The 98,423-nt window shown below is 71.2% G+C and carries 94 protein-coding genes and 1 pseudogene; 50 read left to right on the plus strand and 45 right to left on the minus strand.

Going from position 1 to position 98,423, the window contains the following annotated elements; all coding sequences use genetic code 11:
• Positions 1-126: 126 nt before the first annotated feature.
• The 4 genes from K8638_RS16135 to K8638_RS16150 are packed head-to-tail and all read left to right on the plus strand — an operon-like array spanning position 127 to position 3,236.
• Positions 127-852, plus strand: a complete 726-nt coding sequence (locus K8638_RS16135; protein WP_223755422.1) for an SDR family oxidoreductase — start codon at positions 127-129, stop codon at positions 850-852.
• Positions 849-1,688 (plus strand): dihydroneopterin aldolase, encoded by an 840-nt coding sequence (locus tag K8638_RS16140; RefSeq protein WP_223755423.1) that lies wholly within the window; start codon positions 849-851, stop codon positions 1,686-1,688. The genes K8638_RS16135 and K8638_RS16140 overlap by 4 nt, the downstream gene beginning before the upstream one ends.
• Positions 1,685-2,464 (plus strand): SDR family oxidoreductase, encoded by a 780-nt coding sequence (locus K8638_RS16145; RefSeq protein ID WP_223755424.1) that lies wholly within the window; start codon positions 1,685-1,687, stop codon positions 2,462-2,464. The genes K8638_RS16140 and K8638_RS16145 overlap by 4 nt, the downstream gene beginning before the upstream one ends.
• 19 nt (positions 2,465-2,483) lie before the next feature.
• The gene (locus tag K8638_RS16150; RefSeq protein WP_223755425.1) at positions 2,484-3,236 is read left to right on the plus strand and encodes a queuosine precursor transporter; all 753 of its coding nucleotides are present in this window, start codon (positions 2,484-2,486) and stop codon (positions 3,234-3,236) included.
• Between the two features lie 70 nt (positions 3,237-3,306).
• Here the strand turns inward: K8638_RS16150 and K8638_RS16155 are convergent, their stop codons facing one another.
• The gene (locus tag K8638_RS16155; protein WP_223755426.1) at positions 3,307-4,752 is read right to left on the minus strand and encodes a cytochrome B6; all 1,446 of its coding nucleotides are present in this window, start codon (positions 4,750-4,752) and stop codon (positions 3,307-3,309) included.
• Positions 4,753-5,027: 275 nt separating this feature from the next.
• On the opposite strand from K8638_RS16155, the gene K8638_RS16160 reads away from it, so the two are divergent.
• Positions 5,028-5,357, plus strand: a complete 330-nt coding sequence (locus K8638_RS16160) for an HU family DNA-binding protein (RefSeq protein ID WP_223755427.1) — start codon at positions 5,028-5,030, stop codon at positions 5,355-5,357.
• A 43-nt stretch (positions 5,358-5,400) separates the two neighbouring features.
• On the opposite strand, the gene K8638_RS16165 is transcribed toward K8638_RS16160, so the two are convergent.
• From K8638_RS16165 to queD, 7 genes are all read right to left on the minus strand, one after another.
• The gene (locus K8638_RS16165) at positions 5,401-6,315 is read right to left on the minus strand and encodes an alpha/beta fold hydrolase (RefSeq protein WP_223755428.1); all 915 of its coding nucleotides are present in this window, start codon (positions 6,313-6,315) and stop codon (positions 5,401-5,403) included.
• Entirely contained in the window at positions 6,312-7,436 is a 1,125-nt protein-coding gene (locus K8638_RS16170; RefSeq protein ID WP_223755429.1) for an alpha/beta fold hydrolase, read from the minus strand. The genes K8638_RS16165 and K8638_RS16170 overlap by 4 nt, the downstream gene beginning before the upstream one ends.
• A 1-nt stretch (position 7,437) precedes the next feature.
• Positions 7,438-7,893, minus strand: a complete 456-nt coding sequence (locus K8638_RS16175) for a hypothetical protein (RefSeq protein WP_223755430.1) — start codon at positions 7,891-7,893, stop codon at positions 7,438-7,440.
• 61 nt (positions 7,894-7,954) lie between these two features.
• Positions 7,955-8,518, minus strand: coding sequence for a Uma2 family endonuclease (locus K8638_RS16180; RefSeq protein ID WP_223755514.1), 564 nt, complete (start codon positions 8,516-8,518; stop codon positions 7,955-7,957).
• Between the two features lie 160 nt (positions 8,519-8,678).
• The gene (locus K8638_RS16185) at positions 8,679-9,701 is read right to left on the minus strand and encodes a M23 family metallopeptidase (protein ID WP_223755431.1); all 1,023 of its coding nucleotides are present in this window, start codon (positions 9,699-9,701) and stop codon (positions 8,679-8,681) included.
• A 485-nt stretch (positions 9,702-10,186) separates the two neighbouring features.
• Positions 10,187-10,933 carry a bifunctional NADP-dependent 3-hydroxy acid dehydrogenase/3-hydroxypropionate dehydrogenase YdfG gene (gene ydfG, locus K8638_RS16190; protein WP_223755432.1) on the minus strand — a complete coding sequence of 249 codons (747 nt, stop codon included), beginning with the start codon at positions 10,931-10,933 and terminating at the stop codon, positions 10,187-10,189.
• 53 nt (positions 10,934-10,986) lie between these two features.
• Positions 10,987-11,403, minus strand: coding sequence for a 6-carboxytetrahydropterin synthase QueD (gene queD / locus K8638_RS16195; protein ID WP_370644000.1), 417 nt, complete (start codon positions 11,401-11,403; stop codon positions 10,987-10,989).
• A gap of 24 nt (positions 11,404-11,427) precedes the next feature.
• Here queD and K8638_RS16200 point away from each other — a divergent pair, with 24 nt between their 5' ends.
• Genes K8638_RS16200 through K8638_RS16210 form a run of 3 tightly spaced genes read left to right on the plus strand, consistent with a single transcriptional unit; the run spans position 11,428 to position 15,596 of the window.
• Positions 11,428-11,658 (plus strand): hypothetical protein, encoded by a 231-nt coding sequence (locus K8638_RS16200; RefSeq protein ID WP_223755434.1) that lies wholly within the window; start codon positions 11,428-11,430, stop codon positions 11,656-11,658.
• Positions 11,659-11,713: 55 nt separating this feature from the next.
• Complete coding sequence (locus tag K8638_RS16205; protein ID WP_223755435.1) at positions 11,714-13,690, plus strand: PAS domain S-box protein; 1,977 nt, start codon at positions 11,714-11,716, stop codon at positions 13,688-13,690.
• Positions 13,680-15,596 carry an ATP-binding protein gene (locus K8638_RS16210; RefSeq protein WP_223755436.1) on the plus strand — a complete coding sequence of 639 codons (1,917 nt, stop codon included), beginning with the start codon at positions 13,680-13,682 and terminating at the stop codon, positions 15,594-15,596. The genes K8638_RS16205 and K8638_RS16210 overlap by 11 nt, the downstream gene beginning before the upstream one ends.
• A gap of 148 nt (positions 15,597-15,744) precedes the next feature.
• On the opposite strand, the gene K8638_RS16215 is transcribed toward K8638_RS16210, so the two are convergent.
• The 4 genes from K8638_RS16215 to K8638_RS16230 all read right to left on the minus strand — a co-directional run bounded on the left by K8638_RS16215 (position 15,745) and on the right by K8638_RS16230 (position 19,698).
• Positions 15,745-16,563: an isocitrate lyase/phosphoenolpyruvate mutase family protein gene (locus K8638_RS16215; RefSeq protein ID WP_223755437.1), complete on the minus strand. Its 819-nt coding sequence runs from the start codon at positions 16,561-16,563 to the stop codon at positions 15,745-15,747.
• A gap of 47 nt (positions 16,564-16,610) precedes the next feature.
• A complete protein-coding gene (gene ogt / locus K8638_RS16220) occupies positions 16,611-17,159 on the minus strand; it encodes a methylated-DNA--[protein]-cysteine S-methyltransferase (protein ID WP_223755438.1) in 549 nt (182 codons plus the stop codon).
• Positions 17,152-18,666: an AlkA N-terminal domain-containing protein gene (locus K8638_RS16225; protein WP_223755439.1), complete on the minus strand. Its 1,515-nt coding sequence runs from the start codon at positions 18,664-18,666 to the stop codon at positions 17,152-17,154. Before K8638_RS16225 ends, ogt begins: the two co-directional genes overlap by 8 nt.
• Positions 18,667-18,810: 144 nt before the next feature.
• Complete coding sequence (locus K8638_RS16230; protein ID WP_223755440.1) at positions 18,811-19,698, minus strand: general secretion pathway protein GspE; 888 nt, start codon at positions 19,696-19,698, stop codon at positions 18,811-18,813.
• 326 nt (positions 19,699-20,024) lie between these two features.
• On the opposite strand from K8638_RS16230, the gene K8638_RS16235 reads away from it, so the two are divergent.
• The 5 genes from K8638_RS16235 to K8638_RS16255 all read left to right on the plus strand — a co-directional run bounded on the left by K8638_RS16235 (position 20,025) and on the right by K8638_RS16255 (position 23,481).
• Positions 20,025-20,762 carry a MotA/TolQ/ExbB proton channel family protein gene (locus K8638_RS16235; RefSeq protein ID WP_223755441.1) on the plus strand — a complete coding sequence of 246 codons (738 nt, stop codon included), beginning with the start codon at positions 20,025-20,027 and terminating at the stop codon, positions 20,760-20,762.
• Positions 20,763-20,877: 115 nt separating this feature from the next.
• Complete coding sequence (locus tag K8638_RS16240; RefSeq protein WP_223755442.1) at positions 20,878-21,363, plus strand: biopolymer transporter ExbD; 486 nt, start codon at positions 20,878-20,880, stop codon at positions 21,361-21,363.
• A 24-nt stretch (positions 21,364-21,387) separates the two neighbouring features.
• Positions 21,388-21,972: a biopolymer transporter ExbD gene (locus K8638_RS16245; protein ID WP_223755443.1), complete on the plus strand. Its 585-nt coding sequence runs from the start codon at positions 21,388-21,390 to the stop codon at positions 21,970-21,972.
• Between the two features lie 86 nt (positions 21,973-22,058).
• Positions 22,059-22,718 carry an HAD family hydrolase gene (locus K8638_RS16250; protein WP_223755444.1) on the plus strand — a complete coding sequence of 220 codons (660 nt, stop codon included), beginning with the start codon at positions 22,059-22,061 and terminating at the stop codon, positions 22,716-22,718.
• A gap of 151 nt (positions 22,719-22,869) precedes the next feature.
• Positions 22,870-23,481: a putative glycolipid-binding domain-containing protein gene (locus tag K8638_RS16255; protein WP_223755445.1), complete on the plus strand. Its 612-nt coding sequence runs from the start codon at positions 22,870-22,872 to the stop codon at positions 23,479-23,481.
• A gap of 80 nt (positions 23,482-23,561) precedes the next feature.
• Here K8638_RS16255 and gvpU read toward each other — a convergent pair whose 3' ends face one another.
• Together gvpU and K8638_RS16265 are read right to left on the minus strand one after the other, a co-directional pair.
• Complete coding sequence (gene gvpU, locus K8638_RS16260) at positions 23,562-23,996, minus strand: gas vesicle accessory protein GvpU (protein WP_223755446.1); 435 nt, start codon at positions 23,994-23,996, stop codon at positions 23,562-23,564.
• A gap of 111 nt (positions 23,997-24,107) precedes the next feature.
• On the minus strand, positions 24,108-24,329 hold the full coding sequence (locus K8638_RS16265) for a DUF5683 domain-containing protein (RefSeq protein ID WP_223755447.1): 222 nt from the start codon (positions 24,327-24,329) through the stop codon (positions 24,108-24,110).
• 246 nt (positions 24,330-24,575) lie between these two features.
• Between K8638_RS16265 and K8638_RS16270 the strand changes: the two genes are divergently transcribed.
• The 3 genes from K8638_RS16270 to K8638_RS16280 all read left to right on the plus strand — a co-directional run bounded on the left by K8638_RS16270 (position 24,576) and on the right by K8638_RS16280 (position 27,894).
• Complete coding sequence (locus K8638_RS16270) at positions 24,576-26,984, plus strand: MASE1 domain-containing protein (protein WP_223755448.1); 2,409 nt, start codon at positions 24,576-24,578, stop codon at positions 26,982-26,984.
• A gap of 183 nt (positions 26,985-27,167) precedes the next feature.
• The gene (locus K8638_RS16275) at positions 27,168-27,380 is read left to right on the plus strand and encodes a DUF2892 domain-containing protein (protein WP_223755449.1); all 213 of its coding nucleotides are present in this window, start codon (positions 27,168-27,170) and stop codon (positions 27,378-27,380) included.
• A 118-nt stretch (positions 27,381-27,498) separates the two neighbouring features.
• Positions 27,499-27,894: a hypothetical protein gene (locus tag K8638_RS16280; protein WP_223755450.1), complete on the plus strand. Its 396-nt coding sequence runs from the start codon at positions 27,499-27,501 to the stop codon at positions 27,892-27,894.
• Between the two features lie 21 nt (positions 27,895-27,915).
• Here K8638_RS16280 and K8638_RS16285 read toward each other — a convergent pair whose 3' ends face one another.
• A complete protein-coding gene (locus tag K8638_RS16285) occupies positions 27,916-28,824 on the minus strand; it encodes an AraC family transcriptional regulator (protein WP_223755451.1) in 909 nt (302 codons plus the stop codon).
• Positions 28,825-28,935: 111 nt separating this feature from the next.
• Between K8638_RS16285 and K8638_RS16290 the strand changes: the two genes are divergently transcribed.
• Positions 28,936-29,946 (plus strand): zinc-binding dehydrogenase, encoded by a 1,011-nt coding sequence (locus K8638_RS16290; RefSeq protein ID WP_223755452.1) that lies wholly within the window; start codon positions 28,936-28,938, stop codon positions 29,944-29,946.
• 132 nt (positions 29,947-30,078) lie between these two features.
• On the opposite strand, the gene K8638_RS16295 is transcribed toward K8638_RS16290, so the two are convergent.
• Positions 30,079-31,083, minus strand: coding sequence for an alpha/beta hydrolase family protein (locus K8638_RS16295; RefSeq protein ID WP_223755453.1), 1,005 nt, complete (start codon positions 31,081-31,083; stop codon positions 30,079-30,081).
• Positions 31,084-31,322: 239 nt separating this feature from the next.
• Here K8638_RS16295 and K8638_RS16300 point away from each other — a divergent pair, with 239 nt between their 5' ends.
• Positions 31,323-33,551, plus strand: coding sequence for a M4 family metallopeptidase (locus K8638_RS16300; RefSeq protein WP_223755454.1), 2,229 nt, complete (start codon positions 31,323-31,325; stop codon positions 33,549-33,551).
• A gap of 79 nt (positions 33,552-33,630) precedes the next feature.
• Here K8638_RS16300 and K8638_RS16305 read toward each other — a convergent pair whose 3' ends face one another.
• Both K8638_RS16305 and K8638_RS16310 read right to left on the minus strand, forming a co-directional pair.
• Entirely contained in the window at positions 33,631-35,841 is a 2,211-nt protein-coding gene (locus K8638_RS16305; protein WP_223755455.1) for a TonB-dependent siderophore receptor, read from the minus strand.
• 586 nt (positions 35,842-36,427) lie between these two features.
• A complete protein-coding gene (locus K8638_RS16310) occupies positions 36,428-37,870 on the minus strand; it encodes a PLP-dependent aminotransferase family protein (RefSeq protein WP_223755456.1) in 1,443 nt (480 codons plus the stop codon).
• 105 nt (positions 37,871-37,975) lie between these two features.
• On the opposite strand from K8638_RS16310, the gene K8638_RS16315 reads away from it, so the two are divergent.
• The 6 genes from K8638_RS16315 (at position 37,976) to trxA (ending at position 43,454) form a co-directional block, all read left to right on the plus strand.
• Entirely contained in the window at positions 37,976-38,434 is a 459-nt protein-coding gene (locus tag K8638_RS16315) for a cupin domain-containing protein (RefSeq protein ID WP_223755457.1), read from the plus strand.
• Positions 38,435-38,564: 130 nt separating this feature from the next.
• Positions 38,565-39,221, plus strand: a complete 657-nt coding sequence (locus tag K8638_RS16320) for an LON peptidase substrate-binding domain-containing protein (RefSeq protein WP_223755458.1) — start codon at positions 38,565-38,567, stop codon at positions 39,219-39,221.
• 131 nt (positions 39,222-39,352) lie between these two features.
• A complete protein-coding gene (nadE, locus tag K8638_RS16325; protein ID WP_223755459.1) occupies positions 39,353-41,245 on the plus strand; it encodes an NAD(+) synthase in 1,893 nt (630 codons plus the stop codon).
• 151 nt (positions 41,246-41,396) lie between these two features.
• Positions 41,397-42,572, plus strand: a complete 1,176-nt coding sequence (locus K8638_RS16330; protein WP_223755460.1) for a hypothetical protein — start codon at positions 41,397-41,399, stop codon at positions 42,570-42,572.
• Positions 42,573-42,731: 159 nt separating this feature from the next.
• Positions 42,732-43,055 carry an FKBP-type peptidyl-prolyl cis-trans isomerase gene (locus K8638_RS16335; RefSeq protein ID WP_223755461.1) on the plus strand — a complete coding sequence of 108 codons (324 nt, stop codon included), beginning with the start codon at positions 42,732-42,734 and terminating at the stop codon, positions 43,053-43,055.
• 18 nt (positions 43,056-43,073) lie between these two features.
• Positions 43,074-43,454, plus strand: coding sequence for a thioredoxin (gene trxA / locus K8638_RS16340; protein WP_223755462.1), 381 nt, complete (start codon positions 43,074-43,076; stop codon positions 43,452-43,454).
• A gap of 106 nt (positions 43,455-43,560) precedes the next feature.
• On the opposite strand, the gene K8638_RS16345 is transcribed toward trxA, so the two are convergent.
• Positions 43,561-44,145 (minus strand): DUF2378 family protein, encoded by a 585-nt coding sequence (locus K8638_RS16345; RefSeq protein ID WP_223755463.1) that lies wholly within the window; start codon positions 44,143-44,145, stop codon positions 43,561-43,563.
• Positions 44,146-44,334: 189 nt separating this feature from the next.
• Here K8638_RS16345 and K8638_RS44885 point away from each other — a divergent pair, with 189 nt between their 5' ends.
• Complete coding sequence (locus tag K8638_RS44885) at positions 44,335-45,582, plus strand: response regulator (RefSeq protein ID WP_305071168.1); 1,248 nt, start codon at positions 44,335-44,337, stop codon at positions 45,580-45,582.
• Between the two features lie 25 nt (positions 45,583-45,607).
• On the opposite strand, the gene K8638_RS16360 is transcribed toward K8638_RS44885, so the two are convergent.
• Positions 45,608-46,495 carry a hypothetical protein gene (locus tag K8638_RS16360; protein ID WP_223755464.1) on the minus strand — a complete coding sequence of 296 codons (888 nt, stop codon included), beginning with the start codon at positions 46,493-46,495 and terminating at the stop codon, positions 45,608-45,610.
• Positions 46,496-46,609: 114 nt separating this feature from the next.
• Here K8638_RS16360 and K8638_RS16365 point away from each other — a divergent pair, with 114 nt between their 5' ends.
• The 4 genes from K8638_RS16365 (at position 46,610) to K8638_RS16380 (ending at position 51,199) form a co-directional block, all read left to right on the plus strand.
• Positions 46,610-49,165: a TonB family protein gene (locus K8638_RS16365; RefSeq protein WP_223755465.1), complete on the plus strand. Its 2,556-nt coding sequence runs from the start codon at positions 46,610-46,612 to the stop codon at positions 49,163-49,165.
• Positions 49,162-50,142 (plus strand): hypothetical protein, encoded by a 981-nt coding sequence (locus K8638_RS16370; RefSeq protein WP_223755466.1) that lies wholly within the window; start codon positions 49,162-49,164, stop codon positions 50,140-50,142. Before K8638_RS16365 ends, K8638_RS16370 begins: the two co-directional genes overlap by 4 nt.
• 26 nt (positions 50,143-50,168) lie before the next feature.
• Positions 50,169-50,444, plus strand: coding sequence for a hypothetical protein (locus tag K8638_RS16375; RefSeq protein ID WP_223755467.1), 276 nt, complete (start codon positions 50,169-50,171; stop codon positions 50,442-50,444).
• A 206-nt stretch (positions 50,445-50,650) separates the two neighbouring features.
• On the plus strand, positions 50,651-51,199 hold the full coding sequence (locus K8638_RS16380; protein WP_223755468.1) for a hypothetical protein: 549 nt from the start codon (positions 50,651-50,653) through the stop codon (positions 51,197-51,199).
• A gap of 79 nt (positions 51,200-51,278) precedes the next feature.
• On the opposite strand, the gene K8638_RS16385 is transcribed toward K8638_RS16380, so the two are convergent.
• The 8 genes from K8638_RS16385 to K8638_RS16420 form a co-directional block, all read right to left on the minus strand.
• On the minus strand, positions 51,279-51,476 hold the full coding sequence (locus tag K8638_RS16385) for a hypothetical protein (RefSeq protein WP_223755469.1): 198 nt from the start codon (positions 51,474-51,476) through the stop codon (positions 51,279-51,281).
• A gap of 118 nt (positions 51,477-51,594) precedes the next feature.
• The gene (locus K8638_RS16390) at positions 51,595-51,930 is read right to left on the minus strand and encodes a cytochrome c (RefSeq protein WP_223755470.1); all 336 of its coding nucleotides are present in this window, start codon (positions 51,928-51,930) and stop codon (positions 51,595-51,597) included.
• Positions 51,927-53,405, minus strand: coding sequence for a sorbosone dehydrogenase family protein (locus K8638_RS16395; RefSeq protein ID WP_223755471.1), 1,479 nt, complete (start codon positions 53,403-53,405; stop codon positions 51,927-51,929). The genes K8638_RS16390 and K8638_RS16395 overlap by 4 nt, the downstream gene beginning before the upstream one ends.
• Positions 53,406-53,492: 87 nt before the next feature.
• Positions 53,493-54,758 carry an Ig-like domain-containing protein gene (locus tag K8638_RS16400; protein ID WP_223755472.1) on the minus strand — a complete coding sequence of 422 codons (1,266 nt, stop codon included), beginning with the start codon at positions 54,756-54,758 and terminating at the stop codon, positions 53,493-53,495.
• A 134-nt stretch (positions 54,759-54,892) separates the two neighbouring features.
• A complete protein-coding gene (locus K8638_RS16405) occupies positions 54,893-55,591 on the minus strand; it encodes a hypothetical protein (RefSeq protein ID WP_223755473.1) in 699 nt (232 codons plus the stop codon).
• A gap of 105 nt (positions 55,592-55,696) precedes the next feature.
• Positions 55,697-56,356 carry a hypothetical protein gene (locus K8638_RS16410; protein WP_223755474.1) on the minus strand — a complete coding sequence of 220 codons (660 nt, stop codon included), beginning with the start codon at positions 56,354-56,356 and terminating at the stop codon, positions 55,697-55,699.
• A gap of 152 nt (positions 56,357-56,508) precedes the next feature.
• Positions 56,509-57,108 (minus strand): hypothetical protein, encoded by a 600-nt coding sequence (locus tag K8638_RS16415; RefSeq protein ID WP_223755475.1) that lies wholly within the window; start codon positions 57,106-57,108, stop codon positions 56,509-56,511.
• Between the two features lie 65 nt (positions 57,109-57,173).
• Complete coding sequence (locus tag K8638_RS16420; protein WP_223755476.1) at positions 57,174-57,854, minus strand: hypothetical protein; 681 nt, start codon at positions 57,852-57,854, stop codon at positions 57,174-57,176.
• Between the two features lie 234 nt (positions 57,855-58,088).
• Here K8638_RS16420 and K8638_RS16425 point away from each other — a divergent pair, with 234 nt between their 5' ends.
• Together K8638_RS16425 and K8638_RS16430 are read left to right on the plus strand one after the other, a co-directional pair.
• Positions 58,089-58,952 (plus strand): deoxyribonuclease I, encoded by an 864-nt coding sequence (locus K8638_RS16425; protein WP_223755477.1) that lies wholly within the window; start codon positions 58,089-58,091, stop codon positions 58,950-58,952.
• Positions 58,949-60,745 carry a carboxypeptidase-like regulatory domain-containing protein gene (locus tag K8638_RS16430; protein WP_223755478.1) on the plus strand — a complete coding sequence of 599 codons (1,797 nt, stop codon included), beginning with the start codon at positions 58,949-58,951 and terminating at the stop codon, positions 60,743-60,745. The genes K8638_RS16425 and K8638_RS16430 overlap by 4 nt, the downstream gene beginning before the upstream one ends.
• A 41-nt stretch (positions 60,746-60,786) precedes the next feature.
• Here the strand turns inward: K8638_RS16430 and K8638_RS16435 are convergent, their stop codons facing one another.
• Positions 60,787-61,383: a MarR family winged helix-turn-helix transcriptional regulator gene (locus tag K8638_RS16435; RefSeq protein ID WP_223755479.1), complete on the minus strand. Its 597-nt coding sequence runs from the start codon at positions 61,381-61,383 to the stop codon at positions 60,787-60,789.
• A 362-nt stretch (positions 61,384-61,745) separates the two neighbouring features.
• Between K8638_RS16435 and K8638_RS16440 the strand changes: the two genes are divergently transcribed.
• Positions 61,746-62,501, plus strand: coding sequence for a peptidoglycan-binding protein (locus K8638_RS16440; protein WP_223755480.1), 756 nt, complete (start codon positions 61,746-61,748; stop codon positions 62,499-62,501).
• A gap of 18 nt (positions 62,502-62,519) precedes the next feature.
• On the opposite strand, the gene K8638_RS16445 is transcribed toward K8638_RS16440, so the two are convergent.
• From K8638_RS16445 to K8638_RS16460, 4 genes are all read right to left on the minus strand, one after another.
• Entirely contained in the window at positions 62,520-63,152 is a 633-nt protein-coding gene (locus K8638_RS16445) for an EcsC family protein (RefSeq protein WP_223755481.1), read from the minus strand.
• A 28-nt stretch (positions 63,153-63,180) separates the two neighbouring features.
• Positions 63,181-63,624 carry a hypothetical protein gene (locus tag K8638_RS16450; protein WP_223755482.1) on the minus strand — a complete coding sequence of 148 codons (444 nt, stop codon included), beginning with the start codon at positions 63,622-63,624 and terminating at the stop codon, positions 63,181-63,183.
• A 93-nt stretch (positions 63,625-63,717) separates the two neighbouring features.
• Complete coding sequence (gene panD, locus K8638_RS16455; RefSeq protein ID WP_223755483.1) at positions 63,718-64,110, minus strand: aspartate 1-decarboxylase; 393 nt, start codon at positions 64,108-64,110, stop codon at positions 63,718-63,720.
• 103 nt (positions 64,111-64,213) lie between these two features.
• Positions 64,214-65,056 carry an LEA type 2 family protein gene (locus K8638_RS16460; protein ID WP_223755484.1) on the minus strand — a complete coding sequence of 281 codons (843 nt, stop codon included), beginning with the start codon at positions 65,054-65,056 and terminating at the stop codon, positions 64,214-64,216.
• 101 nt (positions 65,057-65,157) lie between these two features.
• Between K8638_RS16460 and K8638_RS16465 the strand changes: the two genes are divergently transcribed.
• The 5 genes from K8638_RS16465 (at position 65,158) to K8638_RS16485 (ending at position 70,364) form a co-directional block, all read left to right on the plus strand.
• Positions 65,158-66,681, plus strand: a complete 1,524-nt coding sequence (locus tag K8638_RS16465) for an alpha/beta hydrolase (RefSeq protein ID WP_223755485.1) — start codon at positions 65,158-65,160, stop codon at positions 66,679-66,681.
• A 1-nt stretch (position 66,682) separates the two neighbouring features.
• A complete protein-coding gene (locus tag K8638_RS16470) occupies positions 66,683-67,417 on the plus strand; it encodes an ATP-binding cassette domain-containing protein (protein ID WP_223755486.1) in 735 nt (244 codons plus the stop codon).
• A complete protein-coding gene (locus K8638_RS16475) occupies positions 67,414-68,586 on the plus strand; it encodes an ABC transporter permease (RefSeq protein WP_223755487.1) in 1,173 nt (390 codons plus the stop codon). Before K8638_RS16470 ends, K8638_RS16475 begins: the two co-directional genes overlap by 4 nt.
• Before the next feature lie 87 nt (positions 68,587-68,673).
• Positions 68,674-69,210, plus strand: coding sequence for a DUF2378 family protein (locus tag K8638_RS16480; protein ID WP_223755488.1), 537 nt, complete (start codon positions 68,674-68,676; stop codon positions 69,208-69,210).
• Positions 69,211-69,296: 86 nt separating this feature from the next.
• Complete coding sequence (locus K8638_RS16485; protein ID WP_223755489.1) at positions 69,297-70,364, plus strand: DUF2804 domain-containing protein; 1,068 nt, start codon at positions 69,297-69,299, stop codon at positions 70,362-70,364.
• A gap of 21 nt (positions 70,365-70,385) precedes the next feature.
• Here the strand turns inward: K8638_RS16485 and K8638_RS16490 are convergent, their stop codons facing one another.
• On the minus strand, positions 70,386-71,714 hold the full coding sequence (locus K8638_RS16490) for a hypothetical protein (RefSeq protein ID WP_223755490.1): 1,329 nt from the start codon (positions 71,712-71,714) through the stop codon (positions 70,386-70,388).
• A gap of 182 nt (positions 71,715-71,896) precedes the next feature.
• On the opposite strand from K8638_RS16490, the gene K8638_RS16495 reads away from it, so the two are divergent.
• Positions 71,897-72,979: a zinc ribbon domain-containing protein gene (locus tag K8638_RS16495; protein ID WP_223755491.1), complete on the plus strand. Its 1,083-nt coding sequence runs from the start codon at positions 71,897-71,899 to the stop codon at positions 72,977-72,979.
• A 9-nt stretch (positions 72,980-72,988) separates the two neighbouring features.
• On the opposite strand, the gene K8638_RS16500 is transcribed toward K8638_RS16495, so the two are convergent.
• From K8638_RS16500 to K8638_RS16510, 3 genes are all read right to left on the minus strand, one after another.
• Positions 72,989-74,356, minus strand: a complete 1,368-nt coding sequence (locus K8638_RS16500) for a phosphoenolpyruvate kinase (RefSeq protein WP_223755492.1) — start codon at positions 74,354-74,356, stop codon at positions 72,989-72,991.
• Entirely contained in the window at positions 74,353-76,905 is a 2,553-nt protein-coding gene (locus K8638_RS16505) for a M1 family metallopeptidase (protein WP_223755493.1), read from the minus strand. Before K8638_RS16505 ends, K8638_RS16500 begins: the two co-directional genes overlap by 4 nt.
• 63 nt (positions 76,906-76,968) lie before the next feature.
• Complete coding sequence (locus tag K8638_RS16510) at positions 76,969-77,505, minus strand: hypothetical protein (protein ID WP_223755494.1); 537 nt, start codon at positions 77,503-77,505, stop codon at positions 76,969-76,971.
• Between the two features lie 157 nt (positions 77,506-77,662).
• Here K8638_RS16510 and K8638_RS16515 point away from each other — a divergent pair, with 157 nt between their 5' ends.
• The 3 genes from K8638_RS16515 to mtgA all read left to right on the plus strand — a co-directional run bounded on the left by K8638_RS16515 (position 77,663) and on the right by mtgA (position 81,695).
• Positions 77,663-79,699, plus strand: coding sequence for an MASE1 domain-containing protein (locus K8638_RS16515; RefSeq protein WP_223755495.1), 2,037 nt, complete (start codon positions 77,663-77,665; stop codon positions 79,697-79,699).
• Positions 79,700-79,833: 134 nt separating this feature from the next.
• Positions 79,834-80,505: a CHAP domain-containing protein gene (locus K8638_RS16520; RefSeq protein ID WP_223755496.1), complete on the plus strand. Its 672-nt coding sequence runs from the start codon at positions 79,834-79,836 to the stop codon at positions 80,503-80,505.
• Positions 80,506-80,903: 398 nt separating this feature from the next.
• Positions 80,904-81,695, plus strand: a complete 792-nt coding sequence (gene mtgA, locus K8638_RS16525; protein ID WP_223755497.1) for a monofunctional biosynthetic peptidoglycan transglycosylase — start codon at positions 80,904-80,906, stop codon at positions 81,693-81,695.
• Positions 81,696-81,840: 145 nt separating this feature from the next.
• On the opposite strand, the gene K8638_RS16530 is transcribed toward mtgA, so the two are convergent.
• The gene (locus K8638_RS16530; RefSeq protein ID WP_223755498.1) at positions 81,841-83,142 is read right to left on the minus strand and encodes an APC family permease; all 1,302 of its coding nucleotides are present in this window, start codon (positions 83,140-83,142) and stop codon (positions 81,841-81,843) included.
• A gap of 85 nt (positions 83,143-83,227) precedes the next feature.
• Complete coding sequence (locus K8638_RS16535) at positions 83,228-83,974, minus strand: ZIP family metal transporter (RefSeq protein ID WP_223755499.1); 747 nt, start codon at positions 83,972-83,974, stop codon at positions 83,228-83,230.
• 147 nt (positions 83,975-84,121) lie between these two features.
• On the opposite strand from K8638_RS16535, the gene K8638_RS16540 reads away from it, so the two are divergent.
• The gene (locus K8638_RS16540) at positions 84,122-84,778 is read left to right on the plus strand and encodes an archaemetzincin (protein WP_223755500.1); all 657 of its coding nucleotides are present in this window, start codon (positions 84,122-84,124) and stop codon (positions 84,776-84,778) included.
• Between the two features lie 4 nt (positions 84,779-84,782).
• Here the strand turns inward: K8638_RS16540 and K8638_RS16545 are convergent, their stop codons facing one another.
• Entirely contained in the window at positions 84,783-85,370 is a 588-nt protein-coding gene (locus tag K8638_RS16545; RefSeq protein WP_223755501.1) for a hypothetical protein, read from the minus strand.
• The gene (locus K8638_RS16550) at positions 85,367-86,092 is read right to left on the minus strand and encodes a hypothetical protein (protein WP_223755502.1); all 726 of its coding nucleotides are present in this window, start codon (positions 86,090-86,092) and stop codon (positions 85,367-85,369) included. The genes K8638_RS16545 and K8638_RS16550 overlap by 4 nt, the downstream gene beginning before the upstream one ends.
• A 271-nt stretch (positions 86,093-86,363) precedes the next feature.
• Here K8638_RS16550 and K8638_RS16555 point away from each other — a divergent pair, with 271 nt between their 5' ends.
• Positions 86,364-87,758, plus strand: coding sequence for a DUF2156 domain-containing protein (locus K8638_RS16555; protein ID WP_223755503.1), 1,395 nt, complete (start codon positions 86,364-86,366; stop codon positions 87,756-87,758).
• Here the strand turns inward: K8638_RS16555 and K8638_RS16560 are convergent.
• Positions 87,755-88,012 (minus strand): DUF2171 domain-containing protein, encoded by a 258-nt coding sequence (locus tag K8638_RS16560; RefSeq protein ID WP_223755504.1) that lies wholly within the window; start codon positions 88,010-88,012, stop codon positions 87,755-87,757. The genes K8638_RS16555 and K8638_RS16560 overlap by 4 nt on opposite strands.
• A gap of 329 nt (positions 88,013-88,341) precedes the next feature.
• On the opposite strand from K8638_RS16560, the gene K8638_RS16565 reads away from it, so the two are divergent.
• The 6 genes from K8638_RS16565 (at position 88,342) to K8638_RS16590 (ending at position 94,151) form a co-directional block, all read left to right on the plus strand.
• Complete coding sequence (locus tag K8638_RS16565; RefSeq protein WP_223755505.1) at positions 88,342-89,031, plus strand: TIGR02269 family lipoprotein; 690 nt, start codon at positions 88,342-88,344, stop codon at positions 89,029-89,031.
• Positions 89,032-89,035: 4 nt separating this feature from the next.
• Positions 89,036-89,755, plus strand: a complete 720-nt coding sequence (locus K8638_RS16570; protein WP_223755506.1) for a double-CXXCG motif protein — start codon at positions 89,036-89,038, stop codon at positions 89,753-89,755.
• Between the two features lie 141 nt (positions 89,756-89,896).
• Positions 89,897-91,135, plus strand: a complete 1,239-nt coding sequence (locus tag K8638_RS16575) for an efflux RND transporter periplasmic adaptor subunit (protein ID WP_223755507.1) — start codon at positions 89,897-89,899, stop codon at positions 91,133-91,135.
• Complete coding sequence (locus K8638_RS16580) at positions 91,132-91,827, plus strand: ABC transporter ATP-binding protein (protein ID WP_223755508.1); 696 nt, start codon at positions 91,132-91,134, stop codon at positions 91,825-91,827. The genes K8638_RS16575 and K8638_RS16580 overlap by 4 nt, the downstream gene beginning before the upstream one ends.
• Complete coding sequence (locus K8638_RS16585; RefSeq protein ID WP_223755509.1) at positions 91,824-92,990, plus strand: FtsX-like permease family protein; 1,167 nt, start codon at positions 91,824-91,826, stop codon at positions 92,988-92,990. The genes K8638_RS16580 and K8638_RS16585 overlap by 4 nt, the downstream gene beginning before the upstream one ends.
• A gap of 3 nt (positions 92,991-92,993) precedes the next feature.
• On the plus strand, positions 92,994-94,151 hold the full coding sequence (locus tag K8638_RS16590; RefSeq protein WP_223755510.1) for an ABC transporter permease: 1,158 nt from the start codon (positions 92,994-92,996) through the stop codon (positions 94,149-94,151).
• Positions 94,152-94,156: 5 nt separating this feature from the next.
• On the opposite strand, the gene K8638_RS16595 is transcribed toward K8638_RS16590, so the two are convergent.
• The 3 genes from K8638_RS16595 to K8638_RS16605 form a co-directional block, all read right to left on the minus strand.
• The gene (locus K8638_RS16595) at positions 94,157-95,560 is read right to left on the minus strand and encodes an NAD(P)/FAD-dependent oxidoreductase (protein ID WP_223755511.1); all 1,404 of its coding nucleotides are present in this window, start codon (positions 95,558-95,560) and stop codon (positions 94,157-94,159) included.
• A gap of 92 nt (positions 95,561-95,652) precedes the next feature.
• Positions 95,653-96,651: an acyltransferase family protein gene (locus K8638_RS16600; protein ID WP_223755512.1), complete on the minus strand. Its 999-nt coding sequence runs from the start codon at positions 96,649-96,651 to the stop codon at positions 95,653-95,655.
• A gap of 20 nt (positions 96,652-96,671) precedes the next feature.
• Positions 96,672-97,400 carry a 2OG-Fe dioxygenase family protein gene (locus tag K8638_RS16605; RefSeq protein ID WP_223755516.1) on the minus strand — a complete coding sequence of 243 codons (729 nt, stop codon included), beginning with the start codon at positions 97,398-97,400 and terminating at the stop codon, positions 96,672-96,674.
• Positions 97,401-97,819: 419 nt separating this feature from the next.
• Here K8638_RS16605 and K8638_RS16610 point away from each other — a divergent pair.
• Positions 97,820-98,423: pseudogene (locus tag K8638_RS16610) on the plus strand (hypothetical protein); the annotation flags it as partial.

The raw sequence follows: 98,423 nt of genomic DNA on the forward strand, positions 1-98,423 counted from the left end.
TACCGCTGTCGGGGGAAGTACCGGGTATCGCGGGGCGTGCCGGACGACGGGGGTCGTCCGGCGCGCCCCTCGCCTTTTCAGGTCCCCGGTGTCTTTCCCCTCGGGGCCTGTTAGTGAATGCGCCTCATGGGGACCGCATTCATCACCGGGGCCGGCATCCGCATCGGTAGCGCGGTGGCCCGGGCCCTTGGCCGCGCCGGCTATGACCTGGCGCTCCACGCGAACCGCTCCGTCGGCTCGCTCGGGACGTTGGCGGAGGAGCTCCGGGCGCTCGGCCGCCGTGTCACCCTCCATGCCGCCGACCTGAGCCAGCCGGACGCGGTGGACGCGCTCGGCGCCCGGGTGCGCGAGGCGTGGCCCGCGCTGGACGTGGTGGTCCACAACGCGGGCCTCTTCGAGCGCGTGGACTTCGCCTCCATCTCCCGGAGCCAGTACCGCACCATGATGGCGGTGAACCTGGACACGCCCTTCTTCCTCACCCAGGCGCTGCTGCCCGCGCTGCGCGCCGGGAAGGACCCGCTGGTGGTGCACCTCACCGATATTGGCGGAGAGCGGCCGGTGAGCCACTACGCGCACTATTCCGTGAGCAAGGCGGGGCTCATCATGCTCACCCGCGCGCTGGCGGTGGAGCTGGCCCCGCACGTTCGGGTCAACGCCATCTCGCCGGGCACGGTGGCCTTTCCCGAGGACTTCGACGCGGAGGCCCGCGAGGCGGTGCTGAAGCGGATTCCCATGGGCCGCGAGGGCACCGTGGAGGACATCGCCCGCACCGTCGTCTTCCTCGCCCGGGAGGCGCCGTACATCACCGGGCAGGTCATCGCGGTGGATGGCGGCAGGAGCGCACAGCTATGAGCGGAGAGCAGCCCTTCCACCCACCCGTGGTCACCACGCCGCGGGGCCGGCCGCTGGACGTCATCGAGCTGCGGGGCCTCACGGTGGACTGCATCGTGGGCGTCTTCAACCGGGAGCGCCTCGCGGCCCAGCCGCTGCGGCTGGACGTGGCCCTCTTCCTGGACACGCGCGACGCGGCGGCGGGCGGCAGGCTGGCGCACACGGTGAACTACGGCCGGCTCGCGGGCGAGCTGCGCTTCCTCCTGGAGGCATGCCGCTTCGAGTTGCTGGAGTCCGCGGTGGAGGCGGTGTGCCGCTACGTGCTGGCGCCGCCCACCGAGGATGTGCCCCGCGCGCAGGTACAGGCGGCCACGGTGCGGGTCACCAAGCCCCAGGCGCTGGGTGGGCTCGCGGTGCCGTCGCTCCAGATTCACCGCACCGCGGAGGAGATGCAGTACACGCGGGAGGACAAGGTGTTTGGCCGCGTGGACATCATCCACGAGGGTGCGGGTTATGGCGTCTACCGGCTGCGCGTGAGGCCGGGCGGAACCATTCCCACGCACGTGCACCGGCAGATGGAGGAGAGCGAATTGGTGCTCGGCCCCGGGCTGCTGCTGCAAGGGAGGCCGGTGGAGCGGGGCATGGCCTTCCACTGGCCGCGAGACTTCCCGCATCGCTACGACAACCCGACGGCCACGGAGCAGACGGTGCTGTGCGTGGACCGGCCGCGCTTCATCGTCTCGGACGAGGTGGAGACGGAGCCGCCCCCGGAGGGACTGGCCCCCGTCACGGGCGTCTCCTACTACCCGAACGAGGCGCCCGTGGCTCCGGGCTCTCCCGCGGAGCGGAGCCCGTGAGCGCGACAGGCACGCGGAAGGTGCTCGTCACCGGCGGAGGCACCGGCATCGGCCGGGCGGTGGCGGAGGCGCTGCTGCGCGAGGGTGGGCAGGTGGTGGTGACGGGCCGGCGCGCGGAGGTGCTGGACTCCCTGGCGCGGGCCTGGCCGGGGAAGGCCTTCGCACTGCCATGTGACCTGACCTCACCGGAAGCGCGCGAGGGGCTGTTGCGCCGCGCCGCCAGCCTGCTCGGAGGGCTGGACGGCTTCGTCCACAGCGCGGGGCAGGTGGTGCACCAGCCGCCGGGCCACATCGGAGAGGACGCCCTGCGTGCGCAGCTGGAGGTCAACCTGGTGGCGCCGCTGCGGCTGGGAGAGCAGGCGCTGGAGGTGCTGGAGCCGGGTGGGGCGCAGGTCTTCGTGGCGTCCACGCTGGCCACGCGGCCCATCGTCACCAGCGCGGTGTACAGCGCGGCGAAGGCGGGGCTGCTCCAGGTGATGAAGGTGCTGGCGCTCGCCGGGGCCGCACGGGGCGTGCGTGCCAGCGCGGTGCTGCCGGGCGTGGTGGAGACGGACATGACACGCGAGGTGCGGCTGGCGCCCGGTGAGGCCCCGCTGCCGGAGCCCGAGCACGCGCGGCGCCAGGAAGCCCAGCTCGCGGGCCTGCGGGCGCTGCACCCGCTCGGCCGCCTCGGCCGCCCCGAGGACGTGGGGGAAGCAGTGCGTTATCTCCTGGGCGCTCCCTGGCTGACAGGGGCCGAGCTGGTGCTGGATGGGGGGCTACTGCTCCGCGAATGAGGCGCGGTATGTAGCGGCGATGGTCCTCGACAGGCGCATTCAGCTTTTCGTGGTGCTGGCGGGCGTGTTCGTCACCTCGCTGGTGGTGGGCGACATCATCGGGGTGAAGCTGTTCGAGGTGAAGCTGGGGCCGGTGGTGGCGGTGATGTCCATCGGCATGCTGCCCTTCCCCGTGACGTTCCTCCTCACGGACATCCTCAACGAGTTCTACGGAAAGAAGGCGGCACGGTTCATCACCTTCGTGGGCTTCTTCATGGCCATCTTCGCCTTCACGGTGATTGCCATCGCCGTGCGGGTGCCGTGGGCCCCGCTGACGCGCGCTCCGGACTTCTCGGGCACGGTGGAGGGCGCGTTCAACAACGTCTTCGCCGGCTCGCAGCGCATCCTGGTGGCGTCGATGTTCGCCTATCTGGTGGGCCAGCTCTGCGACATCGCCCTCTTCAACCTGCTCAAGCGAATCACCCACAACAAGCTGCTGTGGCTGCGGGCGACGGGCTCCACGCTGGTGTCGCAGCTCATCGACACGGTGGTGGTGCAGTTCGTGGCGTGGACGAACGTGCTGCCCACCGAGACCATCCTGAGCATCATCTACACGTCCTACGCGGTGAAGCTGCTGGTGGCGGTGGGGCTGACGCCGTTCATCTACCTGGGCCACGCCTTCGTGGAGCGCAAGCTGGGCATCAAGCCGGTGGTGCTCGGCGAGGATGGCGAGCCCGTCGAAGCGCCCGCCAGCGCCGCCACGCCCGCGGACGCCACCTCTCGCGCTGCTTGAGGCGGCGCCCCGTCGCTCACGGCACCAGGCGCTGGATTCGGAGCTCGACGCGCACGGGCCCCGCTCGTACTCAGAGCGTGTACATGTACGCGACCAGGTCCTGTTTCTCCTGCGGGGTGAGCCGCAGCCCCAGCACCAGGTTGAAGTACTCGACGGTGTCGTCGAGCGTGAGCAGCCGGTCGTCGTGGAGGTAGGGCGGGCTCTCCTTGATGCCGCGCAGCGGGAAGGTCTTGATGGGGCCGTCCCGGGACGCCATGCGGCCGTTGATGAGCACCGGCTCGTAGAAGCGCTCCACCTTCAGGTCGTGCATGAAGTTGTCGCTGAAGATGGGAGGGGCGTGGCACTCCGCGCAGCGGCCCTTGCCGAAGAAGACCTTCTCCCCGCGCAGCTCCTGCTGGGTGGCGAGGCCGGGGATGAGCCTGCCGAAGACGTCGAGCTTCGGCGCCGGTGGGAAGTCGAGCAGCTCCTGGAACTCGGCCATGTCGTGGACCTGGCTGGGACGGTCCAGGGTGTTCACCCCCTTCTTCATGGCGACCACGGGGTCGCCGTCGAAGTAGGCGGCGCGCTGCTCGAACTCGGTGAAGTCCTCCACCGTCTTCAGCGCCCGCTGCGAGCCGAACAGGCGCTGCTGGGAGACCCCGCGCAGGCTCGGTGTGTCGATGCGCTTGCGGAAGGGCTGCGGCCGGATGTCTCCCACCAGGTGGGTCGCCGCGTTGGTGTGGCCATTGACGTGGCAGTCGAAGCAGGTGACGCCCATGCTCGGCTTCAGGCTGCGGCGGTCACTGGTGAGGTTGAACTGCTGCTGGGCGAACGGCGAGACGAGCAGCCGCAGCCCGTTGAGCTGCTTCGGCGTGAGCACGCCGTCGAAGAGCCGGAAGAAGTTCTGGTTGGTGACCAGCTCGCCCCTGGACACGTCGCCGAGGTCGGGGCGGGTGGTGAGGAAGATGGCCGGCGGGAACTCCGGGAGGAAGTGGTCGGCGAGGTCGAAGTCCAGGTCGAACCGGGTGAGGTCTCTCGCCTCCTGCTTCTGGATTTCCTTGATGTGGAACGCGGGGAACAGCATCCCGCCCTCTTCGTGGTTCGGGTGCGGGAGCGGGAGGAAGCCCTTCGGCCACAGCCCGCGGCGCTTGATGTCCTCCGGCTTCATCTGGGCGAGCTGCTCCCAGCTCACTCCGGAGGGCAGCTTCACCCGGACGCCACCCTGCACCGGCTTGCCGCGGGTCATGGTGACGCCCTTCACCGGCCGGTTGGACAAGTCGTAGCGCTCCTCGAGGAGGGCCCTGTGCCGGGGCGTGGCCTTCGCCTTCGCCGCGAGCCCCTTCTTGTGGATTTCCTCGAAGGACTCCTCGATGGCCACGGGGATGTAGCTCGTCTTCGCACGGAGGGGCACCGGGGAGCCCCTCTCCGGCTGCTCCGGCTTGTCCAGGGAGGGGGCCTGCGCCTGGACCGCTGCTGCCCAGGTGATGGCCATGGCCGTGCCCGCCGCGGTCAATACTCCGGCCCACAGTCCTCTCATGTCGTCCTCCCTGGTGGCGGGGCCCGTCCCTCCCCGCGGTGCGGTGGGTCGACCTTGAAAGGACACTCTGGCGATGGGAAGGCGGCCGGAGTCGCATCTGTCCGTCACCCAACCCGTGTGTGCCCGGAAGCGTTTCCTCCTGGTCGGAAGTCCCCAACACGCCCCTCACCGGCTACGGGTGGTGCGGGAGACAGGTCCTGGCAATCCCTCTTGGCCCGGTGGGGCGAGTTGTGGTCAAAGCTGCGGCCGTTTTCGCAACCTCACAGGAGAACCCCATGGCCAAGAAGGCATCGACGTCCGCGACCAAGCCCCCCTCCAAGTCCGAGCTCCTCCTCAAGATTTCGGAGGAGACCGGGCTGGCCCGGAAGCAGGTCTCCGCGGTGCTCGACTCCCTGGCGGCGCAGATGAAGAAGAGCCTCGGCGGCAAGGGCCCGGGCCTGTTCACGGTCCCTGGCCTGATGAAGGTCAAGGTCATCAAGAAGCCGGCCACCAAGGCTCGCAAGGGCATCAACCCCTTCACCGGGCAGGAGACCGTCTTCAAGGCCAAGCCGGCCCGCAAGGTCGTCAAGGTCCTGCCGCTCAAGGCCCTGAAGGAAATGGTCTGAGACAGGCCCGACGCGCCCCTCGCGCCGCGGGGGGCGCGTCGCCTCACCCGCCCTGCCGCACCAGCGGGGTGAGGATGTCCTTCCAGTGCGAGTAGATGGAGAAGTGCCCGCCGCCGGCGAGGAAGTGGGGCACGGCGCGCGGAATCCGCGTGGCCAGGTACTGCCCCATCTGTGGCGGGACGATGCTGTCCCCTTCCCAGTACCAGAGGTCCACGTCGCAGCGGATTTCCTCCAGTGGCACCTCCCACGGGGACGCGAGGATGTGCGCCTCGCGCCGCATGCCCGCCACGCCGTTGCGGGTGGCCTCGCGGCGCCAGCCCTGCACCTGCCTGGCGATGAGCGGGTCCGCCAGCACGGCGCGGTCGTCCGGGGACGCATGCGCCAGCACCCCGTCCAGCGCGCGCTTCGGGTTGGCGCGCACCTGCCGGTCATGCATGGCCATCAGCGGGTGCAGCAGCCACTCCGGCCAGGCCGCCATCGCATACGCGTTGCGGTAGTCCTTGTTCACGCCCTCCATCGCCCCCGGCCGCCTCAGCGGAGCGGCGCCGGAGACGATGGCCGCGCGGGTGATGCGCGCACCCAGGCGCCATGCGCAGGCCGCCACGTACGGCCCGCCCGCGGACACGCCCATGATGGCGAAGCGGCCCACCCTCAGCGCGTTGGCGAGCTGCTCGAGGTCGTCCGGAAAGTCGAGCAGCGTGCGCCCGGGCTGGTAGTCCGACAGCCCGTAGCCCGGCCGGTCCGGGGTGATGAGGCGCACTCCCAGCCCGTACGTGAGCCGGTCATCCGGGTGCCGCATGTACCGGGAGCCCGGGTTGCCGTGGATGAAGAACACCGGCAGGCCGTCCAGGTCTCCGGCCTCGACGTACGCGAGCCGCCGCCCGTCCTTCAGGCGGATGGCTCCCTCGCGGACCTGGACTCCTGCTCCCGTTGTCTCTGTGTCCGTGCTGGAAATCATGGCTCCATCGTCTTCGAGCGTGCGCCAATCCACGACGCGATGGAAGGCCACACCACGGTGGCGCCCTTGCTGGAGGCGGACAACCCGATGTGGCCCACCGGGTAGCGCCGCGTCTCCGTGTCCTTCGACGCCACCAGGGACGGCAGCGGCTCGCTCATGGGGGGCAGGGCGATGCTGTCCTGCTCGGCGATGACGTTGAGCACCGAGCACTGGATGCGGCCCAGGTCGATGCGCTGGTTCCCCACCTCCATCTTCCCTTGAGGGAAGAGGTTCTGCTGGTAGCAGTCCTTGATGTACTGGCGGTAGACCTCGCCGGGGAAGGGCACGGGGTCCGCGCCCCAGCGCTCCATGGCGAGGAAGGTGGTGACGAAGTCCGGGTCGTCGATGCGGCGGCACACCTCCAGCCAGCGGGTGAGCCGCTGCACCGGCGCGGCCATGAGGAAGCCGCTCTCCAGCACCTTGGTGGGCACGTTGCCGTAGGCGTCCACCAGCGAGTCCACGTCGAAGTGGTCCGCCGACGTCCACAGCGTGTAGACGCCGCCCTTGCTGAAGTCCACGGGCGTGGCCTGGGCCACCAGGTTGCGCACGCCCTCGGGGTAGAGGGACGTGTAGGCCAGGGACATGGTGCCGCCCATGCAGTAGCCGTAGAGGGTCAGCTCGCGGCTCCTGCTCACGCGCAGCGTCCACTGCACGGCGGTCTGGATGACGCCGCCCAGCAGCTCCGCCCAGTCCATGCGCTCCTCGTTCTGCCCGGGCACGCCCCAGTCGATGGCGTACACGTCGAAGCCCGCATGCGTGAGGTGCTCGATGAGGCTGCGGCCCGGGAGGAAGTCGAGGATGTACCAGCGGTTGATGAGCGAATAGACGAAGAGGATGGGCGTGCGGTAGCGCCGCCGGGGCGAGGCGTAGCGCAACAGGCGCATGCTGCCGCGCGTGTACACCACCGTGTGGGGCGTGGCGCTGATGGGCGGGATGCGCACGCCGGACGCCCGCTCGATGAGGGGCTTGAGGTACGGGTACGGGTTGAGGGGCCGCGCCTTGAGGACGCGGGCGACGGCGGCCGTGAGGTCGAACCGGCTCGTGACGAATGAGCGGAGACGCTGGGTGGTGGACGCGGTCATGTCAGGCGCTGCGCGTGGACGAAGCGCGCCCCTTGCGCTGGGGCTCGCGGGTTTCGGGAGCGGAGCTTCCGGCCGGGGTGGCCGCGGCCTCCGGCGGGTGGACCAGGTCCACCACCGTCTCGAGCTGGATGCCGAGCGCCTCGACCTGGTCGTGCATCCGGCGGAGCTGGTCTCTCAGCTCCTTCACCTCGGAGGGCGTGGGCAGGCGCAGGGTGCGCAGGGTGCGCTCCACCAGTCCCCGGCGGCGGATGCGGACATTGAAGCCCTGGCGCATGAGGGTGCCGCTGACGCGCAGGTAGGTGGGGCTCTCGATGACTCGCGCGACCACCTTCGTGAGGCCCTGCTCGGCACGGGTGAAGACCTGGCCGGTGCGGGTCCGCGGGTGGGTGAGGTGCCCCAGCATCTTCAGGCCGCGGGCGAGGAGCCCCTGGTTGGGCGGTGGGTGCGACTGACTCATGGAGGGGAGATTATCCCAAGGAGGGCAGGGACGGGCCGGGGCGCTCTGGACCCCTGGGGGCTCAGCGCTCCCAGAGAGAAGCCAGCTTCAGGGGCAGGGCCTCGAAAGGCTCGGCATGGACCACGGCATTGCCTGTGTGCACGCCGAGCCTCTGCCAGTCTCCGCCGTGCAACCGGTAGACCTCCAGCGTCTGGAGGCGTGGGTCGATGAGCCAGAGGTGCCTCACGCCCTCGCGGGCGTACACCGCCATCTTCTGATTCCGGTCCAGTGCCGCGGTGGAGGGGGACAGCACCTCGCAGAGCCAGTCAGGCGCGAGCTCCGCACCGACGACATCCGGCATCTCGGGCATACGCTCGCGGCGCCACCCCGCGAGGTCAGGCCTCAGCACATTTCCATTCAGATGGAGCCGGGGCTCGAAGAGAATCAGCCAGCCACCAGGTCCTGTTTCACCCTCTTCTTCATCAAAAGGGCCAATCCTCTTGAGGAGCCGGGTGGCCGCGCGGCTGTGGATGAAGCGTGGCCCGGGGCTCACATACAGCTTGCCGTCGATGATTTCACCGGTGACCTCTGGAGGGAGGCGCTCCAGCTCCTCGTAGATGCTCTCCGTCCGCGGCTTGTCGCTCATGTCCCCAGGATGGGGCCCCGCCATGGTCCTCGCAAGCCGCTCCTCCCCCTCCACATGGATGTCTTCGCTCATGTGTCCAGCATGCACCAGACCTCTGACATCCTGAGCGAGTCAAGAGATGCTGCGGGTTGTTCTGGAGTTTCTCGGCCTCGCCCACTGCTCACTTCGCCGAGGCGTAGCGCTCGAACGTCCGGGGGATGCCCTTGTCCTCGCCGACGTCCTGGAAGGTGACGGGGATGCTGTCACCGCCCTTCTCCACGACGAAGTGGATGTGGCCGGTGAGGCTGTTGCCCACGTTGCCGACCTCCGCCAGCGGCTGCCCCTGTTTGACGTCGTCCCCCTCCGCCACCTTCGCGCTGTCCGTCCGGATGTGCAGGTACTTCGCCACGGTGCCGTCGTCGTGCCGCACCTGGATGGAGTTGTTGGGTTTCTTCTTTCCGTTGCCCTCGAAGTCGTCCTGGACCTTGAGCACCGTGCCGCCACGGGCCGCGAGCACCGGGGTGCCGCACTGGCGGCGGAAGTCCCAGGCGTGCTCCTCGTCGTCCTTGTGATTGAAGGACGAGTTGTTGCCCTGGATGATCCACGAGCGCTCCCCGTCGGGATACGGGAGCTGGTAGGGCGAGCTGTTCGCCGTCGGGTAGGCCGCCGAGTCGATGGAGCCGCGCAGCATCAGCCACGCGACGAGCCAGACCACGCCCCACAGCCCGTACACCACCGCTCCGGTGACGGCGAGCGTCTTCCAGCCATGAAGCATTACGTTCCGCCCCCCACCCCGAGCGAGGACCGGCGCGACGAACCACGCCACGAAGCAGAGCGCGCTGCCCACCAGTCCACCCCAGTGATACAGCCCCGCCAGCCACACGGGGCCGCAGGACGCGAACGCCCCGAAGCCGAACGCGAACGCCGTGACGATGGACAGCAGCGCACCGGCCAGCGAGAGCGTGTTCGTCCAGAAGAGGGTGGCGCCGAACAGGTTGTCGTCACCCCGCCGGACCGCGAGGGCACGCCGCAGCCCGTGCAGGAGGAGCAGGATGAAGACGCCCCAGGCCACGAGCGCCACCACCGCCGTGGGCACCATGGGGCCATCACCCGTGAGGCCGGCGAAGGACACGCCGAACATCACCCCCGCGTAGACCATCAGGAGGATGAGGAGGGCCGAGGCCACCGTTCCGTAGGTATTCATCGCGTTCCCCCGTACGCGCGGGCCCCGGGCAGCGGGCCGCCGCGCATGTCTTCTCATGGAGGAAACGGCGGGACGCGCGTGGTGCCCTCCGGGAACAGGGGCCATGAACGGTCAGGGGCTTCCCGGCATGCCCCGCCACTCACGGGCGGTCCGAGCGCGAGCCACTCGCCCGGTGCCCGCCCGAGTGGGTCTTCAGGAGCGCGTGCCGCTCGCCCAGGTGAGTTTTCAGGAGCGCGGGAGAGCCGCTCCGGAACGCGCCCGCACGAGCCGCCCGAGCGCCCGCTCCGGAACACGCCCGCGCGAGCCCCCGAGCGCCCGCTCCCGTGTGACACCCGCCCCGGGGCCGCACCCGAGCGCCCGCTCCCGTGTGACACCCGCCCCGGGGCCGCACCCGAGCGCCCGCTCCCGTGGGTGCGTCACACGGGAGGCGCGGACATGCGAGCACGGCCTCGGGCGCCATCCCGCTCACGCGGGACGGGCGCGGCTCAGCCCCGCTTCACCGGCAGCGGCCCGAAGGACTGCGCCACCGGCATCAGGGACATGACGTTGATGTTCACGTGCGCCGGGCGCGTCGTCACCCAGTGCACCGCGTCCGCGATGTCCTCGGGCGTCAGCGGCTGGGTGTTGGCGTAGACGGACGCGGCGCGGGTGTCGTCGCCGCGGAAGCGGACGTTGGAGAACTCCGTGCCGCCCACCAGTCCGGGCTCGATGTCCGTCACGCGGACGGCGGTGCCGTGGAGGTCCGCGCGCAGGTTGAGGCTGAACTGGCGCAGGAAGGCCTTGGTGGCGCCGTACACGTTGCCGCCGGGGTAGGGGTACTCGGCGGCCACCGAGCCCATGTTGACGATGTGGCCCCGGTTGCGAGCCACCATGCCGGGCAGCACCGCGTGCGTGCAGTACAGGAGCCCCTTCACGTTGGTGTCCACCATCACGTCCCAGTCCTCCACGCGCGCCGACTGCGCCGGGTCCAACCCCAGCGCCAGGCCCGCGTTGTTGACCAGCACGTCCACCTCCGCGAACTCCGCCGGCAGCGAGCGCACCGCGCGCTCCACCGCCTCGCGGTCCGTGATGTCGAGCGTCACGGGGAGCAGCCGCTCCCCCAGCTCCGCCCGCATGGCCTCCAGCCGCTCCGTCCGCCGTCCGGTGGCGATGACGCGCGCCCCGTCCTGGATGTAGCGGCGAGTGATGGCCAGCCCGAACCCGGCGGTGGCCCCGGTGATGAGCACGTTCATGTGGTTGCCCTCGTGGTCGATTCCCGGGGCGCTACATCGCACGGGCGGCGGGTTCAGTCATCCTCGCCCTGATAGACGCAGCCGCTGGTGCAGGTCTCCCGGACCACCACCCGGCTGAGCAGGGGGAGGGTGGGGCGCAGGCGCTTCCATATCCACCGCGCCAGGTTCTCGCTGGTGGGGTTCTCCAGGCCCTCGACCTCATTGAGGTAGTAGTGGTCCAGCCGCTGCCGCAGGGGCTCGAAGGCCTCCTTGATGTCGGAGAAGTCCATCACCCAGCCGGAGCGCTCGCCCACCGGGCCTCGCACGTGGATTTCCACCCGGTAGCTGTGCCCATGCAGCCGGCTGCACTTGTGGCCGGCGGGCACGTGGGGCAGCCGGTGGGCGGACTCGAAGGTGAATTCCTTGAAGATGTCCAAGCCGTCTCCTGAAGCGCGGAGGCAGCGCGGCTCCCTCGCACGCGCTCTCCGCATCCCAGGGGAACGCACGGCCCCGCCATGAGCATGGCGACACCGTCCGCCCACGCCCACGTCCGCCCGCTCCCGCCCAGGCCGGCCGTCTTCCGCCTGGACGGCGCGGACATGGGCTTCGCGGACTGGAGGGCGGGCAGCGGCCTGGACCGCCGCCTGGGGGCCGCCTCGCCCGCCCGGAACGCCGGGCTGGCGCTGGGGCTGACCTGGTGTGGGACGGCGCCGGACCTGGGTGCCTTCGAGTCGGACTGCCCCTGAGCCATCAGGGCGTGTAGAGTGGGGGTCCCCCGCCCTCAAGGACCCCACCTCCCACGTGTCGTCCTCGCTGGAATTCGCTCTCGGCATCACCCTGGTGCCCCCCGACTCGCCCGCGCGTGAGCCGCTGGCGGCTTCGGCCGCGCGTGCGGGCCTGCGGGTGGTATCCGGCCTGGAAGAGGCCTCCCTCGCCCTGGTGGACCTGAGCCTGCCTGGCAGCGGCCCCGCCGTGCGGGCCCTGCTCGACGGCCCCCGCGCCTCCAGCCTCACCCTGGTGGCGCTGGTGGAGCCGGGCGAGCGCGGCTTCGCCGCCGCCGAGGCCCTCAGGCCCGTGGACGTCCTCACCGTCCCGCTGGCCACCCACGAGCTCGCCTGGCGGCTCCAGCGCGCCGCCGCGCGCCACGTGGAGCGCGAGGAGCAGGCGCGCAGCCAGGAAGACCTGTCCCTCCTGCTGGAGTTGACGGCGGAGTACGCGGAGACCTCCGACGTGGAGGCGCTCCTGCACGGCGTCACCCGCCGGCTGGCGGAGAAGCTGGACATCGCCCGCGCCACGCTGGTGATGCTGGGCCGCAACGCCGACGAGGGCATCATCGTCGCCGCCAGCGACGACCCGGCCCTCAAGGACCTGCGCATCGAGCTGTCGCGCTACCCGGAGATCCGCGAGGTGATGCGGACCGGCAAGCCGGTGGTGATGCAGGAGGCGTCCACGCACCCGCTGCTGGGAGACGTGGAGCGCCGGGCGGTGGCCGCTCGGGGCATCCACGCCATCGCCGCGCTGCCGCTGCCCATCCGCGGCCAGGTGCGGGGCGTGCTGCTGGTGCGCGCGGCGGGCACCCGGCGCACCTTCACCTCGCGGGAAATCGACTTCCTCACCACCGTGGCGCACGCCACCGCCGTGGCGCTGCGCAACGCGTCCGTGCTCCAGTCCGTGCGCGGGCAGACGGAGGCGGAGAAGACGGCCCGCCTCGCCGCCGAGGAGCAGGCCGCCTCGTTCAAGCCCTACCAGCTCTTCTTCGCGCACGTCAGCGAGGGCGTGGCCATCCTCGACGACAAGGCCTGCGTGCTGTCGCTCAACCCGTCGGGCGCGGCCATGCTGGACATTCCCGCTCCCGAGGCGCGCGGCCGCCACCTGCACCAGATTACCCAGCCGGTGGACGAGTGCGTGCTGATGGAGCTGGTGACGACGGCCGCGCAGGGTGACGCCCGCTCCGGCGTGGACGTGGAGGTGTGCACCGCCGCGGGCCGCCGCCTCACGCTGTCCATGTCCGCCGCGCCCCTGCGCGACGAGGACGCCGCCACCATCCTCTCCTTCCGGGACGTCACCGACGCGCGCAAGCTGGAGTACGAGCTGCGCCAGACGAAGGACTTCCTGGAGCGGCTCATCGACTCGTCGGTGGACGCCATCATCGCGGCGGACCTGAAGGGCCGCATCATCCTCTTCAACAAGGGCGCGGAGGCCATGTGCGGCTACACCGCGCAGGAGGCCCTCGGCCTCTCCGTCCAGCAGCTCTATCCGCCCGGCGTGGCCAAGAAAATCATGGCCATGATTCGCAGCCCGGAGCATGGCGGCAAGGGCCGGCTGGCCCTCACCCGCGAGGAGCTGGTGCACCGCTCCGGCGAGCGGGTGCCGGTGAGCATGACGGCCTCCATCGTCTACGAGGGCGGCCGCGAGGTGTTCAGCGTGGGCATCTTCACGGACCTGCGCGCGCGCATGCAGCTCGAGCGCAAGCTGTCGGACGTGGAGACGCGGCTGGAGGAGAGCGAGAAGAGCGCGGTCATCGTCGCGCTCGCCGGCACCGCGGCGCACGAGCTGAACCAGCCGCTCACCTCGGTGATGGGCTACGCGGAGCTGCTCAAGCGCAAGCTGAAGGAGGAGGACTTCGCCTGGAAGCCGGTGGACATCATCTACCGCGAGGCGGAGCGCATGGCGGAGATCGTCCGGAAGATTGGGAAGATCACCCGCTACGAGACGAAGTCGTACATGGGGGCGCAACAGATTCTCGACCTGGACAAGGCCACCTCCCATGAAGACTGAGCCCCGAGTCGTACGCATTCCCGGCGGCCCCGCGGCCGAGTCCTTCCAGGCCTTCTTCGAGGCGCTCGACACCCCCGCGGCCGTGTGTGACCCGGGCCTGCGGCTGCTGGCCGTCAACGATGCCTTCCGGCGCTTCTGCGCGGAGCACCACGCGACGGTGGACGACGTGGCGCGGGCGCTGTCCGGCGCCAGCGTGCCCGCGGACGGGGCGAGCTGCGACGTGGAGCTGCTGTCCCACCTGGCCGGCGTGGTGCTGACGCTGTCGCGCCGGGGCGACGTGGTGGCGGTGCGCGCGCGCAACGAGCCGGACCTGGCGCGCAACCGGCTGGTGGTGGCGGAGCGGGCCCTGCTGGAGCAGGCGCGCACGGAGAGCGTGCTGCTGGATTTGGGCCGCAGCGTGGCCGAGGCGGGCGGCGAGGAGGAGCTGGTGGCGGCGGTGGCGCGCGGGGTGAAGGAGCTGTTCCCCGGGCGCTCCTTCTGCATCCGGATTACCGACGCGCGCACCGGCGGGCTCACCTCGCTCTACGCGGAGGGGCGGCTGAAGGAGGGCTCGCACGAGCCGCTGGCGCTGCTCCAGCGCGCGGTGGACAAGACGAACCTGTCGGCGGCGTCGCTGCCCGCGGGCCGGGTGGTGGTGCTGGGCGAGGTGCCGCTCTTGTTCCACGGCAGCACCCACGGGGTGAGCGCGCCGCTGGTGGCCAGCGGGCAGCTCTTCGGCGCCGTCAACATGGAGTACCCGGAGGGCTTCGACGCGGACGTGCAGCACGACGAGCGCGTCCTCCTGCAGCTCGCCAACCAGGTGGCGGTGGCGGTGAAGAACGCGAAGCTCATCGACGAGCTGACGTTCGTCCGCAAGTACCTGGAGGACCTGCTGGAGAAGGCCAACGCGCTCATCCTGGTGGCCAGCCGGGACAAGCAGGTGGTGGTCTTCAACCAGGCGCTCAGCGCGCTCACCGGCTTCCGCAAGGAGGACGTGCTGGGCAAGGACCTGTTCTGGCTGGTGCCGGAGAGCGAGCACCTGCGGCTGTCGCAGGTCATCGCCGCGGCCATGCGCGGCGAGTCGGTGAACAGCTTCGAGACGCGGCTGCTGGCCCGGGACGGCGGCGAGGTGCGCGTGTCCTTCGCCACCTCCTCCATGCTCACCCAGCACGGTGAAGTGGAAGGTGTCATCGCCATCGGCCAGGACATCACCGTGGTGAAGGAGCTGGAGAAGCGCATCATCCACGCGGAGAAGCTGGCCTCCATCGGCCAGCTCGCCGCCAGCGTGGTGCACGAAATCAACAACCCGATGACGGCGGTGGCCACCTACGCGGATGCGCTGTTGCAGCGCTCGCGGCTGACGCCGGGCGCCAACCCGGCGGACCAGGAGAAGCTGAAGAAGATCCTGGAGAGCAGCCACCGCATCCTGCGCTTCACACGGGACCTGGTGAGCTACGCGCGTCCGGCGCAGGACCGGCCGGAGAAGGTGCAGCTCAACGCCGTGGTGGACATGGCGGTGGGCTTCTGCGAGCACGTGGTGGCGCAGGCGCGTGTGAGTGTGCACCGGGAGTACTCGGAGCTGCCGCCGCTGTCCGCGGTGCGGGCGAACCTGGTGCAGGTCTTCGTGAACCTCATCACCAACGCCTGCCATGCGATGCAGCCGGGCGGCTCGGTGTACCTGTCCACGGGGCGGGACGGGCAGGACGCGGTGGTGAAGGTGCGCGACACCGGGACGGGCATCGACCCCAAGCACCTGCAGCGCATCTTCGAGCCCTTCTTCACCACCAAGCCGGAAGGGAAGGGCACCGGCCTGGGACTGTCCATCTGCCAGGGCATCGTCGAGAACCACGGCGGCCGGCTTACCGTGGAGAGCAGCATGGGCGTGGGCACCACCTTCACCGTGCGCCTGCCGCTGTCGGCGGGGTGAGCGGCCATTCCGGCTTCGGCCCCCCTCGGGTGTTGGGGCCTTGCCCCCAGCATGCCAGCCCCCGGGCCGCCGGTAACCGGAATGGAGCGTCCGTTCCACGAGACCTGCGGCGTACAGCGCGGGGCAGTCCGTTCTGGTGGAGTACGGCTCAGCGCGCCGCCATGAGCGCGTTGAGCTCGGGATAGGGCATGGCGCCCTCGGTGGGCAGGGCGGCGGCGCCGTCGCGAAGGAAGGCCCTGGCCAGCGAGGCCGCCCGGCCGAACAGCGCTTCGGGGATGGCCGACCCCGCGCTCAGCCGCCGGACTCCCATCGACTCGAGCTCCGAGGGAGAAGGCAGGCCGGGGCGTGCCATCACGTTCAACGGCAGCCGCGCCGCCGAGGCAATCGCGCGGATTTCCGCCGCGTCCACCACACCCGGGACGAAGAGCCCATCCGCTCCCGCGGCGCGGTAGCGCTCGGCGCGCGCCAGCGCCTCCTCGACCTGGCGCCCCTTGGGCGCAAGTCCGCGCAGGTAGACGTCCGTGCGGGCGTTCACGAACAGGTCCACGCCGAGCCGGACGCCAACGCGCTTCACCTGCTCAATCTTGGCGCAGAGCAGGTCCGGCGTACCGGAGCCGTCCTCGAGGTTGATTCCCACCGCGCCGGCATCGAGCACCGTGGCGACGGCTTCGCCCACGGCGGCGGGGTCGTCCGAGTAGCCGCCCTCCACGTCTACGCTGAGCGGCACGCGAAGCACGCGGGAGATTTCCGCCACCGTCGTGGCCAGCACCCGCACCGGCAGGTGGTTCCCATCCGGGTACCCGTGGGCCCAGGCCACTCCGGCGCTGGTGGTGGCAACCGCCTTCGAGCCCAGGCTCTCCATCAGCCGCGCGCTTCCGGCGTCCCAGGCATTGGTGAGGAGCAGCAGTCCTTCGGTGTGCAACCGGCGAAACACCTGGGCATGGCTCATGGCGTGCTGCGAGGTCATGGGGCTTCCTTCCTTTGGGTGTACGGGTGCCGTCGGCGGTGGAATCTTCAGCGGGTGAATGGCAGGAGCGGCTGGGCGGCGCCGTGGCCCTCGTGCGCCAGCAGCCAGCGCTTCCGCTCGATTCCGCCGCCATAGCCGGTGAGCGAGCCATTGGAGCCCACCACGCGGTGACAGGGCACGACGATGCCCACGGGGTTCGCGCCGTTCGCGAGCCCCACCGCGCGCACGGCGGAGGGCCGGCCGATTCGTCGCGCGAGCTCGGCGTAGGACACGGTCGTCCCGCAGGGGATGTCACGCAGCGCCGCCCAGACCGACCGCTGGAAGGGTGTTCCGCCAGTCTCCACCGGCAGGCGGGTGATGACGCCCAGGTCTCCCTCGAAATAGGCGGCCATCGCCTTCGTGAGGCCATGAGGGTCTCGTACCGGTTCAAGCGCGAAGCCCCGCTCGCCGTAGTGAAGGCGCAGCAGTTGGCGCATGCGCGCCTCGTAGTCGGTCCAGTCGATGGCGCGCAGCCGTCCTTCATGGTCCGCGACGATGACCAGCTCGCCAATCGGCGTGGCGGTCCGGTCGATGAGCAGGGGCAGGACCTCAGCCATGACGGGCCTCCCGTGCGCGCTGGCCCATGTCCGCGTCCGCCGCCCAGAGGTGCTGCGCGGCATAGGCCCTCCAGGGCCGCCAGGGCTCCGCGCGTTGCAGCAGGTCCGCGGGCGTGGGGCGCTCGCCCGCGTCATTGGCCGCGCCCCGCAGGAGGGCGAGGTCGCTGGCCGGAAACGCATCCGTCTCCCGCAGGGCGCGCAGCGCGATGTACTGCGCCGTCCACTCACCGACGCCTCGGATGGAGCGCAGCCGCGCGATGGCCTCCTCCACCGTGCCGAAGGGAAGGAACAACCGCGGGTCCGCGAGCGCCGCGTCCGCCAGGGCCTTCAGTGTCGCCCGCCGGGCGGAGGGCATGCCGAGCGCATCGAGGTCCGCTGAAGCCACGCGCTCGGGCGAGGGGAACGCGCGGGACAACTCCGCGTGGGTGCTGGCCCTGTCGGGAAGGACCTCCCCACAGAGCGCCACCAGCTTCCCGGCGAGCTGCCGGGCCGCGACCACGGTGACCTGCTGTCCGAGGACGGCGCGCACCGCGAGCTCGAACCCGTCCCATCCCCCCGGAGCGCGCAGGCCCGGACGCCGCGCCAGCAGCGGCGCCAGGAAGGGGTCTCGCGAGAGGTGGGCGCCAATCGTCTCGATGTCGGCGCCCACGTCGAACACCCGGCGCACGCGGGCGATGATGGCGGGAAGGGAGCGCACGCTCGGGAAGCGGACGGTGACGGCCAGGCTGTCCCGCGCCGGCTCGTGCTGGACCTCCACCGTGCCGAGCCTTCCGTCCAGGGACACGGTGCGCCGGTAGCGTCCCTCCGTGACCTGCTCGACACCGTCGATGGCCCGAGCCTCCAGGTAGGCCCGCATCGCCGCCCAGTCATATGGCGGCCGGTAGCGCAGCCGGAGCGTCACCCCCGCCTCGGCGACGGAGCCCGCCGGCAGCTCCGTCCAGGCCTTGCGGCGCAGCTCGCTCGGGGGGCGGTGATACAAGTCCTGGAACGTCTCGTTGAAGCGCCGGACGCTGCCGAAGCCGGCGGCGAGCGCCACCTCCGCCATCGGCATCCGCGTCTCCTGGATGAGCTGCTTCGCGAAGAGCACGCGCCGCGTCTGGGCAACCGAGATGGGTGACGCGCCGAGGTGCTGCTTGAAGAGCCGGCGGAGCTGCCGGCCGCCCACGCCCAGCCGCTCCGCCAGCGCGTCGACGCCCGCTTCCCCCCCGTCGAGCCCGCCGTCCGCGATGATGGCCAGGGCGCGCGAGACGGTGTTGGACGTGCCCCGCCACGACGCCAGGTCCGGAGCCGTCTCCGGGCGGCAGCGCAGGCAGGGCCGGAAGCCCGCCTCCTGCGCGGCGGCGGCCGAGGCGTAGAAGTGGCAGTTCTTGAAGTTCGGGGTGCGCGCCGGGCAGATGGGCCGGCAGTAGATGCCCGTCGACGTCACGCCGACGAACAGCCGCCCGTCGAACCGGGCATCGCGGGTCTGGAGGGCGCGGTAGCAGGCCGCGCGGTCGAGCAGGTCCATGCGCCCTCACTTCTCACGTCCGGGGGACACGCTCTCGCGGTTTTCGGACATGGACACTCCCCGGCCTCTCCCGGCCCCTGGGACCCGAGCCTGCCCGCCCGACGCTGGCGCGGCCCGGTGGACGGGGCCTGGCGGCGGGTGCCGTCAGCCTTCGCCCTCGTCGTCCAGCTCGCGGGTGAACTCCTCCTTCGACAGCAAGCCCTTGCGCGCCATGATCCGCATCAGCGCCCAGAACTTGCGCTCCAGCTCCTCGACGCGGTCCGGGTCCTCTCGCGCCTGGCCGAAGAGGTAGTCCAGGTCGTCCAGCACGCCGCCGCCGCTGGCGGGCTTGGGCTTCGCGGCGGCCTGCTCGCGCCGTTGCTTCCGCTGCTCCTCCCGGGCGCGGATCAGCTCCGCCAGGGACGTGCGCTGGGTGGCCTCTCCCGGCGGCAGCTCCTCGCCGACGATGACCTCCTCGTCGTCCTCGGGCGGGGGCGCCGCCTTCGCCAGGGGAGGCACGTTCCTCGCGGGCGCGGCCGGAGGCGGCTTCACCGACGTGGGCCGGGCCGCCGGAGCCGGCGCCGTCCCCGCCGCGCCAGCCGCCGCCACCGGCACCTTGTGGTAGTAGCGGAGGATGGCGCTCCGCACCGCGGACAGCCCCGCCACGCGGGGGCTGACCTTGAGTCCGGTGGTGAACTCGATTTCCTCCACCGCCGTCACGTTGAGCGGGTCGCTCATCGCCACCACGAGCTGCCGCCGCCCGCCCACGCTCTCCAGGGCAATGGGGAACAGCTCATGCTGCTCGCAGAAGCGCGCGCGCAGCAGGTGCACCGCCGCCCACTCCGGGGTGAGGGCCGCCAGATCCACCTGGGGCATGCCCAGCGCCTGGCTCAGCGCGCCCGCGAGCGTCGCCTCCGTAATCGCGCCCTGCGCGACGAGCGTCGCCCCCAACCGCTGTCCCGACTTGCGGTGAGCCGCCAGCCCCGCCTCGAGCTGCGCGACGCTGATCGCACGCTGCTCCAACAGCAGCTCGCCAATGCGCTTCCTCGCCATGGCGGCGCCATTAGCACGCGTTCCGGAACCCCGGAAGCCGGCGCGTTGTCACATCCCGCGCCGCTTGGGAATACCCCCGGAAATGCTCGCCCTGTTGCTGGGGAGACCACCTGGCAAGGGGCGCTCCGGCGCAAAATTCCTGTGAGATTTCAGCACTTAACGCCGCTGGGCCCGCCTTGACACCCCACCCCTGCATTCCTAAAGTCGGCACCACCGTTTTCAACATCCATTCCTGCCGCCCATCAGGGTGGACCATCCGCCCGGGGGGGCGGCAGGCTGGAAGGCCCGCAGACACGGGTCAAGCCGCCTAGTGGAGGCATTACGCGATGAACCTGGGGTATCTGACGAATCTGACCGTGCTCGCGAACACCGGCGGCCCGGAGCGTGGCTTCTTCGAGGAGCTGGCGAAGCGCTGGGAGGCCGGTCAGTGGGGTATGTACCCCATCGCCGTGTGCCTCGTGATTGCGCTGGCCATCATGGTCGAGCGCGGCATCGTCCTCTTCGGCAAGGCCTCCATCAACAAGGAAGCCTTCCTGCGCGGCCTGAAGAAGCACATCTACGCGGGTGACCTGGACAAGGCCATCAACTACGTGGCCGGCCAGAAGGCCACCCCGCTCACCAACGTCATCAAGGCCGGCCTGATGAACGTGCCGAAGGGCAACGACGAGGTCCAGGCGGCCCTGGACGAGGCCAGCCTGCGCGAGACGCCGAAGCTCGAGGCGCGCACCGGCTACCTCGCCATGCTCGGCAACGCGGCGATGCTCGCCGGTCTGCTCGGTACGGTGTCCGGTCTCATCTCCTGCTTCGAGGCCGTGGCCAACGTGAACCCGGCCGACAAGGCGACCATTCTCGCCAACGGTATTTCCGAAGCCATGAACTGCACCGGCTTCGGGCTGGTGACGGCGATTCCCGCGCTGGTCGCCTTCTCCGTGCTGATGGGCCGCACGCAGTCGCTCATCAACGACATCAACGAGACCAGCGTCTCCGTTCTCAACCTCATCGTGGCCAACAAGGACAAGTTCAAGAACATGAACGTCCCCTCGTCGGCCCACGGCGAGGAGTAGCCGTCAGGGAACCTGGCCCCCGGGCGCGTTGTCCTGTCCCGTGAAAGGGACGCGCGGCGCGCCCATTCGAATTCCACTGGCTCTTCATTGAGCCCGGCCGAAGGAGGAGAACGCCATGGCCGGCGGAATGGACACAGGTCAAGGTGGCAAGGGCAAGAAGTCGCTCGACGTCGCCATCAACCTGACCGCGTTTATCGACCTGATGGCGGTGACCATCAGCTTCCTCATCATGACGGCGGTCTGGACGCAGATTGGCCGGCTCCAGGTCTCCCAGGCGGGAGGCCCCTCCATGGAGGAGGAGCAGCAGCAGGAGCAGACCAAGACGGTCCAGCTCAACCTGCTGATTACTCCCACGGAGCTGCGGCTGACCGCGGACCAGAGCACGTTCGACCCGATTCCCCTCACCAAGGACGCGAAGGGCAAGACGGACCTGTCCAAGCTGGTGGCGCGCTTCAAGGAGTTGAAGGCGCAGCTTCCGGACCAGACGGCCATCACCCTGCAGCCCGAGGACAAGGTCCGCTACGAGGACCTGGTCCGCATCATCGACGAGTGCATCGGCGCCGGGTTGCCCCAGGTGTCGGTGTCCGCGGCGATGGGCTAGTCGCCCACGGAGCAAGCACACGTCATGGCCATCCAGGTCCCAGGCAAGCGGTACGGTAAGCGCCTCGCGCACTCGAAGGTGTTCGGGCACGGTGGGCACGGGAAGAAGAGCGGCTACGCCGACCTCCTCATCACCCCGCTCGTCGACATGTTCGTCATCATCGTGCTCTTCCTCATCGCGAACTTCTCCGCGACGGGCGAGGTGCTGATGATGACCAAGGACATCGAGCTTCCCGAGGCGATCAACGTCAAGGAAGTGGAGATGCACCCCGTCGTCATGGTGTCCGGCGACCAGGTCAGTGTGTCCGGCACCATCGTCGGGCGCGTGGAAGACCTGGTGAAGGACGAGTACCTCAACATTCCCGCGCTGGAGGAGAAGCTGCGGGACATGAAGAAGCAGTACGAGGACCTCCACGCCATGGCCAAGGATGACGCCAACTCCTTCAAGGGCGACATCAACATCCAGGCCCACAAGGAGGTGGAGTACTCCATCATCAAGCGGGTGATGTTCAGCTGCGCCACGGCCGGCTACAACAACATCAACTTCGCGGTGCTCACCATCAGTGGTGACGCGGCCGCGGGCCCCACGGCCCAGGCCGCCCCCCACTGAGCGGCGGCAGTCGCGGGCCTCGTGCCCCGAACGCCCCGGCCATTCTTCCGGCCGGGGCGTTTTCGTTTTTCCGGAGGCCTCATCCCATGCAGCTTCGTGCCGTCATCTTCGACCTCGATGGGACGCTGGTGGACTCGCTGGGCGACATCGCGGACGCGATGAACCATGCGCTGGCGCACCACGGCCTGCCCGTCCACCCGGAGTCCGCCTACCTGCGTTTTGTCGGTGAGGGCGTGAGGGAGCTGGTGCGCAGGGCCGTGCCGGCGGGGCGCGAGGCGCTGCACGAGCCGGTGCTGGCGGCCTACCGCGCGCACTACGACGCGCACCTCTTCGACCGGACGGTGCCGTACCCCGGCCTCCCCGGGGTGCTGGCCGCGCTGGCGGAGCAGGACGTGCGGCTGGGTGTGCTGAGCAACAAGTCCGACGGCTTCGTGAAGCGGCTGGTGGCGAGGTTGCTGCCGGGCGTGCCCTTTGGCGCCGTGTATGGAGAGCGGCCGGGCGTGCCGCGCAAGCCGGACCCCACGGCGGCGCTGGGCCTGGCGGCGGAGCTGGGCCTGCCGCCTAGCGTGTGTGGTTTCGTGGGTGACACGGCCGTGGACATGGAGACGGCGCGCGCGGCGGGCATGTACGGCGTGGGTGTCACCTGGGGCTTCCGGGACGTCCACGAGCTGCGGGCGCACGGTGCTCGCGCGGTGGCCACCACCGCCGGCGAGCTGCTGGCGGCGCTGCGCAACGCCCGGCCCTGACGTCAGGCAGGGCGCCTGGGGCGGCGAGCGTGCGGTTCACGACGCGGGAGCAAGGACGTGTAGGACGGCCCGCGCGCTCCCGCCTACCGTATGGGCCCACGGTGGCGATGAACCGGCGGACCTTCCTTTCCCTCGTGGGTGGACCCTCCTCATGACCTCACAGCGTACCGATGCGGCCTCTGGCAGGACTCCCGTGCGGTGCCTCCGCGCGCTCGTCTGGCTGCGGATGGACTCGCCGGGCACCGAGTACTTCGAGCTTCGCGAGCTCTCCGACGGCTGGGAGCTGGCCGGCTCGGTGGTGCTCGCCGACGCGGGAGTCCCGTACGCGGCCGACTACACCCTCCGCTGTGACGGGCAGTGGGCGACGCGCGAGGCGCGCATCCTGTTGCGACGCGGGGGCATGGAGCAGGCGCTCTCGCTCCGGGTGGACGCGCAGCGGCGCTGGTGGCGCGGCGACGAGGAGGTTCCGCAGCTGCGCGGGTGCACCGACATCGACCTGGCCTTCACGCCCTCCACGAACACGCTGCCCATCCGCCGGCTGGCGCTGGAGGTGGGGAAGGGGAGCGATGTGACGGCCGCGTGGGTCCGCATGCCGGACCTGTCCCTCGTCACGCTGCCGCAGCGGTACACGCGGCTGACGCCGTCGCGCTACCGCTACGAGAGCAACGGCGGGAGCTTCGTGGCCGAGGTGGACACGGACGAGCTCGGGCTCGTCATGGCCTATCCGCCCGGCTGGGAGCGCGTCGCCAGCACCGGGCGCTGAGCAGCGCGCGGAGCGGCACGTCCGGGGGCTCGACGCGGCACGGCGGTAGGGGCCGCCGTGCCTGGAACCTGAATCGGGATTCAGGGCGCCTGGGTCAGCTCGCCCAGCGAGAAGCCATCCACGGTGGACAGGCGGGCGCGCCACAGCGAGCCGCCCAGCGCGTGCGAGGCCGCCCCCGTGACGATGCGCGCGTCCTTCAGGTGGATGTAGCCATAGCCGGCGGGCTGCGCGTCCGTCTCCTCGCGGTACAGCCGCTCCGCGGGGCTGGCCAGGCTCTCCTTGATGCCCTTCGCGCCCTCCTCGGACACGCCCAGGCGCTTGAAGGCGTCCGAAATCTGGCCGGCGGACAGCTCCAGGTACTCCTTGCCGCTGATGAGCTGGCCGGTGACCACCGTGCCTCCCACCGACAGCGTCACGCCGATGGAGAACTTCGTCGCGGTGACGATGTGGACGAGGGACTCCAGGTACCAGTCAACCTCGGGCTGCTTCTCACTCTTCATGTTGGGCTGGGTCATGCACAAACCCTACAACCCGTGAAACCTGGAGCCAAGAAGGTGGCCGGCGTGAGAAGGCGGCGCGGAAAGAAGGACGCGGGCCGGTCTTCCCCCTGCGACCGGCCCGCGCCGCTAGACAACCTTGACGCGATACTTCTCGTGGTCCTCCGCCCGGTTGTAGGCCGTGGCGGCGGCGATGATGTGGCACACCCAGCCCAGGCACCCACCGGTGCCGATCCAGAAGCCCGGGGTGATGATGAGCCAGAAGACTCCGCGGAGGATGTCCCCGTTGTAGATCTGGCCCACGCCGGGGATCAGGAAGGACAGCAGGGCAGCGATTCCGGGACGCGACATCGTTTCGGTTCAACCTCCTTGCTCCTCTCTACGGAGCGGGTCCGGACCCATTGCATCCGCCTGCTATCGGCTCCTGGACGCTTGCCTGCCTGCCCTCCGGACGACAGGTGCATTGTTCCGCCGGACCCGGTTAGCATGGCCGCCGTGGGTGCCCGCCGCGTCGTCAGGCGGGACCTGGGGGGATGGGTCATCTTCGGGCTGCTCCAAGCCAGGGCACGCGCTTTACGAGGCAGGCATCTCCTGGAGATGCTGGCGCTGGCGCTCGTGTACCTCGCGGCCGGCAAGCTGGGCCTGTTCCTGGCCACCGTGGGGGGTAACGTCAGCCCCGTCTGGCCTCCCATCGGGGTGGCGCTGGCGGCGCTGGTGCTGCGGGGGGCCTCGCTCTGGCCCGGCGTCTTCGTGGGCGCGTGGGCGGTGACGGCCTCCACGGGAGTCTCCCCGCTGACGAGCCTCGGGGTCGCGGTGGGCAACACCCTGGCGGCGGGCCTGGGCGCGCTGCTCGTGCGGCGGCTGGGCTTCGACAGCCGGCTGGAGCGCATCCGGGACGTCGTCCTGCTGTGCGCGGGGGCGGGGACGCTCTGCACCCTCATCAGCTCCTCGGTGGGGCCGCTGTCCCTGGTGCTCGGCGGCGTGCTGCCCTGGCGGGAGCTGGGCCGGGCCAGCTGGGTGTGGTGGGTGGGAGACCTGATTGGCGTGCTGGTGGTGGCGCCGCCGCTGCTGTGCCTGCGCAAGCCGAGGTTGCCGCGGCGGTGGAGCGAGGCGCTGCTGCTGACGGGCCTCACCACGCTGCTGGGCGTGGCCATCTTCTTCCTGCCCAGCGTGGAGCACACCGCGAGGCACGCCGCGACCTTCCTCCTGTTCCCCATGTCGGCCTGGGCGGCGCTGCGCTTCGGCACGGGCGGCGCGGCGGCCACCACGCTGGCCATCGCCGCCGCCGCCATCACCGGCACCGCGGGCGGGCAGGGGCCCTTCTCCTCCGGCCAGCTCACGGACGACCTGCTGGTGCTGCAGCTCTTCCTCGCCGTCACCTCCGTCACCGGCCTGCTGCTGGCGGCGGCGAGCGAGGAGCGCCGCCGCGCGGTGGGGAAGCTGCAACTGCTGGCCACCACCGTGCGCAGTGTGCACGAGGGCGTCCTCATCTCGGAGGTGGTCGGCCCGGGCTCGCTGCGCATCGTGTTCGCCAACGAGGCCTACTGCGCGCTGGTGGGCCAGCGCCTGGAGGACCTGGTGGGCAAGGACCCGTGCCTGCTCTACGGGGAGCAGCAGGAGCTGGCGCTGCGCCAGCGCGCGAAGGCGGCCCTGCTGGCCGGGGAGCCCCTCTGCGCGGAGGTGGCGCTTCCGCGCAAGGGCGGCACCCTGGTGTGGAGCGAGGTGCAGCTGTCCCCCGTGCGCGCCACCGGCGAGGACGTCACCCACTTCGTGGCCACCCACCGCGACATCACCGCCACCAAGGAGTTGCAGGCCCGGCTGGTGGCCGCCGAGCGCGTGGCCGCGGTGGGCACGCTCGCGGCCGGCGTGGGGCACGAAATCAACAACCCGCTCGCCTACCTGGTGCTGAACCTGGAGGCCGCCTCGCGCAGCCTCTCCGAGGGCGGCCTCCCGGCCATGCGGGACGCGCTCACCGGGGTGCGGGGCGCGCTGGAGGGCGCGGAGCGCATCCGGCTCATCGTGAGGGACCTGCAGGTGTTCAGCCGCCAGGGTGACCAGGAGCGTGGGCTGGTGGACCTCAACGCGCTGGTGCCTCCGGCGGTGCGCATCGTCAGTCATGCGCTGCGCCACAGGGCCCGGGTGGTGGAGGAGTTCGGGCCGGTGCCGCGCGTACTGGGCAGCGAGGCCCGGCTGGGGCAGGTGCTGCTCAACCTGCTGGTGAACGCGATGCAGGCCATTCCCGAGGGCAGCCCCACCCTGAACGAGGTGCGCGTGCGCACCAGCACGGACGCCTCCGGCCGGGCGCGTGTGGACGTGGTGGACACCGGCGCCGGCATCCCCGCGGACGTGATGCCCCGCATCTTCGAGCCGTTCTTCACCACCAAGCCCATGGGCGAGGGCACCGGGCTGGGGCTCCCCATCTGCCAGCAGATTGTCCGCGCGCACGGAGGGGAGCTGGAGGTGCGCAGCGAGCCGGACCGTGGCTCCGTCTTCAGCGTGCTGCTGCCGGCCGCGCCGGTGCAGGTGAGCGCCGGGTCGCGGCCGGTGGCGGCGTGCGAGCCGAGGCCTGGCTCCCGGGGCCGGCGCGGACGGGTGCTCGTGGTGGACGACGAGCCGAGGCTGGCGCAGTCGATGCGGCTGCTGCTGGAGCCCTACCACGACATCGTCACCACCACGCGCGGCAGCGAGGCGCTGGCCCTGGTGTCCGCGGGCCACCGCTTCGACGTCATCCTGTGTGACTTGCAGATGCCGGAGACGGACGGCGCCACCGTCTACCGCCGCCTGTGCGCCCTGGCTCCGGGGCAGGCCGAGCGCGTGGTGTTCATCTCCGGCGGGGCCTACACCGCGGAGTCGCGGGCGTTCATGGATTCGGTGACGAACCGCGTGCTGGAGAAGCCCGTCCGCCCGGAGGTGCTGATGGCCACCGTGAGCGACGCGCTGTCGGACGGGCGCGCCCTGGTGGAGGAGGAGGCCGTCGCCGCCGCGGCTGGCGGCTCGCGGCACTAGGCGGGGCCGCCCGGTGGTCCGGTTCGTCCCGCCGCAATCCTTGCGCGTGCCGCGCCCGCCGCGCACCGGCTGCGCTTCTTTCGGGGGCGCCCGGGCGGCGCCTCGCCTGGAGGACGCGCCGGGAAGGGCTGGTACGGACCTCGCAATGCCTCCGGGGGAATCCCAGCTTCCGGAGGCATGAACATGCTGACCCGTCTCTTCCCCGCGAACGAACACCCCGTCGAGCGAGCCCTGCGCGTCGCCCTCGGTATCGGGCTGCTCGCCCTCGTCTTCATCGGACCGAAGACGGCCTGGGGCCTCCTGGGCTTCGTCCCCCTGCTCACGGGCCTCGTGGGGAGCTGCCCGCTGTACACGCTCCTGGGCATCAACACCTGTCCCGTGCGCAGGCGCGGCTGACCCTCCGCCCACCGGTGTTCCGTGCCGCTGCTCCACCGGATGACGGCGGAGCAGGGGCTCCGGCCCCGTCTGGTCCATGGCTCGCGCCGGGCTCAGCTTGAAGGGGTGCGCGGATGCCGTGTCTCACGCCGCCGGGCGGCGGGCCTCGGGCTCGTTCGCCGGGCGGGTCTACGTGAGCGGTCACCGCCGGGATGGGAACGCCATGGTGATGGAGAACTGGAGTGAGTACCAGGCCAACGTGGAGCGGATGGTGACCGGCAGAATCGTGGACGCCGGCCCGGACCACCTGACGTTCCACGACGCCTCCTCGGGAGAGGACGTCACGGTGCGCATGGATGACCGCGCCCGCTATTCGTGGTCCGACCCGTCGCAGCAGGGCCGGCTGACGGACAACGCCCAGGTCCGCGTCAGCTACTTCATCGCGGGAGGGCTCCACATCGCCAGGGAGGTCCGGGTGCTCGACGCGGGCGATGGCGCCTCCATCGCCGACTACCTTCCGAGCACCGTGCACTGACGCCTGGGCGCGGGGCGTGGGTCAGCCCCCGGGCCGGCGCCGCCAGGCTCCGGGCGTCTCGCCCACGTGGCGCTTGAAGGCCTTCACGAAGGCGCTGTCCGTCTCGTAGCCCACGGCCTGGGCAATCTCGCTCGTCGAGCGCGTCCCCTCCGTCATGAGCTGCATGGCCCGGTGCATGCGCCAGCGCGTCAGGTAGGTCAGCGGCCCCTCGCCCACGAGTGACTTGAAGCGCGCCGCGAACACCGAGCGCGACATGCCCGCGGCGCGCGCGAGCCCCTCCACCGTCCAGGGCGCTTCCGGCCGCTCGTGGACGCGCTGGAGCGCGGCGCCGAGCCGGGGGTCGACCAGCGCGCGCAGCCAGCCGCCCTGCCCGGCGGGAAGGGAGGCCACGTGCGCCCGCAGGGCCTGGACGAGGAGCACGTCTCCCAGCCGGCTCGCCACCGTCTCGTAGCCGGGCTGCGCGGCTTCCAGCTCCGAGGCCACGAACTGCATCGTGGACTCCAGCCACCGCGTGGCGACGCCTCCGTCCCCCTTCACATGGAGGAAGGGAGGCAGGCTCGCGATGAGCGGGCTCAGCGTGGTGCCGTCGAAGACGAAGCCGCCGCAGATGAGCGTCGTGGGCGCTCCCCCGCCACCGTGGCGGATGACGCTTCCGCACTGCCCGTAGATGCCGGTGGCCGGGACGGGGCGCGTCTTCGCGCTGTCCTTGAGGACGTAGGATACCCCGCCGAGGACGAAGACGAAGTCGCCTCCCGCGAGCGCGTGCCGCGTGCCGTTGATTTCGAGCACGCAGCTTCCGCGAGAGACGACGTGGAACGAGGGCCTGTCCCGCGCCTCGACGCGCATGCCCCAGGGCGCGGTCAGCTCCAGCCGGCCGTGGACCGTGCTCCGCATGTGAACGCCGCGCAGCGTGTCGGCGAGTACGTCCATGACCGCGCCTCCAGGACGAATGGACCATGAATGCGGACGACTGGCCAGTGAGCGTCCGGAGCCTCGGGACTACCTTCCGCCGCGACACACGCGTCCCACAGGGAGACAGACATGAAGGCGATGCGACTGCTGCGTTTCGGTGGCCCCGAGGAGCTTCGGCTCGAGGACGTCACGCCCCCGGTTCCCGGCGCCGGAGAGGTGCTCATCCAGGTGCACGCGGCCGGCCTGAACTACGCGGAGCTCCTGCAGCGGGAGGGCCGCGTCCCGGGCGCGCCGCCTCCGCCCTTCACTCCGGGCTACGAGGCCGCCGGAGTGGTCAGCGCGGTGGGAAGCGGGGTGACACACCTGACGCGCGGCGCCCGGGTGGTGGCGATGCTGCCGGGGCAGGGCGCCTTCGCGGAGCTGGCCGTGGCCCCGGCCGCGCTCGTCACGCCCATTCCGGAGGCGCTTCCCTTCGAGAAGGCGGTGGCCCTGCTGAGCCAGGCGCCGGCCGCGCTCGCCGGGCTCCGGGTCGCGGGCCGCGTGCGGAGAGGGGACGCGGTGTTCATCCCCGCGGCGGCGGGTGGAGTCGGCTCCTTCATGGTCCAGCTCGCGAAGGCGCTCGGCGCGGGGCGCGTCATCGCCGGGGCCAGCACCGGGGAGAAGCGTGAGCTCGCGCTGCGGCTGGGGGCGGACACAGCCATCGACTACACACGCCCGGACTGGCCCGAGCGCGTCCGGGAGGCCACGGACGGGCGCGGAGCGGACGTCGTCTTCGAGCGGAGCGGCGGCGCGGGCCTCGGGCAGGGCCTCGCGGCCCTGGCACCCCAGGGCCGGCTCGTCCTCTTCGGCGCCGAGAGCATGTCCGGCACCTCCGTGAGCAGCGAGCAGGTCACCCGGATGCTCTTCCAGAACCAGAGCCTCGTGGGCTTCGCCTTCCCCGCGCTGCCACGGGAGGTCCAGGCCGAGACGCTTCGCGAGGTCTTCCAGCGCGTGGCGGACGGGACGCTCGAGGTCGTGGTGGGGCGGACCTTCGACCTGCGCGAGCTGCCGGAGGCACACCGCGCGCTGGAGCAGCGGAAGACCTCGGGCAAGGTGGTCATCCTCCCGGGGGCGGCGGCACGCGTGTCTTCCGCGCGGTGAGCGGGGCGGGGCCCGTCACGCCAGCTACCGGCCCCACTTCCCCTCTTCCAGGCACTCGCGGAGCACCCAGCCCAGGTGCTCGTCGAAGTCGAAGGTCAGGGCTTCGAGGACTTCGATGGCGTGAGGCATGGTTCAGGTTCCCATGGAGGGGCGTTGCACGCGTGCGAGCGCATCCCGGACGGCGGCACGCAGCGCCGCCCGCTCGGTGACGATGGCCGAGACGTGCCCGGCGTTCACCCACCGCAGCTCGCTCTGCTTCCAGTGGGCGTGCAGCGCGCGTGTCTCCGCCGCCGGGACGAAGCCGTCCTTCCGGCAGGCCAGGAGGATGGCCGCGCCCGGCTGCCGGGGCGGCGGGAACTTCGTCAGGTTCGCCAGGTCGAAGATTCGCCCCAGCCGTGCGCGGGCCTGCCCGGCATCGCGGCGGGAGCCGTCCAACTCCTCGAAGGCGATGGACCATGAAAGGAGCCCCCGGGTGAACACGGGCACGGGCGAAGCGCCCGCGGCCAGCGCCGCCACCGCGACGGGCTCCGGGAAGAGCGCCGCCGTGAGGGCCGCCATGTACCCGCCCATGCTGTACCCCGCGACGCCCAGCCGCGCGTAGCCGGCGCCTCGCAGCCACGAGAGCAGCGCGCGCGCCTCCTCCACCATGCCCAGGTTCATCAGCACGTGGTCGCTCACGGTGCGCAGCGCCCCGCCTCTCTGGCCGAGCGGCCGGCGCAGCCCGTAATACGGATTCTCCAGCAGGAAGCAGTCGATGCCCTCCCGGACCAGCGGCGCGTAGAGGCGCTCGCGAAGGGCGAAGCCCTCCTCCCGGGAGGCGGCGAGCACCACACACGCCGCGTGCCCACGGGCCTCTCCGGCGCTCAGCCAGCGGACATGCCCCGTCCGCGCGGCGGGAGCCAACAGGGGCAGCGGCGAGGTGAACGTCCCGTCTCGAACGACTCCCTCCCGGCGCGACGCCGGCTCACCCCACACCGGGATGAGCCGCGCCGGCTCCGGAAGGAAGGCGGTTCCCACCACCACGTCCTCGAGGAACCGCTCGTCTCCCCATCCATCGGTGAACAGCCGGGCGCGGCGGGCCAGCCCCGCGAAGAGGACGTCCACGACATGCGCACCGAGCGGGTTCCAGGACTCCACGCGCGCATCCTACGTCCCGGGTGCTTCCGGGCACGTCCTTCCTCGAGCCCCTCTCCGCTTCATGGAAGACGACAGACACCGCGCCGCGCTGCCCGCTCCACGGCCGACGTCCGGGCCCACAGGGCAGGTAGGAAGTTCAGCAACATAGGAAAATCGCTGGGGTGCTTGAGAACTCAGTAATTCCCGTGAGAGTCTAATTCTCGCTGTATCCGTCCAGGTCGTATTTCCACAGGGGGAACATGATGCAGAGCAGAGTGCGCGGTGCGCTTGGAGTCGCGGCGCTGTCATTCCTGGTAGGTGCATGCAACGAGGCTGCTCCAGCAGCAGGCGCGAAGGCCCCCGAGACAGGGAGTCGGACGCAGAAACTGGAAAACGGCGCGTCCATCTTCGAGACGGACAAGGCCGGCGCTCCCACCTTCATCGGTGGTGAGCTGGGCATCCTGCCCGTGGTGGAGGCGACGGCGCCGGAGTCACTGCAGGCGGCGCAGCTTGCCCCGGTGGTCGCCAACGTGGCGTCGATGCTGCGGCTGGAGCCGGGCAACCTGTCGCTGAAGAAGGCGTACAAGGACACGCAGGGCGACGTCCACTACCGCTTCGACGTCAGCCACCAGGGCATCCCCGTGTTCGGCGGTGAGCTGCGGCTGCACGCGCGCGACGGCAAGGTCTTCGCTGCCAACACCAACGTGCGCAGCGACCTGAAGGCGGCGGCGAAGGCCTCCATCGCCGGCGAGGCCGCGGTGGCCGCCGCGGCCTCGGACCGCGACGCGCTCGCGGGCTATGTCACCCACCCGGAGACGGAGCTGGTCTACTGGCGTGACGGCGACGAGCTTCGCCTCATGTACAAGGTCGAGCAGACCGGCGAGAAGCCGGACGGCACGCCCGTGCGCGACATCCTCCTGGTGGACGCGACGACGGGTGACGTCCAGGTGCGCATCCCGACCATCCACGAGGCCATCAACCGCCGCATGCACAACGGCGCGAACCTGAGCACCCTGCCGGGCGCCATCGTCCGCATCGAGGGCGAGGCCCCCGTGGCCGACGCAGTGGTCAACACCAACTACGACCACCTGGGCACCGTCTACAACTGCTACAACGGCCTCTTCGGCCGCGACTCGTACAACAACGCGGGCGCCGTGCTCATCAGCACCGTGCACCACCGCGTGCGGTACGTGAACGCCTTCTGGAACGGCACCCAGATGGTGTACGGCGACGGCGACGACGTCACCGCCACCAACCTGGCCAACTCGCTGGACGTGACGGCGCACGAGCTGACGCACGCCGTGACGGACACCGAGTCGGACCTCATCTACTCGGGTGAGTCCGGCGGCCTGAACGAGTCCATGTCCGACATCTTCGGCGCCGTGTGCGAGTGGTACGGAGACGGCGCGGGCGACGTCAACGCCCGCCACTGGCTGATTGGCGACGACATCTGGACGCCGAGCATCCCGAACGACGCGCTCCGCTACATGCACAGCCCGACGATTGACGGCGTCTCGCTGGACTACTACCCGGACTACTCGTCCGGCGTGGACGTGCACTACAGCTCGGGCATCTCCAACCTGGCGTTCTACCTGCTGTCGCAGGGTGGCACGCACCCGCGCGGGAAGACGACGCAGGCCGTCGCGGGCATCGGCATCGAGAAGGCCGCGCGCATCTTCTACAAGGCCAACGTGGACATCCTCCTGTCGAACGCCACCTTCGACAGCGCGAAGATCGCCACCGAGCAGGCCGCGCAGCAGCTCGGCTATGACGCGGCGACCATTGCCTCGGTGGGCAACGCCTGGAAGGCCGTGGGCGTGGGCGTGCCGGTTCCTCCTCCGACCAACACCCCGATGGGGAAGGACGTGCCCCTGACGAACCTGTCCGGCACGCGCAGCAGCAAGCAGTACTTCTCCGTGGAGGTGCCGGAGGGCGCGTACGACCTGAAGTTCACCATGTCCGGCGGCACGGGTGACGCGGACATGTACGTGCGCTACGCCAGCGCCCCCACGACGACCCAGTACAACTGCCGTCCGTACAGCTCGGGCAACAACGAGACCTGCTCGTTCGCGGCTCCGACGCACGGCACCTGGTACGTGATGCTCAACGGCTTCAGCGCCTACTCCGGCGTGTCGCTGGTGGTGACCTGGAAGGGCGGCTACCTGCCCATCGAGCCGGGCGTGGAAATCACCGGCCTGTCCGGCGCGGCGGGCTCGTCGCAGGTGTTCACGGTCCAGATTCCCGAGCTCCAGAACAACCCCGAGGGCCTCCGCAACGTGCACGTCAACCTGCGTGGCACGGGCAACGCGGACCTCTACGTCCAGCGCGCGGGCGCCCCCAGCGCCTTCGCCTACGACTGCCGTGGCGTGAACGAGCACAGCACGGAGGTCTGCAACCTGAACGGCTTCCAGCCGGGCAAGTACTACATCCAGGTGTTCGGCGCGAAGGGCGGCTTCACGGACGGCTCGCTCATCGTGACGTTCAACTGAGCGGACTGAGTCGCTGACTCACTGAGAGCGCCCTGGACGCCCCCGCGAGGGTGTCCAGGGCGCTTTGCGCTTGGGGGCGCTAGTCGTAGTTGAACGACAGCTCCAGCATGGCCGTGCGCGGGTCCTGCGGGCTGTTGACGAAGTCCAGCGGCCCGCCGGCGCCCGGCATGTAGTAGCGCGCGTCGAGCACGTTGCGGACGTCCAGGGCCAGGGAGAGCCCGTGGACGAAGAGGTCATCGGCTCGCAGCGCGGCATCGACGACGGCGTGGGCGGGAGCCGTCAGCCGGTGGGCGGGCTGCTCAGGGTTGCGCAGGTACTGGGTGGACCGTGAATTCCAGCGCACCCGGGGCGTGAAGCTGAAGGCGCCGCGCTTCACGGTGATGCCGCCCTTCACCTTGTAGGGGACGTTGAGCGGCATGTCCGTCCAGCCGTCCTCGGGCCTGTCGAGGTTCTTCCCCAGGGAGAGGCTGAAGGAGCCCCACGGCTCGATTTCCGTGGCGCCGAACTGGGTGCGATAGCGGAGCGAGACGCTGCCGCCGTAGAGCCGGGCCCGCCCCTCGCTCCGGAACTCCTCGTAGGAGAAGATGTCCGCCCCCGCGAAGTTGGTGGGCTCGTTCACCGTGCGGGCGACGGTGATGCCATCCACGAGGCTGAAGTAGCCATCGAGCTCCACCAGCAGGTCCCTGGCCGCCAGCAGCGAGTAGTCGAACTCCACCGTGCGCGCCTTCATGGGGTCCAGGTCGGGGTTCGGCACGTGGTACCAGTAGGCGAAGGGCCGGCCCGTGTTCTCGTCGACGCCCGCGAACGAGCCCCAGAAGGCGTACTGGTACGCGGGCGGCGGCGCGAGGAAGGACTCGCCGTAGAGCAGCTTCGCCGTCTGCCCCGGGGTAATCTGATACACGACGCCCGCGCGCGGGTTGAGCGTGTTGCCGTACCGGGTGTCCCGGTCGAAGCGCACGCCCGCGGTGACGGCCAGGCTGCTGGTGAGCTGTGCCTGGGTTTGCAGGTAGCTGCCCAGCGTCTGGTAGCTGTGCTCGTAGAACGGGAACGCGATGGAGGTCCCGATGATGGTCTGCCCTTGCGAGCCCGAGGGAAGGCCTTCATCGAAGGGCGTGGCGAAGGTGCCGGTCTCCGGGAGCGCATGGATGTACGCCCAGGAGACGCCGGCGACGATGTCGAGGTCCGGCGTCACCGCGTAGGCCAGCTGCTCCCGGACGCTGAACGACGTGCTCTTCGCGTACTTGTGCTGCGGCTGTCCCCCCGTATACGTGTTGTTGTACGCGAACGCGGGTTGCTTGGTGAAGATGGAGTAGTTGACCTCCGAGCTGGACTCGAGCTTGGGCAGGAACTCCTTGCGATAGGTCAGGTAGACGGTCTGCCACCGGTGCGGGGCTTCCGAGCCGTAGACCGTGTACTCCGGCTTCACGCCCACGGCCGTCAGCTGGGTGAACTGCCGCAGGTCGTATCCGGCCGTCAGCTCCTTGTCGAACGTCAGCCGGGCCGAGAGGGAGTAGCTCGACACCTTGTTGCTGAAGCGGTTGTCCGGCACCGAGGCGAGCACGTTCCCGGTGAACGGGTCTCTCAGCTCGCTCATGTTCTGGAAGTCTCCCGGATAGGCCTTCGCGAGGTCCGGGGAGTCCGAGGTGTGCGCGTGGGCCGAGAGGCTGAGCCGGGCGTGCTCACCAATCTTCGTGAACGCCTTGGCGGAGCCATAACGCGTGTCGGCGCTTCCGTAGGAGGCGGCAACCGAGGCGCCACGGTCGGCTTCCTCGCGCCGGGTGACGATGTTGATGACGCCGACCAGCGCATCGGCGCCGTACAGGGCGGAAGCGGGGCCGTAGATGACCTCCACGCGCTCGGCGTCGAAGAGGGGGTAGTTGTCCTCGACGGGCGCCTCGTCACCGGTCATCGCGTTGATGCGGATGCCGTCGATGAGGACCAGGAAGCGGTTGTTTCCGGCCAGCCCGCGGACGGAGGCCACGCTCCGGGTGACCGACCAGTGGTTGTTGAAGACGTCAATCTCCGGCATGTCCTGCAGGAGGTCCCGGAGATTCACATAGCGTCGCTGCCGAATCTGGCTGCGCGTGACGACGACCGAGCGAGCCGGAGCCCACTGCAGGGGCTGAATCCGGCGCGTGACGGTGTCGACCTCCATGTTGAGGAGCTCCTCGAGGGACAGGTCGTCAATCTGGGCCGGCGTATCCGCGTCCGCGGTCACGGGAGCGGCGACCAGCGCCGTGCCTAGCGACCATGCCGCGATGTTGCTCCAGGGGGATTTGCGAGGATGCATGTCGGGGGGGACTCCTTTGCTGGGTACATCCGCAGTGCAACGGGTGGACCATGGACGTTCCGTGTGAGAGGGCAGCCGCGTGCGATGCATGCGGTGCCCGGAGCGGGGTGGGGCATGGGCGCCGGGCACGGACCCGGCGTCTGGGTCTGTTTTCAGCCATGGGTGCGGTTTGACCGTGCGGGGTGCCAGGGCCGCTGTCGCGCGAGGGAGTCCCGATTTCCCGCACCCGAACTGGTGGGCGGCGATGAGCACTCGCCGCGCCCTCGGGAGACGGCCGCCTGCCTGCCTCATTGCTCCGAGCGCCGCGCTCACTGCTTCGCGAGGCCGCATGGTGCGGCCTGGCGTCGCGGGCAGTGATGGAATGGGCCGGTCTTCACGGCCGGTTCCGGGGTGTACGGGGTGCGGTACCTCCAGCGGGCTGCCGAGCGGTGGGACGCTCACGAGGTCATCCGCGCGGCTCGGCCATCATCTCCCGACAGCGAGGGAAAGCGGGCGCCGCGGTGTTCATCACGCCAGAGGCCAGGGTGCTGGGGACCCGGAGCGGAGTCGATTCGCCGCGGCCGAGGCAGGCGCGCGAGTGCCGCGTTCAGGGGCGCTTTGCTCCGGCCGCCGCCGAGACGCAGGCGAGCAGGCGCCGGAGTCCCTCGTCGAGGCGCGCCGCCGGCACCGAGCCATAACCGAGCACCAGGCCGGCCCGGGCGGGCGTGCTCGCGTAGTAGCGCGACAGGGAGATGAGGCCGACGCCCGCCTCCTTCGCGCGCGCCACCACGTCCTCTTCCAGCCTCCGGCCGCCAGCGCGAAACATCGCGCTCAGGTGGAGGCCCGCGGTGGACGGAAGGGGCCGGAGCCAGACGCCGAAGTGGCGCGTCAGCTTCTCCAGGATGCGCTCGTGCCGGGACTCGTACTCGCGCCGCATCTTGCGGATGTGCCGCGCCAGCAGCCCCTCGTCGATGAAGCGCGCGAGGGCGGCCTGCGCCGGCAACTGGCTGTGCCAGTCGCTCACGCGCTTGGCCAGCCGCAGCTCGCGCTGGATGGAGGGCGGGGCGATGAGAAACCCCAGGCGCAGCGCGGGCAGCATGACCTTGGAGAACGAGCCCACGTAGATGACCCGGCCGGAGCGGTCCAGGCCGTGCAGTGTCTCCAGCGGCCGGCCACCGAAGCGGAACTCGCTGTCGTAGTCGTCCTCAATCACCACCGCGTCCCGCTGCTTCGCCCAGTCGAGCAGCGCCGTCCGCCGCGCGGGTGACATGGGCATGCCGAGTGGAAACTGGTGGGAGGGCGTGACGTAGACGAGGCGCGCGTCGTCCGGCAGCGCGCCCACGTCGAGTCCCTCGGTGTCGACGGGGACGGGCACCACCCGCGCTCCCAGGGACTGGAACAGCAGCCGCGCCGGCGGGTAGCCCGGCTCCTCCACGGCGACGCAGTCTCCCGGCTCGAGCAGCACCCGTCCAATGAGGTCGAGCGCCTGCTGTGCGCCGTGGGTGACGATGACGTCTCCGGCGTCCGCGCGCACACCCCGGGCGACACCCACGTGCCGGGCCACCGCCTCGCGCAGCCCCGGGTGGCCGGCGGCCTCGGCGTACGCCGCCGGCAACGTCGCGGCCCGGAGCTGGCGCGCCATCAGCCGGCGCCACGTCTCGAAGGGGAACAACTGTCCGTCCGGGATGCCGACGCGGAAGTCGTAGGCCGCGGGCACTTCGGCGGCGCGTGGGTCGGGCAGCGTGCTCCAGACGGCCCGGGCACGCAGCCTCACCCCGGATTTGGAGCCGGGCCGGCCTCCAGCTCCCGGCGGCTCACCCTGGACGTAGCTGCCGGCGCGGACGCGGCCCGCCAGCAGGCCCTCGGCGGTGAGCCACTCGTAGGCCACGCTCACCGTGTTGCGGGACACCGAGAGGCGCCGGGCCAGCTCTCGCGTGGGGGGCACCCGCTCTCCGCGCCGCAGGCGGCCGTCGAGGATGGCCGCGCGGAGCTCCCGGTATATCTGCCCGGCGATGTCGCGCCGGCTTTCGAGGTTGACGTGCAGGTCCATGCGAACCTGAACCATTGAATGGCCTGGTGAAATTCGTCAATCCTGGACCTGCCATTGGACCAGCGGCGTGGGCACTCTTCCGTCACCTCACACCCCGGAGACACCATGACCGCCGGCACCTTCATCGCCCTGCCCCCCGTCCATACCGACCGCATCCCCTGGGTCCCCATGGGGCGCCCCGGGTTCTCCTTCAAGCCGCTGCGCTTCTTCCACGACGACAGCGGGTGGATGTACCTCCTGCGGGTGGAGCCCGGGACGCTCGTCCCGCTGCACCGGCACACCGGCGAGGTGCACGGCTACAACCTCGCGGGCCAGCGCAAGCTCATCGACACCGGCGAGGTGATTGGCCCCGGCACCTATGTCTACGAGCCGGCCGGCAACGTGGACAGCTGGATGGCCGTCGGCGACGAGCCGGTCATCCTCCACATCACCGTGCGCGGCGCCGTCGAGTACCTGGGCCAGGACGGCGAGGTGGTGGGCCGGGTGACGTCGAACGACCGGCTCCAGTCCTACAGGCGCTGGTGCGAGGAGAACGGCGCCCGGTTCCTCGCGACCGTCGAGTGACACCCGGGGCGGCCCCCCCCCCTGAATCCAGGGGGTTGAGCCGTTCGTGTGCGGTCAGGGCCGCTCGCCCGGCCGCATGTTTGGAATGCGGCCGGGGGCGGCCGGGCTTATCAACACAGGGGTGCCCCCAATGACCGCTCAAGAACGCGTCGAGCGCGCCGCCAGCGCGCTGAAGGTCTTCCCACTGCCGTCGGCGGTGCTCTTCCCCCACACCGTCATCCCCCTCCACATCTTCGAGCCGCGCTACCGCGCCCTGGTCCGCGACGCGCTCGCGGGGGACCGCGTCATGGCGCTGTCCCAGCTCGAGCCCGGGTGGGAGGGGCGCTACGAGGGCCGGCCTCCCATGCTGCCCATGATGTGCGCCGGCATCATCATCTGGGACGAGCAGGTGGAGGAGGGGCGCTACAACATCCTCCTCCAGGGCGTGAGCCGCGTCCGCATGGGCTCCGAGCTGTCGAACGACAAGCTCTACCGGGAGGTCTCCGCGGAAGCGCTGCCGGACCTGCCCTACCAGGGGCCGGAGGAGGAGCAGCTCCGGCAGGCCGTCTTCGAGCTGGCCGGGCGCGTGCCGCCCTCCTTCGCGGAGAACCTGCTGCCGGTGGCCGCCCGCGCCGCGGGGGGCACGCTGGCGGACGTGGTGGCCTCGGCCCTCGTTCCGGAGCCCGAGCGGCGCCAGGAGCTCTTGAGCGAGCTGGACGTCAAGCGGCGGCTCGAGGGCGTGCTGGAGGACGTGGGCGAGCTCATTGCCCGCCTCCAGCCCGTACGGCCCTCCGGGCCCCTGAACTGAACCGGAGCCCGAAGGCCCGGCGCCGGTAGGGCTTGCCTTGCGAGGCGGGCCGCGCATTGCTGGGCTCCACATCGACGCCGGACCCCGGGACACTTCCGGGCCGTCCAGGCGGAAAGGGGACTGGAGCAACCATGCGGCTCGTGAAGATCGGGCTTGCCAGCGTCAACACCACCGTGGGCGCCTTCACGCGGAACACGGACAGGGCCCTGGCACAGGCGAGGAAGATGGCGGCGGACGGGGTGACGCTCGCGGTCTTCCAGGAGCAGCTCATCGCCGGCTACCCGGCCGAGGACATGGTGCAGTGGCAGGGCTTCATCGACCGGCAGTGGCCGGAGCTGGAGCGCTTCGCCCGGGAGACGGCGTCGCTGCCCACCGTCTTCATCGTGGGCGTGGGCATTGCCCACCAGAGCCTGCGCCTCAACTGCGCGGCGGTGGTGGCGGGAGGGCGCATCCTGGGCCTCGTGCCCAAGGAGAAGCTGCCCACCTACAGCGTCTTCTACGAGGCGCGCACGTTCGGCCGCGGCCACCCGGGCATGGCGGAGGTCCACCGCGGCGTGCCGCTGGGGGACTACCTCTTCCAGTTCGACTTCGGCGTGGTGGCCCCGGAGGTGTGCGAGGACATCTGGAGCGCGGAAGGCCCCATGCGCCGGCGCACCTATTCCGGCGCGGAGCTGGTGGTGAACCTGTCCGCCTCCCCCTACCGGCTGGGCTTCGTGGAGACGCGGCGCGAGCTCATCGCCACCCGCGCGGCGGACCACCAGTGCACCATCGCCTACTGCAACGCGGTGGGCAGCAACGACGGCCTCATCTTCGACGGCGGCGGCTTCCTCAACCAGAACGGGCGCCACGTCATGGAGACGCCGCGCTTCCAGGAGGGCTATGCGGCGGCGGTGGTGGACCTGGACCGCACCCTGCGCCTGCGCGGCGAGGCCACCACCTGGCGCGTGGACCGCGAGTCGTGGGTGGCCAACGGGGGCAGACACGTCCCCGTGCTGGACTGCACCGGCGCGGTGCGCACCCGGCGCGAGTCGCTGGCGTACCCGGTGCCCGCGCACCGCAGCTTCTTCCTGCCGGGCCCGGACCAGCGCCGGCCCTCGCGCGAGGCGCTCTGCGAGGACCTGCTGGACGCGCTGGCCCTGGGGGTGGGGGACTATTTCGAGAAGACGCGCGCCTTCAAGGTGATTGGAATCGCCCTGTCCGGCGGGCGTGACTCGCTGCTGACGCTCCTCATCGCCCACCGCTACGCGAAGCGGGCGCGGCCGGAGGACCCGGGCTCGCTCCTCCGGGCCTTCTACATGCCCAGCCGTTACTCCAGCGACGCCACCAGCGACGCGGCGGAGACGATTGCCCGCGAGCTGGGTGTGCCCTTCCAGATTGTCTCCATCGACGAGGCCTTCGAGCGCGAGCGCGCCATTGCCCAGAAGATGCTGGGGGACAAGCCCGTCACGCCGATTACCGAGCAGAACATCCAGGCCCGCCTGCGCGCCCAGCGCATGTGGAACTGGAGCAACTCCTGCGGGGGCCTGTTCCTCCAGACGGGCAACATGAGCGAGAAGTCGGTGGGCTACACCACCATCGGCGGCGACCTCATGGGCGCGCTGGCCGTCATCGCCAACGTCCCGAAGACGGTGGTGATGTACCTGCTCGACTACCTCCAGGAGAAGACGGGCTACGAGGGCATCCGCAAGGTGCTGGCCAAGCCCGCCGGCCCGGAGCTGGCGCACAACCAGGTGGGGGAGGAGGAGCTGATGCCCTTCCCGGTGCTCGACGCGTGCTTCTACCTGCACGCGGGCGAGAAGCTGACGCCGGCGGAGATGCTCCAGGCGCTCACCGCCATGTTCCCGGAGGTGGAGGCGCCGAGGCTGAGCGGCTACGTGGAGAAGTTCGTCCGCCTCTTCCAGCAGTCCATCTACAAATGGGTTCAGTCTCCGCTGTCGCTGCACATCGGCAACCTGGACCTGGACCGCGAGCGCGCCCTGCAGCTCCCCGTCGTCACCGGGACGGAGTGGATGCGCGAGGGGTAGCGCGCGCGCAAGCCGTGTGGCGTCCGCACCACACCCGGCCGCCCGCCTTCCGGACGGACGCCCCCAGCCGGTGAGCCAGCCCGTGGCGCGCCTTGCCGGATGTGGCTTCGCAAACAACCTTCATGTCAGCCACTCGACGATGGAGGGTTGGATGAAAGCGAAGATTCTGGCGGGCGCCGTCGCGGCGCTCATGTACGGCACGGCGGCCCTGGCCGCTGACGGCGACTGCCCGCCTCCGCGGGCAAGCACCGGGTCCGCGCAGGGCGGCGTGATGCTGGCCCAGGCGCAGGACGAGATGCCCATGGACGACGTCCAGCAGGATGTCCAGCAGCAGGAGGAGATCGAGGGCGTCGAGCCCGTTCCCGACGCCACCGGCGTAGACCAGGACACGCAGATCGACGAGGGCATTGGCGGCAGCGGCACCTTGGGACAGGAGCCGAGCGCCGTGGAACAGGAGCCGAGCCCCATCGGCCAGGAGGAGGGCATCGGCGGCAGCGGAAAGGGTGAGGTCCTGCTGCGCTGCGAGCCGATCTCCAAGGAAGAGGCGGGCGTGGGCGGCGCCGGCGTCACTCCGCTGCCGGGCATCGAGGAGCCGAAGCCCGTGGAGCCGCAGCCCATGGAGCCGCAGCCCATGGAGCCGCAGCCCATGGAGCCTCAGACGGAGGCGTACCCGGAGTACCCGCCTGAGGATGCCACCGGTGGAAGCGGCATCGCCACGCCGCCGCCGTCCGACTTCCGTCCCTCGGCCGAGGCCGCGCAGCCCATCGAGCCGCTGGAGGTGGAGGCGAAGGAGAAGAACGACATGACCGGCCTGACCCTGCTGGCCGGTGGCGGCCTGGAGGGCTACACCGGTGAGCTGGGGTCGCAACTCAACCCCGGCGCCACGGCGGGTGTGCGCGCGGCCCTGAAGCCGAACAAGATCGTGGGCCTCGAGCTGGGCTACAGCGGCGCGGTGAACGACATCGACATCGTCGGCACCGACGACAACGCGACGGACGGTCCGGACCTCGTCCGCAACGGCGGTGACGCGGTGCTGACGCTGGGCCTGCTCACCTCGGCCTGGCAGCCGTACGTGCTCGGCGGCATCGGCATCAACGACTACAACTTCCGCGGCGGGCAGACCCTCGGCTACTCCGACGACACCGTGGGCAGCGTGCCGGCGGGCGTGGGCCTCCGCGGCCACGTGGGGCACTTCACCGTGGATGCGCGCGCCAACTACAACTTCCTCTTCGACAAGGAGTTCGCTCCCGGCGTCGAGTCCAGCGGCGGTGACTTCGAGGAGGGCGGCAGCTACCAGGCCGTGGTGAACGTCGGCGGTACGTTCTGAGGCACGGGGGACGCATCCCCGGAGTCGGGTTGAGGCAGCGGCGCGGTGCCCGGTAGCGGACGGGCGGCGCGCCGCTGTGCCTTTTTCCGGTGCGGCGCGGGCGCGCCTTGCGCGTTAAGGTGCCTCATTCCAGCCCAAATCCGGACTGAGGAGAGGTGAATGAGCCTGAAGGTGGAAGACGTGAAGGTGGGTACCGGCGCCGAGGCAACGGCCGGCAAGACGGTGACGGTGCACTACGTGGGGACGCTGACCAGCGGCTCCAAGTTCGATAGCAGCCGGGACCGGGGCGAGGGCTTCACCTTCCGGCTCGGGGCGGGCCAGGTCATCGCGGGCTGGGACAAGGGCGTCGCCGGCATGAAGGTGGGCGGCGTGCGCAAGCTGACCATCCCCCCGGAGATGGGCTACGGCACGCGCGGCTACCCGCCCGTCATCCCCCCCAACTCCACCCTCCTGTTCGAGGTGGAACTGCTGGAAGTGCGCTGAAAGAAAGCGAGGGCCGTCATGGCCGCGGTGGAAATCACGAAGGACAATTTCAAGGAGACGGTGGCCAAGGAAGGCATCGTCATCCTGGACTGGTGGGCGGCGTGGTGCGGTCCGTGCCGTGCTTTCGCTCCCACCTTCGAGGCAGCCTCCACGAAGCACCCGGACATCGTCTTCGGGAAGATAGACACGGACGCGCAGCAGGAGCTGTCCGGCGCGTTCGAGATTCGCTCCATCCCGACGCTGATGGTCTTCCGTGACGGCATCCTCCTGTTCGAGCAGGCCGGAGCGCTGCCCGCGGCGGCGCTGGAGGACCTGGTCCGGCAGGTGCGTGCCCTGGACATGGAGCAGGTGAAGAAGGAAGTGGCGCAGCGCCGCGCCGGCGAGCCGCCCCAGGCCTGACACGGGGCAGCCGCCTCACGAAGGCTCGCGCTTCATCCTCGGTGGCCGGGCTTCTCCGCAAGCCCTGGCCACCGGCGGTGCCTGTGTGTCCGCGAGGGGCGGGGGTTCACCACTTCACGAGCAGCGTGAAGCTCGCGTAGGGGGGCTCGCCGGACTCGCGCTCCACCTGGAACGACAGGCCCGGGTTCGCCTTGAGCAGGCCGGCCAGGGACATGCCGCGGGCCCACGAGGGGCCGAAGTACTCGTCGCGGAAGATGAGCCGGGCCGAGCGGTCCGAGACGCGCTCGTACTCGCGCTCGCCGAAGGTGGCCGTGGCGCCGGCCATGCCCTGCGTGAGGGACAGGCCCTCGTTGGGGTCCCTGCCGGCGACGGACAGCACCATCTCCCCCATGGGCGCGGCGAAGATGAGGTTGGCGGCGTGGACGGACAGCTTCTCCACGGCCTCCGCGTACGTCAGGCCGGTGGCTTCCAGCGCGCTCGCGCCCTGGTGGAGCGCCTGGAGGTACTCGCGCGCGGGGCGGAAGGCCGGCGCGTTCCGCGGCGCGGGCCCCTGCCGGGGAGCGGCGCCCTCCAGGGGCCTGCCCGTGAGCTTCTCGATGCTCTCCAGGAGGCTCTGCATGAAGAGGTCGAGCACCGTGTGCTCTGGCTGGCACAGCGCCATGCGCGCTTGCAGGTACTGTGGGGTGTCCATGGGACGCTCCTGGGGGCCGGTGGGTCTCTCCCCATCTAACCTCAGCACACGCGGGCCTGGGGAGCGGACAGCGGGGCGGGGGACGCGAATGACCCGCCGGGTGGAACGCCGGAACGAGGCGCCGTGTTGGAAAGAAGGCGTCACGCACCAGCCGGGCCGGTAGGGCCCCGGCTCTCCGCCTGTCCCTGCATGCCTTCGACCTTCCCCCGGTTTCCCGCTACGTCTCCTGAAGTCCCGTCCGGCCTGGAGCCGCCCCGCGCGCGCATCCTCCTGGTGGACGACGTCCCGGCCAACCTGCTGGCGCTCCAGGGCATCCTGGAGCCGCTGGGGCAGGAGGTGGTGTCGGCCCGCTCGGGTGAAGAGGCGCTGAGGGAGCTGCTGCGCGGGGACTTCGCCTGCATCCTGATGGACGTGCAGATGCCGGGGCTGGACGGCCTGGAGACGGCCCGCCTCATCCGGGCCCGTGAGCGGACGAAGCACCTGCCCATCCTCTTCGTCACCGCCCTCAGCCGCGAGGCCGCCTACGTCACCCGGGGCTACGCGCAGGGCGCGGTGGACTACCTGCTCAAGCCGGTGGACCCGGACATCCTGCGGGCGAAGGTGCAGGTGTTCGTGGACCTGTACGTGCGCGGCGAGCTGGTGAAGCGGCAGGCGCTGGAGCTGGCGGCGCGCCGGCGGGCGGAGGAGGAGCTGCAGCGCGCGGCGGAGCTGGAGCAGCAACTGGTGGGCATCGTGGGCCATGACATCCGCACGCCCCTGTCCGTCATCCTCACCTCGGCGAAGGGCCAGCTCTCCAAGGGCTTGCTGGAGCCGGAGCAGCGCCAGGCCTTCGAGCGCGTGGCCCGGGGCGGCGAGCGCATCCAGCGGATTGTCGACCTGCTGCTGGACTTCACCCGCGCCCGGCTGGGCGGAGGCATCCCCGTCATTCCCCACGCGGGGGACCTGAACGACTTGTGCCACAGGGTGGTGGACGAGCTGCACGTGGCGCGGCCGGGGCGCGTCATCCGGTGTGAATTCGGGTGCGACCGCCTGCACGGCACCTGGGATTTGGAGCGGATGGCGCAGGCGCTGTCCAACCTGCTGGACAACGCCCTGAAGTACAGCCCGGAGGGCTCTCCGGTCCGCCTCTCCACCTGGGAGGAGGGGGAGGCCGTCTTCCTCGAGGTCCACAACGAGGGGGAGCCCATTCCTCCGGAGCTGCTGCCGCACCTGTTCGCGCCGTTCCGGCGCGCGGGCGGCACCGAGGCGGCCGCGCGGGAGAGCCTGGGACTGGGCCTCTACATCGCCCACAGCATCGTCCAGGCGCACCAGGGTTCGCTCAGCGTGCGCTCCATCGCCGGCGAGGGCACCGCGTTCCGCATCTGCCTGCCGCGCGGCCCGGGCGTGCCGCGGCCGAGCGCCAGTGAAGAGGCGGCGCGGGTGCCGCTGACGGCCTGAGTCCGGGCGGTCCGCGGGCGTCCTCTCACTTCACGACGGTGCACACGCCTCCGCCGTTGAGGTGGGCCTGGTCGACGATGCTCTGGGTGATGAACTCCTGGAGCGTCCGCACGTCATACGCGCCGGGAAGGTAGACGACGGGCTGGCCCTGGGCGTCCTTCAGCTCCTGCCCGTCGCGGCCCCGCAGGTCGGTGAGCTGCTGCGCGGCGAGGCCCTCGGGGGTGATGACACCGTCCGCGCCGGCGGTGGCGGCGATGGCGTCGAAGCGGAGCAACACGCCTTTGTGGGTGCCCAGCCGGTCATAGAACATGTGCTCGGCGTGGATGGTGACCTCCGCCTCCGCCACGGAGGCCTCCGGCACGATGATGCCCTGGGTGCCGTCCACGCCGTTGATGCAGCTCTTCATGAGCGCATCCACGGGGAAGCCCATGCGGAAGGTGAGCACGCCCACGCCGGCCTTCACCGCGCGTCCCTCCACGAAGTAGCTGAAGCCTCGCTCGCGCATCATCGCCACGTCGTCCGCGGACACCTGCCCGTCCGCCAACTCGGTACGCTCCTCGGGCGGGCTCACCCGGAAGCCCACGTCCCAGCGGCCCGCCGGCAGCCCCTTCAGCTCCGTCAGGGGGATGTCGCCCTTCTGCACGTCCACCAGCACGTGCCGGTGGCTCGTGTGGACCTCGCCGGACGCGGAGGTGAGGGTGAAGTCCCCCAGCGACACCAGGTACCGGGTGAACTGGACGGACCATCCGTCCTGGAAGAGGGTGTCCGGCAGGCCACGCTGGGTGCCGTCACCTCCGCTCATCGTCACCTTCACGTCGCCGGTGGCCACGTTGTCGCAGGCGGTGCCCACGAGCATCCAGGCCACCAGCGCCACGCACCACCCCATCCGGGACTGCCGCTGCCGGGTCTTCATGCAATAGCTAAGTAAATGCAACTTTGTTGCGAGTCAATCCAGGGGTGGTGTATCTGAGTTCGTCCGGTCCGGGGCTCTGGAGGCCCGCCGCCGTCTGGAGCGAGGTCATCACCCGTGTGGATTCCGACTCTGGTGCTCTGCGTGCTGAGCGCCACGGCCGAAGTGCCCGTGACGCCGCCCGTCCCGCTGGAGGCGCCGCCCCCGGTGTTGCCCGCGGACGTCCCTCCTCCGGAGATTCCCGCCACCGTCCTGCTGCGCGTCACCATCGACACGGAGGGAGCGGTGTCCCACGTGGAGGTGCGGCAGACGGCGGGTGTGCACTTCGACCGTGCCGCCATGGCCGCCGCGGTGCGCTGGCGGTTCCAGCCGGCGAGGCGCGGAGAGGTCCCCATCGAGGTGCGGGCGGATGTGCCCGTCACCTTCGTGCCCCCGGTGCACGGGCACCATGTGGAGACGGTGGAAGGTGGGACGGAGGCCGTGGGGGCGGACGTGCCTCCGGGAGATGGGGGCGTTGCCTCGACCGGGGTGGAGGCTGCTGCGCCGGACGCGGGAATCCCTGTGGCGGCCTCGGACGCGCCGGCCTTCTCCACCACGGTGCGTGGCACCGCGAGCGCGCCGCCGCCGGTGGCGGTGGGGGACTTCCACATTCCCGTGGGGCAGCTCGCGGACGTGCCGCGCAACTCGGCGTCGGACCTGATGCTGCTGGCGCCCGGTGTCATGCTGGCCAACCACGGCGGAGAGGGCCACGCGGAGAGCATCTTCATCCGGGGCTTCGATGCGGGCGAGGGCAAGGACGTGGAGCTGCGCCTCAACGGCGTGCCCCTCAACGAGGTCTCCCACGCGCACGGCCACGGCTACGCGGACACCTACTTCATCATCCCGGAGCTGGTCGAAGCGCTGCGCGTCACCGAGGGGCCGTATGACCCGTCGCAGGGAGACTTCGGGGTGGCGGGCACGGTGGAGTACCAGCTCGGCCTGCCGCGCCGTGGCCTCATGGCCTCCGCCAGCTACGGCAGCTTCGCCTCGCGCCGGCTGGCGCTGGTGTGGGGCCCGCCCGAGTCCAGCGACGCCACCTTCGTCGGGCTCCTGCTGCGCCAGGGCCACGGCTTCGGTCCCAACCGCGCGTATGCCAACGCGGGCGCCATGGCGCAGGTGGAGCTGCGGCTGGGGGACGAGACGCGGCTGCGCCTGTTCGGCACCAGCTACGGGGCGCGCTTCTCCTCCGCGGGCGTGGTGCGGGAGACGGACGTGGTGGACGCGCGGCTGCCGTGCGACACCGACGCGGACTCACAGTTCTTCTGCCTCTACGACGCCAACCAGGGCGGTGCGGGCCAGCGCCACATCCTCTCCGCGGAGCTGACGTCGCGCCTGAAGCGGGGCGGGCGGCTCGTGCAGCAGGGGTACGTCATCCTCCGGCAGATGCGCATCCGCGACAACTTCACGGGGTTCCTGCAGGACTCGCCACCCGGGGACGAGGCGCAGCGAGGCGACAACACGGAGGGCTACTACCGGGGCTCCACCGTGGGGCTGCGCGGGCGCTACACGCCGGGACTCACGCTGTTCAAGCAGCCACAGCCGCTGGAGCTGGGGTACGTGGCCCGCTTCGACGACGTGCGCACGCGCTCGCGACGCCTGCGGGACAGCGGCGGCGCGCCCTACACCACCCTGTTCGACAACCAGGTGCGCACCACCCAGCTGGGGGCGTACGCGTCGCTGCGCGCGGCCCCGCGCCCATGGCTCACCCTGCGCGGCGGCGTGCGGCTGGACACCTTCCTCTTCGGCGTGGACGACGAGAACCGGCCCGCCACGGACCGCGACGGTCCTCGCATTCCCGAGGAGTCCCTGGAGGCGTACGGCTTCTTCGCCAGCCCTCGTGCCACCGCCGAGGTGCGGCTGTCGCCCCGGCTCACCTGGCTCACCAGCGCGGGCCTGGGCGCGCGCTCCAGCGACGCGGCCGCGCTGTCCGACGCGGAGCTGGCGCCGTACGCGCGCGTGGCCTCCGGCGAGACGGGGCTGGGCTGGCGGCTGGAGGGCGGGGGCCGGCCGTACACGCTGGAGGCGCGCGGCGCCTTCTTCGCCACGCGCGTGTCGCAGGACTTCGTGTTCGACGAGCGGCTCGGCCGCAACCAGCCCATCGGCGCCTCGCAGCGGCTGGGCGCCTTCGTCAGCGCGCGTGGGACGTGGGAGCAGCGCCTGGACGTGCAGGCGTCCGTCGCCTGGGCTCGCGCCACGCTGCCCGCGCCGGGTGCCTCCTCGTGGAAGCTGTGGGACGGCACGGTGATGCCGTACATCCCCCAGTTGCTGGGGCGGTTGGACGCGTCGCTGCGCGGTACCACCACGGTGGCGGGGGAGCGGCTGGGGTGGAACGTGGCGCTGGGGCACAGCGCCATCGGCCCCAAGCCCCTGCCGCTGGACCGGTACAGCGAGGCCATCTTCCTCTTCGACGTGGCCACGCGCGCGCGCTGGGAGGCGCTGGAGGTGGGCCTGTCGGTGGAGAACCTCCTGGACACGCGCTGGCGTGAGTCGGAGTTCAACTACGTCTCCAACTTCCGCGGCCCGGACGCGCCCGCGTCACTGATGGCCACGCGGCACTTCTCCGCGGGCGCGCCGCGCACCTTCACGGGCACCTTCACCGTGTACCTGGACCTCCAGGAGGAGGACTCGCCATGACGTCCCCGCTGAGCACCACCCGCCGTGCCTTCACGCTGATGCTGGGCTCGGCGCTCGCGGGAGGTGTGGCCGCGTGCGGCCTGTCCGGCACCGGTGGCCGCGCCATCACCTTCCGCATGGGGCTGCGCACCGCGCTCGCGCCCGGCGAGACGGTGCCCGGCGAGTTCACCACCGATACCGGCTGGCGTGTGCGGCTGTCCTCGGGCCTGATGGTGCTGGGCCCCATCTACCTCTTCGAGAACGCGTCGCCGTTGCAGGCGCGGGCCGCCGCGCGTGTGCACGAGGGAGCGTCTTTCTCCGGGGGCGGGTCGCCGTCGCAGGCCCGAGCCGGCGCGTCCCGCCTGTCGCGGCGGCTGGGCGAGTGGCTGCTGCCCGCGGCTCATGCGCACGAGGGGGACTTCTTCTCCGGCGGCCGGGTGCTGGGCGAGTGGGACCGCGAGGTGGTGTTCGACCTGATGGCGGGAGGCGGCGAGGCGCGCGTGCTCGGGCGCTCGCCGGGAATCGCGGGGATGGCGCGTTCCTTCTCGATGCTGCTCCAGCCGCCCTCGAAGGCGCTGGGCGCGGAGGCGGCGCCGCTGAATGGGCACTCGGTGGTGCTGGAGGGCACGGCTTTCCGCCAGGAGCAGCGCGTCCCCTTCCGCGTGACGATGGACTTCCCTCCACCGCTGGAGTTGCAGCGCGTGGACTTCGTGCCCATCGAGGTGGAGCTGGACGACGAGGGACTGTTCGTCGTGGAGGTGCAGCCGCACCGCTGGTTCGAGGGCGCGCACTTCGACCGGCTGACGGTGCTGCCCGGCGGTGCCACGGTGGACGTGACGCCGGAGACGCAGGTGCACCGCGCCCTCTCCGTCAACGTGCGGCGCCACACCGCCTTCGCCGGGACGTGGGAGCCCGCCTACGACTCCCGGGAGCCCGGGGCCGGCGGAGGTCACGGTGCCCGAGATACGACACCCGAGCTTCCGGACCGTGACTCGTGAGTGCGCCAGCTCCCGAGCCCTCTACCGTGGGACGGAATACCTTCGTGGGGCTGGTGGTGGCAGCGTTCATGGCCGTGGTGCTCCTGGTGGCGACCTGGGACCACCTGGGTGAGAAGCTCGGCTCCACGCTCCTGCCCATCACGACGGGCGCGCTCTTCCTCGACCCGCCGCTGCTCGTTTCGTTGCTCAGCCCCGCGTCGGGGCGGCCATCTTCCTGGGCTACACCGGGCGGTTCGTGGCGCTCCTCGTGGGGTGGCGGCGGAGGCAGCTTCGGCGGAGGCGGTGTCAGCTCGTTCTGGTAGGAGGGTGCGAGGCGCGACGCCCCTGGCCGACATCCAAGGGTCGTCCCTGACCCAACAACAAGTCGCAAGCGACCGCGTCTCGTTCGGGCAGAGAAGCAATCTCTTGGGGGATGGCTGGGGAGCGTGGTCACGGTGATTCACGCGCTAGCCGTCCATGGGGAGCGGCATGGGCCGGCGACCCAGCGTCCCCCAGGAGGGACGAATTAATGTTGAACAGAATTACCAATTTTGATGTGGAGCCGGACGTGGAGTGGGTCCGGGATCAGACTCAGGAGCGAACGGATACGGTCGTGGGCATCATGCTCATCCGGCTGCACCAGCTTCAGGATGCTCGCGCCCGTGGAGATGCAGAAGCCGCAGAGCGAGCCGAACTGGCACTGACCGGCATGTTCATGATGGCCGGGGACTCACCCCGGACGGCGTACGACCGGGTGAGAAGGCTGCTGGGCCAGATCGATACAGCCGCACCTGAGACCTTGGTTCCTTGGTTCTGGCGCCGGGATCTGACGATGTTCCAGCGCATGGACGCGTGGCGACAATTCCTCGGCTACCAGCGCCTCCATGGGTCCGACACGGGAGTGGCTGCGACGCGCGACCGGCTTCTAGGAGCCCTCCTCGCCTGCGGATTGCCGCCGGATAGGGCGGGGGGGCAGCTCCAGGAGTTGGTGGCGAATGCAGCCGTCGCCCGCTGGTACGAGGAAGGGGGAGCCTCGGCTCTTCGCGGGTACGCGATCCGCTACGCACTCGCGCGGTGAGGCGCAGGTAGGCCGGACATTGGCATCCGGGCGATGCGCGAGCCCCATCCAAGGTGGGGCTCCGTACCGCTCACGGGTCTCAGTTCTTGTAGTTGTCCACGATGGTTCGTTCGTGTTCCACCGGCTTCAGTTGTTCCGCGTCGATGCGGTACTTCACCCGCGGCTCGTAGAGGGTCGGACCGCCCGTGCAGCCGGACCCATAGGAGAGGTAGGTGACCGCGGGCCAGGCTCCCTCCAGGGAGGGGGAGGACCCCGGCGCGTTCGTATAGGGCTCCACGGCCGGGTCTCCTTGACGCTCGTCCGAGCAAGCCATCGCGCATTCATGAGCCCCTTCGTCGTCCGACTCGATGGCCCGGAATCCGAGTCAGGCTGATGGCGTGGGGATCTAAAGACCCTCAGTCCTTCTCCTCCTGCATCTCGTTCAGGTACGCGATGACGGCGTCCACCTGTGCGTCGCTGAGCATCTCGTCGGTGAAGGCGGGCATGGCGCCGACACCCTGACGAATCTGCGTGCGCATGGCCACCGAGGGCAGGGGCTTGTTGTTGATGCTCGGCCCCAGCCCGCCCGAGCCGCCCGGGTGGCACATGTTGCAGTTGCGCATGAAGAGGACGCGGCCCTCCTGCTCCTGCGCGGTGAACTCCCGGGGCGTGCCGAACGCCGGCCCCCGGCGCGACGGGCCACAGGCCGCCACGGCGGCCAGCACCAGCACGGCGAGCACGGCGCTCCTCATGGCTTCGCCTCCGGCGCGGCGCGGGTGATGCGCCACAGCACGCCCGTCTTCTCGAAGGGCATGATGACCCCCTTCGCCTTCACCAGCATCACCCCGTAGTCCACGATGTAGAGCGCCTTGCCGCTCGGGTCGAAGCGCGCGTCGATGGGCCGCTCCAGGCCCGCCTTGCCCAGCTTGGAGGCCGGGCCGCCGCTGCCCCTGCCCTTGTTGGCGGCGAAGTCCTCGATGACGCCGTTGGACACGTCCACCCGAACGACCTTGAAGCCCACGGGCGCCATCGTCTCTCCTGTGTCCGGAGCCTGGTCTCCGAACTGGGCGACGAAGGCCTCGCCCACGTGGCCGAACTCCGGGTTGCGCGAGAAGTCCAGCCGGTTGGAGGACGAGTGCACGCCGAAGAAGGCCACCGGCTGCGGCGGCGTGCCCGGGGGCTCCTGGAGGACGCGCCTGGGCACCTCGCCGCCGGGCACCTTGAACCACTCCTGGTCCACCGGCTTGCCGCCCGCGAAGTCCGGGAAGCCGTACCACGCGCCCTGCTCCACCTCCCAGAGGTGGTCCGCGACGCCGAAGAGGGGCCGGCTGCCGCGCACGTCGTGCCCGTTCTCCGTGACGTACAGCCGCCCATTGGGCGCGAAGGCCAGGCCGAACGGATTGCGGAAGCCCCACGCCACCAGTTCCGGCGCGGTGGAGCCCGGGACGAGCCGGAACACGGCGCCGCTGCACGGCAGGGTGCCCTTGATGACCTGGCCCGGCTTCGTCTCCGTCCCGAAGGGGACGAAGGCGCCCGTCTGGACCTGCCCCGTGTTGGGGGCGAGCGGGTTGTCACTGGGGTAGTTGACGCCCGCCAGGGTGACGTTGCGGCAGGGCACGTCATGGAAGGCCGGGTTGCGCTTCAGCCAGCCCATGCTCGCGTTGTCCGGGCCCACCACGCCCGAGTTCGTCGCCGTGCCCACGCCGAAGTAGAGCGCGCCGTCCGGCCCCACCGCGGGCCCGTTGGTGTGGTGGTCTCCCAGGCTGGGCAGGTTGGAGACGAGCGGCGTCGCGTGGCCGTCCGGAGTGATGCGGACGATGCGGCCACCGCCCTGCACGCCGCCCTCGGCCACGTAGAAGGCGCCCTGGTGGTACGTGACGCCCGTCCAGGGCGGGTGCTCGCCCCGGGCCACCTCCGTGAGGCGGCCGTCCTTCTCCACGCGCACGAGGCGGGCCTCGGTGAAGTCCTCGCCGTAGCTGTAGCCGGACTCGGTGACGTAGGGCGTGCCGTCGTCGTCGAAGGTGACGCCGGTGGGGTAGGTGAGGCCGGTGGCGACGACCTCGATGCGGTAGCCCTCGGGCAGCGCCACGTCCGCGGGACTCACGCGTCGGGGCGGCTTGAAGTCCGTCGAGCCACCGCCTCCGCCCGCGAAGAGGTGGAAGCAGCCGGGGAGCAGCAGGAGCGCGCACGCCGCCAGGAGCGGTCGCGCGGAGGACGGGAATCGCATACGCGGCCCGACGCTACGAGCCGCCCTCCCCCGGGTACAGCGCGAGGGAGGGGCGACGGTTTCCTGAGCGACAGAGGCCGGGGGGCCTCAGTACCGCTCGAAGACGAAGGTGAGCGTCTCGTGCGAGGCCGGCCCGAAGCCGAGCCGCAGGAAGCGGTCTCCCGAGGCACCGGTGAACTTCAGCAGGTGCGTAATCGCGGGGACGCAGACCGGGGCGGCGGGCTCCAGCGTGGAGGCCACGAGCGCGTCACCGTCCGTCGTGTCGCGCACCTCCACCGGGATGGACTGGTTCAGGTAGAGGGCGATGGTCTGGTCCCGGTCGGGGTCGGTGACCACCTCCGTGTAGCCCCGGAAGGAGGTGCCGTCCGCCGGCAGTGTCACGCCATAGAAGGCGTGGGCCGAGTCCGTCGCGGGATAGAAGCTCGTCGGGGAGCTGCCCGCGGTGACGGCCTGGGGCGCGTTGAGCAGCGCATGGAGGCACGCGTGCTCCACGTTGGCGTCCCGGCGGCCGGTGGTGAAGTCCAGCTTCCCGTCGCCGAGCCCGGCATGTGCCGTGTCCACGGACTGGCCCGTGGCGCTCCGAAGCCCGGTGACGTCCAGCGTGTACTGGTTCTCCTGCTCCAGCGGCGGCAGGTCCGACTCCGGGCGGGGAATGGCCACCGTCAGCGTGAGGCCGTCCGAGGACCAGGTGCCCGCCAGCGTGCGCGGCGCGTTGGCCGGCGTCGTCACGTCCCGCAGCGTCACCTGGGTGAGCGCTATGTCCATGGGCTCGTTGAAGGTGAGGGTGACCACCTTGCGCTGCGCGAGGCTCGTCGCGTCCGCCTTGTACAGCTCCACGGGCATGACACTGGTGGCTCCCTCGGCCGGGCTGGACTCGGTGACATGGGGCTTCGCCGGCGCCGTCCCGTGCACGGTGAAGTGGAAGGTGAGCGGCGACGCGAGCCGGTTGCCGGACAGGTCCTCGAAGTCCGTCTCCACGGTGACTTCGGCTCGCGCCCCCGGGGGGAGGGCCTCGGCGGGGTGCGCCATGAAGACGCGCTGCTCCTCCATCCAGTGGCTGTCGCCGAGCGTCCGCTGCGCTCCGTCCACGGCCACGCGCACGGTGCCCCGGCCGGACTTCATGGGCTCGCTGAAGCGCACGGTGATGGTGGTGTCGGCGGCCACGTGGGCCGCGTCCGCGGCCGGGGTGGTGCCCGTCACGGTGGGCGCCGCCGTGTCGCCCGCGTCGGGTTGCGTCCCCGCGTCCGGCAGGCTGCCCGCGTCCGGGGTGTCTGAGGGGTCGTCATTGTCGCAGCCGGTCAGCACGAGGGCGGCGCAGGTGGCGAGCAGGGCGGTGGCGTGGGCGAGGCGCATCGGCGGTACTTCCTCCAGGAGGAGCGCTGGCGGCGAGCGTCAGCAGGGGACAGGAGCAGCGGCGCCGGAGCGCCCTCGCATGGCAGGGCGCCCCGGCGGAACGGGCCGTCAGGCCCGGGGGATGCTGCGACCGGCTAGCAGTTGAAGATGGCCGGGTCGTTGTCGTTGCAGTCGAAGCGCCGGTTGACGTAGCCGGACGGCGGCTCGCAGGCGGTGAGGATGGAGTTGGTGCTGGTGCCGTAGGTGTCGCCGTCCGCGTCGCGGTACCAGCGGACGCGGTTCTCATCCAGGTACTCCGTCACCAGGCGGACCTGGTTCCCGGTGGCGGGGCCCATGGCCAGGATGTACGTGCTGCCCACGGTCAGGTCGTACGTCACCGCCTTCGACAGCCCGCAACTCGAGGTGATGGCCTCGTCGATGCCGGGCGTCACGGTGGTGCCGCCGGAGGTCAGCAGCGTGAAGGTCGCCGCGGGGTCCAGGTAGAAGGTGATGGACTCCGTGGTGTCACCCGCGGTGGTGGCGGAGGGAACGAACGTCACCGAGCCCTCGGCGCCGGACGGCAGGGTGAGGGTGTAGTGCTTGTGCTTCGTGCTCACGCCCGGCGCGCTGGTGCTGCGCGTGGCGCTGGCCGTCACGTTCAGGTTGTCCGCGCTGTTGTTGTAGTGGACGCACGCGTGGTCCGTCATGGAGGTGTCGTCCACCGACGTGCAGTTGGCGGGCAGCTCCTGCTCCACCTGCGCGTAGGACTCCAGCTCGGCCTCGTCCATGGGACCGCAGGCCGCCAGCGACAGGCCCAGCAGCGCGCTCCAGAGATTCCGCTTCGTCAGCTTCATGTGGGGGATTCCTTTCGATGCCGCCATGGCTTCGCGGCCCCGCATTGATTGCTTAAGCGCAACTGAGTTGCAATAACCGCTCGGGTTGTCTCCCTGTGCGCGCGGTCAGGGCAGGTGCTCGATGACCATGCCCAGCTCGGGCAGCGGCGTGGGGCCGAGGGTGAGCGTGTACTGGACGCGGTCCGTCAGCTCGTAGCCCACCATGTGCTTGAGTCCGTCGCAGTGGTTGTCGGTGGCGCGGGTGCCGGCCGGTGTCAGCGTCGTCTGCACGGCGGTCTCCACCAGGGTGACGGGGACGTCCGGAGTGCCGAGGTAGATGACGAAGTTGCCGGTGGCGAAGGCCTTGTAGCTGAAGGTGCCCACGTACTGGCCGCCCTCCTGCCGGAGCTTCACCGTGTAGTACGTGTGGAAGTCGTCCACGCGGGGCAGGCGGCTGGTGGAGGCGGTGACGGTGACGAAGGGCCCGTTGGTGACATGCCAGCAGGCGTGCTCGCCGTTGTCGCCGAAGCTGAAGCCCTCGCTGGGGACGTAGCCGGGGTCCGTCTCGCACGCGAGGCCTTCCGCCGTGGCCCGGTAGCCCTTGTTGCAGTGGCACCAGTCACCCGTGGGCTCGCGGTGGACGTGGCCGTTGGGCGCGCAGGGGTCCGACGACTGCGCGGGGTCCTCCGGCTGGGGAGGTTCGATGGGGGCGGGGTCGTCACCGCCACAGGCGGCGAGCGCCATGGCACACGCGGCCAGGGCAAGGACGTGGAGGGAAGGGCGCATGGCGGCTCTTCCTATCCGGGGCGTGGGCCTAAATGCAACTTTGATGCATTAGTGTCTTGGTGTCCTTTGTGGAAATGAAAAGCCCGCGGGAGGCTGTTCCGCCCGCGGGCCCTGTCCCTGGCGCGGTGCGCCGGGGTTTCAGGAGGTGACGGCTACCCCTCGGTGTGGTCGTGGGCGGCTTCCTCGATGACGAGCGTGAACTGGGCGTTCTGCTCGAGCAGGGCGAGGAACTGGAGGTGGTACTCCACGCCGGCCTCGACGTCCGCGAGGATGCCGGTCTTCAGGCTGCCGCACACGGTGGAGGGCACGTCGTAGCGGCACTCGCGGGCAATCTCGGCGCCGGTGGCGGCGTCGTAGATGCGCAGGCCGCGCTGGCGCGACACGAGGAAGGCAAGCTCGCCGGACTCCTCGGGGATGAAGGCGACGCGGCCGCCCCAGCCGCAGTAGTTCGTCTCCGGCAGGGTGATGTTGTAGGCGGTGTGGGGAAGGCTGACGTCCACGAGCACGGGCGCGCCCAGGGCGGCGGCCGTGATGGACTCGAAGGGACCGAAGTCCGAGTGGACGCAGGCGTGCTCGGCCACCTCGGCCAGCTCCACCGGGTCGCAGGCGGCGAGCAGTCCCTGCTCCTGGGTGGAGAGGGAGGCCTCGGAGGTGGGCTCGGAGGTCTCCGAGGCGGGGGCGCCGCAGCCGGCGAACAGGGCCGCCGCGCCGGAGGCGAGCAGGGTCTTCTTGAACAGGTGCCAGGTCTTCATGGGGTGTTTGCTCCTCGGTGGGACTGCTGGGGGACTGCCGGTACGACAGGTGTGGAGGCCGGGCCTCAGGGCGCGTCCGGGCGCAGGACGACCCACGAGGTGACGACCTCGCCCGAGGGCAGGCGCTCGGGCGGAAGCTGCAGGTGCGCGCCGGCGGTGCCGAGCCGCAGCGCGGCGGTGCGCTGGAAGGACGCCTCGAAGGAAGCGGCGTCCGGGAAGGTGACGCGCGCGACGCAGCCGGCGGCGAAGCAGCGCGCGGGCTCGGCCCGCACGGGCAGCACCTCTTCCTCTACGCGGGTGCGCCAGGTGTCCAGCGCGGCCCGCGCGTCCTCCGTCCAGGGCTCGCTGCTGCCCCCCGTGGCCGCCAGCTCCGCGAGCACCGCGCCCCGGCGCGCCTCGGGCGTGGCGTGCTCACCGCGCAGGGCCTTCACCACGCGCAGGCGCGTCTCCGAGGGCTTGCGGCGCGCGCGAGCCGGGAGGGCGTCGGAGGGCGGAGCGGCCTCGGGAGGCGCCGCCGCGATGGTGCCGGGCTCTGGCGGGGTGGGGATGGGGCCGGCGGTGGCCTCGGCTGGGAGGGGCGTACTCTCGTCCGAGGCGCGCCACTCCTGGGACGCCGGAGTCACTTCCAGCGCCACGGGTGTGAGCTTCTCCCGTGCCAAGGGCTCCAGCGGGCGGTGAAGCCAGGCCACCGCGAGGCCGGCCAGCACGAGGCCGGTGCCTCCCACGCTCCAGATGACTCTGCTCACGAAGTCCCTCTCCCTCTGCCGCGCGCCGGAAGCCGGTGCGTGCGCCGTGGTGGACGTGTGTCGGGTGAGGCTGAATATGCAACTCAGATCTAAAAGTAATCAAGTTGCATTTACGGCGCGTGGTTGTCGCGCGCCGCGTCCACGGTGGTTTCTTGCGTTTCGAGAACGTCGATTGCCTGTAACGCGTCGAATCCACTAGGAAGCGCGCCACGTCCCCCACTTCGAGGTTCCCGAATGAGACTGACGTCCTTGCTGCTGCGCGCGGTGGTGCTGGTCGCTCTCGCTGTCCCCACGCTGGCGCAGGCGGGCTCGTACCTGCGCGTGGTGAGCTGGAACCTGCGTCACGAGGGGTGGACGGACGAGCAGACGTACCTGGATGACGCGAAGCAGCTCTGGAACCAGTACGGCTCGAACAGCACCTCCAACAACGGGTGTGACCTGGTGTTCCTGCAGGAGGTGATGAACACCAACGTGATGCCGGCGATTGCCCAGGCGCTCACGCAGGTGTCCGGGGTGTCGTGGAGCTACGCGCAGACGCCGCTCATCGGCCGCTCCTCGTACAAGGAGATGTACGCGGTGCTGTACCGGACGGACACGGTGTCGCTGCTGTCTTCCACGGTGTACAGCGACTCGGGCGACAACTTCGAGCGCGAGCCTCAAATCGTGAAGGTGCGGCACACCCCCACGGGCGCGGACTACACCTTCATCAACTGGCACGCCATCTGGGGCACCGCGGCCGAGCGCGACGTGGAGGTGCGCAACATCGACACCGTGTTCAAGTCGGTGCAGGACGGCAGCGGGAGCGACCAGGACGTCATCCTGGTGGGTGACCACAACATGGCCTGCACCGGGGCCTCGTGGGACGAGCTGAAGGCGCTGTCTCCAGCGGTGTCGTGCCGGCTGGACGTGGCGACCACCCTCAACAGCAGCGGCAGCTACGTGAGCGCGTACGACCACTTCTGGACGCAGAGCACGTACGTCACGGAGTTCTCCGCCGCCGGCCGGGACTACATCGCGAATACGGCTGACTTCGCGGCGCGGATTTCGGACCACGCGCCCGTCTACCTGACCCTGTACTCCAGCAGCGACACGGATTGAGCCGCTCGGGCCGCGCAGTGGAGTGGAGGCTGGCCGCCGCGCTGGCGGTGGCCGGGCTCGCCGTGGCGTGGTGGCTCTGGCCTCGTGCGCCCGAGGTGGACCCGGCGCTCGCGCGTTCCGCCGCCATCGCCGTGCCGGAGGCCGTGGTGCCGGAGCCTCCGGCTCCCGAAGTTCCGGCGCGCGAGGGCGCGCATGGGCCGAGGCTGCACGCGGTGCTGGAAGGGGAGCGTCCGTTCCAGGGGGAGGCGCGCGTGGGCGCGGCGTTCGTCTCCGAGGACGACCGGCTCGCATGGGAGGCGGCGCGGCGCGAGGGCGGTGGAGGTGCCGGGCCCTCGCGGCTGGAGGACCTGGCGAACGTGGCGGAGTGGCGGACGGCGGCGGTGACGCCGATGGCCTCGGGCGGGACGCTGGGGCCGGAGTTGGTGCCCGCGGCGCCGCGCTATCGGGTGCTGGCGTGGGAGCCGGACGGGACGTTCTGGTGGGGAGACGTGGTGCCGGGAGAGGTGCCGGCGTCAGGGGGCATCGACGCGGGCGTGCTTCGCGCGCGGCGGCCCACGGGCGTCCGGGTGCGGTTGGTGGGCGCGCGGCCGGAGCACGGGCCGTTCTCCCTCCGGATGGAGCGCGTGGTGGACGCGGACGCTCGGGCCGTCGAGCGCGCGAGTGAGCTGTGGCCCGTCGTCCAGCATGTGGCCCCGGCCGTGGCGGCGGCGTTGCGGGATGGCACGCCGCTGCCGCTCTCGTCGGGATGGCCCGCCGTCCGGCACGAGGGCCCGGCTGCGGCGACGCCGGCGAGGGACGGCACGCCGCTGCCGCTCTCCTCGGGGGAAGACACGCTGCTGCTGCCGCTGCTTCCGGACCCGGGGGTGCGGTTGTGGTTGCGGAGCGCCTCGGGACAGGAGGGCACGCCGGTGGAGGTGCCACTGCGCGAGGGGCGCGTGGAGACGGTGGTGCTGGACGTGGACGCGCTCTTCCCGGGCGGCGTGGGCGGCACGGTGACGCTGCGCGGGCGCGTGCTGCTGGAGGGCACGGCGAAGCCCCCACCCGGTGCGCGGCTGCTGGGGCCGGACGGTGAGGCGCTGGCGCTGGAGCCGGATGGGCGCTTCACCGCGCCGGGGCTGCCTTCGTGGCGCCCGTCGCGCTTCTCGGTCCAGGTGGAGCCTCCGGCTTCGGGACGCCCCGTGGCGCCGGCCCATTGGGAATTCGAGGTCACGCCCGCGGCCGGCGCGGAAGCGACGTGGCGGGTGCCGCTGTTCCGATGGCTGGTGCTGCGCATGGACGGCTTCACCCGCGCACAGCTCGAGGCGCGTTCACGGAGGCCCTATCCGGTGTTCCTCCTGCAACGACTGGAGGCCGAGGGGCGCTGGCTCACGCACTCCGCGGACGCCTTCATCGAGGAGGAGGGCGGGGTGGCCGTGTCGCTCCTCCAGCCCGGGACGTACCGTGTGCTCGCAGCGGCCTCACCGTACGAGGTCTACGCCAGCACGTCCGTGGAGCATCACGGAGATGGCGCGGAGCGCTTCGTCACCGTCCGAGTCGATGACGGCGGCGCGCAGTGCGAGGTGCGCGTCACGTCGGCGGGAGCGCCGGTGTACGGAGCGCGTGTCATCAGTGCCAGCACCCTGGGCTCGCTGCCGCCCGCGCGTGGCCGCACGGACGCGGAGGGGCGCTGGCGGCTGGGCCGCGTGCGAGCCGATTCGCTCCACCTGGAAGTGGAGGCGGAGGGACGTCCCCCGTGGGCAGGAGACGCCGCCGCGGCCTGCCGGGAGTCGGGCGTGGTGGAGGTGCGGCTGTAGCCGCGCGCATCCTTATATAAGGATGCGCGCGGCTGGAGAGGTCAGGCCGCGTTGGCGGTGATGGCGGAAGGCTCGGCGCGCGCGAGCATGGGACGCGGGGCGTGGGGCCGCGCCTCCGCTACGGCCGTCTCCGCGGCGTCCGTGTCGGGCTCCTCGGCGGTGGCCAGCTCCTCGGCGCGGTTCCGGCAGCCTATCGCCTCCACCCACTTCTCCAGCATGTCCATCAGCTCGCTGCGCTGCTCCCCCCCGAGCGGCAGCAGCAGCTTCGCCATGCGCTCCTGCACCACGGAGTCCGCCTGCTCCGCCAGGGCGCGGCCCTGCTCGGTGAGGCGCACCCGCACGCGCCGGCGGTCATGGCGCACGGAGCGCTCGCGCCGCACGAGCTGCGCGTCCTCCAGCCGGTCCAGCAGCCGGCTCAGGCGGGGCATGGCGATGCCCCCCAGGCGGTCGGCGAGCACATTCACGGGGAGGAGGCTCTCCGCCTTCAGCCACCAGAGGGCCTGGACCTCCATCGGGTCCAGCTCGGGGTGAGGCAGCGAGCTCAGGGGGCTGTTGAGCGAGCCGCAGCGCGCCATGTCGATGATGAGATTCCGCAACCTCGCGACCTGCACCCGCACTTCCATCGAGAGTTCGGACATCTTCTCGTCTCCGTCACCCGGGCACCGTGTCCACTCCGGCCGAGGAGCGCCGGCGTCCCGTCATCGATGGGGCAAACGCCCCGCCTGGAAACCACAACGTCCGGGGCCGCGAGGCATATCGGACCCGTCTGAATTCTCCTGACGCGTGCACCCCATTCCCGGGCCCCGTCCCCTTCCCGGGATGCCCGGAGTCGCGGCCAGGGGGCTCGCCGTGACGGCGGTGTTCACCGGGAGTCAGGGCCGGGGCGGGGAAGGGCCCAGCGGGGGGGCGAGGCGTTGGCGGTCCGGCATGTCTCCGCCCTGACGCCCGGCGTGCTCCCGGGTGGGACAGCCCTAACGTTGGGGGAAGGGGGCGGCACACCATGGCGCGCACGTTGGGCCTGGGGGACACGGGGCCCGAGGTCCAGCGGCTGCAAGAGCTGCTCACGCAGCGGGGCTACCCCGTGGTCGCGGACGGCGACTTCGGGGAGGCGACGCACACGGCCCTGCTCCGCTTCCAGGCGCAGCACCTGGACTCCCATGGCCAGCCGTTGGAGGTGGATGGCCGCGTGGGGCCGGACACGTGGTGGAGCCTGGCGCACCCCAGGCCCTTCCTCTTCCATCCGCCGGCCATCGACTTCACCCAGATGCCGCTCCCCGAGCTGGGCGGCAGCGCGCGCGGGCGGCATGCGCTGGCCATGGCCCTCGGCGAGCTGAAGGCGGGCGCGGGCGAGGAGGGCGGGTACGGCAGGGGCCCCTGGGTGCGCAAGTATCTGAATGGCCAGGCGCCCGAGGGCAGCCATTGGTGCGCCGGCTTTGTGAGCTGGTGCTTCTGGCAGGACCCGGACGGCCCGCCCTTTCCCTATACCGTCAGCGCGCGGAGGCTCTTCGGAGAGCTGGGCCAGCGCGGCTGGGCCCACCTGTCCGGGGAGCGCTACACGCCCGAGCCCGGGGACCTCGTCGTCTGGTCGCGGGCGGACTCGGACGCCTCGGAGGACCACGTCGGGCTGGTGCACCACGTGGCGTACGGGATGCTCTACACGGTGGAGGGCAACCACGGCCCGCGCGTGCAGGGCTTCAGCTACGTGCTCACCCACCTGGACCGGCTGCTGGGTTATGCGCAGGTGCCCGGGCCGTGACGGGCCCTGCTGGCGCCGTCAGCCGCCGCTGGCCTTCTGCCGCTGGGCCTTCGCCTTGGCGTGCGCCTTGTCGAAGCCCTCGTAGAAGCGCACGGCCTGCTCGCCCACCATCTGGATGTGCTGGTTGTTGAAGTAGGCGGTGATGGGCGCGGCCACCAGCGGCATGGCGCGCCCCAGCGTCTGCAGGCCGCCCTTCTCCAGCGCCATGGCCGCCAGCTTCCCCAGCACCTTGGGCCCCGCCCGGTGCAGCGGGCCCAGTCCGTTGGCGTAGCCGAAGAGGTCCAGCATCTCCCCGCGGGCGCGCTCCGTCTTGAGGTTCACCTTGTAGAGCGTGGCCACATCCGTGAGCAGCACGAGCTGCAGGTACGTCATGAAGAGCAGGTCCGCCGGCAGCGCCACGAGGCCGAAGACGCCGCTCACGCCGCCCACCATGCTGGCGAAGTTCTTCTTGTCGTCGATGAGGCGCTGGGCCAGCTCCTTCGGCGGGGAGTTCGGGTAGCGCTTCTCCAGCTCCGCCACCCGCACCCGGGCGCGGCCCACCTCTCCCAGCACCACGTCCGACAGCCGCGCCGAGCCGAGCTTCTTCAGCTCGCCCGGGGTCAGCTTCCTCATGAAGGCCAGGCGCTCGGCCACGCTGTCGTAGAGGCCCATCCGTTACCCTCCTCGTGCTGCCTGCCCTCTAATAACCCCGCTCGGACAGGTAGAGGTCCACCAGCGCGCCCTCTTCGTACCAGGCGTGCCGCATCTCCACGTTGAACCAGCGCGAGTCCGGCTTCGCCCCGCGCACCTCCAGCTTCACCTGGTTGGGAGACGTGTCGATGACGGCCCCGCGCGCCAGGCACGCGGCGCCCGGCTCCTCGCCGTAGCCCCCCTCCAGGCACACCTCGTCACCCACCGACAGCCGGCGCGTGTACTCGGTGGCCAGGTACTTCGCCTCGTCGCAGGCCTCGCGCACGCCGGACCGGCCATGGGCCACGCAGCGGTCCTCCGGCGGCGCCTTCACGACGGGGATGGCCCCGTAGAGGGGGTCTTCATCGTTGGGGTTGGGACGCAACGAGCCAACGGCCGAACATCCCGAGAGCACCAGCGCCAGCGCGCCGGCCGCCGCCCACATCCGCCTCATCGTATCGACGCCTCCGGGGCCTGCCGCCCCTCCTATAAGGATGGGCGGAGCATGGCAAAAGGCGCCGGGTGGGGCAAAGCGGTGGGAAGGCCCTCAGGCCGAGCGGCGCTGGGGGCCCGGAATCTCTTCCGTCAGCCCGGGGACGATGCGGTTCTTCCCGTCCACGAACACCACGGTGGGCTTCCACCCGGCCAGCTCCGACTCCTCCACCTCGGCGAAGGTGGCCAGGATGACCAGGTCACCGGGCTGGTTGAGGTGCGCGGCGGCGCCGTTGATGCAGATGACGCCGCTGCCGGGAGGGCCCTCCAGGGCGTACGTCTCCAGACGCGTGCCCCGGGTGACGTTCCACACGGCCACCTTCTCGTAGGGGAGGATGTCCGCGGCCCGCAGCAGGTCCCGGTCGATGGTGACCGAGCCCTCATAGTCCAGGTCGGCCTGGGTGACGGTCGCGCGGTGGATCTTTGACTTGAAGAGAATGCGGCGCATGTCGGCGGCCCGGGACTCCTGAAGTGACGCACCACGGTAACGTCAAGGGAGCCCCGGGACAACTCCGGGGTTCACTTCTCCCCGCCTGGATTGCAAGCAGGCGTCACTTCACGAAATTCACGAGCTGACTGAGGTTCAGCGGCACGGACTGGTCGTCCGAGGTGAGCTTTCCGTCCAGGCGGACCTGGGCGTTGCCCCCCGAGCGCAGGGCCATGGCCGCCGAGGCGGCGCGCGCGAAGTTGATGGTCAACGGCAGCGTCACCTGCTTGGAGCCGCTGCCGTCCAGCATGCCCAGGCTGCCTGTGGACAGGGTGCCCACATCCGCCCCGGCCACCTTGAGTGCGCCCGTGATTCCGGCCACCGGCAGCGGGAAGCTGTTGCGGTTCTTGATTTCGAGCGGGAACTCCACGGTGGCGCCGCTGAGGGTGATGTTCTTGATGCGGGGGGCCTGGAAGGCGACCTGCGGAATCTTGGGCACCTCGAAGGTGCCTTCCTTGGACAGGGGGAAGTCGATGACGCCGATGGGCGTCTTGATGCCCACGGTGCCCTGGGCCTTGAAGGCGGCGCGGTCCTTGTTGAGGAACGTCTCCACCACGGGGACGATGTCCGCGAACTTCACGTTGGCGGGGAAGACGAGCTCGCTCTTGCCGTTGGCCTTGAGGTTCAGGCCCTTCTTCGGCTTGCCCGCGACGACCTGCTTCCCCTCGACGAAGAAGGCGTAGTCGACGGAGGCGAGGTCCAGGCCGAAGCCGTTGGGGTTGCTCACCTCGTAGACGAGGTTGACGGTGGCGTCGGACAGGGACGCGTCCGCCAGCCGCGCCGTCTTGAAGGTGACGGTGGGCTTCTTGAAGGCCCCCTTCAGGAGGTTCTGGAGGGCGGCGCAGCCGCTCAGCGTGGTGAGGGAGAGGACGGCCAGGACGAGGAGGGCGCGTTTCATCTTGGGCATGGGCGTATCACCGGACGCGCCATTCTGGCTCGGGATTCAATGGCGCGGCACGGGTGTACCCCAGCGGCGGGCGGATGGTATGTGGCGGACCTCCCCGCACCATGACGGAGGCACCCTTGCCCGGGGCCCGGACACACATCCCCTCCCTTGCTCCGCCCCGCGTGGAACGCTGGGTCCGGCTGGCCCTGGGGCTTGCCCTGCTGGTGCTGGCGGCCTGTACCCGGGGTGGGTCCTCCGCCTCGGGCGGGCGGAAGCTGGCCCTCGCCCCCTGCCGCCTGGAGGGGCTGGCCAGCCAGGCGCAGTGTGGGACGTACGAGGTGTTCGAGGACCGGGCCGCGAAGTCCGGGAGGAAGATTCCCCTGCGCGTGGTGGTGGTGCCGGCGCTGGCCGCGCAGCCGGAGCCGGACCCGCTGGTGCTGTTGGCGGGAGGCCCGGGGCAGGCGGCGTCGCGCGTGCAGGTGCTGCTCGCGCTGGAGCGCATCCGCCGCAAGCGCGACATCGTCCTGGTGGACCAGCGTGGCACCGGGGACTCGAACCCGCTGGAGTGTGAGCCGCACCCGCTGGAGGCGGGGCTGGCGGCGCGCTTCGACGACACGGGCGCGGCGGAGCGGGTGCGCCGGTGCCGCGAGGGCTGGGCCGCGGACGTGCGCCACTACACCACGCCCATCGCCATGGACGACCTGGACGAGGTGCGCGCGGCGCTGGGCTACGAGAAGGTGAACCTCTGGGGCGTGTCCTACGGCACGCGCGCGGCGCTGGTGTACATGCGCCAGCACCCGGAGCGGGTGCGCACCGCGATTCTGGACGGCGTGGCGCCCATGAGCCTGTACCTGCCGCTGAACGCGCCCCACGACGGGCAGCAGGCGCTGGAGAAGCTGCTGGCCCACTGCGGGAAGGACGCGGCGTGCGCGAAGGCGTACCCGGACTTGCGGCCCCGCACGGAGGCGCTGCTGGCGAGGCTGGAGGCGGAGCCGGCGCGCGTCCGAGTGCCGCACCCGCGCACGGGCGTGCCGGAGGACCTCGTCCTGTCGCGCCGGGCCTTCCTGTCCGAGCTGTTCAGCCTCCTCTACAGCCCCGAGGTGGCCTCGCTGGTGCCGCTGATGCTGGACCGGGCGGAGCGCGGCGAGTGGGCCCCCTTCGTGGCGCTCAGCGTGGGCCTGCTGGAGGGCCAGCGAAGCACGGTGAGTCATGGCCTCTACTACGCCGTCGTCTGCGCGGAGGACGCGCCCTCCTTCGACAGGGCGGCGGTGGAGCGCGAGGCGAAGGGCACCTGGTTCGGCCCGGACATGGGGCTCGAGACGCTCTCCGTCTGCGAGGGCTGGCCGCGCGCGACGCTGCCACCGGGCTACCGCGAGCCGGTGGTGTCGGACGTGCCCACGTTGCTGCTGTCGGGGGAGCTGGACCCGGTGACGCCGCCCGCGTGGGCCGAGGAGGCAAAGCGCACGCTCTCCCGGAGCCTGCACGTGGTGGTGCCCGGGGTGGGCCACAACACGGTGGGCGCGGACTGCGCGCGCACGCTGATGGGCGAGTTGCTGGAGCGCGGGAGCGTGGAGGGCCTGTCGCCCTCGTGCGGCCCGCTCTCCCGTCCTCCCTTCTTCACGTCCTTCGCCGGCCCGGTGCCTTGAGATGATTGAAGCCAGGAACCTGCACAAGCGCTTCGGCTCCGTCACCGCGGTGGAGGACGTGTCCTTCACCGCGGAGGATGGCGTGATTACGGGCCTGCTGGGCCCCAACGGCGCCGGCAAGACGACGACGATGCGCATGCTCTACACGCTGGTACGGCCGGACCGGGGCACCGCGCTCGTGGACGGCGTGGACGTCGTCCAGCGGCCGGAGGACGCGCGCCGGGCGCTGGGCGTGCTGCCGGATGCGCGCGGCCTCTACCCGCGCCTCACCGCCCGCGAGCACGCGCGCTACTTCGGTGAGCTGCACGGCCTGTCCGGCGCGGCGCTGGACAGGCGCGTGGACGAGCTCATCGAGTTGCTGGACATGAAGGACATCGCGGACCGGCGCACGGAGGGCTTCAGCCAGGGCGAGCGGGTGAAGGTGGCGCTGGCGCGGGCGCTGGTGCACGGGCCCCGCAACGTGCTGCTGGACGAGCCCACCAACGGGCTGGACGTGATGAGCACGCGCGCGGTGCGCACGCTGCTGCGGCGGTTGAAGGCGGAGGGATGCTGCGTGGTGTTCTCCAGCCACGTCATGCAGGAGGTGGCCGCGCTGTGTGACCGCATCGTCGTGGTGGCGCACGGCCGGGTGGTGGCGGACGGCACGCCGGACGCGCTGCGCGAGCGTACCGGCAAGGACAGCCTGGAGGAGGCCTTCGTGGCCACCATCGGTAGCGACATGGGGCTGATGCAATGAGGCGGCTGGCCGGTACCGTCTTCCGCAAGGAGCTGAGGGACCACCTGCGGGACAGGCGCTCGGTGCTCACCGCGCTGATGTTCCCGCTGCTGGGCCCCGTCGTCTTCATGGTGATGTTCAACCTGCTGGCCTCCTGGTACCGGCAGGACCGGCCGCTGGAGCTGCCGGTGGTGGGCCGCGAGCACGCCCCCAGCCTGATGGCCTTCCTGGAGCGCTACGGCGCGAAGCTGGTGGAGGCGCCGGAGGACTACGAGTCGCGCATCCGCGCGGGCACGCTGGACGCGGTGCTGGTGGTGCCGGAGGACTATGGCAGGCAGTTCTCCTCCGGGCACACCGCGCGGGTGCAGCTCGTGGTGGACAGCTCGCGTCAGTCCGCGCGCCACTCGGTGCTGCGCGCGCAGCGGTTGCTGGAGGCGTACGCGCAGCTCCTGGGCGACCAGCGCCTCTACGCGCGCGGCATCGCTCCGGAGCTGGCCATCCCCGTGCGCGTGGAGGAACTGGACCTGTCCACACCGGAGCGCACCGCCGCGGGTGTGCTGAACATGGTGCCCCTCTTCCTGGTGCTGGCCGCCTTCGCGGGCGGCATGCAGCTCGCCAGCGACACCATGGCGGGTGAGCGCGAGCGCGGCTCGCTGGAGCCGCTGCTGCTCAACCCCGCGCCCCGCGGCGCGGTGGTGACGGGCAAGTGGCTGGCCACCGTCGCCATGGCGGCCGGCGCGGTGCTGCTGACGTTGGTGGGCTACCTGCTGGTGGTGCGGCGCGTGCCGCTGGAGGACCTGGGCGTGAAGGCCCGCTTCGACGCGCCCGCCGCCCTGGGCATGGCCGTGGCGGTGCTGCCCCTGTGCCTGGCCGCCTCCGCGGTGCAGTTGTGGGTGTCCACCTATGCGCGCTCCTTCAAGGAGGCGCAGACGTACCTGTCGCTGCTGATGGTGGTGCCCATGCTGCCCGGCATGGTGCTGGCCCTGTCTCCCGTGCAGACGAAGGCGTGGATGTTCGCGGTGCCGGTGCTGGGGCAGGAGCTGCTGGCGGGCGAGGTGATGCGCGGGGAGCCGCTGGGGCCGCTGCCCTTCCTCATCGCCGCCGCCTCCAGCGCCGCGATGTCGGTGCTGGCGCTGCGTTTCACCACCCGCCTGCTCGCCCAGGAGCGCATCGTCTTCGGCCGGGGCTGAGGGCCGGCGGGCACGTGCGGAGCCCGCCTGCCTGCCTGCTCCGTGGTACTTCCGTTTCTTCGCGGACGGTGTGAGGCTTCACGCGCCATGTCTTCCCGCGAGCCGATGACCCGCGCGATGATTTTCGAGAGCCTCTTCGTCCAGGGGCTCAGGGCGGACGGCGCGTTCGCGGAGGCACTGCTCGCCGAGGGCGTGGATGTGCGGGCGCTGAAGCTGGAGTACCCCATGCGGGTGCTCAACCGGTGCGTGGACCTGGCGCGTCAGCACCTGTACCCGGACCTGCCCGAGGAGGCGGCACAGCGGCACCTGGGGCGCGTCTTCGTGCAGGGCTTCACCCAGACGCTGCTGGGCCGGGTGGTGGTGGTGGGCATGCCCATGCTGGGCCCGGTGCGCTACCTCAAGCGCTTTCCGGACCACCTGCGGCTGGACAGCTCTCCGCTGCGCGTACTGCCGGTGCAGGTGGGCGAGCGGGCCTTCCGGATGGAGTTCCGCAACGAGGCCCTGGTGAGGCCGGACTTCCTGGCGGGCGTCCTGCTGGAGGGGCTGAAGCTGGCGCGCGCCGAGGCGGCCATCACCGTCGAGCGCCACTCGCTCTTGAGTTTCGATCTGCACATCACCTGGTAGCCCTGGAGGGCGGCAATGTCGGCGGGTGGCCCTTGGCCGCCGACTCTGGATGACATCCGCGCCCGGTTGGCTTCCAATGGCGACAGATGACGCCCGAGCGAGAAGCCCTCCTTCCCCCCGCGCCGGCCTCCGTGGCGACGGCGCGGGGCGAACCGCGATTCGGCACCTACCAGGGTGAGCTGCCCGAGGTGGACCTGCCCCGCCTGCAAGGGCGGTGGTCCCCCACGCGCACCACGCGCCTGCTCAAGCGCAAGCGGTGGCACTACACCTTCGCGGCCACGCCGGAGGTCGCCGCCCTCTTCGCCGTGGTGGACCTGGGCTACACGGCGAGCGCCTTCGCGGTGGCGTTGGATTTGCGCGAGCGCCGGCCGCTCTGCGACGTGAGCTTCCTGGGCGCGCCCGGGCCCATGGTGGAGCTGGGAGACAAACCCGGGGCGGGGCTCAACGCCTCCTTCCGGACGCTGGGCGGGAAGCTGTCCATACGGCGCGGCGAGGAGGACGAGCGCTACCGGGTGGAGGTGGACGTCAGCCGCCTGCGCACCGGCAGCCTGCAGTCCTTCCAGTGGAACGGCGATTTGCTGGTGGCCGGTGGTCCTCCCGCGCTGACGGTGATTGCGCCGGTGGAGGGGGACGGGCTGGTGAACGTCACCATGAAGCGCAACGGCCTGCTGTCCTTCGGCAGCCTGGAGGCGGGCGGCAAGCGCTTCCGGTTGGACGGCGGCGTGGGTGGCATGGACTACACGCAGGGCTACCTGGCGCGGCACACGGCCTGGCGCTGGGCCTTCGCGGCGGGGCGGCTGGCGGATGGCACGCCCGTGGGCCTCAACCTGGTGGAGGGCTTCAACGAGTCCTCCGCCGAGGCCAACGAGAACGCGCTGTGGCTGGGGGACACGCTGTACCCGCTGGCGCGGGCGCGCTTCGAGTACAACACGAAGGAGATGATGGAGCCCTGGCGGCTGGTGACGGTGGACGGCGCGGTGGACCTGCGCTTCCAGCCGTTCCACGTGCACCGCGAGGAGCGGGACTTGCGCGTCGTGGTGAGCCACTTCGCGCAGCCGGTGGGCTTCTTCACGGGCACGGTGAAGGTGGGCGGACGCACGCTGGAGCTGTCCGACGTGCCCGGCGTCACCGAGGACCAGGACATGCTGTGGTGAGGGGGCCCGCGGCCGCGCGCCTCAATACGGGCCGCGCGCTTGGGAGTGGACGAGCTCTGAGGTGAGCTTCCCTTCAGGGCGAGCCCGCTCCGTCCACTCCAGCAGGCCCTGGTCGTTGACTCTCGCCTTCGCCGTGTTGGCTCCAGCAGTGAGCGTGATGGCACGGGGGCCCGAGGCCGCGTCCCGGCGCAGCGAGAGCTCCACCGGCGCGGTGACGTCCTCGGCGGGCCGGTACACGTCGAGCACCACCTCCGATGTGTCTCCGGACAGCAGCCACTTCTCCACGGCGACGCGGACGTCGTCCTCCGTGGCCAACCCCCGCTTCGAGGTGAAGGTGCCCTTGAGGGTCCGCGTGCCCTGGCGTCCCTCGTAGCGATACGAGGTCCCGGGAACGGTGAGGCCCTCGGGGCCAGAGGACCCGGTGTTCGTTGCCGGCTCACGCCCGCGCCGCAGCGTCACCTGCAATGCGAGCACACCCTCCTCCGCCCGGGCATGGCGCAGCTCCACCAGGTGGTTCCGTGCATCGGTCAGCGTGGTGGTGGTGCTGTCCTCCGCGCGCAGCCCGCCTCCCGTGCCGGGCAGCAGCAGGCTGGTGGTGGACTCGGTGCGGGTGGTGCCACCTGTCACGCTCCTCGACGTGCGCCAGTCGAATCCAGCGAGCCGCCCGTCCAGCTTCAACACACGCAGCTCCTCGCGGCGCGTGGGAGGGCGCGGGCGTCCCGGTACCTGGAGCGAGCGGGCCAGGTCCGTGGTGATGCGGCGGAACGTCCGCGTGTAGCCGGGCTCGTCGTGCGCGCACAGCAGCGGCAGTTCCGGGCTCGCGCTGACCATCAGCTTCATCTGCCCCGCGCCCATGCCGCCGCCCGGCGTGGCCGTCTCGTAATCCACGCGGAGGAACAGGGCCGGGGCGCCCGCCACCACCGCGACCTCCGTGGGCTCCATGCGCCGCACCGTGACGCCCGGCCCCGCGCCCACCGCCTTCGCCACCGCGAGCAGCGCGCCCGCCGCGTCGAGCGGGCGCTCATAGACGAAACACGCCAGCGCCACCTCGGTGCCCAGCGGGATGTCGATGCGCGTGGAGCCCTCGTTGCGCGCCAGCGTGGGCGGAGCCGTGGCCTCCACCTCCGCGGTGAAGACGCGCTCGGGTGAGTCCACCCGATGTTTCCCCAGCGGCGGCAGCTCGCGAGCGGACGGGCCCGTGGGCTCGAGCTCGGGGACCGGGGGCTCGGCGGGCGTTCCGGCACTGGGAGTGCCGGGCTGGGGCGCGGGTGTCTCGGCTCCCGGCCGGGAGGTCCGTGACGGCCCCGCACAGGCGGTGGCGAGGCAGAGCAGGAAGGCGAATCGCCGCATCGGAGGACTCGGGGGGGCGGAAAACCGGGCCGGTGGAGGCGGGGGACGCTACCGTGACTCCGGAATGCCGTCAGGGCCCACGGGGGTTGTCTCCCGGCAAGGAGTGGGCGCCGGACATCCCGGGCGCGTACGGGCCTCGGAGGGGGTAGGCTGCGCCCCACCCCGCAGCCACGAGGGACCTCATGCTCTGCTCGCATTGCGGCCAGCCCCTTCCCCCGGGGCACGGCGCCACCTGCCCCCACTGTGGAAGGAACGTTCATTCCACCAGCTCGCCCGTGGAGGACGCGGCCGACACCGCCCGCCGCACCGCCGAGGCCGCGGGCCGCGCCGTCCAGTCCCTGCTGGAGGACCCGCGCCTGCGCGAGCGCCTCCCGGGAGGCTCGCTGCCGCTGCTCGGCTCGGGGCTGGTCGCCACCGCCGTCCTGCTCCCCGTGCTTCCCTTCTTCGGGGGCACCATCGGCCTGCCCTGGTCGCTGGTGATGCTCGCGGGCAGCGTGCTGCTGGGCGCGCGCGAGTGGCGCGCCGCGGGCCGTCCGCTCCCACCCCCCCTGGAGCGCGTGGCCCAGGTGGCCGCGCATCCCGCCTTCCTGCCCCTCTTCACCGGGCTCACGCTCACCTTCGCCTTCCTCTCGCTGAGCCTCGGGCTGGTGCCGCTCCTCTGGCTGGCCGCCGCCGTCGTGCTCGGCTACGTGCAGTGGCGCGTGTTCCAGGCCTCACCCGCGTCGGCGCCGGAGCTGCGGCCCGCCCCGGGGGCCACGCGCTTCAAGCGCTTCGTGCTCGCGGGCACCGCCGTGTGCGCGGTGTCGCTGCTGTTCAACTGGGGCTCGGGCGTCGGGAGCTGGTACTCGCTGGGCGGCTACGGCTACGAGGTCAACCGCGTCACGGAAGTCGACCGGAGTGGCCGCCCCACGGGCGCCTCCTGGGACGAGTGGAACTACGGCTGGCGGCCCGGCTTCTCCACCACGCACTACGCCTATGGCACGTCCGGGCGTTCCAGGACTGGCGCGCCGCTCGCGGTGATGTCGCTGCTGGCGCTCGCGCTGGTGGGCGCGCTGCCCCGGGTCCGCGCCGCGGTGCCACCGCTGCTGCCGCCCGTCCTCGCCGGGCTCCTCACCCTGTGGGGCGTCACGGGCCTCTCCTCGCGCCTGGGGCCCTGGCTCTTCCTGCTGGGCGTAGTGGCCATCGACGTCGCCGTGGCGCGCGAGTTCCTCCAGCCGCGAGGCACGGGGACGCCGGGGCCGGGCCCCGGTCCGGCGTCCCCGTAGCGGAGCCCTTCAGCCTCCCGAGGAGGCGCGGCCGCGGCGTGACTCGACGATGGCGCGGAAGGAGCGGCTGCGCAGCTCCTCCAGCGTGAGGCCGGCGGCGAGCACCTCGTCCTGGTTGAGGGCGCCGCAGCTCAGTCCCCGCAGGAAGAAGTTGAGCAATCCCTGCCCGGTGGCCGCGTCGTCGAACACGTCACCCAGCAGCGTCGCCTGCGCGGCCTTGTCCATGAAGGCCCTCAGCCGGCGCGAGGCCGCGTCCAGCCCCTCCAGGAAGAAGGCATACACGGCCGCGTAGCGCACGGGGAGCTGCGCCGGGTGCAAGTCCCAGCCCTGGTACCACGCGCGCTCCAGCGAGTGCCGGATGTGCCGGTACGAGAGCTGCCACACCCGGTGCACCGCCTCCATGTTCTCCCGCCGCTGCGTGGGCAGCAGCACCTCGCCGCCCTGCGCCTTGTGCGGAGGCACGGGCATGACGTTCGTGGCGCCGTCCGCCAGCATGATGCCGGTGCCGGCGAGCGACACCTGCACCACGTCCCGGAGGAAGTCGCAGGTGGGGTGCAGCATGCTCTGCGCGTGGGCGCTGACGCTGAGGGCGGCGGTGTAGTCGTACACGCCCAGGTGCACGCTGGTGCAGCGTCCCGCTCCCGCCTCCACCAGCCGCGGCAGGTGCAGCCGGCCCTCGCGGTCGAAGAGGGCCTGGGGCGTCTCCACCATCAGCTCCAGGCCCAGCGAGCCTGACGGCAGCCCCTTCTCCGTCTCCATCACCTCCAGGATGCGCGCCAGCGCGGCCACCTGCTCCGGCACCGACACCTTGGGCAGGGTGACGACGAAGGAGGGCGGCAGCTTCCCTCCCGTGCGCTCCAGCAGGGTGGTGAGGAACAAGTCCAGCGTGCGAGAGGCCCGCTCGAACAGCTCCTCCGTGAAGGACTTCACCCGGATGCCGACGAAGGGCGGCAGCGAGCCCTGCTCCAGGCCGCGGGCCATCTCCGTGGCGGCGGAGACGGCGTGCCCGTCCTCCTCCGCGTCGGGGCGGTGGCCGTAGCCGTCCTCGAAGTCGATGCGCAGGTCCTCCACCGGCTCGCGCTCGAGCTTGTCCACCACGCGCCCGTAGACGCGCTGGGCGAAGCGGCCGCGCTGGGGCAGCCCCAGGCCGTGGGCCAGCTCGGCGGCGTCCGGCGCGTACTCCTTCAGCGCCGCGAGCGCCAGGTCCCCCAGCTTCCGCGCCGTCTCCGCGCGGAAGAGGTGGGCGCCGCCGTACACCACGTGCACCGGCTGCCGGCGCGGCGACTCGCCGGGGTAGGCGCGCGCGAGCTCGACGTTGGCCTTGCGCAGGGCCTCGCGCGCGCCGGCGAGGCTGGCGGGTGTCAGCGTCGTCTTCACGGCTGCTTCTTGAGCCACGCCGACACCTCGGGGGCGCAGCGCTCGCGCAGGGCCACGTCCTGGGACAGCCGCTCCAGCGTCTGGGCCGTGGCCTGCTGCGCCTCGGGCACCGGGTTCGCCTGCAGGAGCGCCTTCATCTGCTCCAGGTGCTCACGCGTGCGCAGCATGCCCATGGCCTCGACGATGCGGCGCAGCAGCATGGGCGCGCCACCCGTGCGGGCCAGCACGTCCTTCCACCGCGTGCGCATCACCCCCCACCACGCCTCGCGGCCGGTGCGGTTGCCCAGCAGCCCCGTGATGAAGCTGGACACGTCCTGCGTCTTCACGGTGTCGGTGAAGAACAGCCCCTGCGCGCGCTCGGCCAGCACCGGGTTCTCGAAGCCGGTGAGCGCCATGAGGTAGCGGCGCTGCGTGGCCGGGTCCGGCTCCTTCGGCATCTTCTGGAGGAACGTGTCGAACAGGGCCGAGTCCCCGGCGCGCGCCACCATGGCCACCGACGCGTCCAGCAGGTTGGGCTCCAGCGCCTCCCTGTCCCCCTCGAGCATGCGGGCCACGCGCGGGCGGGCCTCCGCGAGCGCCTCCGGGCTGCGCGCCAGTCCGCCCACCGCGCGCACCAGCGCCGCGCGCCGCAGCTTCACCCGGTCCGACTCGCCCGGCGACGCCTGCCAGCCCAGCTTCTTCAGCCCCGGGGCCAGCAGCCGCTCCACCCACCGGCGGAAGCGCTCCTGCTCCTCGCCGTCCACCAGCCGGCCCTCGATGTACGCCAGCCGGCCCACCAGCTCGTCCAGGACGGAGTCGTCCTCCTCGTCGCCGAAGCGGCTTGCCAGGTCCAGCAGGTCCGCCACCGACGCCTGCGCCGAGCGCACCAGCGCCCACTGGTCCGCCAGCAGGGAGACGCGCTCCGCGGGTGCCAGCGCCTTCAGGTTGGCCGCCAGCTTCTCCAGCGCCGGCTTGTCGTACGCCACCCGGTAGAAGCCGGTGGAGCCCGCGTTGGCCGTCAGCCACTTCACGTCGCCCGAGCCCTCCAGCGTCACCGTGGCCCGCGCCTCACGCAGCAGCACCCGCTGCTCGCGCACGCCGCCGCCGTCCTCGAAGCGCAGCACCATGGGCACCGGCCACTTCTCGCCGCTCTCCACGCCCGGCTCCGAGTAGAAGCGCCGCTGCGACAGGTGCAGGGTGCGCCCCTCCAGCCGCGCGGACACCAGCGGGAAGCCGCTCTGGCCCACCCACGCCGTGGCCAGCTCCTCCACCGGCTGCTTCGCGGCCTGGCCCAGCGCGTTCCACAAATCCTCCTTCACCGCGTTGGCGCGCGCGTGCTTGCGCATGTACTGGCGGATGCCCTCGCGGAAGGGGCCCTCGCCGAGGAAGCCCTCAATCATCCGCAGCACCGCGCCGCCCTTCTCGTACGTAATCGCGTCGAAGCTCTCACCGGCCTCGCCCGCGTTGCGCACCTCGCCGTGGATGGGGTGCGTGGACTTGAGCGCGTCCAGGTGCAGCGCGCTGGCCCGGTGCGCGTCGAAGTCCAGCCACATGCGCCACTCGGGGCGCCACTGGTCGACAATCTTGAAGGCCATCCACGTGGCGAACGCCTCGTTGAGCCACAGGTCGTCCCACCACACCATGGTGACCCAGTTGCCGAACCACTGGTGCGCCAGCTCGTGCGTCACCACCTCCGCCACGCGCTTCTGCACGGACAGCGGCGCGGTGGCCGGGTCCAGCAGCAGCGCCACCTCGCGGTACGTAATCAGGCCGGCGTTCTCCATGGCGCCGGCCTCGAAGTCCGGAATGCCCACCTGGTCCACCTTGGTGAAGGCATACGGCAGCCCGAAGTAGTCCTGGAGCCGGGGCAGCACCGCCAGCGCCACGTCCTGCCCGAAGCGCGTCAGGTGCGCCTTCTCCGGCAGGGACCAGGTGCGTACCGGCACGCCCTCCACGTGCTGCTCCGGCGTGCCCACCAGGGGGCCCGCCACCAGGGCGATGAGGTAGCTGCTCAGCACCTCCGTCTCCTGGAACGTCACCTTCTGGAGGTCCCCGTCCTGCTCCTCCTTCACCACCGGGCCGTTGCCCAGCACGGTGTGGCCCTTCGGCACGCGCACGGAGAGGGCCCACTTCGCCTTGAAGGCCGGCTCGTCGAAGGACGGGAAGAGACGGCGCGCGTCGGCCGCCTCGAACTGGGTGGCCGCCACCTTGCCCGCGAGGTACAGGCCTCGCAGCCCTTCCGTGAAGCCTCCCGTCCACGCCACGTCCAGCGACGCGGGCCCCTTCGGCAGCGGCGCGTCGAAGCGGAGCACCACCGTCTCGCTCTGCTGCATGGGCTGGATGGAGGACGGCCTGCGCTGCTCGCCGCCCGCGCGGAACGTCACCTCCCCGAGCTGCAGGGCGATGGCATGGAGGATGATTTCCTTCGAGGGCTCCGCCAGCTCCAGGTCGATGGTCTGCTGCCCGGAGAAGCGCTTCGCGTCCATGTCCAGGGTCAGCGTGGCAGCGTAGCGGCGGGGACGGATGGATGCCGGCAGGCGGAAGTTCTTGTCTTCGGTCGGATGCGCCATGGGAAGGTGGAATGTAGCGCCCGGGACGCCGTGCGCCCGGACTTAGTTGCCGGTTGTCCGCCGTCACACCCTTGAAGGGCGGGGCCGGCGGCGGGAGGAGGGGGTGGGCGGCCGTGGGACGAGCTGGTGGAAGAGGCTGGACTCTCGCTTGAAGAAGCCCTCCGTGTGGAAGGAGTGGGGGAGCTCCAGCAGCAGGAAGTCCAGGTGATGACACAGCTCATGGAGGAAGGTGCGCAGATACGTGCGGAAGGCCACCACGCGCGCGTGCCTCGCGGTCCGCATCCAGACCTGGAGGCGGGGACGCCGGCCCGGTGCCAGGGTGTAGAGGCCGTGCAGCTCTCCCGTCTCCGAGGAGGGGCGGACCTCCAGCACCTCCACCTCCACGGCGGCCACGTCGAGCCGCTCGCACAGCGCGTCGGACAGCCGGGTGGTGGCGTCCTCCAGGGTGGCGCGCTCGCCCGAGGCCAGGGCCTGGCGCAGGGCCTCCACCAGGGGACGCAGCGCCTGCGGCTCGCGCACCCGCAGCGCGGCCACGGTATCGCTCATCCGGTAGACGCGTTGCTGGGCCGTGGAGAGGTTGTCGAAGTAGGCAAAGGGCACGGCGGGCGGACTCCAACGGCTTGAAGGTAGGGACGCCCGGTGGGACAGGCGACCGGGCCGGGGGGCCCGGAAGCGGACGCGCGCTCCCTCGTACCGCCGCCCTTCCTAGCATTCGGCCGGGCACACCCGGGCTGCTTACCTTCCGCAGGGGGTCGTCATGGCTCGACGCGCCATGTTGCTCGCGGTGTGCTACCTGGCGCTGAAGCTGGTGAGCATGCACTTCGTGTATGCGCCCCTCAGCAGCGCCCTGGTGTGGCTGCCCGCGGGGCTGAGCCTGGCATTCCTCCTCCGTTCCCCCCAGCGCATGTGGCCGGCCCTGCTGGGGGCCGTCTTCGTGGCGGAGGCGGGGTCCGCGGTGGCGCAGGGGTTTCCGGCGCCGGTGGCGGTGGCCTGGGGCCTGGGCAACATCCTGCGCCCCCTGCTGGGCGCGGTGCTGCTGGGGCGCTTCGTGGGCGGGCCGGTGCGGTTCCTCCAGGTGCGGGACGTGGCCGGGTTGCTGGTGCTGGCGGGGTTGGTGGGCACGGTGCCCGGCGCCACGCTGGGCGCGGGGGCCGCCGCGCTGTGGCTTCGCACGGCGCCGTTCTGGGACGAGTGGTGGCCCTGGTGGCTCAGCGACTGCCTGGGCACCGTGCTGGTGGCGCCGGTGCTGCTGACGTGGTGGCCGCTGGGGCGCCGGCCGCTGGGGCGCAGGCGCCTGTTGGAGATGGGCGTGCTGCTGGCGCTGGTGGCGGGAGTCACCGTCTTCATCTTCCACCGCCCCAGCACGTCCGGCATTGGCTTCACCGCGACGCTGCCGTACGCGGCGTTCCCCTTCGTCATCGCCGCGGCGCTGCGCCTGGGGCCCCGGGGGGCGTCGAGCACCTCGGCCGTCATGGGAACGCTGGCGGTGGCGTACACCAGCCGGGATTACGGCCTCTTCAGCATGCTGCCCGTCTCGACAGCGGAGCGGGTGCTGTCGGTGCAGGTCTTCCTGGCCGTGCTCACGTTGACGGCCCTCACGCTGGCGGCGGTGGTGGCGGGGCGGCGCAGGGCGGAGATGGCCAAGCGGGTGCTGGCCGGAGCGGGCGCGGTGCTGGCCGAGTCCCCCGACTGGAGTGTCACCCTGCCCCGCGTGGCGAGGCTCCTCGTCCCGGAGCTGTGCGTGGGCACCGCCATCTGGATGGTGGACACCACGGGGATGGTGGAGCGGGTGGCCTCGGCGGGGTGGACGCCCGAGCGAGAGGCCGGGCTGCGGGGCCATTTCCCCCCGCTTCCTCGAGGGCCGCTCAAGTGGAGGGGGGCGGGCGGCTCGGGCGTCCTGGTGCCGCTGCGGGTGCGCGGGCAGGTGGTGGGGGCGCTCTCGCTGGTGGCGGACGAGGACGGACACCCCGTGTGCCGGCGCGACGTGCTGCTGGCGGAGGACCTGGCGCGCCGGTGTTCCATGGCGCTGGAGAACGCGCGGCTGCTCGACGAGGCCCACGAGGCCATCCGCGTGCGGGACGAGTTCATCGCCGTGGCGGCGCACGAGCTGCGCACGCCGCTGGCCACGCTCACCCTGCGCGTGCAGAGCCTGATGGGGCAGCTCCGCCGCGGGGGAGGGGGGGAAGACGTGCTGGAGAAGCTGGGCTTCATCTCCCGGCAGGTGACGCGCCTGACGGAGCTGGTGGAGACCGTGCTGGACGTGGGCCGCGTCAACGCGGGCACGCTGGAGCTGCGGCGCGAGGAGGTAGACCTGTCCGCGCTGGTGGAGGAGGGCGTGGGACGCTTCGCGGACGAGGCCGCGCGCGCCGGCTGCGAGCTGCGGCTGCGGATGGAGCCCCCGCACGTATGGGGGTGGCTGGACCGTGGCCGCATGGAGCAGGCGCTCAACCACCTGCTGGGGAACGCCATCAAGTTCGGTATCGGCCACCCGGTGGACGTCGAGCTGACGGAGGTGGACGGCCGCGCGCGGCTGACGGTGACGGACCAGGGCATCGGCATCCCCCGGGACTCGCTGGAGCGTATCTTCGGGCGCTTCGAGCGGGCGGTGTCCTCGCTCCAGTACGGAGGCCTGGGGCTGGGACTGTTCCTCACGCGGCAGATCGCCGAGGCCCACGGGGGCTCCGTCCATGTGGAGAGCGAGGCGGGGGCCGGAGCCACCTTCGTGCTGGAGCTGCCCGTGCGGCCGCGGGCGCCGCTCCCGCACGAGGCGCCCCGGCCCCAGCCCGGCGCGTGAGCCGGCCGCGGGAAGTCTCCCGTGTGGGAAATCGATTCCACACATGGAGCCCCGCGTGGCCCGGGGCGCTGTCCACGGGTGGACGCCCGGGCGTGTGGGCAGGCGCGGCACACGCGTTGCTCTGACGCGCGGGCATGCGTCGAGGCGTGTGGCTGGGGGCGGTGGTGGGGATGCTGCTGTGGGGCGGTGAGGCGGAGGCCGTGCGCAAGCGCGCGCCGAGGCGTCAGGCCACCGTCTCCCTCTCGGAGCGGGCCGTGTGGCGCGCGAAGTCCTGGGTGGGGCTGAGCTCTCTGCGCACGGTGAGCACGACGGTGAACGACGACTGCTCGGGACTGACGCAGCTTGCGTATCGCAAGCCCGGGCTGAGTCTGATGCCGGAGCGGACCCTCCCCGGGGAGAACGGGGTGAAGGCCATCTACCGGAAGGCGGGGGAGCTGGGCACGCTGAGTGACACGCCCCGGGTGGGGGACATGGTGTTCTTCCGGGACACGCATGACCGGAACAAGGACGGGCGCCTCAACGACGGCCTCACGCACATCGGCATCGTGGAACGCGTGGGCGCGGATGGCACGGTGACGTTCGTCCACCGCGCGGGGGGGGGCGTGAAGCGCGGCCGCTTCAACCTCGCACGCCCCGACGCGCGGAAGGACGAGAAAGGGCACGTCCTCAATGACTGGCTGCGCCGCCGTGACAAGCGCAACCGGGGGTACCTCGCGGGGGAGCTGGTGGCCGGCTTCGCCTCCGTGGACGAGCGCTGGCGGAACACGGCCACACCCGTGGCGGCGGCGAAGCTGAAACCGCGGTAGGGCGCACACGCGTGGTTGACGCGCAAGCCGCCTGCCTGCTGCCCGGGCAGGCGAGATGACCAGGAGCGTGGCAGGGCCGCCCGCCGCTCGTTCCTACCGGGAGATGGATGTGCCCTGGCGCCGGTGGCAGGTGGCCTCCGCGGCTTGCCCCCACTGAGAGGTGGGGGTGACGCCAATGCCGGGAGGCGCTATGCACGGCCCCGATGCCCCCTTCGAATGGTCGGCCTGCCCAGGGGCCCACGGAGCCTGAGCGCGCGCAGGTGGCACCCCAGGCCGTCCCGGCCAATCCCATCGTGTTGTCAACGGAGGAGCGGGTGACGCCTCCGGAGGTGTCACCTCTCCCGGCGGGGACGTCTCCTGGCTCCCGTTCCCCTCCCGCGTCCCGGTCCACTCCGCGCATGGGGAAATGGCCCCGGCGCCGGAAGGTGCTGCTCGCGCTCGCGGGGCTGCTGCTCGCCTTGTCGGTGTACGAGTACGTCACGCTGCCGGACGCCGAGCCGCTGGCGAAGGACAACCCGAAGACGACGGCGCTCATCGAGCAGCGCGCGGAGGAGGCGCGGGAGGCGGGGAAGAAGGCCCGCCGCCGCCAGCATTGGGTGCCGCTGACGTCCATCTCCAAGCACGCGGTGGCCGCGGTGCTGGTCTCCGAGGACGCCGGCTTCTACGGGCACGAGGGCGTGGACTCCTCCGAGGTGCGCAAGGCGCTGGAGGAGGCATGGGAGAAGCGCCGCCTGGGCCGGGGCGCCTCCACGATTACGCAGCAGCTCGCGAAGAACCTCTGGCTGTCCACGGACCGCAGCCTGCTGCGCAAGGCGAAGGAGCTGATACTGGCCCACCGGCTGGAGGAGGCGCTCACCAAGAAGCGCATCCTCACGCTGTACCTCAACGTCGCCGAGTGGGGACAGGGCGTCTACGGCATCGAGGCCGGCGCGCGCGAGCATTTCGGCGTGTCCGCATCGCAGCTCACGGTGGCGCAGGGAGCCATCCTCGCCGCCATGCTGCCGGCGCCGCGCAAGCGCTCGCCCTCTTCCGGTTCGCGGGCGCTGAAGCGGCGCGCGCTGTGGATTGTGGACCAGCTCGAGTCCGTGGGCCGCATCACCGCCGCGGAGGCGGACGGTGCGCGCGCGGACCTCGACCGGCTGCTCGGACGCAAGCCGGCGGCCGAGGACGCGGACGACGACGACTCCTGATTCAGGGGGCGGATGAGTCCTGCCGCGGAGCCACCCCGGCCACGCGGTAACGCACCTCCCGGTGCCTTCCCCAGGACGCCGCGCTCGTGGAGCAGGGGCCTGAGGACCCGGGAGGGCGCCGGCCCACCCCGCGCGATGCGGTGCCTCAGCCCGCTCCGCGCCGCGAGGCGAACTGCTGGTACGCGAGCGCGCAGACGGTGACGGCGCCGACCCACGCGAGGAACGTCCCCACGAAGAAGAGCACCGCCGTGCACGCCACCAGCGACACGAGGGCCGCGTAGGAGAGCGGCGGGCGCAGCAGCCGCGTGGCGGCGGCCATGGACAAGACATAGGTGGCGAGGAACGACGACGTGGAGAACGGGAGCAGGTCCGCGATGCGCAGCCGGCCGAGGTACGTCGCCGCGAGCCCGAGCAGCGCGGCGGCACAGAGCGCCACCAGCGCCCGGTGGGGCGTGCCCGACGCGGAGGTGACGCCGAGCCAGGCAGGGAGCTGGCGCCGCTCGCCCAGCGCGAAGGCGAGGCGGCTGGTGCCCGCGACATACGCGTTCAACGGGATGAACGAGAGCAGCAGCCCGGCGATGCCCACCACGCGGGAGGCGTTGGGCCCGAAGACGTGTCCCGCCAGCACGACGAGCGGCGTCTTCGCGCCTGCCGCGGCCCCGTAGGCCCCGGTGCCGATGGTGACGATGGCGAGAGGGAGGTAGACGATGGCCACGATTCCCACGGCGAGCAGGCTGGCCCGCCAGATGTCGCGAGGCTCGCGAAACTCCCGGGCGAGCGGCGTAATCGCCTCCCAGCCGACGAAGGCCCAGAAGAGCTGGACGGCGGCGAGCCCCACCGTCACCGGGCTTCGCGAGAAGAAGGGGGTGAAGGCCTGGACCTCCACCTCCTGGAGCGCGCGCCCGACGATGAGCACCAGGCCGGCGACAATCACGGCGAGCGTCATCAACTGGGCCGTGGCGCTGACACGCAGGCCCACGAAGTTGAGGGCGTAGGCGGAGACGACCAGCGCCGTGCCGAGCGTGAAGGCCAGCGTCTCTCCACCGCCGAGGACGCTCGCGCCGTACTCACCGGCGATGAGCGCCGCCACGGCGGTGCCCGTGGGCACCTGCGCCAGGAAGAGCCAGCCGGCGACCGCGCCCCAGCGGGGACCGAAGGCGCGCTCAATCGCGTCGGAGAACCCGGCCGCGTCGGCCCGCTGGCGCGAGAGCGCCGCGTAGGTCAGCGCCAGCGGCAGGGACAGGAGCACCAGCCCCAGCCACGCCAGCACCGACGCCGGTCCCGCCGTCTCGGCGGCGACGCCCGGCAGCACGAGCACGCCCGTTCCGAGCACCGAGCCGACATAGAGCGAGACGCCCTGCCACAACCCCAGGGTGCGGCGCAGGGGCTGCGTCTGCCCCTGGGAAGCGGGGAGGCCGTGGGGGGAGGCCGCGGTGGTGGATGACATGGAGCCTGCCTTTCCGGGCCACTTATGGCCCGGGAAGGTGGTCCGGCCAATGGCCACTCCGGAGCGATTCGATATGACCACTGCCCTACGTCGCGAGCCGCGCCTCGAGGAGGTGAAAGGCGAGCAGGAGCACCACCCCCAGCACGAGGCCCGTGACACGCTGGCGGGACTCGGAGGGAGAGCCGTGCCGCAGCTCCGGCAGCAGGTCCACCGCGCCGATGTAGAAGAAGGTGCCGGCGGCGATGGCCAGCACGATGCCCTCCAGGGGAGGCAGCAGGCGGGAGCCCAGCAGCATGCCGGCCGCTCCCACCGCCGCCGTGAGCTGTACGCCCGCCAGCGCCAGCAGGGCGCGCCTCCGAGACCAGCCGGAAGCGCGCAGCAACGCGTAGTCGCCGACCTCCTGCGGCAGCTCATGGGCGATGACGGCCAACGAGGTGGCGATGCCCGCCTGCGGGGACACGAGGAAGGCCGCCGCCACCGCGGCCCCGTCACCGATGTTGTGGAGGGCATCCGAGCCCAGCAGCGCCGCCGGCAGGGTGGGCGCCGGGAGGGTGGCGCCATGGGGGTGGTGGTGCGGCCGTCCCAGTCGCCACTCCAGCAGCGCGAGCGCCGTGAAGCTGGCGAAGGCCCAGGAGAAGGCCGCCGCGCCCAGGGCTTCCACCGCCTCCGGCAGCACCTCCAGGAAGCTGACCGTCAGCAGCGTGCCCGCCGCGAAGCCCACCAGGGCGGGCAGGTGACTCCGCAGCCACCGCTCGGAGAGAAGTCCGCTGGCGAGCCCGGCCAGTCCATCCGCCAGCACCGCCAGGAAGGTGTAGAGGACCACATGCCTCATCCCGTGCTCCTCTCTCGAGAGTGGCCCGCGTCCAACAGGTCGGCGTGGGGCCGCTGCTCGGGCGCCGTGGCCTGGGGAAAGGCTCGCGCCCCTCCCTGAGAGGGTGGTGCCTCACGGGAGGGCGTGGGGAGGCGCTACCATGCGGCCATGCGCTTCCAGCCCCGTGTGCTCATGGTGCCGCTGCTCTCGCTGGTGCTCGCCGCCGCTCCCGCTTTGGCGGCGCCGCCTCCGCCCTCCGAGCCGGTGGTGGCCATCCTCCCGTTCGGCAAGGTGAGCCCGGAGGTGCTGGAGCGGGTGGCCCGGGAGCTCCAGGCCCGGATGCGCGTGCAGGTGCGCTTCGAGCCCCAGCGCGAGCTGCCGAAGGAGGCGTTCCACGCGCCCCGCCGCCGCTGGCGCGCGGAGAAGCTGCTGGAGGCCATCGACGCGGACCCCCCGAAGGGCGCGTGGAAGGTGGTGGCCGTCACCGAGGCGGAAATCTCCACCACGAAGGAAGACATCCCGGACTGGGGCATCGCCGGGCTGGGCAGCATGTCGGGGCTGTCATGCGTGGTGTCCACGCACATCTACCGGAAGCACAGCAAGACGCGGGAGGCGCTGCTGCGGCGCGTGGGGGACCTGGTCGTCCACGAGTTCGGCCACACGCTCGGCTTCGACCACTGCGAGACGGAGGGCTGTGTCATGGCGGACGCGAAGGGCAAGGCCATCAAGTCCGCGGACCGCAGCACCGGCCACTACTGCGCGCGGTGCCTCGGCCTGCTGTCGGCCGAGGACCGCGCGAGGGTGAAGCCCGCTCCCGAGGAGTGAAGCGCTACAGCCCGCCCACCTCCAGCGCGCCCCCCAGCCCCGGGAAGGGCTTGGTGAGGAGGGCCTGGAAGACGATGTCCTCGAGCCGGATGTTCGCCGGAAGCACGGGCGTGCCGAGGCCGCTGCGGACCACCGTGTTGCTGACGATGAACCAGACGCGCCGCCGGCCGATGGCCTCCTTCAGCGCGGGCGAGTCGATGCGCACCGCCGTGCGCGAGTTGGGCCCGAAGTCCCGCGCCGGGAGGATTTCCGCCGCGGTGTTGTAGTAGGCGGGCCGGTTGAGGTCGGTGTACAGCTCCGGTTCGTCCGGCGTGGCCGTGCCGGTGAAGGACAGCCGCGCGGACGTGCGCAGCGTCAGCGTGGTGGACGGGTTCACCACGGTGAGCGTGGCGGCGACCTGCTCCACGATGATGTCCAGGTCCTCGGTGTTGACGGACTCCTCGGGCAGGTCCAGCGCCACCTCCGCGTAGACGGGCTCGAGGATGGAGGTGACGGACACCGTCTGGTCGAAGGGCTCGGTCTCGACGGCGATTTCGGCCGAGCACGCGGACAGCAGCAGGGAGAGGGAAACGAAGAGGGCGCGCTTCATCATCGGAAGGTCCAGGAGAGGTCGAAGACGGGGAGGACGGGGAGGCTCTCGCCAGGAAGGGCCGGGTCGCTCAGGTCCACGTAGGCGGCGCCGAGCCCGAAGCCGAAGTGGTCACCGCCATAGCGGATGCCCGCCGCGGCGCGCAGGGAGGAGCCTCCCTCCACGCGCACGCCGGCCTCGCCCACCACGGACCAGTTGCCGGCGAAGTTGAGGCCCACGCCCGCGGTGAAGGAGAGGTAGTCGGAGGTGTAGCGCGCGTAGCGTGCCTCGCCCTGCACCAGCAGCGGCCCCAGCACCAGGCCGTAGACGCCGTAGAAGGACGGGCCGGTCAGCTCCGGCTCGAAGCGCCGGATGGCGGGAGCCTCGGACTCGACGGCATCCGAATAGACGGACGCACCCACGAAGTGCGTGTAGCGCGCGCCCAGCACCACGCGGTGCGGGCCGGCGGCCACCGCCCAGCGCAGGCCGAGGTTGGGGGCCAGCAGCGCGTCCGCGTACAGGGAGGTGTCCACCGCCAGTCCCGCGAACAGGGGAATGGCCGTGCGCTGGAGGCCGAGCACCGGCGCGTCGATGACCTCCGCGGCGTCCGTGCCCATCAGGCGCGCGGTGTTGGTGCGCACGCCCGTGGGCGAGTCGTCAGCGGTGGCGAGGGTGGGAGTGCCGAGGGCGGCGAGCGCGCATGCCATGACGGAGCCGCGAGCGCCGGAGGGACATCTGAGGTTCAAGCCACATGCTCCTGGAGAGAAGGCCACGGTCATTCTGCCGGGAGCCGCCGCGAGTGGCTCGCCGTGCCGGATTTTGTCGACTGCCTGCCTGCATGGGCGCACGCGGTCACAGATGACCTGTGCGACCGTGGCGCCGGTGTGCGTCTGTCCATGAGTGCTGGCGATGCGTCCCCGAAGTCCGGGTGTCCTCCTGCCGGGTGGGTGGAGCAGCTCTCCGTGGCGGAGGGGCCCGAGGGCACGTACCTTGCGCGCGAGTCACAGGGGCCCCCACATGAATCGGGTCGAGTTCGCCGGGCACGGAGAGGTGAGCGCGGACGAGCGCGCGCGGGTGCTGGGGCTGCTACGCCGGTACGGGTGGAACGCCACCTCGTTCCAGGTGCTCCATCCGGGCTTCCACTACTGGTTCGACCCGGCGGGCGACGCGTGCATGGCGTACGTGGACACGGGGGGCGCGTGGGTGACGGCGGGTTCGCCCATCTCCGCGCCGGAGCGCCTGGCCGAGGTGGTCACTCGCTTCCGGGAGGCGGCGCGCGCGGCGGGCCGGCGCGTGTGCTTCTTCGCCACCGAGTCGCGCTTCACGCAACTGGCGCCGATGGAGGCCCTGCCCATTGGTGAGCAGCCCGTGTGGGACCCGGCGCACTGGGAGGACGTGGTGCGCGGCAGCCGGAGCCTGCGGGAGCAGCTCCGCCGCGCGCGCAAGCACGGCGTGAGCGTGCGCGAGCTGCCGGCGCCCGTGCTGGAGGACCCGGCGCACCCCACCCGGCAGGCAGTGGAGCGGTTGAAGGAGCGGTGGCTGGCATCGCGCCGCATGGCACCCATGGGCTTCCTGGTGCAGCTCGGCCCCTATGCCTTCGCACGGGAGCGCCGCGCCTTCGTGGCGGAGGTGGACGGGAAGGTGGTGGGCTTCCTCGCGGTGTCTCCGGTGTACGCACGCGAGGGCTGGTTCCTCCAGGACCTGCTGAGGGATTCGCACGCTCCCAACGGCACGGCGGAGACGCTGGTGGACGCGGCCATGCGCGCCGCGGCGGCGGAGGGGCGGCGCTACGTGACGCTGGGGCTGGCGCCGCTGGCGGGGCCAGTGCGGCCATGGCTGCGGCTGGCGCGGGCGTGTGGCCGGCCGCTGTTCGACTTCGAGGGGCTGCGCGCCTTCAAGGCGAAGTTCCGCCCGGACGCCTGGGTGCCCATCCACCTGGCGTACCCCACCCGGGGCGGCGGGCTGGTCGCGCTGTATGACGCGCTCCGCGCCTTCGCCCGGGGCAGCCTCGTGCGCTTCGGTGTGGCCACGGTGCTGCGGCGTCCCCGGCTGCTGGTGCATGCGCTGGCCACGTTGCTGGTCCCCTGGACGGCGCTGCTGGCGCTCCCCGCCACCCGCCGCTGGTTTCCCTCCGCGCAGGTGCAGTGGGGCTGGGTGCTCTTCGACGTGGGACTGACGGTGGGCCTGTTCTCGCTGGTGCGCCGCTGGCGGGACGGGCTGGCCATGGGGCTGGGCGCGCTCACCGCCGCGGACGCCTGTCTGACGTTCCTCCAGGCAGTCACGTACAACGGAGCGCGAGCGCGCGGCGTGCTGGACTGGGCGGTCATCACCGCCGCGGTGCTGGCGCCCGCGGCCGCCTCCCGCCTCCTCTTCCGCTCACGGGACGTGCACCTGTCCGGGCGCCAGGCCTAGCCGGGCGTGCCCACGTCCTCGCTCTCGGCGGGCACCTGGACGCCGTGGTCGGAGTGGAGGAACACCTCGCCGTGCTCCACGCGGTCCACCGCGTGGAAGCGCACCATGAACTCGCGGCGCGCGGGCCAGCCCTGCTCCAGCTCGAAGTGCGTGTCACCCACGTGCACCACCGTGCCGACCTTCCGGCCCTCCAAATCCCTCACCGTCATTCCCTCGCGCAGCTCTCCCGGGTCCAGCATCGCGTCCTCCTGCATGGGCAACCCTCCACTGCCCGGCACGCGTTCCCAACCCTGCCGGGCCGGAGGTCGAGGCCGTTGGTGCTTCCCCGAAAGACACGTTCCGGCTCCGGCACCGTGACTTCCGCCCGGTGCCCCTCCGCCGCTCGCCGTCCTGCTCCGCGCACGCACAGGGGGGCGCTGAGCCGCCTTGCAGTCAGCGCCTCCATCTCCCGAGTCGCCGTCGTCGGAGGTGTGTCTCGCGGCTCGCGGATGACGACCCGCGGATGCGAGCGAACGGGAAGAACCAGGCGCGGCGCTGATATGACCTCCGCCCGGCCCTGGCGCCGGGGCTGGCTGGAGGAGGCGTGAGCTGGCGTCAGGTCTGGTGGCTGTGGCTGTGCGCCGTGCTGGGGTCGTGCGCGTCGACTTCGCCGTCCCTGGATGAGGCGGAAGAGGACGTCGCGGAGTACCCGGAGGCGTACACCCGGCTCGAAGAGGGCGCGTGCGTCATGTTCCTCTTCGCGGGGGACGCGTGCGGGCTCTTCCGCTGCGAGGACGTGGCGCCCGGGTGGATTGTGCGGACGCGCGGGACGTTCGTCCTCCCGCCGAGCGCCGTCCGGTCACCGCAGAGGAACTGGGCCTATCCGTGGCAGTTGCCCGGACGGCCGGAGCCGGTCTTCGTCATTCCCTGGCACGGGCGGGAACTGCTGCCCAGTCAGAAGCGGGTGCTGGAGATGGCGCGGGCGCTGGCCTCGCAGCCGAGGGAGAAGCACCACATCTTCCCTCGGGAGGAGGGACTCCGGGACTGGTTCGAACGCCAGGGCATCAACATCCACAAGGAGACGATGCTGCTCGACCTGGAGACCCACCATCGAATCCACAAAGGACTTCAGGGTGGACCCTGGAACGAGGCGTGGCGCAACTTCCGCAAGAGACGGGAATACGCAACCGCTGAGGAGATGTACCGCTACGCGGGAGAGCTGATCATCCGCTTCAATCTGGTAGGACCCATCCTGCCGTACTATCTGTCAATCAGCCCACCTCTTGAGTTCTGACGACATGGCGCGATTCTACCATTGCGACTCTGGCGACATTGAACAACAGAAAGGTGCGTACAGCGCCAGGCGCAAGTGGGGTCTGCCAGGAGTGGTGTGTCCTCACTGCAAGGCGACATGGGCTGCGGCAGGGCCAAGCTATCCCGCTGTAGACCTTTCCGGCCATCCAGCAGCGAAGAAGCTGTCAAAGGCCTACTTGGAGAAAGACTTCGAGGAGTTCGAGCGCCTTCGCGAGCAGGTCCGCTCGCTACTTCCTCCTGATTATCCTCTCCGCCCCGGAACACTTTTCGGTCCCCTGGTGGGAAAGGCCAGGGGACCCTTCTCCGCATTCATCAATCAGTACGGTGACACCCTGCTCGTCCAGCCAAATGCCCTGGAACGGTTGATGGGCGAAGGACTCCGTGGCCTCCGAGGGTGCCGCACGGAGATGCGCTTCAGCCCCAAGGGCGTCCCGGAACTGCGCGATCTGCACATCGAGCCACGCGGTCTCCTTCACGCGGATTGCATTCCACGTGGCACGCCCCCGCCGTGCCCGAAGTGCGGCCGTCATGGCTTCAGCCTTCCCGCGGAGCCCATCCTCGACGCGGCCTCGCTACCCCAGGACCTCGACCTCTTCCGCCTTCGCAACTTCTCGACCGTGCTCGTCGTCACCGAGCGCTTCAAAGAAGTCGTGGAGCGCCACGGGCTGGACGGCCTGACCTTCCGCGAACTGCCGGTGCGCTGAGCCGCGTGACAGGCGGCGCACCATGGAAGCGCCCCGTCCTTCCCCGGAGCCCAGGGGAGCCAACCTTCAACCCCGGCACCGCACCTGGCCCCTTCCTACCTTCCTTCCGGGGAACCCCTGTTCCCACTCCCGGAGGAAGTCGTGGCCGAAGTCCAGGCGCAGAAACCGCTGAGCGCGCTCCGCATCGACCGCTCGGCCGCACCGCTGAAGCGGCGCCGCCGGATGCGCTGGCTCGTCCCCGCGCTGCTCCTGCTCGCCGTCGTCCTCCTGGCCGCCATCTCCCTCTCCCGCAGGGCCCCCACCGTGCGCGTGGTGGAGGTCCGTGAGCCACTCCCGGGAGAGCAGCAGACCGAGCTGTCCGCCGCCGGCTACGTCGACTCGCGCCGCCGCTCCGTCATCGCGCCGCAGATTGCCGGCCGGCTGGTGGACGTCACGGTGGAGGAGGGCGAGCCCGTGAAGGAGGGCCAGGTGATTGCCCGCCTGGATGACCGGGACGCCCGCGTCGTCCTGGAGCGCGCCGAAGCGGAGGTGCGGGCCGCCGAGGCCCGGCTCGCCGCGGCCCGCGCCCAGGCGGCCAACGCCCAACGCACCACGGCCCGCACGCGGAACCTGGCGAAGCAGGGGGTCATCCCCAGCGCGGAGCTGCTGGACGTGGAGACCGCCGGCAGCGCCGCCCTGGAGGAGCTCAACGCGGCCCGTGCCCAGCTCCTCGTCGTCCGCCGCGCCCGCGAGGCCGCCCGCCTGCAGCTCTCGCACACCGTGGTGCGCGCGCCCTTCGACGGCACGGTGGCGCGCAAGCTCGCGGACGAGGGCGCCGTGCTCGCACCGGCCGCGCTCGAGGGCACAGACCTGGGCGGCATCATCGAGCTGGTGGACCTGGACGCGCTGGAGGTGGAGGCCGAGGTCAGCGAGGAGCAGCTCTCCCGCATCCAGACGGGACAGCACGCGCTCATCTTCCTGGACGCCTTCCCGGACCAGGCCTTCCCGGCGCGCGTCGGCACGGTGCGTCCCGCCATCGACCGCTCCAAGGCCACGGCCACGGTGATGGTGCGCTTCCAGTCCGTGCCGAAGGGCGCCCTGCCGGACATGGGCGCGAAGGTGTCCTTCCTTCGCGAGGCGCTGCCACCGGGCGCGCTGGACCCGAAGGCCCTGCCGCCGCGCGTGCCCGCGGACGCCGTGGTGCAAGGCGAGGACGGGCCCGCCGTGTGGGTGGTGAAGGACGAACACCTGGAGCGGCAGCCGGTGCGCGTGGGACAGCGCGTGGGAGACGAGGTCGCGCTGGTGGAAGGCCCTCCCGCGGGGACGCAGGTGGTGTCGGCTCCGGACGCGAAGAAGCTGCGCCCGGGCCGGCGCGTGAAGGTGGAGACGGGGGGCGGATGAGCCTGGAGGCCGTGCCAGCCCTGCCCCCCATGGTCCGCCTGGAGGGCGTCTCGAAGACGTACCGGCGCGGCACCGTGGAGGTGCCCGTGCTGGAGGCGGTGAACCTCACCATCGACACGGGCGCCTTCGAGGCCTTCATGGGCCCGTCCGGCTCCGGCAAGTCCACGCTGCTCAACCTCATCTCCGGATTGGACCGGCCCACCACCGGCGTGGTGGAGGTCGCCGGGCGCAACCTGGCGGAGCTGAACGACCGCGAGCTGAGTGACTGGCGCGCCGCCCACGTGGGCTTCGTCTTCCAGCTCTACAACCTCATCCCCGTGCTCACCGCGGCGGAGAACGTGGAGCTGCCGCTGCTGCTCACCCCGCTGTCCCGCGCCGAGCGGCGCCGGCACGTGGCCGCCGCGCTGGAACTGGTGGGCCTGTCCCACCGGGTAGGCCACCGCCCGCCGCAGATGTCCGGAGGCGAGCAGCAGCGCGTGGCCATCGCCCGCGCCATCGTCACCGACCCGGACCTCATCATCGCCGACGAGCCCACCGGCGACCTGGACCGCAAGGCGGCCGAGGCCGTGCTGGACCTCTTCGGTGTGCTCCACCGTGATTTGCACAAGACGCTCGTCATGGTGACGCATGACCCGCACGCGGCCGAGCGGGCCGGGCGCGTGCACCACCTGGAGAAGGGGGTGCTTCAGTGAACTACGTCGGGCTCGCGGGCCGGGACTTGCTGCGCAACCCGCTGCGGCTGAGCCTCACCATCCTCGCGGGCGCGGTGGGGGTGACGGCCTTCATCTTCCTGCGCACCGTCATCGACATCTTCTACTACGGCGCGCAGGCGGCGCAGGTGGACCGGCTCATCACCCGCAACAAGGTCTCCATCACGGAGCCGCTGCCGCTCTCCTACTACGCACGCATCGCCGCGCTGCCCGGCGTGACGGCCGTCACCCACCAGGAGTGGTTCGGCGGGACGCTGGGCGAGACGCAGAAGGACTTCTTCCCCAACTTCTCCATCGACTCCAACACCTTCCTGGACGTCTTTCCGGAGTACACCACCACGCCCGCGGAGCTCTCCTCCTTCCGCAGCGACCCCTGCGGCGCGCTGGTGGGCGAGAAGCTGTCCCGCCGCTTCGGCTGGAAGCCGGGGGACCGGGTGACGCTCAAGGGGCAGATATACCCGGGCGACTGGACCTTCAACGTGCGCGGCATCTACACCGGCACGCGCCCCGGCGCGGACACCACCGCGCTGGTATTCGGCTACCGCTGCCTCAACGAGAGCGAGCTGCTGCCCGAAAACCGGAAGGACCAGGTGGGCATCTACGCGGTGCGGGTGGACGACCCGTCGCGCTCGGCGGAGGTGGCGGCGGCCATCGACCGGATGTTCGACAACAGCCCGTACCCGACGAAGACGGAGAGCGAGAAGTCCTTCCAGCTCGGCTTCGTGGCCATGTCGTCCGCCATCCTCACGGCGGTGAGGGTGGTGTCCAACGTCATCCTGCTCATCATCCTGCTGGTCATCGGCAACACGCTGGCCATGGCGGTGCGCGAGCGCACGCGTGACATTGCCACCTTGCGCGCCATGGGTTTCCGCCCGCGGACGGTGGTGCTGCTGGTGCTGGCCGAGTCCTCCGTCATCGGCCTGGCGGCGGCGGCCCTGGGCGTCGCGGCGGCGCCGTCGCTGGTCAACGGCTTCGCGAAGCTCATCGCCTCGCAGTTCGGCCAGATTCCGGACAACGTGATGCGGGGGCGCACGCTGGTGGTGTCCGCGCTGGCGGCGGTGCTGGTGTCGCTGCTGGCGGCCATCGGCCCTGCCTGGCGGGCGCTGCGCCTGCCGGTGGCGGAAGGCCTGAGGAGGGTGGCCTGAGCCATGGTGCCGCTCTACTACAACGCGCGCAGTCTCTGGGCGCGCAGGCTGTCCACGAGCCTCACGGTGCTGGGGCTGGGGCTGGTGGTGTTCGTCTTCAGCGCGGTGCTGATGCTCGCCAACGGCATCGAGTCCGCGCTCGCCTCGGGGGGAGACCCGGCCAACGCCGTCATCCTGCGCAAGGGTGCCACCAGCGAGCTGGTCAGCGGCGTGGAGCGCGACGCGGTGCGCATCCTCGCCACGGACCGGGCGGTGGCGTCCGGGCCGGACGGGGCCCCGCTGGTGGCCGGCGAGCTGGTGGTGCTGGTGGCGCTGCCGCGAGGCGGAGGCCAGGCGATGAACACCACCACGCGTGGGGTGGAGCCGGAGAGCTTCACCGCGCGGCCGGAGGTGCGGCTCGTCTCCGGGCGCAAGCCCCGGCCGGGCACCAACGAGGTGGTGCTGGGAAAGGCGCTGGTGGGCTCGTCACCGGACGCCACCCTGGGCGGCGAGCTGCGCTTCGCCCAGCAGCGCTGGCCGGTGGTGGGCGTCTTCGAGGCACGTGCGGGCGCCTTCGAGTCGGAGCTGTGGGCGGACGCCACGCGGCTGGGCGGGGCCTTCAGCCGGCCGGCCTACAGCTCCGCCCTGGTCCGGCTCGGCTCGGCGGCGGCGATGGCGGACTTCGTGAAGCGCGTGGAGGAGGACCCCCGCTTCACCCTGGAGGCGAAGCCGGAGCCCACGTACTGGGCGGACCAGGCCAGCGGGCTGGCCACCTTCATCCGCGTGCTGGGCCTGTTCGTGTCCCTCGTCTTCAGCGTCGGCGCGGTGCTGGGGGCGATGATTACGATGTACTCGCAGGTGGCGACGCGCATCGCCGAGCTGGGCATGCTGCGCGCGGTGGGCTTCCGGCGCCGCAGCGTGCTGGCCAGCGTGGTGGTGGAGTCCGTCATGCTGGGCGCGGCGGGCGGCATCCTGGGAGCGCTGGGGGCGCTCACCACGCGGTGGATTCACGTCCGCACGCTGAACTTCCAGACCTTCTCGGAGGTGACCTTCGGCTTCACGCCCACGCCCGCCATCCTCCTGGGCGCGGTGCTGTTCGGCACGGTGATGGGGCTCATCGGCGGACTGCTGCCCGCGCTGCGCGCCGCGCGCCTGTCCATCCTGGACGCCCTGCGCGCGTGAGCACCTCAGGCCGCCCGGGAGGAGAGGCGCGCGGAGAGCGGCTCCGGACCTGGCGGTGGCTCCGTGCCCTCGGACCGTCCGGTCAGGACCTTCCACAGCAGCCGGGGCGAGAGGATGGCCTCAGGCGGCTTGAGCATGTGCATCACCTCCATGAACGTCTGCACGGCCTCGGCATCCGTGGCGGTCAGCCGCTGGAACCGCTCCCCGTACCAGTGCAGGAAGGCGCTGCCGAAGGGCCGCGAGTCCCCCAGCTCCGGCAGCCGGAGGTCCTCGGTGGTGGACATGGCCCAGGGCATCTTCAGCACGCGGCCGGCGCGAGCGAAGTAGCGGCGTGACAGCCCGCCCAGGCCCTTGCGCAGGCACTCGCCGAGCAGCTCCACCTGCAGCGCGGCGGAAGTCATTCCCTGCCCGTAGATGGGGTTGAAGGAGCAGAACGCGTCACCCACCACGATGAGCCCCTCGGGCATCCGGGGCAGCCGCTCGTAGTGGCGCCACTGGCTGTGAGGCAGGCGGTGGCTGGAGATGGGGCCGAGCGGCTCGGCGTTCTTCAGCGCCTCGTACAGGTGGGGCTGGGCCAGGGCGCGCGCGTACGCGAGGAAGCCCGCGTCGTCCGTGGGTGGGTAGTCCTTGAGCCAGCCGCACAGCGTCACCGTCCACCGGTTCCCTTCGATGGGGAGGATGGCTCCGAAGCGCCGGAGGCGAGGCAGCTCGGGGGAGAGCATGAGCATCTTCCACCCCGCGTCGAAGCCCGTGGGCGTCCGGTACAGGCGCGTGGCGTAGCCCACGTCGATCTGCATCCGCGTCTCCTCCACGCGCGAAAGGCCCAGGTCCTCCAGCCAGTCCGGCATCCGGCTTCCACGGCCGCTGGCATCCACCACCAGGTCCGCGGCCAGCGGCATCTCCTCGGTGCCGCCGGGCGCGCGGAGCCTCAGGCCGGTGACGCGGGTTCCGGTCTCATCGTGCAGGAGGCCCGCGACCTCGCGCCTGTCGAGGATGCGCACGTTGGGGAGCGCCCTCACCATGGCGCGGACGCGCCACTCGAGGAGCGGCCGCGTCTGCGAGTACAGCGTGACGCCGCTGGGGATGCGCTTGCGCCAGGCGCCGGCCACGTGCCACGCGCAGTCGGCGGACATGTCCATCACCTGCGCGCCCGCGGAGCGCAGCTCTTCCTGGAGTCCCGGGAAGATGGAGGTCGCGATGTCCAGCCCGCGCTGGAGCAGCACGTGGGTATGGGGGCCCTGGGGCACGCCCTTGCGAGGCTGGCTCGAGTCCACCAGACCATCCCGCTCCACCAGGGTGACGCGCTCGAAGTGACGCGCGAGCAGGCCCGCGGTGAGCAGGCCGGCCATGCTGCTGCCACACACGACGGCGTGGCGGGGAGACACTGGCGAGGAGGAGCGAGGACCCATGACGACACCTCACGCTGCGGAGCGAAGCGCGGGCTGGAGCCCGCTACCTCTATACACGCGCAGGGGCCGCGTCCTTGCGTGGCGCCAGGGCCTTATGTTCGCTGGAAGAGTCGGCGCGGCTCCCACAGTGGACGTGTGGCGCGCACGATGAGCGGGTGGCCAAGCAACACCGCGAGAATTCCACCACCCAGCAGCACGAGCATCACACCCATGGGGCCATGTGGCACCGAATAGCCACCCAGCTTCTCGACACTTCGCACCACGAAGCCGTGCAGCAGGAAGGGCGCGAGACTGCGTCCACCCAGCCGCGTGAGCGCGCCCTCATTCCGTGGACACAGCATGAAGACGGCCCAGGTGAACACGAGCGCGCAGCAGAGGAGCGCGAGCCGCGTTGCCACTCCCGTGAGTGCAGTCGCGCCGAGCGCCGAGTAGGAGACGCTGCCGTACAACCACTGAGGGTTCGGAGTGGCGAGCCGCCCGGTGGTCATGGCCCAGACGAAGCCTCCCAGCAGCGCGAACAGGGCCACGGCGAGCGCGCGGCGGCGCGGCGTGACGCCCAGCAGCCACTCCCTCCGGGCCAGGTGTCCCGCGACGAAGCACGGGAGGAACACGAGCGTCCGCGACAGGCCGAAGAGGTAGCCCACCCACGGCAGCAGGCCCGCCCCGAGCGCGATGGCGAAGGACACCCCCAGCGGCATGGGCAGGCGGCGGAGCAGCGGCAGCATGAGCCGCCAGCACGCGAGGCTCCACAGGAACCAGAGCACCCAGTAGGGCTGGAATAGCCAGTGACGGCTCCACCCTCTTCCCAGCACCCATGCGTCGAACGCCACGTACAGCACCTGGAAGATGACGAGCGGCGCGAGCAGCGACCACGCGATGCCTTCCAGGGACTTCCGGCTCCACTCCGCGCGCGACAGGTGCCCGGAGAGGAAGGCGAAGGCGGGGATGTGGAACAGGTACAGGGCCGTGTAGAGCGCCCTCGCCAGCGGCTCGCGGGCGAGGAGTGGCTCCAGCGAGTGTCCCATCACCACGAGCACGATGAGCACTGCGCGCGCGTTCTCGAACAGGGGCACTCGGCCGGCGGTCGTCACACCCGCGTCATACCCGTGGGTCAGGGCCCCTGGAAGCCCTTCGCGCGGAACGTCAGCACCAGCGTGTCCCGGTGCCCCTTCTCGCCCAGGGGTTGGATGGGGGTGCTCTCGTGAATCACGCGCTCGTCGTCCAGCAGCAGCGCGGACCAGGGCTCGGTCAGCGTGAAGCGGATGCCCTGGGGGCCCGAGGCCTCGAAGATGCGCGTCTCACCGCCCTTGATGCCCTCGCGCCCGGTGAGCAGCACGGCGACGAAGTCCACGCCGTCGCGGTGCGCGCCCTCGGGCGTCGGGCGGCCGATGCCGTCCGTCGTGTCGATGCGGAACTGGTGCGCCTCGACGTACCACGGCTGCTCGCCCTTCAGCTTCGAGCAGCAGGCCGCGAGCCCGCTCAGCAACTGGGACCAGACGGGCTGCGAGACGACGGCGGGCGTCACCGGCTCGAACCAGCGCTCCAGCCCGCCGTGCAGCGCGTTGTATTCGATGGGCTGCCAGTGCGCGCGGTGCGGCACCTGGGTGACGCTGCCGCCGTCGACGACGAAGCACGAGTGGCGGCGCGAGCGATAGCGGCCACCGTCCCGCAGGTACCCGTCGAGCGGCAGGTCGTTCCAGGTCGGCAGCAGGCGGTCGAGCGCGGGGGCGGGAGTGCCCACCAGCTCGCACAGGCCCGCGCGGCTCAGCACGGCGTAGCCGCGGCTGCGCAGGACGGAGAAGACTTCGGGAGGCGGCGTGACGGGCGGCGGGAAGCTCATGGGCGGGATGTAACGCGGGCGGTGGCGGCGGACCATGCAGGCGCGCCGTGCTCCTTGCAAGCGTGGGAATGGTTGGAGCCGCGACGTGTTGGAGGCCCGCATTCGGCCATGGGAGATGAGATGCCGCGGACCCGCTGCTGAACGCGCGCCGCCGGGCGCTCCATGACGTGTACCTGGCGCAGCAGTTGATGGACTGACCCGGGGTCGCGGGCGCAAGCGTCCTCCACCCCACGCCCCCGCTGTCCCACGTCCGACGCTCCCTCGTACGCGGGAACGGGTCACGCATCGGGGGACGTCCGAGGCGCGAGAATCCTCTCACGGGGACGTCACCCTCGATTCCACGGCACGACCCGGATGTCCCCGGAGGGCCCGACAGAGGCCTCGGCAGGTGACGTCAACGAGTCACGATGGGGGAGTGCATGCGGTCCAGACGTATTGAAGGCTTGCTCGCGGTGTGCTGGTTCGCGGTCGTCGCGGGTTGCGGCCCGGTGGTGGATTCCCAGACGGACCCGGCGGGGGAGGCGGACACCGTTGAGCAGGAGTTGGGCTCGGAGAATGGCCTGTCATTCAATGGGCTGTCCTTCAACGGGTTGTCCTTCAATGGATTGTCATTCAACGGCTTGAGCCAGCATGGCCTGGCCTCGGCGCAGTTCGGGACCTGGTTCCAGTCGAACCCGGTGCTGGCGGACATGGTGATGCGGTACGTGGTGCGCTGCGCGGTGCCGGCGGGGCAGACCCGCGGCTACACGGATTCACACACCGGAAAGTCGTACTCCTGGGCGGGGTTGCTCGGACTCGCGCCGGATTGGGCCAGCGGCCAGCGGCCCACCACGGCCGAGCAGCAGGTGGTCTCGGCCTGTCTGGCCGCCCACACCACCAACTCAGGGGCCCGGATGGCCATCTCCGTGCTGGGCCTCAACGGCCGGGGGCAGCCCATCGCTTATAGCACTACTGCGTCAGGGGTAGGCAGGGGGGAGCGGGCAAGTGAGGGCTGTGCGCCCTGGCCACTATTGCGTTGTCCGC

This window comes from Myxococcus sp. RHSTA-1-4, assembly GCF_020037125.1.
Taxonomy (GTDB): domain Bacteria; phylum Myxococcota; class Myxococcia; order Myxococcales; family Myxococcaceae; genus Myxococcus.

Bases quoted from the DNA above. Each gene is read 5' to 3' on its own strand.
- K8638_RS16135 (WP_223755422.1), top strand. From the start codon at position 127: ATGGGGACCGCATTCATCACCGGGGCCGGCATCCGCATCGGTAGCGCG.
- K8638_RS16140 (WP_223755423.1), top strand. From the start codon at position 849: ATGAGCGGAGAGCAGCCCTTCCACCCACCCGTGGTCACCACGCCGCGG.
- K8638_RS16150 (WP_223755425.1), top strand. From the start codon at position 2,484: ATGGTCCTCGACAGGCGCATTCAGCTTTTCGTGGTGCTGGCGGGCGTG.
- K8638_RS16155 (WP_223755426.1), bottom strand. From the start codon at position 4,752: ATGAGAGGACTGTGGGCCGGAGTATTGACCGCGGCGGGCACGGCCATG.
- K8638_RS16160 (WP_223755427.1), top strand. From the start codon at position 5,028: ATGGCCAAGAAGGCATCGACGTCCGCGACCAAGCCCCCCTCCAAGTCC.
- K8638_RS16165 (WP_223755428.1), bottom strand. From the start codon at position 6,315: ATGATTTCCAGCACGGACACAGAGACAACGGGAGCAGGAGTCCAGGTC.
- K8638_RS16170 (WP_223755429.1), bottom strand. From the start codon at position 7,436: ATGACCGCGTCCACCACCCAGCGTCTCCGCTCATTCGTCACGAGCCGG.
- K8638_RS16175 (WP_223755430.1), bottom strand. From the start codon at position 7,893: ATGAGTCAGTCGCACCCACCGCCCAACCAGGGGCTCCTCGCCCGCGGC.
- K8638_RS16180 (WP_223755514.1), bottom strand. From the start codon at position 8,518: ATGAGCGACAAGCCGCGGACGGAGAGCATCTACGAGGAGCTGGAGCGC.
- K8638_RS16185 (WP_223755431.1), bottom strand. From the start codon at position 9,701: ATGAATACCTACGGAACGGTGGCCTCGGCCCTCCTCATCCTCCTGATG.
- ydfG (WP_223755432.1), bottom strand. From the start codon at position 10,933: ATGAACGTGCTCATCACCGGGGCCACCGCCGGGTTCGGGCTGGCCATC.
- queD (WP_370644000.1), bottom strand. From the start codon at position 11,403: ATGCGGAGAGCGCGTGCGAGGGAGCCGCGCTGCCTCCGCGCTTCAGGA.
- K8638_RS16200 (WP_223755434.1), top strand. From the start codon at position 11,428: ATGAGCATGGCGACACCGTCCGCCCACGCCCACGTCCGCCCGCTCCCG.
- K8638_RS16210 (WP_223755436.1), top strand. From the start codon at position 13,680: ATGAAGACTGAGCCCCGAGTCGTACGCATTCCCGGCGGCCCCGCGGCC.
- K8638_RS16215 (WP_223755437.1), bottom strand. From the start codon at position 16,563: ATGACCTCGCAGCACGCCATGAGCCATGCCCAGGTGTTTCGCCGGTTG.
- ogt (WP_223755438.1), bottom strand. From the start codon at position 17,159: ATGGCTGAGGTCCTGCCCCTGCTCATCGACCGGACCGCCACGCCGATT.
- K8638_RS16225 (WP_223755439.1), bottom strand. From the start codon at position 18,666: ATGGACCTGCTCGACCGCGCGGCCTGCTACCGCGCCCTCCAGACCCGC.
- K8638_RS16230 (WP_223755440.1), bottom strand. From the start codon at position 19,698: ATGGCGAGGAAGCGCATTGGCGAGCTGCTGTTGGAGCAGCGTGCGATC.
- K8638_RS16235 (WP_223755441.1), top strand. From the start codon at position 20,025: ATGAACCTGGGGTATCTGACGAATCTGACCGTGCTCGCGAACACCGGC.
- K8638_RS16240 (WP_223755442.1), top strand. From the start codon at position 20,878: ATGGCCGGCGGAATGGACACAGGTCAAGGTGGCAAGGGCAAGAAGTCG.
- K8638_RS16245 (WP_223755443.1), top strand. From the start codon at position 21,388: ATGGCCATCCAGGTCCCAGGCAAGCGGTACGGTAAGCGCCTCGCGCAC.
- K8638_RS16250 (WP_223755444.1), top strand. From the start codon at position 22,059: ATGCAGCTTCGTGCCGTCATCTTCGACCTCGATGGGACGCTGGTGGAC.
- K8638_RS16255 (WP_223755445.1), top strand. From the start codon at position 22,870: ATGACCTCACAGCGTACCGATGCGGCCTCTGGCAGGACTCCCGTGCGG.
- gvpU (WP_223755446.1), bottom strand. From the start codon at position 23,996: ATGACCCAGCCCAACATGAAGAGTGAGAAGCAGCCCGAGGTTGACTGG.
- K8638_RS16265 (WP_223755447.1), bottom strand. From the start codon at position 24,329: ATGTCGCGTCCCGGAATCGCTGCCCTGCTGTCCTTCCTGATCCCCGGC.
- K8638_RS16270 (WP_223755448.1), top strand. From the start codon at position 24,576: ATGCTGGCGCTGGCGCTCGTGTACCTCGCGGCCGGCAAGCTGGGCCTG.
- K8638_RS16275 (WP_223755449.1), top strand. From the start codon at position 27,168: ATGCTGACCCGTCTCTTCCCCGCGAACGAACACCCCGTCGAGCGAGCC.
- K8638_RS16285 (WP_223755451.1), bottom strand. From the start codon at position 28,824: ATGGACGTACTCGCCGACACGCTGCGCGGCGTTCACATGCGGAGCACG.
- K8638_RS16290 (WP_223755452.1), top strand. From the start codon at position 28,936: ATGAAGGCGATGCGACTGCTGCGTTTCGGTGGCCCCGAGGAGCTTCGG.
- K8638_RS16300 (WP_223755454.1), top strand. From the start codon at position 31,323: ATGATGCAGAGCAGAGTGCGCGGTGCGCTTGGAGTCGCGGCGCTGTCA.
- K8638_RS16305 (WP_223755455.1), bottom strand. From the start codon at position 35,841: ATGCATCCTCGCAAATCCCCCTGGAGCAACATCGCGGCATGGTCGCTA.
- K8638_RS16310 (WP_223755456.1), bottom strand. From the start codon at position 37,870: ATGGACCTGCACGTCAACCTCGAAAGCCGGCGCGACATCGCCGGGCAG.
- K8638_RS16315 (WP_223755457.1), top strand. From the start codon at position 37,976: ATGACCGCCGGCACCTTCATCGCCCTGCCCCCCGTCCATACCGACCGC.
- K8638_RS16320 (WP_223755458.1), top strand. From the start codon at position 38,565: ATGACCGCTCAAGAACGCGTCGAGCGCGCCGCCAGCGCGCTGAAGGTC.
- nadE (WP_223755459.1), top strand. From the start codon at position 39,353: ATGCGGCTCGTGAAGATCGGGCTTGCCAGCGTCAACACCACCGTGGGC.
- K8638_RS16330 (WP_223755460.1), top strand. From the start codon at position 41,397: ATGAAAGCGAAGATTCTGGCGGGCGCCGTCGCGGCGCTCATGTACGGC.
- K8638_RS16335 (WP_223755461.1), top strand. From the start codon at position 42,732: ATGAGCCTGAAGGTGGAAGACGTGAAGGTGGGTACCGGCGCCGAGGCA.
- trxA (WP_223755462.1), top strand. From the start codon at position 43,074: ATGGCCGCGGTGGAAATCACGAAGGACAATTTCAAGGAGACGGTGGCC.
- K8638_RS16345 (WP_223755463.1), bottom strand. From the start codon at position 44,145: ATGGACACCCCACAGTACCTGCAAGCGCGCATGGCGCTGTGCCAGCCA.
- K8638_RS44885 (WP_305071168.1), top strand. From the start codon at position 44,335: ATGCCTTCGACCTTCCCCCGGTTTCCCGCTACGTCTCCTGAAGTCCCG.
- K8638_RS16360 (WP_223755464.1), bottom strand. From the start codon at position 46,495: ATGAAGACCCGGCAGCGGCAGTCCCGGATGGGGTGGTGCGTGGCGCTG.
- K8638_RS16370 (WP_223755466.1), top strand. From the start codon at position 49,162: ATGACGTCCCCGCTGAGCACCACCCGCCGTGCCTTCACGCTGATGCTG.
- K8638_RS16380 (WP_223755468.1), top strand. From the start codon at position 50,651: ATGTTGAACAGAATTACCAATTTTGATGTGGAGCCGGACGTGGAGTGG.
- K8638_RS16390 (WP_223755470.1), bottom strand. From the start codon at position 51,930: ATGAGGAGCGCCGTGCTCGCCGTGCTGGTGCTGGCCGCCGTGGCGGCC.
- K8638_RS16395 (WP_223755471.1), bottom strand. From the start codon at position 53,405: ATGCGATTCCCGTCCTCCGCGCGACCGCTCCTGGCGGCGTGCGCGCTC.
- K8638_RS16400 (WP_223755472.1), bottom strand. From the start codon at position 54,758: ATGCGCCTCGCCCACGCCACCGCCCTGCTCGCCACCTGCGCCGCCCTC.
- K8638_RS16405 (WP_223755473.1), bottom strand. From the start codon at position 55,591: ATGAAGCTGACGAAGCGGAATCTCTGGAGCGCGCTGCTGGGCCTGTCG.
- K8638_RS16410 (WP_223755474.1), bottom strand. From the start codon at position 56,356: ATGCGCCCTTCCCTCCACGTCCTTGCCCTGGCCGCGTGTGCCATGGCG.
- K8638_RS16415 (WP_223755475.1), bottom strand. From the start codon at position 57,108: ATGAAGACCTGGCACCTGTTCAAGAAGACCCTGCTCGCCTCCGGCGCG.
- K8638_RS16425 (WP_223755477.1), top strand. From the start codon at position 58,089: ATGAGACTGACGTCCTTGCTGCTGCGCGCGGTGGTGCTGGTCGCTCTC.
- K8638_RS16435 (WP_223755479.1), bottom strand. From the start codon at position 61,383: ATGTCCGAACTCTCGATGGAAGTGCGGGTGCAGGTCGCGAGGTTGCGG.
- K8638_RS16440 (WP_223755480.1), top strand. From the start codon at position 61,746: ATGGCGCGCACGTTGGGCCTGGGGGACACGGGGCCCGAGGTCCAGCGG.
- K8638_RS16445 (WP_223755481.1), bottom strand. From the start codon at position 63,152: ATGGGCCTCTACGACAGCGTGGCCGAGCGCCTGGCCTTCATGAGGAAG.
- K8638_RS16450 (WP_223755482.1), bottom strand. From the start codon at position 63,624: ATGAGGCGGATGTGGGCGGCGGCCGGCGCGCTGGCGCTGGTGCTCTCG.
- panD (WP_223755483.1), bottom strand. From the start codon at position 64,110: ATGCGCCGCATTCTCTTCAAGTCAAAGATCCACCGCGCGACCGTCACC.
- K8638_RS16460 (WP_223755484.1), bottom strand. From the start codon at position 65,056: ATGCCCAAGATGAAACGCGCCCTCCTCGTCCTGGCCGTCCTCTCCCTC.
- K8638_RS16465 (WP_223755485.1), top strand. From the start codon at position 65,158: ATGACGGAGGCACCCTTGCCCGGGGCCCGGACACACATCCCCTCCCTT.
- K8638_RS16470 (WP_223755486.1), top strand. From the start codon at position 66,683: ATGATTGAAGCCAGGAACCTGCACAAGCGCTTCGGCTCCGTCACCGCG.
- K8638_RS16475 (WP_223755487.1), top strand. From the start codon at position 67,414: ATGAGGCGGCTGGCCGGTACCGTCTTCCGCAAGGAGCTGAGGGACCAC.
- K8638_RS16480 (WP_223755488.1), top strand. From the start codon at position 68,674: ATGTCTTCCCGCGAGCCGATGACCCGCGCGATGATTTTCGAGAGCCTC.
- K8638_RS16485 (WP_223755489.1), top strand. From the start codon at position 69,297: ATGACGCCCGAGCGAGAAGCCCTCCTTCCCCCCGCGCCGGCCTCCGTG.
- K8638_RS16490 (WP_223755490.1), bottom strand. From the start codon at position 71,714: ATGCGGCGATTCGCCTTCCTGCTCTGCCTCGCCACCGCCTGTGCGGGG.
- K8638_RS16495 (WP_223755491.1), top strand. From the start codon at position 71,897: ATGCTCTGCTCGCATTGCGGCCAGCCCCTTCCCCCGGGGCACGGCGCC.
- K8638_RS16505 (WP_223755493.1), bottom strand. From the start codon at position 76,905: ATGGCGCATCCGACCGAAGACAAGAACTTCCGCCTGCCGGCATCCATC.
- K8638_RS16515 (WP_223755495.1), top strand. From the start codon at position 77,663: ATGGCTCGACGCGCCATGTTGCTCGCGGTGTGCTACCTGGCGCTGAAG.
- K8638_RS16520 (WP_223755496.1), top strand. From the start codon at position 79,834: ATGCGTCGAGGCGTGTGGCTGGGGGCGGTGGTGGGGATGCTGCTGTGG.
- mtgA (WP_223755497.1), top strand. From the start codon at position 80,904: ATGGGGAAATGGCCCCGGCGCCGGAAGGTGCTGCTCGCGCTCGCGGGG.
- K8638_RS16530 (WP_223755498.1), bottom strand. From the start codon at position 83,142: ATGTCATCCACCACCGCGGCCTCCCCCCACGGCCTCCCCGCTTCCCAG.
- K8638_RS16535 (WP_223755499.1), bottom strand. From the start codon at position 83,974: ATGAGGCATGTGGTCCTCTACACCTTCCTGGCGGTGCTGGCGGATGGA.
- K8638_RS16540 (WP_223755500.1), top strand. From the start codon at position 84,122: ATGCGCTTCCAGCCCCGTGTGCTCATGGTGCCGCTGCTCTCGCTGGTG.
- K8638_RS16545 (WP_223755501.1), bottom strand. From the start codon at position 85,370: ATGATGAAGCGCGCCCTCTTCGTTTCCCTCTCCCTGCTGCTGTCCGCG.
- K8638_RS16555 (WP_223755503.1), top strand. From the start codon at position 86,364: ATGAATCGGGTCGAGTTCGCCGGGCACGGAGAGGTGAGCGCGGACGAG.
- K8638_RS16560 (WP_223755504.1), bottom strand. From the start codon at position 88,012: ATGCAGGAGGACGCGATGCTGGACCCGGGAGAGCTGCGCGAGGGAATG.
- K8638_RS16570 (WP_223755506.1), top strand. From the start codon at position 89,036: ATGGCGCGATTCTACCATTGCGACTCTGGCGACATTGAACAACAGAAA.
- K8638_RS16580 (WP_223755508.1), top strand. From the start codon at position 91,132: ATGAGCCTGGAGGCCGTGCCAGCCCTGCCCCCCATGGTCCGCCTGGAG.
- K8638_RS16590 (WP_223755510.1), top strand. From the start codon at position 92,994: ATGGTGCCGCTCTACTACAACGCGCGCAGTCTCTGGGCGCGCAGGCTG.
- K8638_RS16595 (WP_223755511.1), bottom strand. From the start codon at position 95,560: ATGGGTCCTCGCTCCTCCTCGCCAGTGTCTCCCCGCCACGCCGTCGTG.
- K8638_RS16605 (WP_223755516.1), bottom strand. From the start codon at position 97,400: ATGAGCTTCCCGCCGCCCGTCACGCCGCCTCCCGAAGTCTTCTCCGTC.